This window comes from Parasphingorhabdus sp. (assembly GCF_036964565.1).
Classification (GTDB): Bacteria; Pseudomonadota; Alphaproteobacteria; order Sphingomonadales; family Sphingomonadaceae; genus Parasphingorhabdus.
In genome coordinates this window covers 112,724-228,066 of the sequence record NZ_JBALTN010000003.1, presented here as the reverse complement: position 1 = coordinate 228,066, position 115,343 = coordinate 112,724, and the positions used below count along the sequence as shown (strand labels likewise).

The following is a 115,343-nucleotide window of genomic DNA, read 5'->3' as shown; positions in this document are numbered from 1 at the left end:
GTTCCAGCATCCGCTCGACCGACGTGATCGACGACAGCACCATCGATTTCCGGATGAACAACGGCGACATCTACCGCAACCGCCTGCCCCAGAAATGCAACGGGCTGGGCTTCGAGGAAGCCTTTTCCTACGAGACCTCGACCAGCCAGCTGTGCAATGTCGATATCATCCGGGTCCTCGACCAGACCGCCGGCCGGCTCGACACGCGCGGCGCCTGCGGGCTGGGCCAGTTCCAGCAGATCGAGAAGATTCCGCAGGACCGCGAGCCCCGCTGATCGGCGGCCGGTCGACGGCGGATCGATAGGCCAATATTTTGATTGGCAATGCGGCACAACCGCTGCTACACGCCCGTTCGGCGATATTCGCCCCGGCACCCGTAGCTCAGCTGGATAGAGCGCTGCCCTCCGAAGGCAGAGGTCACAGATTCGAATTCTGTCGGGTGCACCATTATTTCAATGACTTAAGGACATCACTTTTCCCTTGTATGTAATACGTATGGAAAACGTAGTGTGGGATTGTCATTAGATCGTTGGCAGCAAAGTCACTTCGCCTCGAGAAAATATTCGCTTTTGTTGGGTTGAATTTCCAGTTCGCAATCCGCCGTAAGCCTAAAAATAGGCCGATGCGATTTTTGACGGGGCGGTGGTATTTTCCACGAATTTTCCACAATGGTCTTTACGCTATGCAGCGGTGTCCTTCTTGACTTCAGGACAACCGAAATATTTTTTAATTTTCTTTGGTGTCTGAATGGAAGTGCAGATACCTTTGGTAATTCGAAGAAAAGTTTGACCGTTCACATCCTCTTTGGGGATAAAAAGTTTCGCGGCCACACCGTTTTCCAATGATGATCCATCCACAATTTGGGCCTTGCGATAAAATACGTAAGACTCTTTGTTTAAGAACGAATGCTCATGCGCCTGCACTGTGCACGCCGGATCACAAAGATTGTTAATCTTACTGCAAATGGATACTATCAACTGGCGCCCTTCCTGGTCGAGATCAGTGCAGATAACGTATAAATGCATGCGGCCGGGGTCATGCGAAGGCCCAGACGGCATGAGTACCGCCCCTTTTTTATTCAGGGATTGCATTTGTGCTAAGCAAGCTGTGAAAGAAGGCGTGACACTTTATTATTATTTTCAACAAGCGCCGCTTGCTCAGCCGGGCTATCGATTCCAACCATAGCCATTATTCGCTCAAGGGGAATCGGAGTAGAACTACCTTTAGGGTCCTCCCACTCAGGCACATTGGCCTTTTCGTGCGTCCAATCACGGAGTACCCATTTTCCCATCGAACCGAATTTTGACCATACGGCATCAAGGCATTGAATGTCAGCTTCGCTTAACTCATCCAAGTCATCCTCATCGATCCCTGCTTTAACGGCAAGCTGATGATTTGCGCAGTCTTCAAGGAATGTCGACCAGCCGCAAGCGTCAAGATCGTGTTCGCCATTTATGTGCGAATAGGTTTGCGAATTGACCGGGCCATGGGGCATGGACGAGCGCCGCTCATCCAGTATTGGCGCGCCAAACTTTGCAATGCTCTCTCTGTCAGCGAGATAAACCAATTTGATCGCCTTGATAACGTCTAGCGTCCTGTCAGGCGCTTTGCAGGCCAAGTGAGCGATGACTTGCGCCGCTTTCACTGGGTTATACATTTGATTCTCCTAGAACGCATATTTGCGTTTAATTGACCGTGTATATATGCTTTCCTAATTAAAAATGCACTAAGTTTCATGGCGCGCTCCCCATCGTCTAATTGTGGGAAGTCCAATTAGTTTTACACGCTGTGATAAAACCAAAATTTACCCAGTTTGCTTTAATGGACCGAAAACTGAGAACTTACTGCTGCTGTTATTGCATGCAGCGCCCATAGCACCAAAATTCGCTACTCGAACTGTCGCGCTTGCCAAGGCTAGAAGCCTATTTTGTCTCTCGACGTTCGCGGGTCCTACCCGGCAAATGTGCGCGCACTAAGCGCTGGTTAACCCCATTTTTTGCGAGAGTGTCGGGAAGTGTTTATAGTTTCAGTTACAAGTTTCAGTTTAAGACCATAAAATTCAAACTATGCGCTGGACCCCAAAATCGCTAAGCCTTGATCTTGCAAGGGGATTTCGATGCGGCTCGGCTGGGATGAAATTAAGCGGCGTGCAAAAGCGTTCAGCGAAGAATGGCAGGACGCTCATTATGAAAAGGGTGAAACCCAGACCTTCTACAATGAATTTTTCGAACTGTTTGGAATCAAGCGCAGGCAAGTTGCGATCTATGAACAGAGGGTAAAGCTGCTTTCAAAGAAGCATGGCTTCATCGATCTTTTCTGGCCAGGGACAATGCTGGTCGAACAAAAAAGCAGCAATCTGGACCTCGACAAAGCGCGCGGACAGGCGCTTGATTACGTCGAAGGGGTACATCCTACCGACCAGCCCAGATGGGTGCTGACTTGTGATTTCCAGCGTTGGCGCTTGCTTGATCTGGAAACCGGCCAGGAACTCAAATTCCACCTGAAGGACCTGCACAAGCATATTGCAGCGTTCGATTTCATGCTGGGCCGCAAGGTCAGCTTCGAGACGCAAGCAGGGGTGACGATCAAGGCAGCAGAGCTCATGGGCAAGCTCCACGATGCTTTGGAGGAATCGGGCTATGTCGGCTACGATCTGGAGCAATTGCTGGTTCGGCTGCTGTTTTGCCTATTTGCCGACGATACGGGGATATTTCAACCGAAGGACATTTTCCTTCAACTGGTCGAAAATGACACAAAGCCCGATGGCAGCAATGTTGGCCGGGTGCTGAATGATTTGTTCGACGTGCTCGACATGCCTGAGAATGCGCGGCAGACCACGCTTCAGGACGAACTCAATGCCTTTCCCTATGTGAATGGCCGCCTGTTCGCGGGACGGCTCAGGACACCGCATTTCAATACTATCATGCGCGAACATCTGCTGGATGCGGCGCGGCACGATTGGTCCGGCGTTTCGCCGGCCATTTTCGGCTCGCTGTTTCAGTCGGTGATGGATGCGAAGGAGCGGCGCGCCAAGGGCGCACATTACACCAGCGAGGACAATATCCTGAAGGTCATCGGCCCGCTGTTTCTGGATGATCTAAAGGCGGAACTAAAGGGCATCATCAAGCGCAAGACCGCGCGGGATAAAGAACTGGCAAAGTTTCAGAACAAGCTGACCCGGCTGACCTTTTTCGATCCTGCCTGCGGCTGCGGCAATTTCCTCGTTATCGCCTATCGCGAAATCCGGCGGCTGGAACTGGAGGCGCTGAAGGCGCAATATGGCGACCAGTCGATTGACGCGGCGCTGCTGTCGCGCGTCACGGTCGATCAATTCTACGGCATCGAATATGAGGAATTCCCCGCCCGCATCGCCGAAGTGGCAATGTGGATGATGGATCATATCGCCAATAATGAAATCAATGAGGCATTTCGGCTGAACTATGCCCGCATCCCGCTAAAAGACAGCGCGCATATCCTGCATGGCGACGCGCTGGAAGCTGATTGGAGCGCGCTGTTGCCGATGGAGCGCTGCAGCCACATCATGGGCAACCCGCCCTTTGTCGGGGCCAAGTTCCAGACGCAGGAACAGCGGGTCCAGGTTCGACGCATCGCTGCGCTGGGGGGTAGCGGTGGAACACTCGACTATGTCGCGGCATGGTTCCTAAAGGCGGGGCAATATCTGCAAGCCAACCGGCGCATCCGCGTGGCATTCGTTGCCACCAATTCGATTTGTCAGGGCGAACAGGTGGCGCAGCTCTGGCCGATCCTGTTTGACCGGCACGGGCTGGAAATTGTCTTCGCGCACCGCACCTTCAACTGGTTCAGCGAAGCGCGCGGCAAGGCCCATGTCCATGTCGTTATCATCGGGCTTGCGCATCATGACCATGAACCAGCCGAAAAGCGGCTGTTTTCCTATCCGGACATCAAGGGCGACCCGGTGGAGACCCGGCACCCCGGGCTGACCGCCTATTTATTCGATGCCAAGGGCGTGGCGAACCGGCATCTGGTCGTGAAAGAAGAAAGCAGGCCAATCAACAGTGCGGGCAAAGTGGTAATCGGTTCAAAACCAATTGATGGTGGACACTACATCTTCAATGCTAAGGAACGCAGCGATTTTCTTGCCAAGGAGCCAGGCGCTGCAAAGTTCCTCCATCCATACGTCGGAAGCCAAGAGTTCATCAACGGCGGCGACAGATCGATCTTGTATCTGGCAAAAGCAGCGCCAAATGAGATTAGACAACTGCCATTGACCGTCGAAAGGATAGCCCGCGTCCGTGAAGCGAGGAAAGCTAGCAAGAGCACTGGAACCCAAGCTCTCGCACTGGAGCCGACCCGCTTTCATGTCACAGTCGTTCCGGAGAATCCTTATTTGGTGATCCCCGAAGTAAGCTCGGAGCGTCGCGAATATGTGCCCTTAGGTTGGCTCAAACCCCCCACTATTCCCAGCAACCTTGTTCGCATCCTCGAAAATGCCAGCCTCTTTGACTTCGCCATCCTCACCAGCCGTGCACATATGGCGTGGCTCGCTCACATTGGTGGACGACTTGAAAGTCGATTTCGCTACTCGATTGGCCTTGTCTACAACACTTTCCCATGGCCCGACGCCTCACCCGCCCAACGCTCCAAAATAGGGGCGCTGGCGCAAGCCGTGCTCGATGCCCGCGCCGCCCATCCCACCTCCAGCCTGGCCGACCTCTATGATCCCGATACAATGCCCTCCAATCTGCGCAAGGCCCACGCCGCGCTGGATACCGCCGTCGACAAGCTCTACCGCCCCGCACCCTTCGCTACCGACCGCGACCGGGTCGAACATCTGTTCGGTCGCTATGAGGCGCTGGTAAACCCGCTCGAGCGGCTGGGAGTAGCAAAGAACAAGCGGGTGGCGAGGAAAATGAAGGCGGAGGAGGAGTGAATGAGGCGTTTCTTGCTAATTGGCTTGGGAGTTGCGCTCCCCTGCATAGTCAACGCACAGGAGTTGACCCTTAAACATTCTCCTGAGCTTGGGGTTGAAACTGTGGTTCCAGCCGGAGGAGAAGTTTACTCTTTCACTCGAGTTTACACGCTAGATGGTGCTCGTCTCGAAGCCGACTCCGGTCCCGGTTCTTACCTCCGTGGCCGATCAATTTCTGTTGGGACAGAACTGGTGTCAGTTGGGACCAAGGCTGCATTCAAGGCCTGTGTGCCAATAAAGGGAACGTTCGAACCGGATGGGCCATGTTTTCTCGATGACGATGGAGACGGCCGGTTCGATCGTCAGGCGACCAACGATTACAATCTCGCTCAACGTCTGAAGATCCCCGTTCCGTACTCCCGCTTACCGATCTCGGTCTACAGGGAAGACAGCCTTAGGAGGGTTTTCCTTTTCCAAGGAGCGACGCAGGACAGCCTCCGATTTTCTTATCGAGAATTCTCCGCCGGACTCGCCCGACCGGCGTTCACGGAGGAGCTCACTATCCAGCTCGCCGAATTTCCGCTCATGATTCAATTAAAGGATATTCAACTCATGGTCCTGAGGGTCGACGGAATGGGTATGCGATATAAAGTGGTCCGTGCAAACTGATCACCGCAATTACTTTCAGTTTAGCAGAGTTCCTCAGTCCGGCGTGAAGCACGGTAATTTAAAAGGCTGCGTCCAAATCGGCTTTCGTTTCCTACCTCGCAGTTTTTACACCGCTTTCCTCACTCAGTGCTATGGCAAGATGAACGCCAAACGAAGCAGGTAAGATCGTATGTGCAACCAGAACATCAATGAGGAGTTCAATGCTTCCTGAAACACGAGTTTTCCGCTGGCAAATGGCGACACTTGAGATTCTTGCTCGGTCCCTTAGATAATCGCGGCAGGCGCCATCATCCTCACGACCAACGCGCAGATAGTGAAGCGTCGATGCTGCCCGCGGGGTGCTGCCCCGACGGCAATATGTTCTTGACAAACACAATGATAGCGTTAGCTTTTGCGTGTGGCTGACCTTCTGGGAATCCACATTTCCGCTCAGTATGAGCGCTGCAATGAGAGAAGACCGAGCGATTAGACGCCTGGCCTTCTTAAAAGAGTGCCAGCGCATCAAACACTCGGCTGCTCCAATGGAATTTGTCGATGGACAACTGTGTCTACCGTTTCGGCCTTCATCACGCGACTCACTCGCGGGGGTTCTTTCGGCCCATCACGAGTTACGATGTAACAACGTACAGCGAAGCGTCATTCGCATGTTCGCAGCGCCGCAACATCGAGCGGGATCTCCGCACGTTGATCGATGCCTGCCGTCGGCAACTGGTTTATTCGTCCGAATTGCTGCATCCTTCCGCTCCTCTCCCCGCTTATTTGCATATGACGGCCAGCCTGGACCGAATGATTATCCATTGGGACCGTATTGGCGCTTTCTACCGGCGTCATTACTTCGACCCGCAGCTGGACTTTTTCGACTGCCATAGCTTGCGCGAAGATCGCCGATGGAAGGACTTCATCGATACCCACTGCACCGAGCCCTTCACCAGCCGGCCCGAATGGACACGGTCGCTCCTCGAAGGTGCCGACATCATCCCGAAAATACCTCAATCAACCAGCATCCCGATCGAGGAGCTGTTCGAAGCCATCCTCGCATATCTTGAAGGAAATGATCATGAACTCGACGACCTCTTCTAACGCCGTCTCTTGCATCCTCAATGCTGCCGTCTTTGCCGCAGAAAAACACCGATCCTGTCGGCGGAAAGACTCAGACGCGACACCTTACATCAATCACCCGCTCCGGGTCGCTCAGATTTTAACTGAAAGCGAAATCGACGACACAGACGTTCTCGCAGCCGCACTCCTCCACGACACCATCGAGGATACCAAGACGACGTACGAAGAGCTCGTCGAACGCTTTGGACCAGCGGTGGCGAGCCTTGTGGCAGAAGTCACCGACGATAAGAGCCTTGAGAAACGCGAGCGTAAGGATCTGCAGGTTCAAAGCGCGCCGCACAAATCCGATGGCGCGAAGCTCATCAAGCTGGCCGACAAAGCCTCAAACCTCGAGGACCTGATTGATCACCCTCCCGCTTGGCCGGCTGAGCGCATTGCGGAATATAGGCGATGGGCAGGCCTGGTGGCCGATGGCTGCCGAGGCGTGAACGTAGCGCTTGATCACCGTATAGCAAAGCTCTGCGGCATTGGAGGAGAAGGAAAAACCTATGGGCGAAGCTAACCCCGAGCGTGTACCGTCAGTTTCTCTACAAAGAGCAGGAAGGAGGATGGTACCCCCTCAGCCTCCTGCGGCAAAGCAATCTGGCGACGGCAGGGCAGCGTATAGCTGCAGCATTATGGAAGGACATCGCAGGTCCGCTGGGCATTGGCTGATTCCTCCCAACGGCGGCGGACCTGGTTGACCTTTCGATGTAGCGACCCTAAAATATTCGTTACGACTGCTAAGAGTCGCAGAGGAGAAGACCATGCGCAAATCAACCGTGATTATATCCGCCCTGATCGGCCTGGGAATGGCAACGCCGGCGCACGCGAAAGCGAAGTTGGTCTCCGAGTGGTTTGAAAACGGCAGCCAGATGTGCAAATATGACGATGGCACCATTCTGAACGTCGGCGGGGGACGCTGCCCGACCTCGATCGGTTAAACAGGAGAGGCCTTGGCTGAATGGTTAGGCACCGGTTTTCCATCCCTTTCAAATGAGTTCTATTTTCCAAGGCTGCTTCGGATTACCCTCGTTGCCCAACTGGATAGGGCAAGACTCTTCTAAGTTTTCAGGTGCACGTTCGAGTCCTGCTGGAGGTGTCATGGGGATTGCTTTCGCCTTCATGCGTCTCGCAGTTCCTTCAGCAACCTGCGGGCTTCTGCTCTAAGGCTCCGAGCCTCCTTGGTCTCGCCGCCGTGCCTGTAGCTGCCGTTAGCCTTGCCTCTCGGCGCTCCGGCTCTTGCGCCGTGAAATCGGCAGCGTGCCTTCCCCGTCTCGGCCGGGGCGCGGCAGGGCTTCCCTGCCCGGTTCTTCGCTCCACAAAGCTTGGCGTTTGTCAGGAGATGCGGCGCCGCGTCCTTGGGATTGGTTTGCATTTTCGACCAATCCCCCCTGGTCGTCGTGATAATGGACATGCTGGTGCGTCTCCTTTGTTACGTGTACGGATTGCCTGGTCGTTCGCACTTTGCCCTTGAGCGCCTGCATCGTTTCGCATTGTACCGCGAAAGTCCGTGCGAGCTTGGAGACCAGCGCAGCATCCTTTTCCATGACAGTATGTCCGCGATTGAGCGCTTGCTCGCTTAGCTTCATCACCATCAGGTGAGTGGCAGCCATTTGAGCCGCCAAGGCAGCCTGAGCGGAATTCTCCGGCTGGTGGTCGGACACCAGCGCCAACAATGCGTTCCAAGTGGTCTCGTTCTCTCTCCAAACTTGCCGGTCCGCATCCCACGATTGCGGGCAAAGTGCCGCCAGTTGCCGAAGGAACGTCTGCAAGAGCGACGTCGAGCGGGTTCCGAATGCCTGGGTTAGTTGAAGCTGCCATAGATTGTCGTCGCTATGCGGTGACTGCACCTGCCAGCTATCGCCCTGTTCCTCCGTCACCACGCCCGGGGATAACGGCAGGCTTCTCACAAATGCTTCCGCCTCTGCTTCAGTTTGCTTCAAGTTCGCCGGTGGATCAGGTTTCTTGCGGTTTTTGCGACTCCGCTTTCTACCACCCTCGACGTAAAGCCTCCGCAGTTCGACGTCGCTAACAGGACGCGCCATTTAGGTCTCCAGTTCTTTCTGCAGTTGAGTTCTCGGTCGGAGGGCAAACGGACATGCCTTAAGCATTTGTCCGTGTCCGCCCGCCCTATTCCTTCCGTTTCTGGGCCCGGACAAATCCGGAGATTGTCCGGTCAAGTCCGCTGTGTCCGCTTGGCTTCGATGGCATCAATTATCTCGGGACGGTCGGTCAAATAGAGGTCGTCGCGGACAGTCACACCGCACATCAATCTCAGTCCGTATAGTCCGTGAAGTCCGTGATATGGCATTATCATTCTACAGGCTTCACTCAATCCCTTCCTCATGCGCGCACGCTTTGCGATAAATATCGGAATTCTCTCGTTTTTCTTAGTTAAAGGACAATGGAAAATCACGGACTTCACGGACTTCTTGGACTGGATCACCATGATCGCGCCTCCAAAGCGAGCTTTTCCGCTGCAGCGATCGCATCGCGAACGGTCAGTTTATTTTGCGCATAGATGACAACATTTTTCCCGGCCACTTTCCATCGCCCGTCCACGGTCGTCGGGCAATGGACAGAACTGTACCCGCATTTTTCAAGACGATTTGGAACCGTGCGCGCATTGCGCCGATCTTTCAGCCATCCTGAAAAAGAGCTGTCCGCAGAATGGATAATATCAGCGATCGTTGTAGCTGTCGGCCACCTCATCTTTTCCAAGGTGTCGGCGAACTCCGCGTCCTCGGGCGATTGATTACTCGATACGATTTCCCAAAACGCTGGTGTCTTGCGTGGCGGTGCTTTGGGATCGAAGCCGGATAGGTCCAGTGTTCGCAGATATTGCGCCACGTGCCCGGTGCCTCCTGCCTGGTACCATGCATAAAGCCCGGTCCAATAATCCGCTGCAAAATCATCGCGGCCAAGGTCAGACCATGCGACATAATGCCGGCGATCATCGGGCGGCAAATAGAGCCCATCGCTTTTGTGATTGGACGTAATGATGACGCCGCAAACATTGAACACGGAGTATTCGCGCAAATGCTTTTCATCGACGCGGAGCACGTCTGGCGGTGCCGCAGTATAGGTTTTCATATGGTCGTAAAAGGCGAAGCGGTCCACGTCTCCCAGGTCGCGGGCCTCGCTCACTCGCAGGATTACAGATTTCACAAAGCCGTTGAACCTGCCGAGTAGGTGCTGCGGCGATACTTCGGTGAAGTTCCACGGCCCGATCGCGGCCTTGACCGGCTCCAGGATGGTGTCTTTGCCGATACCTTGCGCACCGCCCAAGAGAATTGCATGATTGATTTTTTCCTCTGGACGCTGGACGCGGTGTGCAAGCCAGTTGATCAGGTGCTCTGCATCGTCGGGATAGACTCGTTGGATATGGTCAATCCAGCACCCGGCCTTCTTCGCGTCACCGGAGCATTTAGAAGGCGGTCGATACAGGTTGAAGACATGGCAGGCTCGCCGATCGATCCAGCCGCCGTCTGAAATTAGTTTATCTGTGACGACTTGCGGCAAACCCGGGGCCCATGTCATTTGCTCAACAGGTCGATTCTGGTCAAGCCACTGATTTGCAGCCAGCTTGACCCGTTTGCCCTTTTTGTCGAGTAGCGGCTTGCCCTCCTTGTCGAATAGCGGCATCGGAGGGATCCGCGAATTGACGCTGGCGGCTGGCCACATTTCGCCACTCGGCATGAATACGTAGGAGTGCGCCGGCATATACGCCCGGAAGTCATCTAGTCGGACCCCCTCAAGCATCTCTGGCTCGTTCCTGGCGGCATTCAAATTCAGTAGGCAGCCATCGGCACCCCTGGTTTTTAAAGGAATGATTTCGTACGGCAGATGACCAAAAGGATCGTCCGGTATCTCTTCACCAAGGGCTTTCAAATCACGCTGCATTTCGGAAAGCCTCCCTTGCCCTGATTTCAGGAAAATATGCGGGCTTCATCAGTGCGCCGCGCAATTGCCGGGCAATATGGGGATCTGCGATTATGGAGTTGATCCGCAATAGCTGCCGGATTTCCGGCGCATCCCAGTTCAATATGCAAAGACCGGCCGCGCTGCTGCGGAGCCAATCAAGAGGCGTTGCATCAATCGATAGCGGTTCATCTTGCCAGCTATTGGCTGCAACCGCATCAGGATTGAGCGCCCATGCCGATCCGGTGCGCCATAGCCAGTTTTGCGGTTCAATTGTGCGCCAAGCAACAATATCGATCAGCACGTCGTCATCATAAACAGGTTGCAGGATATAGGGTGTATCGCCGCCAGGTTGAAATATGCCGCCGCCGATACTTTCGCAGTTCATAACGCCAAACGGGACTTGAACGGCACCCAACGCGGCAATCGTGCAGCTGGTGACGCCTAGCGCCCTGATCCGGTCCAAATGAGCCTGCTTGACGCCCCTGCAGGCGTTTTCGATCTCTTTTATCAAGTCGCGTTGCTTCATGCAGCGTGCCCCCCTGTTGGCCAATAAAAGGGCTCCACCTCTTCATAGCGTTCCAGGTCAAGGGCGTTTTGATCCCAACGCTCTTCTGCCTCATCCCGCCATGCTGAAAATATTGCGCTGCATGGCCTCCACCGTGTCATGTGTACGTCGCAGGTGAACCAGTGGTCAGACCCTACATTGCGATGAAAGAATTCCCGCTGGCAATCGCCGCGTTCGTTTGAACCGGGGCCGTAGCAGACCGGACAAAGCCCGAAAGAGTCGTCCGGCATTGTGTGACTGCTATCAGGTAGAACGCTGGCGCGCCCGGTGTGATGCTCGCCCCAGGTTTCAGCGGCCCGGCGTCGGCGCGCATCATCCAAACTTATGATATTGTCATAATCCAACATCATGCCAGCCCTCCGAATGCTATGCTCGCTACAATCGCCGCGAGTTCCGGGCGAATGCCGTGCTCGGCGATTAAGTGTTGAGCGCGGTACGTGGAAAGTGTAATGATCTCTTGCAAACAGGCACCAACTTGATTGCATGAGACCCCGGCGTTCGACCCCGCTGGGGTTTCGTTTGTTTGGGGCATGGATCAGTCCTCCCCTGAATATTTGGGAAGGCTTGCTAGGAATTCTTCGAGGTCTCTTACCCGCAGAAGTGTTCGCCGCCCTGCCTTTAATGCAATGAGATCGCGGCGCTTCAATGCAACATATAGCGCACTGCGCGACAACCCCGTGATCCTGACTGCGTCGGGGATAGTAACTGTTAGAGGTTGCATGCTATACTCCCACACGTATTCGTCTAAGCGCGTTTACCGAGACGTTGTGGGACGTTGCTCTCATATAAGATTTTTGGACGCGATTTTAAAACCCAAAATTCGAAAATGCTATTTCAGGAGCATCGCAACCCTGCGATTCACCACGATGGCAACGTCGACACTGCGGGCAAGAGAAATGCTGGCCTTAAACGTCTCCAGTTCAGCTTGAATAGTATTACGCGCTTCCAGATACTGGCCACTAGCGGAAGCAAATAGTTTATAATACCAGTCCATTATCGTGCCCGGCCGGCGGTCAGAGAGGCTGACGACCTTGGCTTTCGCTTGGTTGATGTTCTGGACATTAGGGTGACACTCTTTAAGGATCACTAGGGCCAATATGATGGGCCCCCATTCGGCAACTTTGGGACTGGGCTTCAAATGGCGGACAGTTGACGAAGGCTTCAGCCAATTTGGAGGCAATCCAACTTCTAAGGCCAATATATTTGTTATGATTTGGTGTAGTCCATCAAGTGGGCGAGGCGCGCTCTGAAGCATGGGCATTACTGCCAGCATTTCATATATTGTCGCCAGATAGGCCGCGACACTTTTCCTTGCTAGCGTGATTGCCTGCTCGTCTATCTCGTCCGATCGATCTCTCTTGAGATCTGCCTCGTAGCTCAGGGCGCTCGCCATATGTTCGTTGGCGTCGAACAGCTTCTCACAAAGTAGTGTCGCCCACCGATCCGGTTCCATCCCAAAAAATAGCGCCTCGACGTCCTCCGGTCTGTACAGCTTATCTAAATTCCCAAGCTTTGCCTCTTCGTCGCCCATCACTTTTCGCTCCCAGTATAAAGCGCCAACGTTCCGAGCGCTTTTACCGCAGCATCGCTCGCCAAGTGACCATAATGACGCTCAATCATCTCGGCGCTGGTGCCCGAAATTTGCGCGATGGTAAGCAACGGAAGCCCGGCGCTCACAAGATCGGTAATCGTGCTGTGTCTAAGAGTGTAGGCGGTTGCTTCACCCGGCAAGCCTGCCGCTTTGACGGCAGCGGCAATAGGATGCTTCCACGTTTCCTTGTCCCATGCCTTCCCATTGGCGCGCGTGAACAGCGGAGCGCCCGGCAGCTTGTTCTTGGCCTGAGCGGAAAGCAGCTTTGCGGCCTCGGCTGGCAACTGAATGCGCCGGGGCTTGCCGGTCTTGTCCTTTCCGATGGTTAATTCCGCCGTGCGCTTGTCAAAGTCGCCAGCAGTAAGTCCTGCCAGCGCACCGGGTCGCAACGGCAACATGCAGAGCGCCCGGACAAAGGGTGCGGCTTCCGCATCGACACTTGCCAACAGATTCCGGCGCTGGCTGCGATCAAGGTAGAGGGTGCGCCGTCCGTTGGCATTGGGAATGGCCTTCAACGCCTCTTGCCAAGCTGCCTCGCTATTGGGCGCGCCGGGTGACACAACTTTGGCCAAGGCCGCCCGCAATACCGCCATATCCCGGTTGACGGTGGAAGCCGCGCGCTTGCGATGGACTGCCTCGCCTTCCTTGCGACGGCTCACGAGCGCCGGTTGCGCCTCCAGCCGTTCGCGCCATTCCTTCACATGGCGACGGCGGAGCTTTTCCAACTTCACCTTGGCAATCAAATCGGAATAGACATATCGCCGGAAGCGGTGCTCCGCCTCCGGGCGGGTTTTGGCGTAATCCTGGCAGGCATCAGCAACGGTTTCGATCTTGGCGCGGACTTCTCCGCCCGACTCCACCAGTTCCGCCATTGCTTCGGTCGCCTTTTTGGCCGCAGCAAACATTTCGTTGCCAGCCAGCGTTCCGAAGTCACCAAGGGACTTAACGCGATACTTGCCGGAATCTTCATCGTAAGCGCGGGCAATCCATGTTCCTTTGCCGCCCTTCTTGGATGGACGAAAGCCGACAAAGCATCCGGCCCGAAGCCTCTGCCAATGTGGTTCACGTTGTGCTTTAAGCCGTTCCCGTAATCCCACTTTGCTTAAATCCAAAGCCATAGCCGACGGCCCCTTTACCATTCGTATGCAATCAGTATGGAATACAATACCGGACAAAACGGGACAACGCAACACGATAAAGCCTGCTTTTCTGGCGTTCGTACTGTCCGAGCATGTCCCTGATTGTCGTTAGTCTCTGCACTCCGAAGGCAGAGGCCACAAGTTCGAATCTTGTCGGGTGCACCAATTTTCTCCCATCTCTTGGTCCGCACCCCGTCCGCCCACTGATGATTTTCCGGCCTGATCCAGCAGACCGGCGGTCGCCGGGTCGCCGCTGAATCACTGTCCCTATCCTGCCAGGCCGGCTCCCTTGAGGAAGAACTCGGTACGCAGCGCCAGGCTTTCGAGCGATGGCTGACCCGCGGTGCCGTGGCTGATTGCCTCGGTCTGCAGATCGAGAATGATCAGGCCCAGGAAAATTTCGGCGAGCATCTCGGGCTCGCCATCCATCGCGATTCCCGCCTTGCTCCAGGCAACGAAAATCCGCTCGAGCGCCTCCCTCGTGCACATCGCGGTCGTCTCGAAGAATCGCTGGGCAAAGGCCGGGTCTTCTATGCTGCGCGCGATGACGATCCGAACAAGAGCGACTTCGTCCGGGTCCAGAAACCGCCGGTTCAGTTCCGTGGCGATCTGACGCAGCGTCTCGGCGGGGGGCGCATTGGCCGCGGCTATCTCGCGAATGATATTCTCGCCCGAACCGACCTGTTCGAAAACCACCGCTTCCAGCAGGCCTTCCTTGTTGCCGAACAGCTTGTAGACCGTGGCCAGCGATCCGCCGGCCCGATCGACGATATGGCCCAGCGTTGTGCGCTCGAAGCCCTGCTCGACGAACAGCTGGTGAGCCGCTTCGATGATGGCGCGGCGGCGGCGGTCAAGCCGGGCGAGATCGGGTTCGATTTTTTTCATCGGCGCTCTGGTTGCACAAATAGCACTTGCGCGCCACATGTGTAATACTTATTACACTACCGCACCTGCACAATATTCTCAGAAAGTCCGCTCCCGATGCGTCATCTAGCCGGCCTGCTTGCTAGCCTAATGTTGATTTCCTGCGCTGCGGAGCAAGAAACGCCTGCTCCACAGCCGATCCCCGTCAAAACCGTCACGATCGCCAGCGAGATAATCCCCAATGTTGTCGAACTGCCGGGGCGGGTGGAGCCGGTGCGGGAAGCGGAGGTGCGCGCGCGGGTGACGGGCATCGTGCAGCAGCGCCTTTATGAGGAAGGCACCGACGTCGCCGCAGGTCAGCCGCTGTTCCGTATCGATCCACGCGAACTGCGCGCCAGTTCTGCGCAGATTGAAGCCAGCCTCGACCGGGCCCGCGCCACCGCGGCCAATGCCCGCGCCGTCGTCAACCGCTATCGTCCGCTGGTGGAAGAAAACGCGATCAGCGGCCAGGAATTTGACGCCGCGGTCGCCGCCTCCCGCGAAGCCGCGGCCAATGTCGCTCAGATCCGGGCGCAGCTCGAATCGGCTTCGCTGCAACTCGGCTACACCACGGTGCGGGCGCCAATTTCCGGTCGTGTTGGCCGCGCCCAGGTAACCGAAGGCGCGCTGGTGAGCCAGACCGAAGCCACGCTGATGACCAAGATAGAGCAGATCTCTCCGGTCTACGTCAGCTTCGCCCAGTCTGCGAGCGATGTGCTCGCCATTCGCCGTGCGATCAGCGCGGGGGAACTGGATCTGGGCGAAAACGACAAGGTCGAGGTCAGGCTGACATTCACCGACGGCACCGAATACCCGATCCCCGGCTATATCGACTTTCTCGCATTTTCTGTCGATCAGGATACCGGTACCATCGAACTGCGCGCCGAATTCCCCAATCCCACCGGACTTCTGCTGCCCGGGGAATTCGTGCGCGCGCAGATCTATGCCGGCCGGATAAGCGGCGGAATCGCCGTTCCGCAGCGCGCGGTCACCGTGAACGAGAAGGGTGGATCGGTGTTCGTAATGACCCGCAAGGGGCTTGCCGAACTGCGTCCAGTGAAGCTCGGCGCGATGGTCGACGGACGCTGGCTGATCGAAGGCGGGTTGCGACCGGGGGACGTAGTCATCGTCAGCAATCTGCAGAAGATCCGTCCCGGCCTGCCCGTGACCCGAGCCAACACGAAAACCGGTCGCCCGGCCCGCCCCAAGGCTCCTGCCACCGGGGGCAAGTAACCGATGGCACGTTTCTTCATCGACAGACCGATCTTCGCCTGGGTGATTTCGATCGGCATCCTGCTGGCCGGGATCATCGCACTGCGCGCCTTGCCGATCGAACAATATCCGCAGGTCGCGCCCCCCTCGCTCACCATCAGCGTGGTCTATCCGGGCGCCGATGCCGAGACGCTGGAACAGAATGTCACCCAGGTGATCGAGCAGCAACTCAACGGCGTCGAGGGTTTTCTCTACATGTCGTCGAGCAGCGCTTCGAATGGCACCGCTTCGATCACGCTGACCTTCGAGGCCGGCACCGATGTCGATGTCGCGCAAACCGAGGTGCAGAACCGTCTCGGCACGGTCGAGGCGCGGTTGCCCGAGGAAGTCCGGCGCCAGGGCATCACCGTGCGGCAGGCCAACGAGGGCTTCCTGATGATCATCGCCCTGACCTCGGAAAGCGGCAATCTCTCGACCACCGATCTCGGCGCCATCGCTTCCAACCAGGTGGTGGACGAGCTTCGCCGGGTCGCCGGCGTCGGCGATGTCACGCTGTTCGGTTCGCAGTACGCGATGCGCATCTGGCTGGATCCTGACGCCCTCGCCTCCTACCGGCTGTCGCCGAGCGATGTGCTCGGCGCGATCCGCGAGCAGAATAGCCAGACCGCCGGCGGCGCGATCGGTACGCTGCCGATCGTCGATGGCCAGCAGATCAACGCCACCATTTCCACCGAGGGCCGATTCACCACGGTCGAGGAATTCGAGAACATCATCCTGCGGGCCAGTTCGGGCGCTGCCGTTGTCCGGCTGGGCGAGGTGGCACGCGTGGAAATTGGCGCACAAAGCTACGCCACGTCGACGACGCTCAATGACCAGCCGATGGCGGGGATGGCGGTCCAGCTTGCCACCGGCGCCAATGCGCTGGCTGCGGCGGAAGGCATTCGCGCGCGGATGGACGAAATCCAGGGAGGACTTCCGGCGGACATTACATGGTCCGTTCCCTATGATACCACGCCCTTCGTCCAGGCGTCCGTTGACGAGGTGATTGTCACCCTGATCGAAGCCATGGTGCTGGTCTTCCTCGTCATGTTCCTTTTTCTGCAGAATTGGCGCGCGACGCTGATCCCGACCCTCGTCGTGCCGATCGCGCTCGCCGGCGCGTGCCTTGGGCTGTGGCTGTTCGGCTTTTCGATCAACGTGCTGTCGCTGTTCGGCATGGTGCTGGCGATCGGCATCCTGGTCGACGACGCGATCGTGGTGATCGAGAATGTCGAGCGGATCATGCGCGAGGAAGGGCTCTCTCCGCTGGAGGCCACCCGCAAGGCAATGGACCAGATCACCAGCGCCATCATCGGCATCACGCTGGTGCTGATCGCGGTCTTCATCCCGATGGCCTTCTTCCCCGGTTCAACCGGGGGAATCTATCGCCAGTTTTCGGTGACGCTCGCGATCTCCATCTTCTTCTCGGCCCTGCTCGCGCTCTCGCTGACACCAGCCTTGTGCGCCACGTTCCTCAAACCCGTCTCACCCGATCCGGACGAACGTGACCCGGAGACGATGCCACCCGAGGCCCACGAGCAGCGCACGGGCTGGCGCGGACGGATCGATCGGCTCGGCAACCTGTCGGCTCGCGGCTTCGCCCGCTTCAATCAATGGTTCGCCAATATGACGGGCAAATACGGACGGGCCAACGATGCACTGCTGTCGCGCCCGCTCCGAACCTTTGCGATCTTCGTTGCGCTCGCCTTGGTTACGCTGCTGCTGTTCATGCGACTGCCGACCGCGTTTTTGCCGAGCGAGGATCAGGGCTTTCTGATCACTGCGGTCCAGGCACCTCCTGGGGCCACGGTCGAGCGCACCAACGAGGCGCTGAAGCCGATCACCAGCTACTGGCTGGCGCAGGACGAGGTCGAGAGCCTGGTCGTGATTCGCGGATTCAGCTTCTTCGGTCAGGGCCAGAACAACGCGCTGATGTTTGCCTCCTTCAAATCATGGGACGAACGCAGCGGCGACGAAAGCGGGGCCGAGGCGATGCTCGGGCGCGCCATGGGCACGTTCTCGCAGGTTGATGGAGCCACCGCCTTCGTGATCCAGCCACCTGCAATCCAGTCGCTCGGCCAGGCCAGCGGCTTCACGCTCAAGCTGCAGGATCGCGGCGGGCTGGGCCGCGACGCGCTGATCAGCGCTCGCGACCAATTGCTCGGCATGGCCTCGCAAAGCCCGGCAATCGCCAACCTGCGACCTGAGGACCAGGGGGCGAGCCCCGAACTCAAGGTTACCATCAACCGCGTCCAGGCGCGCGCGCTGGGGCTCTCGCTGGCCGAGGTCAACACGGCGCTGTCGATCAATTTCGGCTCGGCCTACGCCAATGACTTCAACCGCGAGGGCCGTGTGCTGCAGGTTCTGGTCCAGGCCGATGCGCCCTACCGGATGCAGCCCGACGACGTGCTGGCGCTGCGCGTTCCCAACCAGCAGGGGGAACTTGTCCCCTTTGGCGCATTTGCAGAGGTCGAATGGTCCGCCGCACCCGGTAGCCTGTCGCGCTACAACGGCTATCCGGCGATGACGCTTTCGGGGATGGCAGCACCGGGGAAGTCGTCTGGCGCTGCGCTCGCCGCGATGGAGCAGCTCGCCAGCCAGCTGCCGCAGGGCATCGGCTATGAGTGGACCGGCATCTCCTTCGAGGAGAAGCAGGCCGGGGGTCAGATCTCGCTCCTGCTCGGCCTGTCGCTGGTCCTTGTCTTCCTGGTGCTCGCGGCGCTGTACGAAAGCTGGACAATCCCGCTTGCGGTGCTGCTGATAGTGCCGATGGGCGTGCTGGGGGCGGTGCTGTTCTCGATGCTGCGCGGTCTGTCGGCGGACGTCTATTTCAACGTCGGCTTGATCACCATCATCGGTCTGGCCGCCAAGAACGCGATCCTGATCGTGGAATTTGCAATCGAGGAGGAAGAGCGCGGTAAATCCATTGCCGAGGCGGTCAAGACCGCGGCGCGGCTTCGCCTGCGGCCAATCATCATGACCTCGCTCGCCTTTTCGATGGGCATGGTCCCGCTGGTACTGTCGAGCGGCGCGGGCGCGGCGAGCCGGATCGCGGTCGGCACCGGCGTGATGGGCGGGATGATCGCGGCGACCGCGATCGGCATCTTCATCATTCCCGCGCTTTACCTGCTGGTCCGTCAGCGTCTGGCCCGCGGCGCGCCGGTTTCCAGGGATCACCACAGCGAGCAGACCGACGCTTTGCCCGGCGAGTCCATTTCCCGAGAGGACCCTGCCCGATGAAACGGATCATGGCCCTGACGCTGCTCGGCACCGCCCTCACCGGCTGCGCCAATCTGGCACCCGATGCGGAATTGCGCGGACTGCCCGTGGCACCCGCCTTTCCCGAACTGCTTGATCCCCATGGCGAAACCGTTGCGGCGCAGCTGTCCTATGGCGAATGGTTTGCCGACCCGCGGCTGGAAGCGCTGGTTGCCAACGCGCTCGCCAACAACCGTGACCTGATGGCCGCCACGGCCCGGATCGAGCAGGCACGCGCGCAGTATCGTATTCAGGACAGCCGCCAGCTGCCTGCCGTCGTCGCCAGTGCCAACGCGACCCGCAGCCGGCAGGCAGCAGGCGCCGCGCCGATCGGCGGAGCGGGTGGCAATGCCGGAGCTGCGACCTTCAACCGCTTCGATGTCGGCGTCGGTATCAGCGCGTTCGAACTCGATTTCTGGGGCCGCCTGGCAAATTTGAGCGAGGCCGCCCGCGCCCAGTATCTCGCCACCGTCGCGGCCCAGCGCGCCTTCTACCTGTCGCTGATCGCCGACACCGCGACCACCTATTATGAGATCGTCGAGACAGAGGAGCAGATCGCGCTGGCGCAGGCCACTGCCGAGAGCCGGCAGGAAGGGCTACGGATCGCGGGGCTGCGGCTCGACGCCGGCGTCACCTCGGCGCTGCCGTTCGGCCAGGCCGAAACGCTGCTCACCCAGGCCCGGCAGCAACTGGCTGCCGAGCGCCTGGCGTTGGCGCAACTGCGCAACCAGCTTGCCGTGCTGGTTGGCGGCACGGAATCGCCAAGCCTGCCCGCCGGGCTTCCGCTCGCCGCGCAGGGAAGCGAAGTGCGTCTCGCGGCCGGCCTGCCTTCCGACCTGCTGCTGGTCCGCCCGGACATCATAGCTGCCGAAGAGGAATTGCGTGCCGCGCGCGCCAATATCGGCGCCGCCCGCGCTGCCTTTTTCCCGAGCATCTCGCTCACCGGCAACGCCGGCCTGTCGTCCGCCAGCCTGTCCGGGCTGTTCGGTTCCGATGGACTGGGCTGGAGCTTCGGCCCTTCGATCAGCCTTCCAATTTTTGACGCCGGTGCGCGACGCGCCGATCTCGATCTGGCCGAGGCGCGCGCGGTCGAGCAAGTCGCCAATTATGACCGCACGGTGCAGAGCGCCTTCCGGGAAGTGGCCGATGCGCTGGCCGGCCGCCGTTACCTCGCCGAACAGGTTGTTACGCTCGAGACCGGCGTCGCCGCGCAGGAACGGATCGCGCGCATCGCGCGGCTGCGCTATCGCGAAGGCGTCGCCGACTATCTCGAGGTGCTCGATGCGGAGCGCAACCTGTTTGCCGCACAGCAGCAATTGCTCGCCACCCGTCGCGCCTGGCTGCAGAACCGCGCGACCTTGTTCGTCGCCTTGGGCGGAGGCTTCGAACAGGCTGCACCCGCTCCATAGGCGGCATCAGCAGGGGCCGGTCCGGTTCCGATCTCCATAACCACGACAGCGGCTGATTGGCGCCGCAGCACGATGGCACGCCCGGCTCGTCGCCGCCTGCGCCGGTGACGCATGCGATTCGCTCTTCGGCAAGAAGCCGGATGTTGCGGCGGATTTTTTCAAAGCGCATTTTTGATAGGCCAAAGTGCTAGGCGATAAGCCTTCCCGGATTCCGTAACGTGATCGAAAGCGCAAAGGAATAGCGCTGCAAGTCAATAAACCTAGGAGGAGATTCGGAATGGCGAAAACCGCTTTGCGTGCAGATTTAATCTATCGGACATCTATCGTTGTCGCCATGATGGCAGCATCGGGAGCCGCTTATGGCCAGACATCGGCTTCGGCCCCGGCCGCAGAGCCAAACAGTTCCATCCTGACCGCATCGTTGTTGGCCCAGTCCGCACAGGACGATTCCGGCGCCGCAGAGCCGGCCAGGGATGTCGCGCAAAGCGGCGGCGTTCAGGCGATCGTCGTTACCGCCCGGCGGCGCGAGGAATCGGTTCAGTCCATTCCCGTCTCCGTCCAGGCGATCACCGCAGAGGAAATCGCGGCACGCGACCTGAGCAGCCTCGAGAAGATCGCGGCCGCGACCCCGAATTTCACGATCGCACGTTCCTCCAACGGAGCCGGCGCACAGCTGACCCTCCGCGGCATCGGCTCTTCCGCCACCTCGATCGGCATCGAGCAGTCGGTCGCCATTGTCGTCGACAGCGTCTATTACGGCCAGGGCCGGATCATCAACGAAGGCTTTTTCGATCTGGCGCGGGTCGAGGTGCTGAAAGGGCCGCAGTCGCTGTTCTTCGGCAAGAACGCGACCGCCGGCGTTATCTCGCTGACCACCGCCGACCCCGGCCTGGACCCGGAATATATCGGCCGCGTCGGCTATGAATTTTCCGCAGAGCGGGCCTATGCCGAAGCGATCGTATCGCAACCGCTGACCGACACTTTGGGTATCCGCGTCGCCTTGCGCGGCTCGCGGATGTGGGGCGGCTATTACGATAACGAGCAGCAGACCATCAGCTATCCGACGCTGGACGTCGCGACCGGCAATACCAATCCCCATACCGCCGCTCCGGCCGCTTCCGAACAGCCCCAGGAACGGGAGCTGATCGGCCGCGTCACCCTGAAATACGAACCGGACGACCGGCTGACCGCCAGGCTGAAGGTCTCCGGCACCTATAACCGCACCGCCGGCAATGGCTGGAACTATGTGGCGATCGATTGCCCGACGGGCCAGACAACCAATGCGCCCAACTATCCTTGCGGCAAGAATTTCACGACCCACCAGAATGATTTTCCCGTCGATATCGCGCAGGATTATCCGTTCGCGCGCGAGGACGGCGGACTCTACAACACCTATAAATCCTGGTCGGCCACCGGTACGCTGGAATATGCGCTCGATGACATAACCATCAGCTCAATCACCAACTACAACTGGAACAACAACAAGTTCGCCTGCGATTGCGACTTTCTCAGCGCCGGTGTCTGGGCGACGGAAAACGCCAGTTATCATGCCTTCAGCCAGGAACTGCGAGCGCTCACCGACTTTGACTCTCCGGTCAACCTGATGGTCGGCGCGCTGTACCAGAAAACCCGGCGCGATTTCTACCAGGCGGTGATGTTCGCGAATCTGGAGGATTCGACCGCCACTCCGGGAAATCGCTACGTCGCTTATTCCAAGGAATCACGGACCGACGGTGAAACGCTATCCGGCTATGGCCAGGTGATGTGGCAGATCACTCCGACGCTCGAAGCAACCGGTGGCGTTCGCTATATTTATGAAACCAAGGACAGCACCTTCACCCAGCCCTATGTCAACCTCGGCTTGCAGGGCCTGTTCGTCCCCGAAAGCGCGGCTGTCAACGGCACCATCTTCGGCGACCAGACGTTCAAGGACTGGTCTCCCGACTTCACGCTGCGCTGGACACCGACCGACGATCTGATGCTCTATGGTGCCTATCGCGTCGCCTATAAGTCAGGCGGCTTCTCCAACAGCGCCATCAACTCGGCGCTGTCGGCCAATCCTGCAACCGACCTCAGCTTCAATCCTGAAAAGGGCAAGGGTTTCGAATTCGGCGTCAAGTCGACGCTGGCCGACAATCAGCTGCAGGCGAACCTGACCTATTATAATTACAATTACACCGACCTTCAGGTCGACTTTTTCAACTCGCAAATCTTTGCCTATATTACCTATAATGCCGGCAGCGCGCGTTCGAAAGGTGTCGAACTGGAGCTGGAATATGCCCCTTATTCCATTCCCGGTCTCAGGCTGCGGGGCAATCTGAACTACAACCAGGCGCGCTATGAAGATTTCATCGCGCCTTGCTACAGCGGTCAATCGATCGCTGCCGGCTGCTCGCTCACCGTTGCCGGCGTTCCTTCGCAGGACCTGAGCGGGGTGCCGACAGCGGTTGCACCAAAGTGGACGGGCACGGCAGGTATCGCCTACGAAACGGAAGTGTCGACCAACCTGAAGCTGGGCACCAACGTCGATATGCGCTATAGCGGATCCTATATCGCCTCGAGCTTTGGCGACAGGGCAACGACACAGTCGTCCTACGCTGTTCTCGATGCAGGCATCCGGATCGGAGCAAGCGACGACAGGTGGCAGCTGGCGCTGATCGGCAAGAACCTGACCGACAAGTTCTACTTCACCGGTGGCGGCACCGCCCCCTCGACTGGTTCCGGCACCGGAACCGCGGCGGCCGTGCGCGGTGATGCGCTCGGATATGGGGCCTTTCCCCGCACGGTGAGCCTGCAGGCAACGGTCCGCTTCTGATCGGAACAGAATATTCCGAGCCATGACGGAGATGATGATGATGGCGACGAAAACACGATATGACAGGGCAGCGGGAGTCTCCCGCTGCCCTGAACCCGGCCCGGGGCACTGTCCTTCCGCGGCCTTCATCGGACCGGCACCGGAACTGCCGGCATATGTTTCTCCCCCTGCGCCAGACGCGGGGCGCCAGGGACCCAATTCATAGCGGAGCATGCAGTATGACCTCAGCCGAAACCACGACCACCGCCTCACGCTCGCGTGACCAGCGGATTTCGGACATGCTGGACAAACAGGACTGCATCGAGCTGGTGCATCGCATGGCCCGCGCCATCGACCGCTGCGACGCGGAGCTGGTCGGGGAACTCTTTCACCCCGACGCGACCGATGATCACGGCAGCTACAAGGGCAGCGCAAAGGACTTCGTGCCCTGGGTGATGGACGTGCTCAAGGGCATGAATCGCACCCAGCATATCATCGGCAATATCCTGATCGAACTGGACGGTGACACCGCGCAGGGAGAAAGCTATTTCATCGCCCACCATTCCATTCCCGCCGAGGATGGCACCGACAATTTCATGATCGCCGCCGGTCGCTATCTCGACCGGTTCGAGCGGCGCGACGGCGCTTGGCGGATAGCCCATCGCGGCGCGGTCTACGATTGGAGCAGCATCAACCCGTCCACGGATATCTGGGATCGCGCCAATATGCCCGACTATGGCTTCGGGACCCGCGGCGAAGCAGACCCATCCTACCGGCATTTTGCCGGTCAGCCGTCATCATGATGCCAGGACGGCCCAACCGGAATATTGAAAGGAGATAATCTATGTCTACCGTCATCAACAAGGAAAAGGCCGACGAGGCCGTTCGCACCAGCACCGCGAAACTGCGCGACCCGGAGTTTCGCAACACGCCGATCACCCCCGACCGCTATATTTCCAAGGAATGGGCCGATAAGGAGTGGGACAAGATCTGGACCAAGACCTGGCAGATCGCCGGGGTGGCAGCCCAGCTGCAAAAGGCGGGCGACTGGATCACCGCCGATTTCGGGCCCGAGACAATCGTCTGCATCCGCGGCGAGGATGGCGAGACCCGCGCCTTCTACAATGTCTGCCAGCACCGCGGCATGCCGCTGGTCACCGGCGAACAGGGCAATGCCTCGGGCAAGCGCCTGACCTGCCCCTATCATGGCTGGGCCTATGAATTCAGCGGCCGGCTGAAGGCGGTCCCCGACGAAGCGGATTTCATCCAGGGCTCGCCCTGCGGCAAGCTCAACCTGGTTCCCGTGCAGTGCACGATCTGGGCTGGCTTTGTCTGGATCAACATGGACGAGAATGCCGTGCCGCTGCGCGAATTCCTCGGCCCGATTGCCGAGCAGATCGAGACCTATCCGATGGACAAGATGGTCCGCACCCACTGGATGACGGTCGAGGGCAATTTCAACTGGAAGCTGATCCAGGACAATTTCAACGAAAGCTATCACGTCCCGTTCGTCCATCCGCAGACCAAGTTCGTGATGGAATATTCGCATCACCACTGCCAGTTCGATCTCTATCCCCAGGGCCATGCGCACATGATCATGCCCGGAGCTGGGCCGACCAAGACGCTGCGCGGCGGCGAGAAGGAAACGCTGGAGCAGCTGGCAGAGGAAATGGAATTCTGGGGGCTGAACCCCGACGATTTCCGCAAGGGCAAGACCGGCGAGATCCGCGCGGCGCTGCAGAAGGCCAAGCGGGAACTGGGCGCCGAGAAGGGCTTCGATTTCTCCAGCTATCAGGATTCGCAGCTGACCGACCACTGGCACTACACGATCTTCCCGAATCTCTCGTTCAGCCTCAAGCCGGACGGCAATATCTGGCTGCGCGCGCGGCCGCATGAAAGCGATCCGCAGAAATGCTATTTCGACATGTGGTACATGACCCTGTTCCCAGAAGGCACCGACCGCTATTATTCGCAGAGCATGGCTGAATGGGTCGACGTCTCGGTCCCCGCACCGCATGTCCAGGGCAAGGTCGACGAAGTGTCGATGGGCCCCGGCATCGACCAGGATGTCGAAGTCTGGGAAGTGCAGCAGCGCGGCCTCAACTCGCGCGGCTACAAGCGCGACTATCTCGCCTGGCAGGAACGCCGCCTGCGCTTCTTCCACGAGAATCTGGAACGCTGGATGGCCGACTAGCTAGCGACAGGCGAGCGGGACGATCGTGCGAGGATAAAGCATATCGATCCGCTCGCCCGCACCTTGCTCGCGGGGTCCGGACCTAGAGCTTGTCCGTCGCAATGCCCCGCGCCAGAATGCCATTGGCGATCTCGGCAATCTCGACCGCCGATTTTTCTTCCGACCAGATGCCATAGCGCAGGCCGAGGAAGACGTTCATCCCCATGATGGCCCAGGCATGGGCTTCCTCCAGCGGCCCCCGGAAATCGCCGGCGGCGCTGCCTTCCTGCAGGCGTTCGTGGATACGGGCGGCCGTCTCCTGATAGTGCAGCCGATAGCTGTCGGGATCGACAAATTCCGCTTCGTCGATGATCCGGTAGATTTCCTTATGCTCGCGGGCAAAATTCATGAACGCCTCGAGCGCCAGCCTCTCCCGCTCCAGCGCATCCTGCCATTCGGTCATGGCGCTGGCGGCATGGCTCTTCACCCGCGCGCTCATGTCCTTGACCAGGGCGCTGAACAGCTCGTCCTTGGAATCGAAATAGGTATAGAAACTGCCCAGCGCGGTGCCGGCGCGCTGTGTGATGCCGGTGATCGAGGCTTCGTGAAAGCCCTTCTCGCCAAATTCCAGCGCCGCGGCATCGAGCAGCTTGCGCTTGGTCTTCAGCCCCCGCGCAGTGCGCGGGTGCTTGCCATTCGACTCGGTGGGTTCGTTATATTCAGTGACCATAATGTCACGGCTAACCGCATTTAACCGGATAAGCAAATTTCTAAGTTGAACTTTGATTCATGTTTCAATATAGCGCCCTCCACGACCCGGAAATCCCGGGCAGATATTCAAGGAGGATGCCATCATGAAATTCCAGCACACCGTAAGCTATGCAGCCATCATCACCGGTCTTGCCGGTGGCCTGGTCGCGCCAGCCACGCTCCATGCCCAGACCAGCGAGTCCGCAGAACAGGGATCGGACGACGGGTTTATCGTCGTCACCGCTCGGCGGCGCGAAGAACGGCAGATTGATGTGCCGATCGCCATCACCTCTTTCTCGGCCGAAAAGCTCGAGCAGCAGGGTGCGATCGATATCACCGACATCGGCCAGACCACGCCCAACACCACGCTCGAGGCCTCGCGCGGCACCAACTCGACCCTGTCCGCCTTCATTCGCGGCATCGGCCAGCAGGATCCGGTCTCGGGTTTCGAACAGGGCGTCGGCATCTATCTCGACGATGTCTATCTCAACCGGCCGCAGGCTGCCGTGCTCGACATCTATGACGTCGAGCGCATCGAAGTATTGCGCGGACCGCAGGGCACGCTCTACGGCCGCAACACGATCGGCGGCGCGGTCAAATATGTGACCAAGGCGCTGCCGCAGGACCCGTCGTTCAAGGCGCGGGTCACCTATGGCAGCTATGACCAGGCCGAAGCCGTGGTCACCGCCAGCATGCCGATTTCCGATCTGGTGCGGATCGGCGCTTCGGGCGCTCGCCTGTCGCGCGGCGGGTTCGGCACCAATCTGACCACCGGCCTCGAAAATTACAACAAGGACATCTGGGCCGCGCGCGGCACCGTCGAACTGGGCGGCTATGGCGAGCCGGTGCTGATCCGGATTTCCGGCGACTATACCAAGGACAAGAGCAATCCGCGCGGCGGCCATCGCCTGATCCCGGGGGCCGTGTCCGGCGCGCCGGTGCTCGACGATGTCTTTGACACGCGCGGCGGCCTCAACGATCCGGTCCAGGATATCGAGGCTTATGGTCTGGCGATGAATATCACGGCCAATCTCACCGATAGCGTCACCTTCCGGTCGATCAGCGCGTGGCGCAAGGACGACACCGCCACGCCGATCGATTTCGACGCGCTGCCCGCGGTCGATCTCGATGTTCCGGGCCTGTATCTGAACGAACAGATCAGCCAGGAATTCCAGCTGCTCTACGAAGGCGACAAGCTCAATGGTCTGGTCGGCTTCTATTATCTCGATGCCAAGGCCGACACCCTCTTTGATGTCCGGCTGTTCACAACCGTCCCGGGACTGACCGCCTTTACCCAGGCCGACGTCGATACCGAGACCTATGCGGTCTTCGCCGACTTCACCTATGATTTCACCGAGCAACTGAGCCTCTCGGTCGGCGGGCGCTATACCTGGGACGAGCGCACCGCCAGCATCCTGCGGCAGAATTATGTCGGCGGCGGATCCCCGACCTTCGGCGGCGCGGGCATTCCGGCCGGCGCACCGGCCACCGATTTCGACGGCAGCGCGAACTTCAAGAAATTCACCCCGCGCGCGTCGCTGAGTTTCAAGCCGACACCCGATCACAATATCTACGCCAGCTTCTCGCAGGGCTTCAAGGGCGGCGGTTTCGACCCGCGCGGCGTCGGCATCAACGCACCGACCAGCAACACCAGCGGCGGCCCGAGCGATGACGAAATCGCCGCGTTCCTGAGCTTCCGTCCGGAATCGGTCGACAGCTACGAAGTCGGCTACAAGGGCAGCCTGCTCGACGGCGCGCTTAATTTCGCGCTCGCCGGTTTCTATTCCGACTACAAGGATGTCCAGATCCCCGGATCGGTGGCCTGCACCGTAGGCGGCCAGCCCTCCTTCTGCGGCGTGATCAACAACGCCGGCAAGGCGACATTAAAGGGCGTGGAACTCGAAGCAAGCGCGCGGCTCGGCCGGGACATGCTGGCCAGTGGCGACCGCGTGATGCTGTCCGGATCGCTGGGTTATATCGACGCCGAATATGACGAATATATCACCAATATCACCCCGACCACCGGCCCGAATGCCGGCGTTCCGGTACCAACCGACGTTGCCGAATTCCGTTCGGTGCAGAACACGCCGGAATGGACCGCCAGCGGAACCTTCTCCTATTCCGCACCGGTCGGGGAAGGCGATATCTATTTCGGCACCACCCTCTCCTATCGCAGCAAGGTCAACCAGTTCGAAATCGCCAATCCCTATATCGACCAGAAGGGCTATGCCCTGTGGGATGCCAATCTCGTCTACAACGCGCCGGACAAGCGCTGGAGCATTGGCCTGCACGGCAAGAATCTGACCAACAAGCGCTACAAGACATCCGGCTATACCTTCGTAGCCGCCGATCCGACGACGGGCGTGATCATTCCCGGAGCCAACGGCCAGCCGATCCCGACGCTGGGACCCGAAGGCACGCTGACCGCCTTCTACGGCAATCCGCGCCAGGTCTTTGTCACCGCCGGGGTGAAATTCTGACCGGCGCCTAGGCAAGATTGATGCAATATGCCGATCATTTCTACCGGAGCGCGGACGACCGGCTGAACCTCTACGCCCGCATCTATGATGGGGACGGCCCGCCCTTGCTGCTGATGCACGGCCTCACCCGCAACAGCGGGGATTTCGAGGGGCTGGCGGAGCATCTTGCCGGACGCCACAAACTGATTGTCCCTGACCAGCGCGGTCGGGGACGGTCGGACCATGACCCGGACTCGCAAAATTACACACCGGCCGTCTATGTCGCAGACATGTTCGCGTTGATCGACGGGCTCGATCTTGGCCGTCTCGGCCTGATCGGCACGTCGATGGGCGGGCTGATGGCGATGATGATGGCGGCGAAGGCGCCGGCACGGTTCGACAGCCTCATATTGAACGATATCGGCCCGGCGGTGGAAGCCGCCGGCCTCGACCGGATCCAGAGCTACGTCGGGGCCAGCGGCCCGTTTGACAGCTGGCAACAGGCTGCCGCCCATTGCCGGGATGTGCATGGCGAATTCTTCAGCAACTATACGGCGCAGGATTGGCTGGCCTTTGCCCGCCAGCTCTGCAAGGAACATCCCGATGGAACGATATCCTTCGCCTATGACCCTTCGATTTCCGACGGCCTGTCCGGCAGCGAACAGACGGTGGTGCCGGCTGATCTCTGGCCGGTCTGGGACCAGCTGTCGGCGTTGCCGGTACTGGTGATCCGGGGCGCGATGTCGGATATCCTGTCTCCGGCCACGGTTGCCGACATGCAGCGCCGGCATCGGGGGCCATTCCGCGCCGTCGATATCCCCCACCGCGGCCATACGCCGATGCTGGACGAACCGGATGCGCTGGCCGCGATCGACCGCTTCCTGGCAGATTGGAAAAGCTAGATGGCCGTTCCCTTCCCCGGCAAGGCCCGCATTACCTCGCCCAATATCGCGCTGGCCATGCTGCTGCTGGTCTATATCTTCAATTTTGTCGACCGCCAGATCCTCGCGATCCTCGCCGGCCCGATCCAGGCCGATCTGGGCCTGAGCGACACCCAGATGGGGCTGCTCGGCGGAGTCGCCTTTGCCCTGCTCTATTCGACGCTGGCGGTGCCGCTGGCCTGGGTGGCGGACAAGACCAGCCGCAGCTGGGTGATCACCATTTCGCTGGCGGTCTGGAGCGGCTTCACCGCCCTGACCGGACTGGCGCAGGGTTTCTGGTCGATCTTTCTGACCCGGCTCGGCGTCGGCATCGGTGAAGCGGGCGGCGTGGCACCCTCCTATGCCGTGATCTCCGACCATTTCCCGAGCAGCAAGCGGGCGCGGGCGCTGGCCATTTATTCGCTCGGCATCCCGCTCGGGTCGGCCACAGGCGTGATCGCGGGCGGCTATATCGCCGCGACCGTCGACTGGCGGCTGGCCTTTTTCGTCGTCGGCCTGGCCGGGCTGGCGATCGCACCCCTGTTCAAATATTTTGTGCGGGACAAGGCCAGGACACCGGCGCCCGCAGGGCAGCCCGTGGCCACCTACAGCTTCATGGGCACCGTGCGTCTGCTGGCCGGCAAGCGCGCCTTCTGGTTCCTCGCCTTCGGCGCCGCTTCCAGTTCGATGCTCGGCTATGGCATTGCCTTCTGGCTGCCCAGCCTGCTGCAGCGCAGTTTTGGCCTCAGCCTGATCGACACTTCGCTGTTCTTCGGCGCGATCCTGCTGATCGGCGGGGTTGCCGGGGTGCTCGGCGGCGGCATGCTCGGTGACTGGCTGGGCAAGAAAAGCAAGGCCGCCTACGGGCTGGTGCCGGCAGCAGCCTTCCTGCTGGCGGTGCCGCTGTTCGCCGCCGGCATCATGAGCGGCTCGGCGACAATCGCCTTCATCCTGTTCCTGATCCCGCAGGCGCTGGCCTATGTCTGGCTCGGCCCGGTTTTATCGGCGATCCAGCATCTGGTCCCGGCCGATGCCCGCGCCACCGCCTCGGCGCTGTTCCTGCTGATCAACAATCTGATCGGCATCGGCGGCGGCATCTTCTTCCTCGGCGCGCTGTCCGACCGCCTCGCCCCGATCTACGGCGAGGACGGGCTGCGCTACTCGATGCTCTATTCGCTGACCTTCTATGGCATAGCGGCGCTGCTGATGGCGCTGGCGGCGGGGCCCCTGCGACGGGAATGGATCGCGGAGGACTGATCTGGAATCCTCCAGCCGGATGCCCACCTACCCCCGCTACCGCCTGAAAAACCCGGCCGTCACCTCGTCCATCGGGAACATCAGTTCGATCCGCGTTTCTCCGGCCCTGATATCCTGGACCGATCCGAATTGCGCGATCACGGAAAACAGCGAGAGCCGCACCTCGCCGACCTGGAAGATGGTCGGGATCACCGCCTGGTTGAGATTGATCGACGCCATGTCGGCCCGCCGGACCCGTTCGTGGGCCGCAAGCCGCCCGGCCAGCGCCGACAGCTGGGCGTCGCCGCCCAGTTCCAGGATCTCGGTGCGCAGCCGCGACAGGGTCAGCACCGCCACCTCGTCCCAGTTCTCGATCAGCGCGAGTCCGGCGCTGGCGATCAGGATATCGATCAGGTTCGCGGGTCCGCCGGGGGCAGCCAGCGCGACAATCATCTCGGCACCCGGATTGCTGGCGACAATGTTCCAGTGGCGATCGATGGCATAGCCGGGGAACGGATCATGATGCTCCAGCATCGTCGCGATCGCCTGGTGCACCGGCGCCAGTTCCGACGCATCGTCGGACAGGCTGGGGTAGACCGGCGCAAAGCCTGCGGCATTGAGCGCCTGATTGGCGGCAGGACGCGGCAGCTGCAACGCTTCCGACAGGCGCAGCACCATCGCCCGGCTGGGATTGGCACGCCCCGATTCGAGAAAGCTCAGGTGGCGCGCCGACATCTCCGCCTCGAGACTGAGGTCGAGCTGGCTGAACCGGCGGACCTTGCGCCAGTCCTTCAATATCGCACCAAATTCCGACGGCATGATCCTGTTCCTCGTGCTGATCCGGGTCGAGCCGCTGATAGCATGAATTCCGTCGCGTGCACTTACCCGGCAGGTAATTGTTTTGCCGCCAACCGCATGGTCTAACGATGCCGAAACCTCAACAGGAGCAGATCATGTCACCCCAAGCCACTGGCCGTTATATCCGCATCGTCGGCAGCTTTTCCCTTCTCGTCGCGATCCTGTTCGCGCTGGCCGGCGTCAACGACTTCACCGGCGCCAACGATCTCTTCTTCCGCCTCGCGTCTTCCGGCGGCAATGGCGTCGCCGGTCTGGACACGGCGGAAGCGCGGCTGGCGATGGCGATTGCCGGCGGCGTGTTCGGCGGGATGATGGCGATGTATATCTTCATCACCGCGCCGGGCGTCGAGCAGGGCAGCGACCTGATCCGCAAGGGCTCGATCGCCACCTTCCTGGTCTGGTTCGCGATCGACAGCGGCGCATCAATGGCCTCCGGCAACCCGTCGAATGTCCTTCCCAATGCCGTGTTTCTGGTCGTCTACCTGACGCCCCTGCTGCTGGTGAAACGTCCGGTTTGAACCCATGTGCTCCGCACGGGATGCGGAGCTCCGGAGGTTAAAAAGCAGCCCGCCCGGCCAGGCTCCGCGTCCCGTGCGGCCCACATTTCCGCCCCTAGCCGCGCCCGTTCACATCCTTGACCCACGGCCCGAACGGCGAACCGCCCAGCATTGCCACCTGCGTCTGCGCGCTGACCTGATTGATCGCCGTCTGTGGCTTGCGGCCGGGATGGACGGGCAGCCGCAGCGGCCGCTTGCCCGGTGCCATCGCGATCACGTCCGCAATCGCCCGCGGCACGTCCTTGGGATCGGTCGAGCCGCCAGTGTTGCGCAGCGCTCCGTCGACCAGCGCCTGATAGGCGGCCTTGCGCTCGCCGTCGGCGCCCTCCAGCATCGCCATCGTGTAGCGGTTGCCATTTTCCCAGATTTTCGTCGGATAGCCGCCCGGCTGGACAATGGTAACGTCGACGCCGTGCGGAACCAGTTCATAGGCCATCTGCTCGCTCATCGATTCGACCGCGAACTTGGTCGAACTGTAGAGACCCATGCCCGGCACCATCACCCGGCCCAGCTGCGACGAGACATTGACGATCAGTCCGGATTTCCGCGCCCGCATCTTCGGCAGAGCGGCGCGCGCGACCCGCTGGTAGCCCATGACGTTGGTGTCGAACAGCCGCTGCATCATCGCCATGTCCTGCAGCTCGACCGGCGCGCCGGTGCCGATGCCGGCATTGTTGATCACGACATCCAGCGCGCCGCCACTCAGCCGCTCCGCCTCGGTCACAGCCTTGCTCACCGATTCGTCGGACAGCACATCCAGTTCCACGATCGTGATATCCAGCTCCCTTTCGCGGGCGATATCCGCCAGCGCCGCCGCTTCGGCGCGCGGCAGGTTGCGCATCGTCGCAAACACCTTCGCGCCGCGTTCGGCGTAGAGCACGGCGCCCAGATTGCCGAAGCCGGAAGAACAGCCGGTGATCAGCACCGCCTTGCCGCTCAGGTCCGGCATCTCTTCGCCCGCAGCGGTGGCCGGCCCGCTGGCCAGCGCGAAACCGGTGGCAGTAGAGGCCGCAAGCAGCTGGCGGCGGTTGAGGGACATCTTATTATTTTTGTCAGCCATGAGGGGACTCCTAAATACCATATCCGCTGCTACACTAGCATGAATCCCGCCACATGGTGAGACGGATATACAGGAGAGCGAGATGCGGATTGCCAAAGCCAGCGAAGCGATCGGCGCGACAATCGAGGATGTCGATGTCACCCGGCTGAGCGACCAGGATTTTGCCGCGATCCGCCAGGCCTTTCTGGATCATGGCGCGCTGTTCATCCGCGACCAGACGCTGACCCCGGAGGAGCATATCGCCTTTGCCCGGCGCTGGGGAGCCATCGATCTCAACCGCTTCTTCCAGCATCGCGAGGGCTATCCGGAAATTGCCGAGGTCCTTAAGGAGCCCGATCAGCAGCTCAACATCGGCGGCGGCTGGCACACCGACCACAGCTATGACCTGGCTCCGGCGATGGGTTCGATTCTCTACGCGCTGGAAATCCCGCCGGTCGGCGGCGATACCCTGTTCGCCGGCATGGCCGCTGCCTACGAGGCGCTGGACGACGAGACGAAGCAGCGGATCAGCGCGCTGAAGGCGCGGCACGGCAACGCCCATGTCTTCGGCAAGGACAGCAAGTACCGCAAGGCCGTGGGCGAGCGCTACACGAACGCCGACCAGGCCGGTCAGACAGCGGTTCACCCGGTGGTGCTGACCCACCCCGAAACCGGCGCCAGGGGGCTCTATGTCAATCCCGGCTTCACGCTGGAAATCGTCGATATGGATCCGCAGGAAAGCCGGGCGCTACTGCAGCAGCTGTACGACCATATCGGCCAGGACCGATTTCACCACCGCCACAAGTGGCGCGCCGGCGACCTGGCGATGTGGGACAACCGGGCGACCTGGCACTATGCCCTGAACGACTATCAGGGACACCGCCGCTATCTCAACCGTATCACCATCGAGGGCGTGGCCCTGCACTAGCCGCGCGGATGATCAGCCGGCCGGAAAGCGCTCCCGCGTCCGGTTGGCAAAGGCGACCAGCGACAGCATCACCGGCACCTCGACCAGCACGCCGACCACCGTCGCCAGCGCAGCGCCGCTGCCCAGTCCGAATACGCCGATCGCCACCGCCACCGCCAGCTCGAAGAAATTGGACGTGCCGATCAGGGCGCAGGGCGCCGCGACATTGTGCGGCACTTTCCAGGCCCAGGCGGCGGCATAGCTGACCAGGAATATGCCATAGCTCTGAATGATGATCGGCACCGCGATCAGCGCGATCAGCAGCGGCCGGCTGACGATGGTCTGCGCCTGGAAGGCGAACAGCAGCACCACCGTGACCAGTAGGCCGAGCACCGACAGCGGCTTGATCCGCCCGGTAAAGGCGGCCACCGCCGCCTCGCCGTCGCTCGCCCGGGCGAGCAGCGCCCGCCGGGTCAGCGCCCCGGCGATCAGCGGAATGACCACATAGAGCAATGTCGAGAGCAGCAGCGTCTCCCACGGCACCGCGATGTCGGTGACGCCGAGCAGCAACGCCACCAGCGGCGCGAAGACAAAGATCATGATGATGTCGTTCACCGACACCTGCACCAGCGTATAGGCCGGATCGCCTTTGGTCATCTGCGACCAGACAAAGACCATCGCCGTGCACGGCGCCGCGCCGAGCAGGATCAGGCCAGCAATATATTGCTGGGCATCACCCGGCGCCATCAGCCCCGCATAGACATATTGGAAGAACAATACCGCCAGCGCCGCCATGGTGAACGGTTTGACCAGCCAGTTGACGATGATGGTGATGACCAGCCCCTTGGGCTTGTCGCCGATATGCCGCAAGCTGGCGAAATCGACGCCGACCATCATCGGATAGATCATCGCCCAGATCAGCACCGCGACCACCAGATTGACCGAGGCATATTCCAGCCCCGCGAGCAGGGCGACCGCATCGGGCGCGATATTGCCGATGACGATGCCGGCGATGATCGCCGCCGCGACCCAGACCGACAGCCATTTTTCAAACAGGCCGAGCCCCGCCGCAGCGGCGGAATCAACAGGTTGCGTTGCCATGATCAGGCCCCAGCCTTTTCCGCGCCGATGTCGGCGAGCCGGTTCTGCAGGCTCATCTTGTCGATACTGTCGAGCGGCAGCGCCAGAAACAGGCTGATCCGGTTATACATCATGCGATAGGCCTCGGTGAAGGCAGCTCGCTTCTCCGCCTCCGATCCGGTCACCGCGGCCGGATCGGGAATCCCCCAATGGGCCGACATCGGCTGCCCCGGCCAGACCGGGCAGGTCTCGCCCGCGGCATTGTCGCAAACGGTGAACACGAAATCGAGCTGCGGCGCATCGGCGCCGGAAAACTCGTCCCAGTTCTTCGAACGCAGGCCTTCCGTGGGATGACCCAGTGTCTTCAGCAGATCGAGCGAATAGGGATGCACCGCGCCGGCCGGGTTGCTGCCGGCGCTATAGGCGTTGAACCGCCCCTCGGCTTCCTTCTGCAGGATCGCTTCCGCCAGGATCGAGCGGGCGGAATTGCCTGTGCACAGGAACAGCGCATTATAGACCCGCTCGCTCATGACAGCGCCGCTTTCGACGGCGCGCAGCAGCTGTTTTCCGATGCATTGGCCGACACCGCCGACAGTTCCGGAGAATCGCCATAGACCACCGATTCGCCGTTGGTGTAAAAGGCTTCCCAGACGACCCCGTCCGGATCGGCGATCCAGCTTTTTTCGGATTTGGCGTAGCAGCAGGTGGTCTGCCCCTCTTCCAGCACCGGCGCATCGGCCTGGCGCAGGCGACCAAAGACCTGCTGCAGTTCCTCCGCGCTTTCCGCCTGGATGCCGAGATGTTCGATGCCCTTGGTCGCGTGATTTTCCGAAGAGATCGCAAAATTGACCCGCGGATCGTCGAGCATCCACTTGGCATAGTCGCTCTTCGTCACCGTCGGTTCGGCATCGAACAGCGTGGAATAGAAGCGGATCGAGGCATCGAGATTGTCGACACCGACATGAATATGCATGCGTTTCATGGACAGAGCCTTTCAAGCTGGCTGGAAAGAGGAGCGCAATCGTCGCCGGAACAGCAGTTTTCCAGCAGATAGGCGATCAGCGCGTTCATCGCCGCGAGATTGGCGCGGTAGATGATCAGACGGCTGTCGCGCGTGGACGAGACCAGGCCGGCGCGCGACAGCACCGACAGGTGGGAGGACATGGTGTTTTGCGGAACATCAAGCCGCCTCGCGATCTCCCCCGCTGGCAGTCCCACCGGTTCGTGGCGCACCAGCAGCCGGAACACCTCCAGCCGGGTATTCTGCGCGAGCGCGCCGAGAGCGTCTATTGCATCGACCATATCCATATATCTAAAATTATAGATATATGGATATGGTGTCAAGCGGCAAGAATATACGCCAAGCCCCGCCGCTGCCTGGCCAGACAAGCGACCCTTGTCGAAACCCTCCGCTCCGATTAGAGACCTGTGCAAATATCCCTTTTCCGATGGAAATCCCAATGACCCTGATCGGCCCCGCCTCACACAGCTATTTCTCCCAGCGGCTCCGCCTGCATTATGCCGACTGGGGCAATGAGGACAAACCGCCGCTGATCCTGCTGCACGGCGGCAAGGACCATTGCCGCAACTGGGACTGGACGGCGCAGGCGCTGCGCGACGACTGGCATATCATCTGCCCCGACATTCGCGGTCACGGCGACAGTCAGTGGAGCACCGACGGCAATTATGCGCCGATGGCGATGGTCACCGATCTCGCCCAGCTGATCCATCAGCTCGACCTGTCCCCGGTCACCATTGTTGCACACAGCATGGGCGGCAATATCGCGCTGCGCTACACCGGCCTCTATCCCGACACGGTGCGCAAGCTGGTGGCGATCGAGGGGCTTGGCCCCGGCCCGGAAATGCTTGCCGAGCGCGAGAAAATCGGTCCGCTGCAACGAGTGCGCAATTCGATCGAGGAAAAGCGCAAGGCCGCCGGCCGGCAGGTGAAGCGCTATCCGACCTTCGACGACGCGCTGAAGCGGATGCAGGACGCCAACCAGCATCTGTCCGACGAACAGGCCCGCCACCTGACCACCCATGCGGTGATCCGCAACGAGGACGGCAGCTACAGCTGGAAATTCGACCCCTATGTCCAGCACTGGGACAGCATCGATCTCAGCCAGGAGGCGATCCAAGAATTGTGGCGCAATATCAGCTGCCCGACCCAGCTGCACTACGGCGCCGACAGCTGTGCCAGCAATCCGGAAAAGGACGGCCGGATGCAATATTTCGGCGACAATGTCTCGGTGAAGGAGTTTCAGAAAGCCGGCCACTGGCTGCACCATGACCAGTTCGAGCTGTTTGTGGAAACGCTGAACGCATTTCTCTAGAAACCCGACCTCCTCGACCAAGACATCAGCCTGCGCGCCCGGATACCGGCCGGTGCCCGTCGCAAGGCGGGATTGTCGGGAGACGCAAGCCTTCTCCCTTAAGGGAGAAGGATACGAAATCTTGCCGCCAGAGCGTCAGCGAAAGCGGCTAGATGGAGTTGGATGAGGGTGCTCCGCTACCTGGTTGCAGTGCCACCACAGTCCGGTACACCCTCACCCGGCTACGACCAAGCTGCCAAGTCTGTACAACCCTCTCCCGCACGGGAAAGGGAAGCGTCACGAAATCATCCCCTGAAGCGTCGCGATCCGGTCCGCTTCCTCGGCCGGCTTGTCCTTGCGGATCCGGTGGATCCGCGGAAAGCGCATGGCGAGGCCGGACTTGTGGCGCTTGCTCTCGTGGATCGAGTCGAAGGCGACTTCCAGCACCAGCGACTTTGCCACCTCGCGCACCGGCCCGAACCGGTTCAGCGTATTCTGCCGGACAAAGCGGTCGAGCCATTTCAGCTCCTCGTCGGTGAAACCGGAATAGGCCTTGCCGACCGGCAGCAGCTCGCCATCCTCGGTCCAGCAGCCGAATGTATAGTCGGAATAGAAGGACGCGCGCCGGCCGTTGCCGCGCTGGGCGTACATCATCACGCAGTCGGCGTTGAGCGGGTCGCGCTTCCACTTGTACCAGTGACCGGTGACCCGGCCGGCGAGATAGGGGCTGTCCCGGCGTTTCAGCATCACCCCCTCGATTGCTGCATCGCGGGCGCCGGCGCGCATCGTCTCCAGCGCCGTGAAATCGTCGACCTCGACCACCGCCGACAGGTCGAAATGGTCGGGGTTTAGCTTGGGAACAAAGGCTTCCAGCCGCTTGCGGCGTTGGTGCCAGGGGAGCAGACGCAAGTCGTCATCACCGTCCATCAGCAGGTCGTAGACCCGGACAAAGGCGGGAAAGTCCTGCCGCATCTTTTTCGGCACGGTCTTGCGCCCCAGCCGCTTCTGCAGCGCGTTGAAACTGGCCGCCTCGCCGCCCTGATCGGTGCCGCGCACCAGCAGTTCGCCGTCGATCACGCCGTCGCGGTCAAAGGCCTCGACGATATCGGGAAAGGCAGCACTGATATCGTCGCCGCCGCGGCTGTAGAGCCGGGTCTCGCCGCCGAGATGCACTGCCTCGACGCGGATCCCGTCCCATTTCCACTCGACCGCATATTCGCCCAAATCCAGACTGTCGCCCTCGAACGGGTGCGACAGCATGAACGGCCGGAAGAAGGGCGTGGTCGACAGGTCGGGCCGCTGGCCGCCCTCCTCCGCCCAGCGGAACAGGGCCTCATAGGGCGGGTCGAGCGCGTGCCACAGCTCCTCGACATCGTCGATACCCACGGCGAAGGCCTGCGCGAAGGCGGTCTTCGCCAGCCGCGCCGACACCCCGACCCGCATCCCGCCCAGCGCCAGCTTGAGCATCGCATAGCGGCTGTTGGCATCCATGGCATCGAGCAGCGACGCGACGACGTCGGGCGCGGTGGCGCGGGTGGTGGCGGACAGCGCCTGCACCACCTCGTCCACCGTCGGATCGCTCTGCTCCCCGTCCGGCGCGTCCGGCCAGACCAGCGCCACGGTCTCGGCGGTATCCCCGACATGATGGCGCGACAGCCGGAACAGTTCCGGGTCGATGCGGGTGCCGGCGAGATTGCGGACGGTGGCGGCCTTGACCGCCGGAAAATCGATGCTGTCGGTTAGCGCCGCCAGCGCCCAGCCGCGATCGGGATCGGGCGTGGCGCGCAGATAGGCAGCGATCGCCGCCAGCTTGGCTTTGCGCGAGCGGGTGTAGATCAGACTGTCGACCAGGGCGGCACAGCGGCGCATCAGCCGTCGTCCCCGTCTTCGCGGCCGATCATCGCCAGCGCCCGCGCCTTGATCTGGTGCAGCTCGCACCAGCGCAGCAGGCCGTCCTCGCTGCCATGGGTGATCCAGGTCTCGCGCGGCGCCAGTTCGCGGATCGTGCCGGTGAGTTCGTCCCAGTCGGCGTGGTCGGAAATCACCAGCGGGATCTCGACCCCGCGCTGCCGGGCGCGTCCCCGCACCCGCATCCAGCCGGAGGCCATCGCGGTGATCGGGTTCGGCAGCCGCCGACTCCACTTGTCGATCAAGGCCGATGGCGGGCAGATGATGATCTGGCCGCGCATATCCTCCTTGTCCGTGTCCATCACCAGCCGCAGTTCGCCCAGCGATACGCCCAGTTCCTCGTACAGTTCGCACATCCGCACCATCGCGCCGTGCAGATAGATCGGCTTGTCCCAGCCGGCGCGGCGCAGCTCGGCGATCACCCGCTGCGCCTTGCCCAGCGCATAGGCACCGACCAGCAGGCAATGATCCGGCTCGGCCTCCAGCCGGGCAAATATCTTGTCGAGCTCGCCGGCGATCGGCGGGTGCTTGAACACCGGCAGGCCAAAGGTCGCCTCGGTGATGAAGATGTCGCAGGGCACCGGCTCGAATGGCGCGCAGGTCGGGTCGGGCCGCCGTTTGAAGTCGCCGGTGACCACCACCCGCTCGCCTTGATATTCCATCAAGACTTGGGCCGAGCCGAGCACATGGCCGGCCGAGTGCAGACTGAACCGGACCCCGCCGCGCTCGAACCCCTCGCCATAGCCGAGCGGCGTTCCCGCCTCGGTGCCATAGCGCAGCCCCATGATCGCCAGCGTCTCCGGCGTCGCCCAGACATCGCCATGCCCGCCGCGCGCATGGTCGGCATGGCCATGGGTCACCACCGCGCTTTTCTTCGGCACGGAGGGATCGATCCAGATATCCGCCGGCCGCACGTAAATGCCCTGCGGATGCGGCTCGATCCAGTGTTTCGCTTTCGCCATCATGGGATAGCGTATTGGCGGGGGAAAGGTTCCGGTCAACGGGAAAGGGGCGGGTTAGCGGCGCGGGCCGCCTGAAAAGCCCCTCCCTTCAGAGGAGGGGTTGGGGTGGTGGCGATGCGCAGCATCGCGCGCGCAGCGAACCGCTACGGTACAGGTAAAATAAATAGGGATGGAAGGCCCGCACCCGGGCGAGAGAAACCAACCAGTTGGCGGCACTTTCCAAAGCGGAGCCCTCCCTTTTTTCCTTTCCTACACACCCCCTGATCGCTTATATTGCAACCGTTCACCGATAAGAATTCCCCTCCCGGCCGAAAGGTCACACTCGGCGAGCAGCAGCGGGACCCGGATTGGCCGAAATCCGGGGTATTGGGGCAAAAGTCACGGAAATTAAAAGCGCGCGTTTCCGTAAAGTTGACAACAATCCGGGATAGCGCATGTGAGGCCAATGTGATATTTCTTCTAGACGCATCACATTGGCGTGTGATAGTCCGTTCCCACTATCACAGCGAGAAAGCGAGTCCATGAGCAAAATCCTGATCGAGCAACTGATCGAACTGATCGATTCCGGCAAGCAGACCCGCGCTGGCCTCGCCCGCGCCGCCGGCCTGCACGCTAACAGCCTGCGCAGCCTCGGCCAGGAAGACTGGAACCCAACGGCGGAAACGCTCGGCAAGCTGGAGACCTATCTGGCGCGCGGCGGCAGCGGCGTGATGGCGACGGCGGAAGAGATCATCAACGAGGCGCGCAACGGCCGCATGTATATCCTGGTCGATGACGAGGACCGGGAGAATGAGGGCGACCTGATCATCCCGGCGCAGATGGCGACCCCCGACGCGATCAACTTCATGGCCAAATATGGCCGCGGCCTGATCTGTCTGGCGATGACCCGCGACCGGGTCGAGGAACTGGGCCTCGACATGATGAGCGCCAACAACCGCGGCGCCTATGAAACCGCCTTCACAACCTCGATCGAGGCGCGCGACGGCGTCACCACCGGCATCAGCGCCGCCGACCGCGCCCGCACCGTGGCGGTGGCGATCGACCGCACCCGCGGCAAGGACGATATCGTCACGCCGGGCCATGTCTTCCCGCTGCAGGCGCGCAACGGCGGCGTGCTGGTCCGCGCCGGCCATACCGAGGCGGCGGTCGACGTTTCGCGGCTGGCCGGCCTTAACCCGGCCGGCGTGATCTGCGAGATCATGAAGGATGACGGCGAGATGGCGCGGCTCGACGACCTGATCGAATTTGCCCAGCATCACCGCATGAAGATCGGCACGATCCGCGACCTGATCGCCTATCGCCTGCGCCACGACCATCTCACCGAGCGCCGTGAGGAAGCGCGCTTCACCAGCCGCTGGGGCGGCGAATGGAACGCGATTACCTTCTACAACAGCGCAACCGAGAGCGAGCAGATCGTGCTGCAGAAGGGCCATGTCGATCCCGACAAGCCGACCCTGGTCCGGATGCACGCGACCGCGATCTTCTCCGACCTGTTCGGCCAGGACACCGGCCGCGCCAACATGCTGCAGGAATCGATGAAGATCATCGGCGAGGAAGGCGCAGGCGTGATCGTCTTCATCAGCCCGCGCGTCCCCGACCTCTATTCGCGGCAGGTCCGCAGCCTCGGCGGCGGCAAGCCGCCACCGATGGACCAGCTGCGCGACTATGGCGTCGGCGCGCAGATCCTCAGCGAACTCGGCGTGCACGACATGGAGCTGCTGACCAACACCAGCCACGACCTGGTCGGGCTGGACGCCTATGGCCTGCGGATCATCGGCCAGCGCCCCGTGCCCGCCGGCGATGGCAGCGAAGCAAGCAAGGAATTGGAGACGGCCTGACCGTCTCGTCATCCTGAACTTGTTTCAGGACCTCTCTACCCCACGGGATCCTGAAACAGGTTCAGGATGACGACTATGAAAGAAAAGAAAATGGCAAAATTCCTGATCGTCGAAGCGCGGTTCTACGACCATCTCAACGACATGCTGATCGAGGGCGCGACCGAAGCGCTGAAGGCGGCTGGCCACGAACATGACGTGATCACGGTGCCCGGCGCGCTGGAGATTCCGGCCGCCATCTCGCTGGCGATCGACAGCGACCTCTACGACGGCTTTGTCGCGATCGGCGTTGTCATCCGCGGCGAAACCTATCATTTCGAAATCGTCGCCGGCGAAAGCGCGCGCGGCATCACGGCGCTGACCATGGACGGCGCCGCGATCGGCAATGGCATTATCACGGTGGAAAATGAGGATCAGGCCCTGGCCCGCGCCGACAAGTCGCGGAAGAACAAGGGCGGCGAGGCGGCACAGGCGGCCATCGCAATGTATGAGCTGGGCTTGAAATATAGCAACTGACGGCAACAGGACTCGTGTCCTGCCGCCGTCAGTGCAATCGCCTTACTCCGTAGGGGCAGGCGTCGCGGCGGGTGCCTGGACACCGGCCAGGGCGGCATCAAATTCCGCTTCGGTCATGGTGATCGCGATTCCGCCATCGGCCTGGGTCATGAAGGCATCCACCGGAAGCTTCACTTCCTGGCCTTCGTGATCGACGGTGACGAATTCGGGGTCGCTTTCCTGGATGGTACCGATTACCGCAGCGCCGGTTACCGATTTAACCTCGGTGCCCGGTGTCAGGCTGGCCATCAGCTGCGCCTTTGCGTCGGCCGCAGCCTTTTCCACGGCGGCATCAAGATCAGCCTTGCTCATCATGATCGACAGGCCGTTCTCCGCCTTGGCGAAGGAAGCGGTCCCGAGCGCGGCCTTGTTGGTACCGGTATCGACCACAACAGCGCCTTCGCTGACCGATTCAACCGTACCGACTTCGCCGCCATTGGGTCCGTAGACCTTCATGCCGGCCTTGGCTTCAACGGTCGGCGCGGCGTCCTGCGCGAGGACCGGTGTGGATGCCAGCAGCGCGGCGCCCGTTACCAGTTTCAGAAAATTTTTCATGTTCTACTCCTTGGGGTTACAAAATGGCCATTTAAATACGAGATTCTGGCTAAAAAATGGGGGTGGAAGTTGTTAAGGTGATTGAGGCGAGCCGACCCCTCCGCAAGGCAGGGCGTGCCAGCGATGCGATCGGCGGCCTGATCCGGCTCATGCGGCCTTCCGGGTCCGCTTGTGCAGGCCTTCCCTGACTTCCTCGATGATCTTCGCGCTGAACGCGTCCAGATCGCCGGGATTGCGCGACGTGATAAGGCCATTGTCGACCACCACTTCGCTGTCTTCAAAGCGCGCGCCGGCATTGACCAGGTCGGTCTTGATCGACTTGTAGCCGGTGACATTGCGTCCCTGCACCAGATCCGCTTCGATCAGCAGCCATGGCGCGTGACAGATGGCCGCGATCGGCTTGCCGGCATCGAAAAAGGCCTTCACAAGTTCAACCGCCTTGTCCTCGACCCGCAGCAGGTCGGGGTTGATCTGTCCGCCGGGCAACACCAGCGCATCAAAATCGTCTGCGCTTGCGCTGTCGAGCGTGATATCGACTGCGATGCTTTCGCCCCAGTCCTTCTCGTCCCAGCTCTTGATCGACCCGGATTCGAGCGACACGATCGTTACTTCGGCGCCGGCGTCCATCAACTGCTTTCTTGGTTCAAACAGTTCCGATTTTTCAAAACCGTCTGTCGCCAGAATTGCTATTTTTGCATTGGAAATCTTTGTCATTTCTCTGTGCCTTTCGTTGGAGGTTACACCATATCTACGCGGCGCATCGGCCATTGGTTCCGGCAAACGGCAAATCCGTGGGGCCAGCCGACACGGTTCCGGCCCGGAATTTGGCGGGACCGCACGGCCGTTTTTGCCCCATTGATCGGAACCAAAGACCATCCGAAACGTACTCTTGATATGTACAGCGCTCCGCCAGTGCGTTGAGCGCGTCAACGAAAGGAAAGGAACAATATGACTATCAAGACTGCAGACCTTCGTGACATGAAGACCGACATCAAGCAGGCCGACCGGGCGACAATGGCCGAAAAACTCGGCGAGACTCTGGCTTCGACCTACGTGCTGTATCAGAAGACCCAGTCGGTCCACTGGAATGTGACCGGCCCGCTGTTTGTCAGTGTCCACAAGCTGACCGAAGAACAATATGAAGACCTCGCGGCATCCATCGATGCGATCGCGGAGAGGATCCGGGCGCTGGGCGCCAAAACCCCGGTTGGCCTGTCGACCTATATCAACAACAGCGTGATCGATGACCAGGTGGAATGGGGCGACGTGGAAGCCATGCTCAAGCAGCTGTCCGGCGACAATCTCGCGGTGGCCGATCAAATGCGCGAATTCGTGAAAATCGCCGAGAATGCGGACGATGTGTTTACCGCGGACCTGCTGACCTCACGGGTCGGAGCGCTTGAAGAGGCATCCTGGATGCTGTCCGCCAGCCTGTAATTGCCGCAAGATCAAGGAACGACATATATGAAAAAACAATTGGACAAAACCAGAGCCCGTCAGGGTTTCACCACCCGCCACATGGTCATCGTGCTCGGTATATCCACCATATCGGCGATCATCGCGCTAGGCGTCGTGATGGGTTTTTTCTGAACCGGCTTGACCCTTTTTACGGGCGCCTTGCCGCCCCTGTCTCTGGCAGGGGCGGTCTTTTTTTGGGCTATTGGCTAGCCGGACCTCGGCAGCCCTGGCGTGAATCACGAGTCTGCTTGACCAAATCCATCCCGTCTCTATTTTAGAACAAACCATGAACAATAGCGATTCGCATTCGGCTGGAGTTTCCGAACTCTCGCCGGCCAACATTCCTGCCGTGCCCAAAACGGCCAGCCCAAAAGCCGCTGCGCTCAAAGCGCGGCTCGGCAGAATCCTGGCTGCATCCGGCGTCAAATCTGCGGACCGGGATGACGGGCCGTCCCACTTCACCCTGGGTGTCGACAGGATCGATGCCGCCCTGCGTGGCAATGCGGGAATTGACGGCCTGCCCTGCGCCGCCTTGCACGAAATGCATGCCGCAGACAAAAGCGACCGGACCAGCGCTGCGGCCCTCGCCTTGCTGCTCGCCCAGCGATGCCGGGCGCTGCAACCCGCCCATGGACCGATATTGTGGGTCAGCGACAACGGCGAGGCGAGACGGCAGGGCCGGCTCTACCCGCCGGGACTGGCGGAACTCGGGGTCGAACCATCCAGCCTTGTCCATGTCGATGCACCGAACAGCATCGCAGCGCTGCGCGCGGCCGCCGACGGCGTACGGTCGCCGGCAATGGGCGCGGTCATCATCGAACTGTCGGGCAAGAAACCCAGAGGTCTCGACCTGACGGCGACAAGGCGGCTGTCGCTGTCGGCGCAAAAGTCGGGGGTACTCTGCCTGTTGCTGCGCACCGGCAGCGATGCCGAAAACCCTCTGCCGACCGCCGCCTTCAGCCGCTGGCAAGTCGGGCCGGCACCGTCCGTCGCGCTCGCCGGCAATGCCCCCGGCTATCCTGCCTTTGACATCAGCCTGCTGCGCCACCGCAGCGGTCTTTACGGGCTCAGCGCCCGACTGGAGTGGAACCGTGACGATCAAGTCTTCCGCGAGCAGCAGGAACAGGACACGCCGCAATCTGGCACTGGTCCTGTCCTGGCTGCCGTCCGAACGGATCATCCGGGCACTCGGGCCGCCTGAGCATCCGTTTGCGCTGACCACAAAGATTCGCGGCGCGATGGTGATCATGGCGGCGGACCGGCAGGCCGTGGCCCTGGGCTTGGGACCGGGCATGAAGCTCGCCGATGCCCGGGCGCGGGTACCGGACCTGCTGACCTTTGACCATGATTCGCTGGCCGACGCCAACCTGCTGTCGCGGCTGGCGGAAGCCTGCGAACGTTACACGCCGATGGTCGCGGTCGAACCGCCCGATGCCCTGATCCTCGACATCAGCGGCGCGGCGCATTTCCATGCCAGCGAGGAAGCGCTGGCGCAGGATGCCGAGGACCGGCTCGACGCGGTCGGCCATGGCATCAGCTGGGCTCTGGCCGGAACGCCGGATGCCGCACTGGCGCTGGCCCGGCACGGACTGAAGGAAGGCGCCGAGGCGCAGCTGCCGGTGGCGGCGCTGGCCATGGACGACAAGATTCATCAGGCACTGGAACGGGCCGGGCTCTACAGGATCGGCGATCTGGCCGAGCGTCCGCGCGCCAATCTGGCGGCGCGCTTCGGGATGCAACTGACGGTCCGGCTCGACCGGATTCTCGGGCTGGAGGACCGGCCGATCGATCCGCTGCGCCGGATCGGCAATATCGTCACCGAGCGCCGCTTTGCCGAACCCCTGACCCATATCGACGCCGCCCTCGCCTGCCTGTCGGAACTGTTCGCGGAAGCCGCCGAACGGCTCAACGAGCGCGGCCAGGGCGCGCGGATGATCCGCATGCTCCTGTTCCGCTGCGACGGCGATATTGCCCGGCTCGGTCTGGAAACCGGTGCGCCGACCCGCGATGCGGCGCTGTTCCAGCGGCTGCTGCGCGAGCGGATCGCGGCGCTCAACGACGCGCTCAATCCCGGTTTCGGCTATGACCTGATCCGGCTGAGCATCGCTGCGGCGGAACCCCTGGCCCCGCAGCAACTGCGGCTCGCGGGCGGCGAGGACCGGCAGGGTGACGAAGTCGCACTGGTCAGCCAGCTCAGCACCCGGCTGGGCCGCGAGCGGGTGCAGAAATTTGTCGCCGCGGATAGCCATATTCCGGAACAGGGGCTGCTCGCGCTGCCCGCTCTCAACGCCCCCGCGCCGGTGGCGTGGCAGATGCAGCGATGCGGCGAACCGCCGGTTCGGCCGCTGCACATGTTCGACCCGCCACAGCGGGTACAGGTGATCGCCGAGGTCCCCGACGGCCCGCCGCACCGATTCACTTGGCGGCGCAAGACCCACCAGGTGATCCGCTATGAAGGACCGGAACGGATCGCCTCGGAATGGTGGCAGCGCAAGGACGGGCAGCAGCCCGGCAACGGTGGCCTGACCCGCGACTATTACCGCGTCGAGGATGCGCGCGGCCGGCGCTACTGGCTGTTCCGGCATGGTCTCTATGGCGAGGAAAAGGCGAATCCGGACTGGTATGTGCATGGGCTGTTTGCGTAAGAAACCTTCTCCCCAGGGGGGAGAAGGATACGGCGCCTTGCTTGCGCAGCAAGCTAGGCAGAGTTGGATGAGGGGGTTCGCAGGGCCGAGAGGGAGGAGCACCCTCACCCAGCTACGACTAACGAACAAGTTCGTAAGTCTGCGCAACCAGTTTGTCCCAGTGCGCGGTAAACCATGCCCCCAGCATGGTTTAGAAACAGTCTGGGAGACTGTTTCGACCGCGCTCTGGGCCAAACTCCCTCAAGGGAGGGGGCAATGACGGCCTTCGCCGAACTTGCGGCCTCCACCCACTACAGCTTTCTGCGTGGCGCTTCCTCCCCCGCCGACATGGTGCTGCAGGCGATGGCACTCGGGATGACCGGGATCGGCATTGCCGACCGCAACAGCGTCGCCGGCGTGGTCCGGGCGCATGCCGCCTTGCGCCTGGCGCGGGAGGATGCAGAGGAAGAGGCTGTCACGCTCCCCGACTTCAAGCTGATCGTGGGATCGCGGCTGCTGTTCGCCGATGAGACGCCGGAGACCATCGTCTACCCGCTCAACCGGCGCGGCTGGGGGCGGCTGACCCGGCTGCTGTCGACCGGCAATCTGCGGGCGGAAAAGGGCGAGTGTTTTCTGTACGAGGCGGATCTGCTGGAATGGTGCAGCGAGGACTGGGCGCTGGTCATCCTCCCCGAAGCGTCAGCTTTGGGGAGGGGGACCGTCAGCCATAGCACAGCGGCGGCTGATGGTGGAGGGGCCTCGTGCGTCGCTATCGCGCACCGGCCCCTCCACCATCCTGCGGATGGTCCCCCTCCCCCCGCTGCGCGCGCGGAGGATATTGTCCCAAGGCTCCGCCCCCTCACCCCCCATATCTGGCTCGGCGCGACGATGCCGCGGTCCGGTCCCGACAAGCGCTATCTTGCCGGTCTGCACGGTCTCTCCCAAGCGACCGGCATTCCCCTGCTCGCCACCAACGACCCGCTCTATGCGACGCCGGAGCAGCGGCCGCTGCACGATATCCTCACCTGCATCGCCGAAAAGACCACGATTCCCAAGGCCGGCCGCCTGCTCGCCGCCAATGCCGAGCGCCATCTCAAGCCACCGCAGGAAATGGTGCGCCTGTTTCGCGACCATCCGGAAGCGATTGCCGAAACACAGAAGCTGCTCCGGCTGGTCGATTTCACCCTCGACGAGCTGAGCTATCATTATCCCGAGGAACCGGTGCCCGACGGCTGGACGCCGCAGGGCTGGCTGGAACATATCACCTGGTCCGCCGCCCATGCCCGTCACGGCGCGACCCTGCCGGAGCGATTGCGCGCCAAGGTCGAGGAGGAACTGCGGCTAATCGAGAAGATGGCCTATGCGCCCTATTTCCTGACCGTCCACGATATCGTCAAATTTGCCCAGGGCCGGAAGATCCTCTGCCAGGGCCGCGGTTCGGCCGCGAACAGCGCGGTCTGCTATCTGCTCGGCATCACCTCGGCCGACCCGATGGAGCATGACCTCTTGTTCTCGCGCTTCATTTCCGAGGAACGCCGCGAGCCCCCCGACATCGACGTCGATTTCGAGCATGAACGGCGCGAGGAGGTGATTCAATATATCTACGAGCGCTATGGCCGCCACCGCGCCGGTATTGCCGCGACCGTGGTCCATTATCGCTCGCGCAGCGCGATCCGCGAGGTCGGCAAGGCGCTCGGCCTGTCGGAGGACATCACCAGCCGCCTGTCGAGCACCGTCTGGGGCAGCCATGGCAGCGGCGCGCCCGACAAGCGCTTTGCCGAAACCGGGCTCGACCCGGACAATCCGGATATCCGCCGGCTCGGCGATCTGGTCGGGCAGATCCTGCAATTTCCCCGCCACCTCTCCCAGCATGTCGGCGGCTTCGTCCTCACCCAGGACCGGCTCGACGAGACCGTGCCGATCCACAACGCGGCGATGGACGATCGCACCTTCATCGAGTGGGACAAGAATGACATCGACACGCTCGGCCTGATGAAGGTCGATATCCTGGCGCTCGGCATGCTGACCTGCATTCGCAAGGCGTTTGTATTGATGGAGAGCATCAATATCCTCCCCGAAGCTTTGGCTTTGGGGAGGGGGACCGCGCGAAGCGTGGTGGAGGGGCCGCCATCTCGACCCATTGCCCCTCCGTCACGCCTTCCGCTCGCCACCTCCCCAAAGCTGCGCTTCGGGGAGGAAAAATGGACCCTGCAGAACGTCCCCCACGAAGACCCGGCCACCTATGACATGCTGTGCAGGGGCGACAGTATCGGCGTGTTCCAGGTCGAGAGCCGCGCCCAGATCAACATGCTGCCGCGGCTGAAACCACGGGAATTTTACGATCTGGTGATCCAGGTCGCGATTGTGCGCCCGGGTCCGATCGAGGGCGACATGGTCCACCCCTATCTGCGGCGGCGGTCGGGCATGGAAAAGATCACCCTGCCGTCGCCCCGGCCACCGCACGATCCGGACGAACTGAAATCGGTCCTCGGGCGAACCTTTGGCGTGCCATTGTTCCAGGAACAGGCGATGAAGCTGGCGATCGTCGCCGCTGATTTTTCGCCCGGTGACGCCAACAAGCTGCGCCGCGCGATGGCCACCTTTCGCAATGTCGGCACGATCCACCATTTCCGCGAGAAGATGGTCATCGGCATGGCCGCCAAGGGCTATGAAGCGGATTTTGCCGAACGCTGCTACAAGCAGATCCAGGGCTTCGGCAGCTACGGCTTTCCGGAAAGCCACGCGATCAGCTTTGCCCGGCTGGTCTATGTCTCGAGCTGGATCAAGTGCCACCACCCGGCGGTGTTCGCGGCGGCTTTGCTCAACTCCCAGCCGATGGGCTTCTACGCTCCGGCCCAGATTGTCAGGGACGCGCGCGAGCATGGTGTGGAGGTGCGGGAACCGGATGTGAATTTCAGTGATTGGGACAACCGGCTGGAGAGGAACATCCTCCCTGAAGCGTCAGCTTCGGGGAGGGGAACCGTCAGCCAGAGCGAAGCGGCGGCTGATGGTCCCCCTCCCCCCGCTTCGCGCGGGGAGGAAATATCGCTCCGCATCGGTTTCCGCCAGATCGACGGTTTTCGCGAAGCCTGGGCCGATCAGATTCTCGCCGCCCGCCCGTTCCGCAACATCGAGGAACTGGCCCACAAGGCAAAACTCCCCGCCCGCGCCCTGCGCCTGCTCGCCGATGCCGATGCCTGCCGGTCGCTGGGGCTGGATCGCCGTCAGGCGCTGTGGGAGGTGCGCCGGACGCCGGTCAATACCCTGCCCCTGTTCGAGGCGGCACAGGCGAAAGAGCTCGGGGCGGAACAGGATGCGCGCCTGCCGGCGATGACCGGCGGCGAGCATGTCGTCGCCGACTATCAGAGCATCCGCCTGTCGCTCAAGGGCCATCCCATGGGATTCCTGCGCGACCGCTTGCGGGCGATGGGCGTGCTCAGCTGCGCCGAGCTGGCCGCTGCGCCCAACGGCTCGTTCCAGCGCGTAGCCGGAGTCGTCCTGATCCGCCAGCGGCCCGGCAAGGGCAATGCGGTGTTCATCACGCTGGAGGATGAAAGCGGCGTCTCCAACCTGTTGCTCTGGGCGCGACGGTTCGAGAAAATGCGCCGCCCGGTGATGGCCGCCCGGCTGATGCTGGCCAGCGGCGAGGTCCAGCGCAGCGTCGAGGGGGTGACCCATCTGATGACCACGCGGGTAGAGGATTATACGTTCATGCTCGACGAGATCACCACCCGCGACCGGCCCAACATGCCGATGGCCCGCGCCGACGAGGTCAATCGCCCGGTCTACCGCAACGAGGACCGGCAGGCAGCACGGTCAGCGCGCGAGACCGCCGGACCGCCGCGGCCCGCCTATCCCCGCCACGGCCATCCGCGCAATGTCCGGATCCTGCCGAAATCGCGGGATTTTCACTGAGCGGGCATATCCTCGAACTGGCGCTCGCCGCTGCCGAACAGCAGGTAGAAGATCAGGCCGAAGACCGTCACTCCCGCCGCAACCGAAAAGAGGATCGCCCACGATCCCGTCGTCTGCAGGATCCAGCCGCTCACCGACACGCCGATGATGCCCGGAATGGTACCCGCCGTATTGGTGATGCCCATCAGCGTGCCGCTGTGCTGCGGCGCGATATCCATATGGTTGATGAAAAAGCCGGGGACCGCGAAGGCACCCAGCGCGCTGCCGGCGGTCATGATCGCGATCGCGGTCGCCGGATCGTCGACCAGCCCGACCAGCGCCAGCGACGTGGAGATGCCGCCGAAGCCGATCGCCATCATCAGCTTGCGGACCCGGGTCACGGTCATGCCCCCCTTGACCAGCCGGTCGGCCATGTTGCCGGCGACATTGAGGAAGATGAACGCGGCAATATGCGGCATCATCGCGAACAGGCCGACCGAGGCATAGTCGACGCCCAGCCCCTTGTTGACGAAGGTCGGCAGCCAGGCGAGCAGCACGTAGAGCGACCAGTTGTTGCAGAAATGGGCAACGATGATCGCCCAGACCGGCATGCTGGTCAGCAGCGCCCGCCAAGGCGTCGGCGGCGTCCTGCCGGCAGCAATGGTGCCGGCTTCGATGATCGCGATTTCCTCAGGACTGATCCGCGCCTGCTGCCGCGGACTGGGTGCGATCAGGTAGTGCCAGGCGATACACCAGAGAAAGCCGGCCGCGCCAAACAGGTAGAAGACCCATTCCCATCCCATACTGTCGACAATGACCGGCGTTACCAGCAGCGCGAACACCGTACCGAGGGGAATGCCGCCGTTGGAGAAGGACACCGAGCGCGCCCGTTCCTTCAGCGGGATCCAGCGCGCATATTGTGCGAATATCGCCGGAAAGGTCACCGCTTCGCCCATGCCCATCAGGATTCGTACCATCACCAGCACGACCAGTCCGAAGGCGGCGGCCGGCGGGGTGATCAGGGTGAACAGCGACCAGAGGAGAACGCCAAAGCCGAGCACCACCTTGCCGCCAAAACGGTCGGCAAGCTTGCCGCCGATGATCTGCAGCAGCATGTAGCCGATGAAGAAGCTCGACAGCACGAGTCCCTGCGTCGTCAGGTCCCAGCCGTAGGTTTCGACCATCGGTATGATCGCCACCGAGATAGCGACACGGTCGATATAGCAGATGAAAATGGCCAGAAAGGCCATGACGACCAGCTGGTGGCGTTTTTGCATTGATATCCTCCCCTTAAACCCCAGTCTCGTTTACTCTCGACTGAGTGAATAACTAACCTCTTGCATATCCGGACTCGATTTGCTATAGTTTCATTTGTAACTAATTCCTCTTCATGCATATATATATCAAGGAATCTTTGTGGCTGATCTGTTTGAAAATCCCGTGGGCCTGGACGGCTTTGAATTTGTTGAATTCTGCGCGCCGGAAAAGGGCGTGCTGGAGCCGGTGTTCGAGGTCATGGGCTTTACCCGCATCGCGCAGCACCGCTCGAAAGACGTGCATCTGTGGCGGCAGGGCGGCATCAACCTGATCATCAACTATGAACCGAAATCCGCTGCCTGGTATTTCGCCCGCGAGCACGGACCCTCCGCTTGCGGCATGGCCTTCCGGGTGAAGGACGCGCGCAAGGCCTATGCCGGGCTGCTCGAAAAAGGCGCCGAACCGGTCAATGTCCAGACCGGCCCGATGGAACTGCATATCCCGGCGATCCGCGGCATCGGCGGCGCGATCCTCTATCTGGTCGACCGCTACGAAGGCGGCCAGCGCGAGGAAAATCTGTCGATCTACGATATCGACTTCGAATATCTGCCCGGCGTCGACCGCCATCCGGTCGGAGCCGGCTTCCACACGATCGATCACCTGACCCACAATGTCTACGGCGGCCGGATGAAATATTGGGCCGACTATTACGAGACCCTGTTCAACTTCCGCGAGATCCGCTTCTTCGACATCAAGGGCGAATATACCGGCCTGACCTCCAAGGCGCTGACCGCGCCGGACGGCAAGATCCGCATCCCGCTCAACGAGGAAGGCGAAGGCGGCAAGGGCCAGATCGAGGAATTTTTGCGCGAATTCAACGGCGAGGGTATCCAGCATATCGCATTGATCTGCGACGATCTGGTCGCCTGCTGGGACCGGCTCAAGACGCTCGGCGTGCCCTTCATGACCGCGCCGCCGAACACCTATTACGAGATGCTCGACGGCCGCCTCCCCGGCCACGGCGAGAATGTCGAGGCGCTGCAGACCCGCGGCATCCTGCTCGACGGCACCACGGACGGCGGCCAGCCGCGCCTGCTGCTGCAGATTTTTGCCGAGGCGCAGGTCGGTCCGGTCTTCTTCGAATTCATCCAGCGCAAGGGCGACGACGGCTTCGGCGAGGGCAATTTCAAGGCGCTGTTCGAAAGCATCGAACGCGACCAGGTTGCGCGCGGGGTACTCAACGTAAAGGAGCCTGCCTGATGACTGCACCAAGGATCAACGGCATCCACCATGTCGCCTATCGCTGCAAGGACGCGAAGGAGACAGTCGAATTCTACCAGAAGGTGATGGGCATGGAATTCCAGCTCGCCTTTGCCGAGAATGAAGTGCCTTCGACCGGCGAATATGACCCCTATATGCATATCTTTCTCGACGCCGGCGGCGGCAATATCCTCGCCTTTTTCGAGCTGCCCGAGCAGAAGCAGATGGACCGCGACCAGAACACCCCGGCCTGGGTCCAGCATATCGCCTTCAAGGTGGACACGCTCGACGACCTGATGGCGGCCAAGGCCAATGCCGAAGCCGAGGGACTCGAGGTGCTCGGCCCGACCCATCACGGGATTTTCAAGTCGATCTATTTCTTCGACCCCAACGGCCACCGGCTGGAACTGGCCTGCGACATCGGCACCGAGGAAGAGATGACCGAGCTGCGCCGCGTCGCGCCCGCCATGCTCGAGGAATGGAGCCGCACCAAGAAGGCGCCGCAACATGCCGCCTGGTTGCACGCCAAGGCGCGCGACGAACATTAGGTTTTCACATTGAACAATGCCGTGCTCCTGCGTAGGCAGGAGTCCATCTCCTGAAGCCTCGACAAGAGGCACTGGCCGGAGATGGGCCCCCGCCTTCGCGGGGGAACGGAGCAGGATGAAGGAACGCATATGAAACTCGCCACCCTGAAGAACGACACCCGCGACGGCCGCCTGGTCGTGGTCTCGAAGGACCTGACCCGCTGCTGCGAAGCCAGCAATATCGCGCCGACCCTGCAGGCAGCGCTCGACGACTGGGAACAATGCGCGCCGAAGCTGGAAGCGCTCTACCGCGATGTCGAGCATGAGACCGTGCCCTGCGAACGCTTCCACGAGCGTCTCGCCGAATCCCCCCTGCCCCGCGCCTATCAATGGGCCGACGGCAGCGCCTATATCAATCATGTCGAACTGGTCCGCAAGGCGCGCGGCGCCGAAGTGCCGGAGAGTTTCTATTCCGACCCGCTGATGTACCAGGGCGGCAGCGATGCCTTTCTCGGCCCGCGCGATGATATCCCGCTCGGCGATCCCAAATGGGGCTGCGACATGGAAGGCGAAATCGCGGTGATCACCGATGATGTGCCGCCGGGCGTCAGCAGCGAAGAGGCCGCCGACCATATCAAGCTCATCATGCTGTGCAACGACGTGTCCCTGCGCGGCCTGATCCCCGGCGAGCTGGCCAAGGGCTTCGGCTTCTTCCAGTCCAAGCCGCCCTCCGCCTTCTCCCCGGTCTGCGTCACCCCCGACGAGCTGGGCGACGCCTGGCAGGGTTCGGTCATCCACCTGCCGCTGCAGGTCGACTATAACCGCGAGCCGTTCGGCCGCGCCAACGCCGGCAAGGACGCCACCTTCAGCCTCGCCGACCTGGTCGCCCATGCCGCCAAGACCCGCCCCTTGTGCGCCGGCACGATCATCGGCTCCGGCACCGTCTCCAACCAGGGCCCGGATGGCGACCCCGGCAAGCCGGTCAGCGAAGGCGGCCTCGGCTATAGCTGCATCGCCGAGATCCGGATGATCGAGACGATCAACGACGGCGAGGCGAAGACGCCCTTCATGAGTGCGGGCGATACGGTAAAGATCCAGATGCTGGATGCGGATGGCCATTCGATCTTTGGCGCGATCCGGCAGGAGGTTGTGGCGGTTTGATGGGGTTGGTTTTAGGTGATTTGGTGTCGGCTTCATTCCGAGAGTCGAGCTCAGGCTTTGCCGTTTGCAACGGTGACAATTGTTTGGAAAGCTGCCGACCATCAGATATGCATTATCGATGCTCTCTGAACTGACCGTTGAACAATTAGATGAAAGCAGCGGCGTTTGTGATTGCTGCGGCAACGCAAGCCGTAAGGTGTGGGGTCTCGTACATAGTGGCGAACGAACGGTGGCGGCATATTGGTTGCACTGGACCATCGGACACCTCGACACCGAGGGAGCCAATTTTGATTTGATCGTCGGTTCATGGGGTGATGGAACTGGGCCTCAAGACCGCTTCGCTGCGTCACTGCTTTATCGAGAACCAGTCGACAGCCCACCCGCTTTCATGGTGATCGATGCAAGCGAGCGGCAGATTGCCGGTAGCGAATTGTTCCAATCCGCTTTGAGACGCGAAGATATAATCGGAACACCAATAGCGGAACAATTATTCGCATTCGTGGACGCAATATGGTTGCAAGACAGCCGAATATTCTGACTCGCCGAGCGATTACTTCGGGGCAGAAGTCGACCAACAGTTTCTGATTCCTTGGTTTCCGCTTTGACTATGCGTCCAAGGCGGACACTCCCCGGACATGCCCCAGCACCCCCTCAAACCGGCACCGCCGTCTCATATTTGATCCGCTCCATCGCAAAACTCGCCGACACATCGGACAGCGGCACCGCCTTGATCAGTTTCTTGTACACCCGGTCATAGTCGGCGACATCGCGGACGAGCAGTTTGAGCAGATAGTCGACCTCGCCCGCCATCCGGTAGAGCTCGACCACTTCCTCGACCGCCGAGGCGGCCTTTGCAAATTTCTCCAGCCATTTGTCGCTGTGATCATTGGTCCGCACCGCAACAAACACGGTCATGCCAAAGCCCACCGCCTCCGGCTCGACGATTGCCACCCGCCGCGCGATGATCCCGTCCGCCTCCATCCGCTTGATCCGCCGCCAGCAGGCATTGGTCGACAGGCTGAGCTGCGCCGCCAGATTTTCCAGCGACAGACTGGCATCGCGCTGCAAGGCTTTCAGGATATTCCGGTCATTATCATCAATATTTTTTATATCTTGGGTCATAAATAGAATATTATCATATATTTTTCGGAATAGAACCAAATTTTGACAAGGATTTCCCGTCCCGCCTTCATCATAAGCAATGCCTATGATCACAGGGGAAAATATCATGCTGGATTTTGTCGGACGCGCGCGCCAGGACAAGCTGCATTCGCTGTCGGCCCTGATCGGCAACACGCCCCTTATCCGGATCATCGCCCGCTGCGAGGGGCAGGATCTCACCGTCTACGCCAAGGCCGAAATGTTCAACCTGTCCGGCAGCATCAAGGACCGGATGGCGCTGGCGATCCTGCAGGACGCGATGCGGCGCGGCGATCTGCAGCCCGGCCAGACCATTGTCGAGGCCACCAGCGGCAACAGCGGCATATCCTTCGCCGCCATCGGCTGCGCCCTTGGCCACCCCGTCACCATCTTCATGCCAGACTGGGTCAGCGCCGAACGGCGCGCAATGCTGGCGATCTATGGCGCTGACGTGCGCCTGGTTTCCAGAGAAGAAGGCGGCTTTCTCGGCTGCCTCGCCGCTGCCGAGGAACTCGGCGCACAGGGCGCCTATCTGCCCCGCCAATTCTCCAACCCGGTCAATGCCGACGAACATGCCGAAGGCACCGGGCCGGAATTGTGGCAACAGGTGGCGTCGGACGGCGGCACGCTCGGTGGCTTCGTCGCTGGCGTCGGCACCGGCGGCACGGTGATGGGCATGGGCCGCTATCTCAAGGGCCGCGACGCCTCCATCGCCGTCCATCCGGTCGAGCCGGTCGAATCCCCCACCCTTTCGGTTGGCCACAAATGCGGCCAGCACCGGGTGCAGGGTCTCTCGGACGAATTCATCCCGGCGATCCTCAACCTGTCCGAGCTGGACGGCGTGATCGGCGTCCACGACGGCGACGCGATCCTGATGGCGCAGAAACTCGGCCGCGAATTCGGCATGGGTGTCGGCATTTCCAGCGGCATCAATCTGGTCGCCGCCATCCGCCTCGCCCTGCGCCAGCCGATGGCAGCGGACGGCACCCGCAAGGCGGTCGCCACCATCTTCGCCGACAGCAACAGCAAATATCTGTCCACCGATCTCGCGCGGGAAGAGCCCTGCTGCGCCGGCTATCTGACGCCGACCGTCGAGCTGCTGGACATGCAGACTATCCGCTGAGCTTCGCCATATTGCGGTCGTCAGCCGCTGTCACGTTGACCGCAAGGCCGATCAGGTCGGTATCCTCCGGCGCGTCGGGCAATACGCCGATCGCCGGCAGGCCCTGCTCGTCCTCCAGCCACAGGGACGCCGCGCCGCGGCTGGCCTTGCCATAAGGCATCGCATAGCTTTTGATCACCGCCTTGCCGTTGAAATAATGCTCTTCCTTCACATGATCCGGCTTGCCGATGCGGACCGGTTCGGCAATCCGGTCGGGCGACCAGCCACCGGCAACCGGCTGCGCGGCATAGATGCCCACCGATTCCTTGTTGATCACCCCGCCATTGGCCGAGATCATCCCCGGCTTGCTGCCATCCTTGCGCAGCGCCTGGACCAGCGCAGCAATGCCGTGCGCGCTGTAGCTGTTGCCCGGCCCGCCGAAGAAACTCAGCCCGCCGGTCAGCGTGTAGGAGGACAGCGGCCGGTCGGGCGACCCCAGCGCGTCCATCGCCAGCGATACCGCGACCGGGAAACAGCTGTAGATATCGATCGGCCCGAGATCCGCCGCCTCCAGTTCCGCCAGCTCCAGCGCCTTGGGAAAGGCCACCTGCATCGCCGGCGAGATCGACAGATCGTCCTGCTGGCTCATCAGCGGCACGCTGGCGTCGGCACCGCTGTGCAGATAGATCATCTTGTCCGGGGAGACACCCAGTTCGGCAGCATGGCCAGCCGTTGTCAGGATCACCGCCGCGCCCAGTTCGACCGCATCCTGCGCCACCATCCAGCGGCGATAGGGATCGTTGAGCCGGTAATTGCCATGATCGTCCGACAGCAGTTCCTCCGCCGTCCATTGCCGCGCAAATTGCGCATGCTCGCGGGTCAGCGACACGCCGGCAAAGGCTTCCCATAGCTCCGCCATATCCTTGGCATAGCTGACCCGGTTCATCCCCAGCCGCGCCCGCCGGGCGTTCTCCACGATGCCATAGGCAATCGGCATATTGATGATCCCCTGCCGCCATTCATAGGCGGTCAGCATCTTGTCGCCGTCGGTCCTGAGGTCGGTCATTGCGCGGGTCGCCGGCTGGTTCCAGTCCAGCTCGTGGCCGCTGCGGCGGGCGCGCTTGACGGTCCCGACATTTTCCGCGCTGGACAGGATCACTGCCTTGTACTCGCCGGCATGGACCTGGCAGGCGAGCTTGTTGAGATGCTTCTGCGGGCTCTGGCCACCGACATCGCCATAGAGCAGGGTCGCGGGTTCGAGACCCGCCGCCGTTGCCACCGCTTCGGGATGATTTTCCGGCGATCCGAAATCGTGCGGCAGGCCGCTGTCGTGGAACAGCCGGATCGACAGCAGGCAGTCGATCGACGCCGCGAGCTTGTCCGCCGCACCGCTGTCCGCCAGCGCCTGGCGAATCGCAGCCGATGCCAGATCCACCGTCGAAGGCCATTCAAGTCCCTGCGATTCTTTCAGTTTTTGCCCGCTCGCTTCGCCGACACCGACCAGCACCGGCGCCATGGGATCTGCCAAAGCCATTGTTAATTCCCTCAAAATAAACAGTTCATCAATCGATTAAAACTGATAACAGACGGCTAGATCTATGCACCTAATAATTTGAGGACTTTTGAATGAGCGGATGGCCAAAGCTGAACTGGGAAACGGAACCGACGGGTCCACTGAAGGGATTGAAGATCGTCGATATGTCGACCGTGGTGCTGGGACCCTTTGCCACCCTCAATTTCGCCGACATGGGCGCCGACGTGATCAAGATCGAAAATGGCGAGGGCAAGTTTGCCGGCGACATGATGCGCCACGCCGGCGACAGCCCGACCGGCGACCTCGGCCCGATCTTCGCCTCGCTCAACCGCAACAAGAAATCGATCACGCTGAACGGCAAGGACGAGGACGACAAGGCGGTCATCCTGGAATTGCTCAAACATGCCGACGTGTTCTTCCACAATGTCCGGCTGGCCGGCATGGCCCGGCTCGGCCTCGACTATGAAAGCGTCAGGGCAGTCAATCCCGGCATCGTCTATGTCCACTGCGCCGGCTTCGGCCAGGGCGGCGAATATGAAAAGCGCCAGGCCTATGACGACCTGATCCAGTGCGCCTCCGGCTTTGCCTCCCTGTTCGAGATGCGCGGCGACAGCGGCCGGCCGCTCTACATGCCCTCGCTGGTCGCCGACAAGACGATCGGGCTGTTTGCGGTCAACGCGACGCTGGCGGCGATGTACCACAAGGAAAAGACCGGCGAGGGGCAGTTTGTCCAGGTGCCGATGTTCGAAGCCTTCACCTGGTTCAACATGGTGGAAAATCTCTGGGGCGAAACCTTCATCCCCGGCAACGGGCGGCTCGCCTACACCCGCTCGATCAACGAAAACCGCAAGCCCTATCCGACCAAGGACGGCTATATCGGCCTGGTCCCCTACAGCGATGCGCAGTGGGAGAAATTCTTCGAGCTCGGCGGCAAGCCGGGCGTGTTCCAGGAACCGCGCTTCGCCACCTATTCGGAGCGCACCAAGAATATTACCGAACTCTATGCACTGATCGAGGAAATCGCCTCGACCAAGACCACCGATGAATGGCTGCCGCTGCTCGACGAGCACAATATCCCGGCGATGCGCTACAACAAGATCGCCGATGTTCTGACCGACCCGCATTTGCAGCAGGTCGGCTTCTGGCAGGAACGCGAGGGCGAGAAGATGGGGAAATATCGCACGATCAAGCACCCGGTCCACTATTCCGCAAGCCCGGCGAACATCTATGCCGATCCGCCAACGCTGGGTGCGGACAATGACGAGATACGGGGCGCTATTGGCATGCCGGCCAACGACGCATAAACGATAACAGGACAGGAGCCGCTCGATGAATTTTGACTTCTCTGACGACCAGAAATTTCTCCGCGACGAAGCGCGCAAGTTTCTGGAAGCGCAATGCACGATGGCCCATGTCCGCGAAGTGCTGGACGATGACAGCAAGAGCCACAATGAAGGCGTCTGGAAGAAGATCATCGACATGGGCTGGCTCGGCGCCGCCATTCCGGAAGAATATGGCGGACTGGGGCTCGGCATGCTTGAGCTGTGCGTGATCGCCGAGGAACTCGGCCGGACGCTGGCGCCGGTCCCGTTCGGCTCCTCCGCCTATTTCTTTGCCGAAGCGCTGAAGCTGGCGGGCAGTGAGGACCAGAAACAGGCGCTGCTGCCAAGGATTGCCGACGGCAGCGTAATCGGCTGCATCGCGGTCAGCGAAGGGCCGGGCGAAATCAGCGCCGGCACGATCGCCACGCGGCTGAAGGACGGAATGCTGTCCGGCAGGAAGATCCCGGTGACCGACGGCGATATCGCGACCCACGCGATCGTCCTGGCGAAGGACGGCAGCGGTGCCAGCCTCGTCATCGTCGCTCTCGACCAGAGCGGCGTATCGCGCAAGCCGGTGAAGACGCTCGAGCCGACCCGCAGCCATGCGGCGATCAGCTTTGACGGTGCCTCGGCAGACCTGCTCGGCGACGCCGGCAACGGCATGCCGCTGCTCGACCAGATCAACGACCGCGCCGCGGTGTTGCTCGCATTCGAGCAATTGGGCGGCGCCTCGCGCTGTCTCGAGATGGCGACCGCCTATGCCAAGGAGCGCCAGGCCTTCGGCCGGGCGATTGGCGGCTATCAGGCGATCAAGCACAAGCTCGCCGACATGTATGTGAAGAACGAGGTTGCCCGTTCCAACGCCTATTATGGCGCCTGGGCGCTGTCGAGCAACGCGGCGGAACTGCCGGAAGCGGCCGCCGCGGCGCGCGTCGCCGCCTCGGAAGCCTTCTGGTTCGCCTCCAAGGAGAATATCCAGACCCATGGCGGCATGGGCTTCACCTGGGAGGTCGACTGCCACCTTTTCTACCGCCGCGCCAAGCTGCTCGCCGTCCAGGCCGGCAGCCCGGCGGTGTGGAAAGAGAAGCTGGTCAGCGCGCTCGAAGCGAAAAATGATTGAATCTGGAGCCCTGGGTGCCGTTCGTCCTGAGCCTGTCGAAGGACAGCCGAACGCGCGCACTCGTACTTCGACAAGCTCAGCACGAACGAAAGTTCGGGCATGGGTCCAAAGAGTGAAGGAATAGACTATGGATTTCAACGACACCCCCGAAGAAGCAGCATTCCGCGCCGAGGCGCACGCCTTTCTCTCGCAGCATCTGAAGCCGAAGACCCCGGGCGCGCTGCGCTCCGGTGGCCGCGAGGATTTCCTCGCCCGCGCCAAGGCCTGGCAGAAAACCAAGGCCGAAGGCAGCTTCGCCCAGATCACCTGGCCCAAGGAAATGGGCGGCCGCGGCGGCACGGTGATGCAGCAGGTCATCTGGGGCCAGGAAGAGGCCAAGTTCGACGCACCCACCGGCCCCTTCGCCATCGGCCTCGGCATGTGCATCCCGACCGTGATCGCCTTCGGTTCCGACGCGCACAAGCAGCGTTACGTACAGAAGGCGCTGAAGGGCGAGGAAGTCTGGTGCCAGCTGTTCTCCGAACCGGCAGCGGGATCCGATGTCGCCGGCCTCAAGACCAAGGCGGTCAAGGACGGCGACGAATGGGTCATCAACGGCCAGAAGGTCTGGACCTCCGGCGCCCATTATTCCGACTATGGCATATTGCTCGTCCGCACCGATCCCAATGTGCCCAAGCACAAGGGCCTGACCATGTTCATCGTCGACATGAAGCAGCCGGGCGTCGACGTGCGTCCGATCCACCAGGCGTCGGGCGGCAGCGAGTTCAACGAAGTCTATTTCACCGATGTCCGCATCCCGGATGCCGACCGGCTGGGCGAGCCCGGCATGGGCTGGAAGGTGGCGCTGGTCACGCTGATGAACGAGCGGCTGGCCGTCGGCGGATCGCCAGGCCCCGACTGGAAGGAAATCATGGACTATGCCCGCTCCGCCGGCACCCTGTCCAACCAGGCGTTCCGCGACAAGCTCGCCGACTGGTATGTCGCCGCACAGGGCTACAAGCTGACCAAGTTCCGCACCCAGACCGCCCTGTCCCGCGGCGAGACCCCGGGACCGGAAAATTCGATCGGCAAGATCATCAACGCCAACCATCTGCAGGACATCTGCAACAGCGCGATCGAGATGCAGGACCATTTCGGCCTGATCGTCGACAAGGACGAGGTGCCCTCCGATGCGATCTTCCAGGAAAGCTTCCTGTGGGCCCCGGGATTGCGGATCGCCGGCGGCACCGATGAAATCCTCAAGAATATCATCGCCGAGCGCGTCCTCGGCCTGCCGCAGGATGTCCGCGTCGACAAGGACAAGACCTTCGCGGAAATGAACTAGGAGCCAGACCGATGTCCATTCTTCCCGTCCATGTCGTCGCCAATTTCACCGTGCAGGACGCGGCGAAATATCGCGAATATGAAAAGGGCTTCTTCCCGATCCTGAAAAAGCATGGCGGGGAGTTCATCACCTTTGACGACAACAGCGTGACCTTCGAGGGCGGGACGCCGCCCGAAGGCCGCGTGGTCCTGTTCAAATTTCCGAGCGAGGCCGCCGCCACCGCATGGTATCATGATCCCGACTATCAGGCGCTGTCCGAACACCGCCGCGCCGGGACGACGCTGAACTTCCTGACCATGGTCCACGGCCTGCCGCCCCGAACCTAGGCCGGACTCATAAATCCGCTTGCAGCGGACGCAGAAAAACTTGCGTGATCGTTTGGATTGCAAATGTTACCAGATGTCCGAACCGAATGAAGGAACCCTCCCATGACCACCGATCTGCCCGACTACACCCCGCCAAAAGTCTGGAAATGGGACAAGGAAAACGGCGGCCGCTTTGCCAATATCAACCGCCCGATTGCCGGCCCGACCAAGGATGTCGAACTGCCGGTCGGCAAGCATCCGCTGCAGCTCTATTCGATGGCAACGCCCAATGGCGTCAAGGTCACGGTGATGCTCGAGGAGCTGCTCGCACTCGGTCACAAGGGCGCGGAATATGACGCCTATCTGATCAAGATCAGCGACGGCGACCAGTTCGGCAGCGGCTTTGTCGACATCAACCCGAACAGCAAGATCCCGGCGCTGATGGACCACAGCACCGACACGCCAACCCGATTGTTCGAATCCGGCTCGATCCTGCTCTATCTTGCCGAGAAATTCGGCGAATTCCTGCCGGCCGACCACAACAAGCGCACCGAGGCGCTGAACTGGCTGTTCTGGCAGATGGGCAGCGCCCCCTATCTCGGCGGCGGTTTCGGCCATTTCTACGCCTATGCGCCGGTCAAGATCGAATATTGCATCGACCGCTTCGCCATGGAGGTCAAGCGCCAGCTCGACGTGCTCGACCGCCATCTTGCCGACAATGAATATATGGCCGGCGACGAATATAGCATCGCCGACATCGCGATCTGGCCCTGGTATGGCGCGCTGGTCCAGAATCTCGTCTATGAGGCCGCCGAATTTCTAGACGGCGCGTCCTACAAGCATATGAACCGCTGGACCGACATGATCGGCGAGCGCCCGGCGGTGCAGCGTGGCAAGATGGTCAATCGCGCCTGGGGCGACCTCGAAGGCCAGCTGCGCGAACGCCACGACGCCAGCGATTTCGAGCTGCGCACGCAGGACAAGCTGGAACCGGAAGGCGAAGCGTCGGAGTAGCGACCGCTACTTCAATATCCCGGCCATGATCAGGTCGACCGTCTGCTCGCGATAGGCGTCGCGCATCCGCTCGTCGAAATCGTCGCGGCCATAGCAATATTTCCAGACCAGCTTGCCGGTGAAGAAACGGTCGGCCGCGCCGGTGACGGCGGAATAGAACAGGTCGGGATCGACTTCTCTGAACACCCCGGACTTGATCCCTTCGCCGACGAATATCTTGTACGCGCCGGACAGCGGCTTGAGATATTTGTCGGCAATCTTGCGCGCGCCTTCCGGCGGCAGGTCGCGGATCAGCCGCATCGTCAGCCGGTTGAGATAGGGAAATTCGTAATAGATATCGATCACCGCGCCGATATGATGGCGCAGCTTGTCCTCCGGCGGCCAGTCCTTCTTGATCAGCAGGCCGACCTGGACCAGGATATTGTCCATGTCCCGCTCCAGGATCGCCTCGAGCAGCCCGTCCTTGTTGCCAAAATAATATTTCACCAGCGCGCTGTTCAGACCGGAACGGACTGACAGTTCGCTGAACGAAATATCGATCGTATCACCCTCGCGCATGATCTGGCTGGCGGTTTCGATCAGCTTGTCCCGCGCGCCCGCTTCCGTCTCTTTAGTCACCAGTTTGTCGACGCCCATTTGTCTTCCCCCAATGTGAACCGCGTCACAATTTTGTCACTTATAGACAGGTTCTTTCCACCATGGGAAGCTGTCTGGCAAGTCGCTGGATACTTTGTCCGGATAGTTGGGCGGGCGCTTCTCCAGGAAGCTCGCAATGCCTTCCTTGGCATCCGCGGATTTCGCGCGATTGTAGATGATCCGGCTGTCGACCTTGTGCGCTTCCATCGGGTGATCGGCAGCAGGCAATTGCCACAGCATCTGCCGGGTGACCGCGACCGATACCGGCGCGGTGTTGTCGGCAATCTCGCGCGCCAGCGCATAGGCGGCGGGCAGCAGCTCTTCCGGCTTGTGCAGCGAGCGGACCAGCCCGCCCTTCAGCGCTTCTTCGGCATCGAACACGCGTCCGGTCAGGCACCATTCGAGTGCCTGCGCCCGGCCGACCAGATTGGGCAGGAACCAGCTGGCCGCGCCGTCCGGTGCGATGCCGCGCCGGGCAAAGACGAAACCGAAGCGTGCGGTCTCGCTGGCCAGCCGCATGTCCATCGGCAGCAGCATCGTCGCGCCGACACCGACGGCGACGCCGTTGACCGCGCCGATCACCGGCTTCAGGCACTGGTAGATGCGCAGAATCAGCAGCCCGCCACCGTCGCGGACCCGGGGATCGGAATAATCCTCGACCGGGTCTTCGCTGGCAAACGGCTTCCTGCCGTCGTCCGGGGTCAGGTCCGCACCCGCACAAAAGGCGCGGTCGCCCGCTCCGGTCACGACCACGGCCCGAACATCGTCATCGGCATCGATGCGGTCAAAGGCGTCGGTCATCTCCTTGATCATCGTCCCGGTAAAGGCGTTCATCTTTTCCGGGCGGTTGATCGTGATCGTCGCGATCTGGTCGGCGACGTCATAAAGGATCTGGGTATAATTCACGGGGAGTTCCTTTTTGCCATCCTCTCCCAAAGGGAGAGGCAAGTGAAACTTGCCAGCTTGCTGGCTAGTGGAACTCGGTGAGGGGTAGTGAACTACGAAAGACCAAAACCCCTCACCGACTGCGACTAACCCCGGATTGCATCCGGGGAAGTCTTGTTGCCTCTCCCTATGGGAGAGGGTAGTTTTTAGCGCGGGGCCATCCTGATGCCGCCGTCGAGCCGGACATCCTCGCCGTTGAAATATTGCGTTTCGATCATGCACAGGGCGAGCGCCGCATATTCGTCCGGCTGGCCGAGGCGAGGCGGATGCGGCACCATCGCGCCGAGCGCGTCGCGCACATTCTGCGGCGCACCGGCGAGCAGCGGCGTGTCGAAAATGCCGGGCAGGATGGTGTTGACGCGAATGCCCTCGCGGGACAGGTCGCGCGCGATCGGCAGGGTCATGCCGACGACGCCGCCCTTGGACGCCGAATAGGCCGCCTGGCCGATCTGCCCGTCTTCGGCAGCAACCGATGCGGTGTTGACCATCGCGCCGCGATCGCCGTCCTCAAGCGGATCAAGCGTCAGCATGCCGGCCGCCGATTTGGCGATGCAGCGGAACGTGCCAACCAGGTTGACCTGAATCACGAAGTCGAACTTGTCGAGCGGGAAATGGCGGATCGAACCGTCTTCCTTGGCGCGGCTAGCGGTTTTCATGGCGTTGCCGATGCCGGCACAGTTGACCAGGATACGCTCCTGGCCATTGGCTGCGCGAGCCTTTTCAAAGCCTGCATCGACGCTTTCGTCGCTGGTCACGTTGACGTTGCAAAACACGCCGCCCAGTTCGGCCGCGAGCGCTTCGCCCTTTTCCTCGTTGAGGTCGAACAGGGCGACCTTCACGCCCTTGGCGGCCAGCCGGCGGGCGGTTGCCGCGCCGAGACCGGAGGCACCGCCGGTGATCACGGCCGAGATATTGCTGTTGAGTTCCATGATTTTCTCTTTCTTCTGTCATTCGTCATCCTGAAACAAGTTCAGGATGACGGTTATTTACATTAGCCCAGCCGCTCGATGATCGTGACATTGGCCTGGCCGCCGCCTTCGCACATCGTCTGCAGGCCATATTTCGAGCCGCGCGCTTCCATGGCGTTGAGCAGGGTTGCCATCAGCTTGGTACCCGAAGCACCGAGCGGGTGACCCAGAGCAATGGCGCCGCCGTTGACGTTGATCTTGTCGCGGTCCGCACCGACATGCTTCAGCCAGGCAAGCGGAACCGGGGCAAAGGCCTCGTTCACTTCATAGAGATCGATATCACCGATTTTCATGCCGGCACGCTGCAGCGCGCGGTCTGTCGCGAACAGGGGTTCTTCCAGCATGATCACCGGATCGCCTGCGGTAACCGTCAGGTTGACGATCCGTGCGCGCGGGGTCAGGCCATGATCTTTCAGCGCCTGTTCGGAGCAGATCAGCACCGCACTGGAGCCGTCGCAGATCTGGCTGGCGTTGGCAGCGGTAATCGCGCCGCCTTCCTGCAGCAGCTTGACCGCGCCGATGCTTTCCATCGTTGCGTCAAAGCGGATGCCTTCGTCGACCTTGTGCTGTTCCTTGCCTTCGGCCGTCTCGATTTCCACCGGAACGATTTCATTGTCAAAGGCGCCCGATTCGACGGCGCGAATCGCCTTCTGGTGGCTTTCCAGCGCAAATTCGTCCAGATCCTGACGGGTGAAGCCGTGCTTCTTGACCAGCATCTCGGCGCCCATGAACTGGCTGAACTGGATGCCGGGATAGGCGGCCTGTAGCCGTTCCGACATGTTGGTGCCGAGACCGGCGTCCTTGAACAATTTGAAGGTCGAACCCATGGGCACGCGGGTCATGCTCTCGATACCGTGCGCCAGCACCATGTCCTGGGTGCCGGACATCACGCCCTGCGCCGCAAACTGGATCGCCTGCTGCGACGAACCGCACTGCCGGTCGATCGACACCGACGGGATGCTGTCGGGCAGTTTCGAAGCCAGAACCGCATTGCGGCCGACATCGCCGCTCTGTTCGCCGCCCTGCATGACGCAGCCGGTGATCACGTCTTCGATCGCGCTGGCGTCGAAGTCGTTGCGATCGGCGATGGCGTCGAGCGTCGCCGCTCCGAGATCCACCGGATGGATGCCGGCCAAGCGCCCGCCGCGACGGCCACCGGCGGTACGGACCGCATCAACAATATAGGCTTCTGCCATAATGATATTCCTTTGATTGGTTGAGAGTCGAAAATTTAACTGACCGGTTAAACTGCACCGGCGCGAGCGTCAAACGAAAAAGCCGGCCATCACAATAGTGATAACCGGCCCATTCGCGTCATGGCATGCCGGCATCAGGCAGGCACATTGTCTTTCTTGACAGTGATCACCTGCGGATAGGTGAATTCGAGCAGGCCTTCCTTGCCATATTCGGCGCCAAAGCCGGACTGCTTGTGTCCGCCAAAGGGTGCGAAAGGCGACAGGTGGAGGAATTCGTTGACCCAGACGGTCCCGGTTTCGAGCTGCTCGGCCACCCGGACGCCTTCGTCGGCATCCGCAGTCCAGACCGCACCGGCCAGGCCATATTCGCTGGCGTTGGCGCGGCTGATCGCTTCGTCGGTGGTGGCAAATTTCATCAGCGGCATGACCGGGCCGAATTGCTCCTCGGCGACGATCCGCGCATCTTCCGGCGGATTGTCGAGGATCGTGATCGGCACGTAATAGCCCGGGATGCTCTCGTCCTGCGCGTCGCCGCCGACCAGGAACTTGTAGCCATTGTCCTTGGCATCCTTGATCAGCTCCAGCACCCGCTCATATTGCTTCTTGTTCTGGATCGGTCCGACCGCCGTGCCCTGTTGCGAGCCGTCGCCGACCTTCACATTCTTCGCATAGGCGGCAATCGCGGCGCTGAGCTCGTCATAGATATCCTCGTGGATATAGATGCGCTTTGCGGCAACGCAGATCTGCCCGGCATTGGTGAAGCTCGACCAGAACAATTGCTCGGCGACCTTCTCGACATTGGCGTCGGGCAGCACGATCGAGGCGTCGTTGCCGCCCAGTTCCAGCGTGATCCGCTTGAGATCCTTGGACGCGCCTTCCATGATCTTCTTGCCGGTCGCGGTCGAGCCGGTGAAGGTGATCTTGTCGATATCGGGATGGGCGGTAATCAGCGGACCCAGGCTGTCCTCGCCGGTGATGATGTTGACGACGCCGGGAGGGGCGACATCCTTGATCAGCTCGGCCAGACGCAAGGTGGTCAGCGGCGTGAACGGCGACGGCTTGAGCACGATCGTGCAGCCCGACAGCAGCGCGGGAGCGATTTTCTGCACCGCCATCATCACCGGGAAATTCCATGGCACGATACCGCCGACAACACCGACCGGAACGCGGCGGGTGCGGCTGAGGCGCTGCTCGGTGTCCTCGTTGATTTCGTCTTCCAATTCGAGCGTCGCCTGCGATCCCGCCATATAGGCGGCGCCGGCGATTTCGCCCTGCGCCTGCGCATGCGGCTTGCCCTGTTCGGCGGTCAGCAGGCGGAACAGCTCGTCGTTATTCTCGTTGATCACGCCGGCGATCGCCTGGACCACCTTGCGCCGTTCGTCGATCGGTGTCTTCGACCAGCTCTTGAACGCGGCGCGGGCAGCGGCAACGGCCTGGTTCAGTTCCTCCTCGCCGCAGGCCGGAACCTGTCCGATCACTTCTTCATTTGCAGGATTCACGACATCCAGCGTCTTTGCCGTGCCCACCATCTCGCCATTGATCAGATTCTTGTACTGGGTAACCATATTGCTCTCCTTTGGGATCTGCCGTTCATTCTATTTGATTCTCATATACCTTATTGCAAGACTGCCGGCGCCAGTCATTTTGATAGAGTGTATCGGATCGGCAGGGTCTTCAACCCGCCGACAAAGGTCGACTTGGCGCGAACCGGCGCGCCCGCCAGCTCCAGCGTCTCGATCCGGTCCAGCAGTTCGTTGAACAGGATTTTCATTTCCATCCGCGCCATGTGCAGGCCCAGGCACTGGTGTGCGCCGGCGCCAAAGGCGATATGCCGGTTGGGCGAGCGGCTGGCGTCAAACTTGCGCGGGTCGGCAAAGACCGCCGGATCATGATTGGCAGCGATATAGCTGATCATCAGCCAGTCATCCTTGGCGATCCTCTGACCGCCCAGCTCGGTATCCTCGGCCGCCGTGCGCATGAAATGCTGCACCGGCGTCGTCCAGCGGATTGCCTCCTCGACAATGCCGGGCAGCAGGTCGCGGTCGGCCTTCAGCCGGGCGAACTGCTCGGGGTCGCGCGCCAGCGCCATCATCGCCCCGGCGGTCGAGGCCGAGGTCGTGTCATGCCCCGCCGCCGCCAGGATGATATAATAGCCCGCCATGTCGCGGTCGCTGAGATGCGCGCCGTCGACCTTCGCATTGGCGATCACGCTCGCCACGTCGTCGGTCGGATTGGCGCGTTTTTCCTCGGTGAGCTTGGCAAAATAGGCTTCGAAATCGGCGACCGCGCCGACCACCAGCTGCATGATCTGCTCGGGCGTCATGTTGGCCATGCCGGACTTGTTGAGATCCTCGTCCTGGCCGCCGAACATCTGCTGGGTCAGGAACAGCATGCGCTGCTCGTCCGCTTCCGGCACGCCCAGGATCTGCATCACCACGTGCAGCGGATAGGGCGCGGACACCAGCGGCACGAAATCCGCCTCGCCGCCGGCATCGACCAGCCGGTCGACCGTGACCTTGGCCAGCGCGCTGATCTCCTCCTCCATCTGGCGGATATTCTTCGGCATGAACCAGTCCTGCGTCAGCCGCCGATATTGCGGATGGGTCGGCGCATCGAGCGCGACCAGCGACCGCACCAGATTGGGATCGCCGCCGGTGATCGACTTGACGAATGCCCCGCTGTTCTTGTCGCTGAAGGTGACGCTGCGCGGGCTGTTGAGAAACAGCTTGTTGTCCTTGCTGATCCGCATCACGTCGTCGTAGCTGGTCACCAGCCAGAAGGGATCATGGATGTCGTCGTTAACCACCCGCACCACCGGCGTCTCGCTGCGCAGCCGGTCGAACCGGTCGAGCAAGCCATCCCAGTCGACATAATTGGCCGGATCGATGATCGCCTGCGCGTCCGCGCCGGTCAATACGGGTTCCGCCTGCGTTGCCATCAGACCGCCTCGCTTTCCTGTTTCTGCCAATATTCGTCGCGCAGCAGCCGCTTGTAGAGCTTGCCGGTGGCGTGGCGCGGCAGTTCGGCGCGAAAATCGATTCGCCGCGGCACCTTGATGCCGGACAGCGACTGGCGCAGATAGGCTTCGAGCTCCCCGGCCAGCGGCTCGCCCGCCTCGGCCATGTCCATCGGCTGCACCACCGCGACCACCTTCTCGCCCATGTCCTCGTCGGGCGCGCCGATGACGGCGGCATCCGCGACCTTGGGATGGGTGACCAGCAGATTCTCGATTTCCTGCGGATAGATGTTCACGCCGCCGGAGATGATCATGAAGCTCTTGCGGTCGGTCAGATAGAGAAAGCCGTCCTCGTCCAGCTTCCCGACATCGCCCAGCGACGTCCAGCCCTTTTCGTGGGTTGCCGCCTTGGTCTTCTCCGGATCATTGTGATATTCGAACATCGAGCCGCTCTCGAAATAGATCTGGCCCTCTTCGCCGACCGGCACCTCGTCGCCATTCTCGTCGCAGATATGGACGACGCAATTGATCGGCTGCCCGACCGTGCCCTTGTGCGCCAGCCAGCCCTCGCTGTTGCAGAAGACAAAGCCATTGCCCTCGGTCCCGGCATAATATTCGTTGAGCACCGGCCCCCACCAGTCGATCATCGCTTCCTTGATCGGCACCGGCACCGGCGCCGCGGCGTGGACCGCGCTTCGAATCGAGGACACGTCATATTTGGTGCGGATCTCCTCCGGCAGCTTCAGCATCCGGACGAAATGCGTCGGCACCCACTGGCCGACATCGCATTTATACTTTTCGATCAGCTGCAGCGCATGTTCGGGATCGAACTTCTCCATGACGATGCTGGTGCCGCCGAGCGCGTGCACCGACATGTTCCAGCGCAGCGGCGCGGCATGATACAGGGGCGCGGGCGACAGATAGACGCAGTCCTTGTGGAAGCCGAAAATCGCCTGCGCCAGCACGGCAATCTTGTTCGGCGCGGCAATGTCATCCTCCAGCGGCAACGGCAGCTTCACGCCTTTCGGCTGGCCGGTGGTGCCCGAGGAATAGAGCATGTCGATCCCGGCGCGCTCGTCGGCGATCGGCGTGTCCGGCATCGATTCGAGCACCGCCTCGATCGCGCGCTCGTCACTGGCGCCAAACACCAGCTGCTCGACCTCGGGGTTGAGCGTCCGCAACCGATCGATCACCGGCAGCATCTTCTCGGAACTGATCAGCAGCTTCGCACCGGAATCCTTCAGGATATAGCTCATCTCGTCCGCGGTCAGGCGGTTGGAGATGGCGACCTGGAACAGGCCGGAGCGCTGCGATCCCCATATGACCGGGAAAAATTCCCGGTGATTCTCCATGCAGATGGCGACCGTGTCGCCGATCTTCAGGCCGCGGCTGCGATAGAGTTGGGCGACCCGGTTGGACCGCCTGTCGAGCTCGCCATAGGTGATGATATCCCCCGAACTCGCCATGATCACGGCTGGCTTGTCAGGATTTTCCTTGGCGTGGACGGACGGATGCATGGTCAGGCGTTCTCCAGATAACCGATCGCCTGTCGTGGCGATTCGCTTTCCCGCAATCATGGTTTAATCGTACAGTTAAATCAATCGATAGTCGCACCGGTCGATGATAGAGGCCTGCTATACTCCCTCAATTTTCCACATAGATGTCCACAGGCACGGCCAGATCGGCAAATATCCGGCCGATCGGCGCCATGCTGGTCGCCCCCTGCTCGATCTCGCTTTCCAGCATCGTCTGGCTGTCTGCGCCCTTCAGCAGCACCACCACGGTGCGCGCTTCGCAGATCGCCGCCTTGGTGATCGTCACCAGCGGCGTGTCGCCATCGTCCGGCAGCAGGCCGGCCGCGATTTTTTCCGGCGGCCCGTCGAGCGCCTCTTCCATGTCGGCGCTTTCGACGATGCCGGCGGTGCTGCCGTCGGCACCCATGCCGAGCAGCACCAGGTCGGGCGGCCATTTGGTGTCGCGCAGCCGGGCATCGGCAGCAGCACCGGCCATGTGATAATCCTCGTGCTCCGGTGCCAGCGGCAGCACCCGCGCGCCGCGTGTCAGGAACAGGCCGGCCAGCTTCTTGACCTGGCTGCGCGGATCGTCGAGCGGCACCAGCAGGTCGTGGGTCGGGATGATCGTGACATATTTCCACTTGATCGGCTTTTCGGCGAGCGCCTCCAGCACCGGCATTGCGTCGTCCCCGGCCGGCAGCGCCAACAGGGCATCACCGCGGGCGTCCAGCGCGCTCTCGATGATGAACTGGATATCGCCGGCAACCGCCGCCACCATCTCGGCCGGATCGTCAAAATCCCACCATTCGAGCATCGACTCCTCGCCCTCGGGCAGGTCGTCCAGATCAAGATTTTCGAGGGCGTCTTCTAATTTGCTCATGTTTCTTTCCGTCGGTCCGTTTCCCGCGCTTCTAGCCCCTGTTCCGGTCGAAACAAAGGTCAAACATGAGATTTTTCCTGACGCCCCGCTAGTTTTGGGGCTGCGCGACCGGCGGCTCGTCGAGCAGCAGCTGCGACGGCCGCAGGATCGTCAGCGCCGCCGGCGCGCCGCTGCCCTTCTCCCGCGCGCTGATGTCCACCTGGATGAAACGCTGGTCCTCGGTCAGCTTGGCCTCCTGTGCCCACTGCCATTGCCAGCCGCCATTCTCGACCGTGCCGCCCTGCGCCCCAAGCGCCGGCGGGCGCGGATCGGTCAATATTTCTACCGCCCGGTTGCGGACCACCGACTGGGCGACGACCCGCAGTTCCAGCTCGGCGGCATTGTGGGTGGTATAGGCTTGCAGCCGGATCAGCGACAGCGCGGCGAGGCTGAACACCGACAGGGCGACCAGCATCTCGATCAGGGTAAACCCGCGTTCGCCGTCTCGGCCCGGTCTCCTCATGGCGCGGCCCCGGCCAGCGTCACGTCGCCCATCGGCGCGATCAGCACGCGGCGGCTTTGCGCCTCACCCTGCAGCACCAGCTCGGCCTGGTCGCTGGGCAGGCCGGTGCTTTCGAAGCTGATCATCATCGGCTTTTCACCGGTCTTCGCGGTCACGCCGTTCGACCAGTCGGTCGACACGAACGGCTTGTCCTCGATCACCGACCAGCTGCCCTTGCGCCGTTCCAGAAAACTGTAGCCCGAGGGCGTGACCTGCACCGCCATCGGCCGCGACTGCAGGATTGCATTGTCGCGCAGCGCCGCGGTGCGCGCGGCAAAGCGCTGCGCATCTTCCTCCAGCAAGCTGCTGCCGCTCGGCATGGAAAAAACCACGACCGACGCCATCAGCCCGATGATCAGCAGCACGACCATCAGCTCGACCAGCGTGAAGCCTGCGGTTGCCGCGCTTGCCGTCTGGGTTTTCTGTCGGATCATCACCGTTCATTTAGCGAGTTGAGCCAAGCGAGTCTTGCAGAATCCATTGGCCCCTGCAATGACAGGAGCATAAGCAAAACACGCAGGGCAAGGAAAGATTCAATGGCAGACGTCGTCCTCTACGAAAAAAATGACCGCATCGTGACACTCACGCTGAACAAGCCGGAAACCCGCAACGCGCTGTCCAAGGACCTGTGCGAGGCGCTGGTCAACGCGATCAACAGGGCCGATGCCGATGCCGGCGTCAGCTGCGTCGTGCTCGCCGCCAGTGGCAAGAGCTTCTCCTCCGGCGGCAACCTGCACGAGATCAAGGCGATGACCGCCGAGCAGAACATGTCGCCGCTGGACATCGAGAACTGGTACAAGACCGGCATCCAGCGGATTCCGCTGGCCTTTTCGCAGATCTCGGTGCCGGTGATCGCTGCGGTCAACGGCCATGCGATCGGCGCCGGCAATGACCTGACCACGATGTGCGATATCCGCATCGCCGGCGAGGACGCGATCTTCGCCGAAAGCTTCCTGCGCGTCGGCATCATCCCCGGCGACGGCGGTGCCTGGCTGCTGCCGCGGATCATCGGTCAGGCCCGGGCCAACCAGATGCTGTTCACCGGCGAATTCATCGACGCGCAAAAGGCGCTGGATTATGGCCTGGTGTCGGAAGTGGTTGCCAATGACAAGCTGCTCGAGCGCGCCTATGAACTGGCCGAAATGGTCGTCGCGCTGCCGCCGCTGGCGATCCGCAAGACCAAGGAACTGGTACGCACGGCGCAGAGCGTGACGCTGAAGGAAAATCTCGATCAGGCAGCTTTGTTCCAGGGCGTCCTGCAACAGCTCGACGACCACCGGGAAGCGATTGACGCGATCCTCGAAAAGCGCAAACCTGTGTTCAAGGGAGCCTAATTGCTGGGGACTGTTCTCCCGCGAAGGCGGGAGTCCATCTCCTGATGGCGCGTCGAGGAAATTTCGGGTGATGGACGCCTACCTGCGCAGGGGAACATGAAGGAGAGAGAGCATGACAAAGACCGCACTTTCAATGGTGGCCCTGCTATTGGCGACACCTGTTCAGGCCGCTCCTCGCGAAGGCATCGCCACCGAAGCGACCAGGGCAGCCAATGCCAAGGTCGCCGCAGATCTGCCGATCGCCGACCAGACCGATTTCGAAAATGCCAGGCGCGGCTTTCTCGCAAAAATCCCCGGCGACCGGATTCTCAACGAGGACGGTTCCGTGGCCTGGGATTCCCGCCAGTTCGATTTTGTCGAGGGCGCTGCTCCGGACACGGTCAACCCCTCGCTCTGGCGGCAGGCAAAGCTCAACAGCATCCACGGCCTGTTCGAGGTCGTCCCCGGCATCTATCAGCTACGCGGCTATGACCTCGCGCAGATGACGCTGATCGCCGGCAAGACAGGCTGGATCATCGTCGATCCGCTGACCACCCCCGCCCCGGCAAAGGCCGGGCTGGCGCTGGCCAACCAGACGCTCGGCGGCCGCCCGGTCGTCGCGGTCATCTTCACCCACAGCCATGGCGATCATTTCGGCGGCATCGCCGGGGTCGCCTCGCCCGGGGATATCCAGTCGGGCAAGATCCAGGTGATCGCACCGCACGGCTTTCTCGCCGAATCCGTCGGCGAGAGCGTCATCGCCGGAACCGCGATGAACCGGCGCGTCCAGTTTCAGTTCGGCACCGCCCTGCCGGTCGGCACCACCGGCCATGTCGGCGGCGGCCTCGGCCAGAAGCTCTCGAGCGGCGACATCGCGCTGGTGCCGCCCACCCGCTCGATCAGCGAAGACGGCGAGACCCTGACCATCGATGGCATCAGCTTCGATTTCATGGATGCCGGCGAGACCGAAGCACCGGCAGAGCTGGTTTTCTACCTTCCGCAGTTCAAGGCGCTGCACACCGCCGAAGTCGTCACCCGCACCTTCCACAATGTGCTGACGCCGCGCGGCGCGCTGGTTCGCGACACGCTCAAATGGAGCAAGGTGATCGACACCATGCTCGCGAAATATGGCGACAGGTCCGACGTCATGCTGGCCTCGCATCACTGGCCGACATGGGGACCGGACAATGTCCAGACCGCGCTGAAGAATCAGCGCGGCATTTACCGCTATGTCCATGACCAGACCATGCGCCAGGCCAACCAGGGCGCGACCATGGACGAGATTGCAGAAAATATCGGCGAACCCGATTTTGCCCAGACCGACTTCGGCGTGCGCGACTATTACGGCACGCTCAACCACAACAGCAAGGCGGTCTACCAGCGCTATTTCGGCTGGTGGGACGCGGTGCCCGCCCATTATCACGAGCTGCCGCCGGTTGCAGCCGCGAAAAAATATGTCGAGGCGATGGGCGGCCCCGCCCAGGCGCTGACCGTGGGTGAAAAGGCGTTTGACGCCGGCGACTACCGCTGGGCGGCGACGGTCTTCAATCATCTGGTCTTCGCCGATCCGGCGAATGAAGCGGCCAGGAAATGGCTGGCCTCCACCTATGAACAGCTAGGCTTCCAGGCGGAAGCGGGCACCTGGCGCAATATCTATCTGGTGGGCGCGAGGGAGCTGCGCGAAGGCAATAATAACAGGGACTCGATCAGCAGCGCCAACGCGCGGGTGCTCAGCGGCATCCCCGCGGTCGACCTGTTCGACGCCATGGCGACCCGTTTCAATCCGGCGAAGATGCAGGGCGATGGCGGCATCCTCCGCTTCTGGTTCCCGGACCGCAAGGAAGCGGTCAGCATCGATCTCGGCAAGAGCGTGATGTTCCCGCGCAGGGAAGATTATGCCATCACCGGTGACGGATCGGACGTGCAGATCACCATCAGCCGGGCGCTGTTCACCCGGCTGCTCATGCGACAGGTCAGTCCGATGGAGCTGATCCGCGACAAGCAGATGGTGATCAGCGGCAACGACGCGCTGATGGCCCACATGTTCATGGCGCTCGACGAGGTCGATCCGCAATTCGATATCGTGACGCCATGAAGACCAGAGGGCAGAGCAGACCCGTTCATGCTGAGCTTGTCGAAGCATCCTGGCAAGCGTCCTTCGACAGGCTCAGGACGAACGGCGATAGTAACAAAGGCCAAAATAATGCAAAGATTTAACTTCCCCGTCATCCAGCCCGACCCGGCGCTCGAAGAGCTGCGCGGCGAGCTGCAGGCCTTTCTCAAGGAAGAGCGCGAGGCGGGCAATTTCAAGCCCGAACCGGAATGCTGGATGGCATCGGCCGATCCCGAATTTTCCCGCAAGATGGGCAAGCGCGGCTGGATCGGCCTGACCTGGTCGAGCCAATATGGCGGCCATGACAAGTCGGCGTTGGAACGCTATATCGTCACCGAGGAAACCCTGCGCGCCGGCGCGCCCGTCGCTGCCCACTGGATCGCCGACCGCCAGCACGCCCCGATGCTGCTCGCCCACGGCACCGAGGAGCAGAAGCTTGATATCCTGCCCCGCATCGCCGCCGGCGAATGCTATTTCGCCATCGGCCTCAGCGAACCCGGCGCCGGCTCCGATCTCGCCAATGTCAAGACGACGGCCGAAAAGGTCAGCGACGGCTGGAAGATCAACGGCCAGAAAATCTGGTCCTCCGGTGCCCATATCTCGCATTATATGGTCGCGCTGCTGCGCACCTCGCCGGCCGATGGCCGCAACCGCCATGTCGGCCTGTCGCAGATCATGATCGATCTCAGCCTGCCCGGCGTCACCGTCAAGCCGATCGTCGACCTGTCAGGCGACGCCCATTTCAACGAAGTCTATTTCGAGGACGTGATCGTTCCCGACGACTGCCTGCTCGGTGACGAGGGCGGCGGCTGGGCGCAGGTGACCGGCGAACTGGCGATGGAGCGTTCGGGACCGGAGCGCTTCCTGTCCAGCTATATCACGCTGGAAACCGCGCTGGGCCTGCTGCGCGAAAAAATGGGTTCGGATTCGCAGGCGCGCCTCGGCAAGCTGATCGCCAGTCTGCGCACCCTGCGCGGCATGTCCTGGGCGATCGCCAACCTGCTTGATCAGGGCGTGTCGCCCGAGACCGAGGCGGCGCTGGTCAAGGATCTTGGCAACCGGCTGGAAAATGATCTCACCCAGCAGGTCCGCGCGATGCTCAACGACCTGCCCGCGGACCAGTGGAGCCCCGACATGCACCGGATCATGAATATCGGCGTGCTGCGCTCCCCGCCGAACACGCTGCGCGGTGGCACGACCGAGGTGATGCGCGGCATCATCGCCCGCCAGCTGGGGCTGCGCTGATGACAGAAATCCTGAATTATACTCCGTTCGTCCTGAGCCTGTCGAAGGACATCTCCCGGCAACAGCCGCACTTCGACAAGCTCAGTGCGAACGGTCCTAGCAAAGGCATGCTTTTCACATGATCAACACCGAAGCCATGGTCGCCGAGACGGCCACGAAAATCTACACCGACCTGTGCGGCCGCGAAATACCGCACCAGGCCGAAGCCGGCCAATATCCGCAGGCGCTCTGGGATGCGCTGGCCGAAAGCGGCCTGCCGCTGGCCTGGGTCAGCGAGGACAATGGCGGCTTTGGCGCCGACTATGACGAGGTCTTCGGCGCCATCTGGGCCTCCGCCCAGGCGGCCTCGCCGGTGCCCTTTGCCGAAACGCTGGTCGCCAACTGGATGCTCGACCGCGCCGGCCTGGCACCCGCCGACGGCACCGCCAGCTTCGCCCTGAGCGGTCCCACGCCGGCCGCCGATATCCCGTTCGGCATGCACGCGGACAAGATCGTGCTTTTTGACGCTGCCCATCACGAAATCGCACTGTTCGACAACCGTCTCGCCACCCGCTCGCCCGAGGAATCGCTGTCACCCGACGGCATGACGCAATTCGTCTTCTCCGGCCATCTCGCCGAACAGTCGGCGAAGACCGAGCTCACCCGGCGCGCCTTCGAGGCGATGATCCTCACCGTCCGCGCGGTGCAGATGGCGGCCACCATGGAAAGCGCCCTCAACCTCTCGATCGACTATGTCTCCCAGCGCGAGCAGTTCGGCCGCCCGCTGTCGAAATTCCAGGCGATCCAGCATCAGCTGGCGCTCGCCGCCTCGGAATGCGCCGCTGCAACCATGGCCGCGACCCAGGCCGCCAGCGCCATCGCCGGCAACGCCGATGACCCGGCAAGGGCCTGGCACGAGGCGGTGATCGCCAAGGTCCAGATCGGCCACAGCATCGAGGCGGTGACCGTGCCCTTCCATCAGGTCCACGGCGCCATGGGCTATACCCAGGAATATGACCTGCACCATTATACGCGGCGGCTCTGGGCCTGGCGCGATGCGCTCGGCAACGAGCATCTCTGGTCGAAACGGCTCGGATCCGAGCTTGCCGCCACGTCCCCGGACCAGGTCTGGAAAGGCGTGACAAGCGGCCAGTGGGCTGCTAGTTAACCGCGCGATTAAATTGATTCCCGGATGGAGCGTCCAAGCCTCCAATCCTTCCAGAAACAGGAGCCAAGTCCATGAAAACACGCATTACCGAACTCTTCGGCATCGAGCATCCGATCATCCAGGGCGGCATGCATTATGTGGGCTTTGCCGAGCTGGCCGCCGCCGTCTCCAATGCCGGTGGCCTCGGCATCATCACCGCGCTGACCCAGCCCTCGGCTGCCGCGCTGGCCGACGAGATCGCCAAGTGCCGCGACATGACCGACAAGCCGTTCGGCGTGAACCTGACCTTCCTGCCGGTGGTCAACTCGCCCGACTATGAAGGCATGGTCAAGGCGATCATCGAGGGCGGAGTCAAGGTCGTCGAAACCGCCGGCAACAACCCGGTCCAGGTGCTGCCCGCGCTGCACGATGCCGGCATCAAGGTGATCCACAAATGCACCGCCGTCCGCCACGCGCTGAAGGCGCAGAGCATCGGCTGCGACGCGGTCTCGGTCGACGGCTTCGAATGCGGGGGCCATCCCGGCGAGGACGATATCCCGAACATGATCCTGCTGCCGCGCGCTGCCGACGAGCTGGACATTCCGTTCGTCTCCTCCGGCGGCCAGGCCGACGGCCGCAGCCTCGTCGCCTCGCTGGCGATGGGCGCCGAGGGCATGAACATGGGCACCCGCTTCATCGCTACCAAGGAAGCGCCGGTCCACCAGAATGTGAAGGATGCGATCGTCGCCGCCAGCGAGCTCGACACCCGCCTGGTCATGCGGCCGCTCCGTAACACGGAACGGGTGCTGACCAATCCGGCGGTCGAACGGCTGCTCGAAATCGAGAAGGAAAAGGGCGCCGACCTGCAATTTTCCGACGTCATCGAACAGGTCGCGGGCGTCTATCCCAAGATCATGCTTGAAGGCGACATGGACGTGGGCGCCTGGAGCTGCGGCATGGTCGCCGGCCTGATCAACGATATCCCGACCTGCCAGGAACTGATCGACCGGATCATGGCCGAAGCGGACGAGATCATCAATCAGCGGCTCCAGAGGTTCATGGCCGCCTGACCATGGAAGCCTATCAGCCGCTCAGCCGCTCCATCGCCGGCAAGGTCGCCATCGTCACCGGAGCCGCAAGCGGCATGGGCCGGGCCACCGCGCATCTCTTTGCTTCGGAAGGCGCCAGCGTTGCGGCAACCGATCTTGATCAGGGCCGATGCGATGCCGTGGTGCAGGAAATCGAAGAGGCGGGCTATCCCGGCTCGGCGAAAGCCTGGGCACTGGATGTCAGCAACCCGGACGCGATCAAGGCGGTAGTCGCCGACATCGCGCAAAACCTTGGCGGCATCGACATATTGGTCAACAACGCCGGCTTTGCCATCCCCGCGGACATTGCCGAGGACAGTTACGAGCAGAGCTGGGAACCGACGATGGCGGTGATGCTCACCGCGCATCAGCGGATGATCCGCGCCGCCCTGCCCCATCTGCGAAAGGCGGAACATCCGCGGATCGTCAACGTCGCGTCGACCGAAGGCTTGGGCGCATCACCCGGCAACAGCCCCTATGTCGCCGCAAAGCACGGCGTCATCGGGCTGACCCGCGGTCTTGCCGTCGATCTCGGGCGCGAGGACATTACCGTCAACTGCATCTGCCCCGGTCCGATCCGTACCGGCATCACCGACGGCATCCCGGAAGAGCACAAGACGATTTATGCGAAGCGCCGGGTGCCGCTGCGGCGCTATGCCATTCCCGAAGAGGTGGCGCATATGACTCTGTCCTGCGTATTGCCTGCTGCAGGCTTCCTGACCGGTGCGGTGATCCCCGTGGACGGGGGCCTCACGATCAAGAACGCGTGAACAAAAGCCCCCGAAATCACTTCCGGGGGCATTCGCTCGAGTCAAAATTGGTCAATTTCACCGGATCGCGTTGCCGATAACCGCTCCGATGATCCCGCTGGTAATCGCGATCAGCACCGCATCATTGCCGGACCGCACCCATTGATGGCCGCGCGGCGCGTTCGACAGGCGGTAGGCCCGCGGATTGTTGATCACCCGGTAATTGGTCGCATAGCGCCGGTCAAACCGCTGGCCCTTGGCCCAGTGCCTTTGCTGGACGGCGCTGTAGCGCTGGCCGTTGTAGCGATCGCGCTGGATGTTGTTCCTTGTCGTGGTTTTCGTCACGAACCGCTGGCCGTTCCTTTGAGTGACGGTCTTCTTGACCACGCGCTTGCCGTTGTTGTTTGAGATTTTCTTCTCGACCACCCGGTGCTGGACAGCCTGCGCTTGCGCCGTTACCATCGGGGAAACAGCCATCGTCGTGACTGCCAAAGCCATCAGAAATTTTTTCATGTCGAATTCCTTTTCTGTTCGGCGCCAACTGCGGCGTCACAAACAGAAATAGGATCAAGCTGTCGCAGGCGTTTGTCAGATTCCGCGTTTATTGTATTGGTTTGTCGCAGAATGCCGATCTGGTTAATCTGGTAATCATTCCGCCCACAGGGCCAGCACGGCGCGCAAGGCTGTAACCAGTGCGATAGGCTGGTCGAGCATGAGATGATGCTCGGCCTCGGGAACCGCGAACATCGGAATATGGCTGCCGCCCAGTTCCCGCAGATAATCCGCGCTGTCGTCATCGAACAACCTGCTGTTCTCGCCATAGACGATCGCCAGCCGGTGCGGCAGGTCCACGATCCGCTGCGGCGTTTGCGCCCATTTCGCCATGTCGTTCTCGTTGCGATGAAACACCATCGGATCAAATTTCCACGACCAGCCCTGCTGCTCGCCATCGTCAACATGGCGCAGCGAATGATAGGCCATATATTCCATCAGGAACGGCTGCTGGACCGGCTGCTGCGGCGACAGCACAAAGCGCTCGCGGGCCGATGCATAATCAGGATAGAGCTTGTTCGGCCGGTCCGAGCGACCCGAACCGGGCGGTCCACCGCCCTTTGCAAAATGGGCCGCCAGCCGTTCCGGCCGCATCACCATCAGATCGCAGATGATCAGCCCGCCAAAGCGTTCGCCGGCCATTTCCATGGCGGTCAGCGCCACGCCCGAACCGAAGCTGTGGGCAATGATCTTCGGCTTCGCACTACCCGAAAAAAGGTCCAGCGCATTCGCAACCGCGACCATCTCTGCAGCCCGCTTTTCGCCATCGCAATCGGGCGTCATCTCGCTCTCGCCCATGCCGGCGAGATCATAGGCAATGACGTCGTAACTTCCGGCCAGGAAGGGCGCGATGAAGGCGAAGCATCGCGCGTGTGCCAGAAAGCCGTGCGTCATCAACAGTGGCGGCTTGCCGCGCGTGCCCCAGCGGAAATAATGGACTCGGTGCCCATCCACTTCGACGAAGGCCTCTTCGCGCGGCACCGCCATCGCCTCGACAAACCATGCGGGCAAATCCTGATCGCCAGCCCAGATATCGACAATATCGGGGCTGGCCGCTTTCATTTTTTCAACCATGAGGCGTGACTATTTTCCCTGCCAGTTCGGCTTGCGCTTCTCGGCAAAGGCGCGCGAGCCTTCCTGCGCATCTTGCGAGGCGAACACCGCGCCGGTGATTTCGGCCTGCTTCTTCCACGCTTCCTCGGTGGTCCAGTCATAGCTTTCGTTGATCATTTTCTTGGTCGCCTTCAGGGCGAGCGGGCCGTTGGCCGCGACCGTGGTCGCCAGCTCGATTGCTGCATCCAGCGCCGCGCCTTCGGTCACGCGATTGACGAAGCCCACTTCATAAGCGCGCTGGGCGGAGAAGAAATCTCCGGTCAACGCCCATTCCATGGCAATCCGCTTGCCGACCAGCTGCTGCAGCTTGATCACGCCGCCAGCAGCCGCCACCAGCGAGCGTTTGACTTCGGGAATCCCGAATTTGGCATTGACGTTGGCAACGCACAGATCACAGGCCAGTGCCAGTTCCAGGCCGCCGGCCAGCGCATAGCCCTCGACCGCCGCGATCAGCGGCTTTTCCGGGCCCTTTTCGGTGATGCCGCCGAAGCCGTAGCCCTTGACCGAAGGCGTCTCGCCGCGCAGGAAACCCTTGAGGTCCATGCCGGAGCAGAAGGTCCCGCCGGCCCCGGTGATGATCCCGGCGTTGAGGCTGTTGTCGCTGTCCAGCTGCTCCATCGCCTCGCGAATGCCTTCGGCCGCCGCCTTGGTCATGGCGTTCTTGGCTTCCGGCCGGTTGATGGTGACGATGATGAACCCGTCGCGAATTTCGGTAAGTACTTCAGACATATTATTTCTCCTCTTGTTTTTACCCGTTCGCACTGAGCCTGTCGAAGTGCACCTCTCGGCTGGCGGTGTCCTTCGACAGGCTCAGGACGAACGGAAAATTTAATCTCTAGTCAAATAACAGGCTGGCCAGTTTCGACCTTTGATAGGCGGCATCCCCGATCAGCGCCCCTGACAAAATCGCTTTCCGCCGGTGCAGCTGCGCGTCGCAATCATGGGTGAAACCAAAGCCGCCATGGAACTGGATCGCCCGGTCCGCCGCAGTAGCATAGCTCGAATGCGATTGCGCCGCCGCCATCCGCACGGCAACCTCGCCGCGGCCCTGTTCGCCCCAGCTGTGCGCGGCGCTGTAAAGATGCGTCCGGGCTTTTTCATATTCGACATAATTGTTGACCGTCGGATGCTTCAACGCCTGATAGCTGCCGATGATCTTGCCGAACTGCTTGCGGGTCTTGAGATATTCCAGCGTATAGTCGATCACCGCCTGCGCACCGCCGGTCATTTCGGCAGCATGGATCAGCCCCGCTGCCAGCTCGATCTTCTCCAGCGTCTCGCGCGTCCGCGACGCCTCGAACAGCGCATTGGCCGGAATGGTTACCCCGTCCAAGGTCACTTCATAGCTGCGCGCGGTTTCGTCGATCACCGTCTCGCGGCGCAGCGCCCCGTCACCGAGCTGCGACCGTTCGATCAGGGCAAAGCGCACAGCTCCGTCCATCTTGACCGAGGCGATGATCAGCTCGGCGCTGTCCGCCCAGAGCACCAGCTGCTTCTTGCCGGACAGGGTCACCATGTCGCCGCTTTCGCTTGCGCTGCAATCGATATTGGCCAGATCCCAGTCACCATTGGCTTCGCGGAGGGCAACGGTGGCCGCGGTGCCTGCCGCAATTTTCGGCAGCCACTCCGCCTGCTGCGCTTCGCTGCCGCCGGCCAGCAGGGCCTGCGCCGCCAGCGTGGTCGAGCCGAAGGGCGTGCTCATCAGGTTGCGGCCCATCTGCTCGGCGATCGGCACCACTTCCGCCATCGACAGACCGACGCCGTCATGCGCTTCGGGAATCGCGATCGCCAGCCAGCCAAGCTCGCCGATCTCTTTCCAGATCGCCGGATCATAGCCGAGATCGTCGTCGATCAGCCCGCGCACCTTGTCGATCGGGCTCTTGTCGCGACAGAAATTTGTCGCCACGTCCATCAGTTCGATCTGCTCTTCGGTCGTGCCGATTGTACCCAGATTATCCATATATTCCCTCAATTCCCAAACTGTTGGTCCGAACCGTTAGCCCTGAGCCTGTCGAAGGGCGCCTCTCGATCAAGACGCGTGGTTCGACAAGCTCACCACTAACGGCAGCTCCCATTCCTATCGCGTTTTCGGCAATCCCAGCGCATGCTCCGCAACGATGTTCCGCTGAATCTCCGACGTTCCGCCGCCAATGGTCGCCGAGAAACTGTTGAGATAGCTGCGATGCCAGTAACCGTCGTCGACCGCATTTTCGTCGCCGACATAATAGCCGGCTTTGGTCCCCTGGAAGGCGAGCGAGAATTCGGTCAGCTCCCGGATCAGCTCGGTGCGCGCCAGCTTGTTCATCAGCGGCAGCCCCATCGGCCGGTCCTGCATCAGTTGCGGCATCCGCCGGCGGGTATTGTTGAGATTGAGCGCCTGGATGTCGATCATATATTGGGTCATCTTGTCGCGCATCACCGGGTCGTCGAGCAAAGGCTTGCCGTTGCGGACCGAGTTTTTCGCCAGCTCGACGATCTCCATCACGTCCAGTTCCTTGACGAAATAGCCGCCGACCGGCTTGACCTTGGCACCGCGCTCATATTCCAGCGTCTTCATCGCCATCGACCAGCCATTGCCCTCGCCGCCAAACAGGCAGTCGGCGGAAATGCGGGCGTCGGTAAAGAAGGTCTGGACGAAGCCATATTCGCCGGTCAGCTTCTTGATCCGGCTGGTGCTGATGCCGTCCACATTCATAGGGTTGAGGAAGAAGCTGAGCCCGGCATATTTGTTCGGCGCATCGAAATCGGTGCGCGCCAGCAGGATCATATATTTGGCGCGATCGCCGAGCGAGGTCCAGATCTTCGAGCCGTTGAGCACATATTCATCGCCGTCCTTCACCGCCTTCAGCTGCGCGTTGCCGAGATCCGATCCGTTCTCCGGTTCGGAAAAGCCCTGGCACCAGATATCCTCGGCACTGAGCATCGGCTTGATATATTTCTGCTTCTGCTCTTCGCTGCCGAGGTCGAGGATCAGCGGTCCCGCCCAGCCATTGCCGATCGCGTTGAGCATGATCGGCGCATCATATTTCTTCATCGCCCGTGTGGCGACGCGCTGATATTCGCTGTGCAGTCCGCCGCCGCCATATTCCTTCGGCCAGCTCGCGCCAAGATAGCCGGCTTCATAGACCTTGCGCTGCCAGTCGCGGAGAAAGTCGAACTGTTCGTCGGTCGAGACTTCCATGAAGGTCAGCGGCAGCATGAAGCCGGGGTCGCGGACGGTATTCTCCCTGAACCAGGCATCCGCCTGCTCGGCATAGTCCTTCAGTTCGGCTGCACTCGGTTTGTCGGCCATAGCTCTTGCTCCCAAATTCCTGTCATTAGGGCCAGTGGCACGGCCCGATGTCCTGCGATATTGATTGAATCACTAGTCGGTTAATTGAACGATTAAATTGCAAAAAGCAATGGGCGAACCGGCTAAATCGAGACCGTGGAGAGAAATGTGATCAGCGAGAATTTCAGTGGCCAGAAACATGTCATGTGCCGGGCCTGCCACGCCCATTGCGGTCTGATCGTCGATTTCGAAAATGGCGTGCCGGTCAAGACCCACGGCGACAAGGACAATCCCGAGTTCGAAGGCTACAGCTGCATCAAGGGCCGGCAACTGGCCAATTACCACGGTTTCGACACCAGGCTGCTCACCAGCTACACCGGCATGAAGCAGGGCGCGAAGCAGGCGGTGCACTGGCGCGACGCGGCGCGGGATATTGCCGCGCGGCTCGAGCGGATCATCAGCGAACATGGCCCCGACGCGGTCGCCTCCTATGTCGGCACCTTCGGCTACAACAATGTCAACGCTCATGCCTTCATGCTGGCGCTGATGGATGCGATCGGTTCGACCTCGGTCTATGACAGCGTCACCATCGACCAGCCGGGCAAGGGCATCGCTCGCGCCCTGATCGGTCCTTGGCTCGCCGGAGCGCCGCGCGTCGGCGACTGGGACGGCCTGATGCTGATTGGCACCAATCCGGTGGTTTCGATGAACGGCGGCCTCGGCATGAACCCGGCAAAGAAACTGCATGACGCCAAGAAGCGCGGCATGCAGCTGATCGTGATCGACCCGCGGATCACCGACAGCGCCCGCCAGGCCGACATCCATCTGCAATGTCGCCCCGGTCAGGACCCGATTCTGCTGGGGGCAATTGCGAAAGTTGTCATCAACGAAGAATTGTATGACAAGGATTTTGTCGCCGGTGATGTCGACGGTTTCGAGGTGCTCAAGCAAGCCGTACAGCCCTTTGATGCCGGACCGGCCGCCGACCGGGCTGGCGTAGCTGCTGAAGACATAATCCGCGCCGCGCGCATGTATGGCAGCTGGAAAAAGGCCAGCATCAGCGGCGGCACCGGCACCAACATGTCGGGCGGCGGCAATATCACCGAATATCTCAATCTCGCGCTGACCTCGATCATGGGCCATTGGCTGCGCGAAGGCGACCGCAACCGCCGCACCGGCGTGTTCACCAAGCCCGCGCCGCCGATTGCGGCGACCCCCGGGCCGATTCAGGCATGGGGCTTCGGCCGCAAGCTGCATAGCCGCGATCTCGAGCAGAGCATTTCCGGCATGCCGACATCGGCGCTGCCCGACGAGATCCTGACCCCCGGCGACAAGCAGGTGAAGGCGCTGATCTGTCTCGGCGGCAACCCGATGCTCGCCTGGCCCGACCAGCTGAAGACCTTCGAGGCGATGAAGGCACTCGATCTGCTGGTCTGCATCGACCCGCGCATGTCGAAAACCGCCGAGCTCGCCGACTATGTGATCGCGCCCAAGCTGCATTATGAAGTGCACGGCAACACCGCCGCACCGGAAGTCTATGGCGGCTTTGGCGCCGGCTGGGGTTTCGAGAATAATTATGCGCAGGCCAGCCTGCCGATCATGAATGTCCCCGAAGGCTCCGACCTGTGCGAGGAATATCAGTTCATCCACGCGCTGGCCTCCGAGATGGACAAGCCGCTGAGGGTCAAGTCCTGGGCGTTGCTCGCCCATCCCCAGGAGCGGGAGGAAAAGGCCACCCTGATCCCGCCTGGAGAAACCCCCGACCCGATTGCCGCCTGGAGCGCATCGCTCAACGGCTGCCCGGCCGATATTGCGGCCCTTTACGAAGACGAAGAGGTGCGCAAGGGCACGATCATCGACGCACAGGCGCTGCTGGTCCAGCCCAAACCGGCCGGCTGGGAAGGCAAATTGTCGGTCGGCAATGCCGCAATGATGGAAGAATTGGAGGCTTATGCAGCCCTGCTCGGAAAGCCGGTCGAGGACGATGGATTCCCGTTCCGGATGATCGGACGGCGGATGACCGAAATCCACAACAGCAACTGGCACGAGGACCCGGTGCAGCGCAAGCGCGTGCCGCATCACCCGGCCTTCATGAACCCGGCCGACATGGAGGCGCTCGGGCTCAGCGAGGACCAGCCGGTCGAGCTGGAATCGGCCCGCGCCTTCATCAGCTGCGTCGCCAAGGCGGACAAAACGGTGCGCCAGGGCTGCGTCTCGACTCCGCACAGCTGGGGCACCAATCCGGACGAAAAGGAAGACCCGCTGGGCGAAGGCGGCAATACCGGGCGGCTGTCGTTCAACGACCGGGACTATGACAAGCGTACCGGCATCCCGCTGATGAGCGCCATCCCGATCAGGGTGCGGGCGAAACCGGCAGCGGTGCTGGAAGCGGCGGAATAATTTCATCCTCTCTTTTGGGGAGAGGCAACGAAGACTTAGCCGACAGGCTTGGTCGCAGTCGGTGAGGGGTTATCCCTGCAAGGGAGAAAACCCCTCACCGCGTTCCACTAGCCAGAGAAGCTGGCAAGTATCACTTGCCTCTCCCTAAGAGAGAGGAAGAAGCCAGGAGACCCATCATGACCAACCCCCTGTTCGACCTGACCGGCGATGTCGCCGTCATCACCGGCTCCGGCCGCGGGATCGGCGAAGGCATGGCCAGGACGCTCGCCGATGCCGGCTGCAATGTCGTCTGCTCATCGCGCAGCATCGACGAGATCAGCCGCGTCGCCGACGCGATCAACGCCGGCAACAGCAGCGGCCGGGCGATTGCCCATGCGGCCGATGTGACCAGTGCCGAGGATATGGAGGCGCTGGCCCAGCGCGCGGTCGACGAATTCGGCAAGCTGGATATCTGGGTCAACAATGCCGGCGGCTCGCTGGTCTCCGCGCCGCTGACCGAACTGGACGAAGCGGAGTGGGACAAGACGCTGGCGACCAACCTGACCTCGGTCTTCCACGGCGTTCGTGCTGCCTGCAAGCATTTCGGCGAGGGCAGCCGGATCGTCAACACCAGCTCGCTGGCGGCGGAAGAACCCTTTCCCGGCAGCGGCCATTACAGCGCCGCCAAGGCCGGCGTGCTGATGCTGACCAAAACCCTCGCCCACGAACTGGGGCCGAAGACCCGGGTCAACGCGATCCTGCCGGGCTTCGTGCCGACCGATACGGTCAAGCAGGCGCTGAACATGACCGACGAGGATTTTGTCGGCTTTGAAGACACGCTGGGCCTGCCCGCGGGCCGGTTGGGCACGCCGACCGATATCGGCGCGCTGACGCTTTACCTGTGCGCACCGGCCTCGGCATGGATGACCGGCCAGTGCATCCGGCTGGCTGGCAAGCCCTGAGATAAAAGCACCCGGCGAAAGTCAGTGATCGAGCACGATGCGGTAGCGCGGCTTGCCGCTTTCCAGATGGGCCAGCGCCTCGTTGATCTTCTCGAACGGGAAATGCTCGGTGACCACCTTGATGTCGTGGCGGGCGCAAAATTCCAGCATGTCGGAAATCGTATGGGGACTGCCGACCAGCGAGGATGACAGCGACAATTGGGAAAACATCAGCGGCATCAGCTGCAGCTGGGCAGGCACGGCCTGGACTCCGAGAAAATGCAGCCTGCCCTTGCGCCTCAGCATCTGGACAATCAGGTTCCAGTCGAGCGCCACGTCGACGGTGCTCAGGATGACGTCGAAACTTCCCGCAGCTGCGGCCAGGGCCTCGGGATCGCCGGAATCGACGACCGCATGCGCGCCCAGCGCCTTGGCTTCGTCGGTTTTGGATGCGCTCGACGTCAAGGCGGTAACATGGCAACCCCAGGCCTTGCCGAACTGCAGCGCCAGATGGCCCAGCCCGCCAATGCCGAGCACGGCGATCCGGTCGGTCGGCCTGATGCCGAATTTGACGAACGGGTTGAACACCGTGATCCCGGCGCAGAACAGCGGCCCGGCATCACGCGAATCGAGATCGTCCGGCAACTTGATCACGCTAACGCCCTGGGCCCGCACGATATCGGCAAAGGCGCCATAACGCCCCGGTGACACCGTCGACTGCACGGATTCGCAGAGATTGTGATCGCCATCCAGGCATTGCCGGCAAGTCATGCAATAATGCGAATGGCCGCCCAGCCCGACGCGGTCGCCGATTTTGACATGAGTCACTTCCGAGCCGGTATCGATTACCGTCCCGGTCGCTTCGTGGCCGCCGACAAAGGGGAACTGCGTCGCGCCCCAGGCATTGTCGCGCAGGCTGAGATCGGTGTGGCACAGCCCGCAATGCTCGACCTTGATGTCGATATCATGGGAGGCGAGTGGCCCCAGTTCATATTCAAACGGTTCCAGTTCGCTTCCGGCTTCCGGAGCGGCATAGGCTTTTACGGTTCGCATGTGGCGTCTCTCCCTTGCTCGCGCTCTGCGCATGATCCTCTGGCATCGAGGGCTCGCACATCGCCGTCGCGATGGACACTGTCATATCAATGCAGACGACGCGGCCTAAGTGCACCGATCTTCCGGGACGCCTGTATCTCGCACGAAAAAGGGCCCCGGAATCGATCCGGAGCCCTTCCCGTCAATTGCGAATGATCGGGCCTAGCCGACGACGATCATCACCAGCGAGGTGGCGATCAGCGCCGGGGTCTCGATGCCGTCAATCTCGACCACGACATTATAGGTCAGCAGCCAGCGGCCAGGCTGTTTCTCGACCGCGTCGACCAGTGTGTGGCGTCCGCGCACCTTCGACCCGGCGCGCACCGGATTGAGAAAGCGGACCTTGTCGAAACCGTAGTTGATGCCCATCACCGTGCCTTCGAGGCCCAGTGTCGTGCCATAGGACAGCTTCGGCAGCAGCGACAGCGTCAGCAGGCCATGGGCGATGGTGCCGCCGAACGGCGTTTTCGCAGCCGCTTCTTCGTCGATATGGATGAACTGGTGGTCCTCGGTGCAGTCGGCGAATTTGTTGATCCGGTCCTGGCCCACTTCGACCCAGTCCGAAACGCCGACTTCCTTGCCCTTCCAGGATTCGAGTTCGCTTGGTTTGATTACTGGCATATTCTGTCTCCTAAAATTCGGTCTACCGTTAGCCCTGAGCCTGTCGAAGGGTGCCTCTCGTCGAGAGGCGTGGTTCGACAAGCTCACCACTAACGGAAACCATTGTCCCGCTCTCGCTCAACCCTTCATGACTTCCTGCATCCGGCGGAAGAACTTGCCGCCCTGGCCGCCGCCATTGGCATATTGCTGCATGCCGGTTTCGTCGAGAATCTGGTCGATATTTGCTGCAATACCCTCTGCGTTGCGCTGGTCTTCGGGCAGCCAGACACCTTCGGTTTCGAAGATCTTCGCTGCCGCAAAACCACCCGCGCCGGCGGTCAGGATTGTCTTTGACGGCGCACCGTCGCTGCACAGATACACCACGGCCGGCGTCACCGCTTCGGGAACCAGCAGCTTCAGCGCTTCTTCCGGCATGATGTCTTCGGTCATCCGGGTCGCCGCCACGGGCGAAATGCAGTTGGTGTGGATGCCCTTGCCGGCGCCTTCCTGGTGCAGGCTGTTCATCATGCCGACGACGGCCATTTTCGCCGCGCCATAATTGACCTGGCCAAAATTGCCGTAGAGTCCGGTCGACGAGGTGGTCATCACGATCCGGCCATATTGGCGCTCGCGCATATGGTCCCAGACCGCCTTGGTGCAATTGGCGCTGCCGGTCAGGTGGACATCCATGACAAACTGGAAATCTTCCATCGTCATCTTGTGGAAGCTCTTGTCGCGGAGCACGCCGGCGTTGTTGACGAGAATGTCGACATGGCCCCATTTGGCGATCGCGTCGGCGACCATCTTTTCAACGGCCGGCATGTCGGTCACGCTGCAGCCCGCTGCCATGGCTTCGCCGCCCTCGGCTTCGATTTCGGCCACAACCTGCTCGGCCACGGTGGCGGAACCACCGGTGCCGTCGCGTGCACCGCCGAAGTCGTTGACGACGACCTTGACGCCGCGCCGTGCCAGTTCCTTGGCATGCTCGCGGCCCAGGCCAGCGCCTGCACCGGTGACAATGGCAACGCGGTCGTTAAATTCTACTGTGCTCATGGCAAGCTCCTCTTTGATTGATCGTTTGGCCGAACCGATGCGCAATCGGACCCGGCGAGTCAAGCGGCAAGGCCGCTATTTCGCGGCCGTTTTGCTCCGGGCCCTGCCTGCCGTAGCGGCAGAGGCGGCGACGCGCTTTTTCGGCTTTTTCGGTTGCTTGGCCTTCTTGACCTTGTCCGCCTTCTCGGCCGCTGCCTTCTCCTTCGCGGCAGCCGCCATCAGGTCGGCAAAGCTGCGCGAAACGCATTTCGCGTAGAATTCGGGATCCGCCATGATCTGGCGGTCGGCGAGAAAGGTGAGGATGACGTTGCCGTTGTAACTGGTCACGACGTGGAACAGTCCCTGTCCTTCCGCCAGGATTCCCATGCCGAAGCTCTTGACCAGCTTTGCGCCAGCGAAATACATCGGCACCATCGGTCCCGGCACATTCGTGACCACGGTATTGACCGCGGGATTGAGCCGCTCGACCAGGCCCGCGCGGACCATCATCTTGGTTCCGGCCGCGGTCAGTCCGGCCGGCATCGCACCCGACAATTCCATCAGCGTCTTGGCCCCGAGCGCCTGGGTCATAGCCTTGGACCGGCGGGTTTCGTCCATAATGAATTTCAGGCGGTCGCCGGCATCGGCAAGATGGGTGCCCACACCGACCTGCATCATCGTCACCTGGTTGCCGGCGCTATCCTTTTCATCGTCGGACCGGACGGAGACCGGTGCGCCGATTTTCAGGGTCTTTTCGGGCAGGTCATTCTTCGCCTTGAGATAGCCGCGCATCGATCCGCTGACCACGGCGATCATCACGTCGTTCACCGTCGCACCGGTGAAGGCTTCGCGGATCGACTTGATGTCGGACAGCGCGAATTCGCGCCCGTCAAACACCCGGTGCGGGCTCAGCTTCTTGTTGAAGCGGGTCTTGGGAATGCCGCCCTTGGCATCGTCGCGCTGGCGAAATTCGCGCTGCACGTCGAACAGCCGCTTCGGCATCGGGATCAGCTTTTGCAGATTCTGCAGGCCGCGCACCGGATTGGCGATATTGTTGAACTGGGCCTTGGCGAGCAGCGCGAACGGATTGGGATCCTTCTCCGGCTCGAACTGCATGTCGAATGCGCGCGGCTTCAGCTCGGCATCCAGGTCGTGCAGCGCCAGCGTCATCTGCAGGCCCGACTGGCCGTCGATCGCGGCATGGTGCATCTTGTGCAGCATGGCGAAGCTGCCCTTGGGCACGCCCTCGACATTGTCGAGCCCCTCGATCACCGTATATTCCCAGAGCGGCTTGTTCATGTCCATCGGCCGCGCGTAGATGCGCGCCGCCTGGATGCACAATTGCCGCCAGTCGCCCGGCTTCGGCAGGGCGATATGGCGGACATGAAATTCGAGGTCGAAATTCGCGTCATCGACCCAATAGGGATGGTCGAGGTCGAGCGGCACCCGCACGAGTTTCTGGCGGAAGATTCGCGCACCATCGAGGCGCCCCTCGATATAGCGCAGGATGTCCTTGAATCCGACCATGCCGCCGGGTGCGGTCGAGGGATCGTAGATCAGCAATTGACCGATATGCATCGGCGTGTTTGGTGTTTCCGTATAGGCAAACATCGCGTCCAGCGCGCTCAACTGTTTCATCGCAATTCCCTCAGACCTCTCCAACCGGGAACAGCATAGTGCAATTCTGCGGGAGATGCGACTCCGTAAAATGGGCGCAAAAGGGCCTGGGTTTTTCCGGCAATGGCGCTGGGCAACGGCCCGGCGGCGGCAGGATCAGTGATTCCGGACGGTCAGAATCCGCGCCAGTCCTTGACCAGATATTGCGGCGGGACCGCGCGTCCCCAATAGAAGCCCTGCCCCTGGTCCGCCCCCAGTTCGCGGGCCTTTTCCAGATGGAATGGCGTCTCGATCCCCTCGACGACCGTTTTCGACCCGCGCATGTGGCAAAAGTCGATGATCGAACGCAGCACCGTGATCGGCACGCGATTGTCACAGAAGGCCCAGAAGATCTGCTTGTCCAGCTTCAGCTCGGCAAACGGGATTTCCGCGATCCGGTCGAGGTTGCTCTGGCCAGTACCATAGTCGTCGATCGATATCGCCAGACCATAGCGGGTCAGCATCTTGCAGACCTCGGCAACGACCTTGATATTGGCAACCCGGTTCTCCTCGGTGATCTCCATGATCACCGATCCGCGCAGGTTCCGCGACGCCTGCAAACGGGCAAACAGGGCATCGACAAAATCCGGCTGGGTCAGCAATATCGCGCTGCAGTTGAACGACACCGGGACGCTCTTGCGCGATTTGCGCAGCGAATTTGCCAGCTTGATGACCTGGTCGACCACATTCAGGGTGGCATCGATTTCCAGCGACATTTCGGTGGCCGCAGAGAAGATCGTCGCGGGGCTGATGGCGCGCCGGGTCTTCAACCGCGACAGGGCCTCGTAGCCGGCCACTCCGCCATCGGCAAGATCATGCTTGGACTGGAATTCGACCACCAGATTGTCGAGCAGTCGGTTGCTGGCGATCAGCGCCCGGATATAGTCCGAATCGAGATTGATCTGCTGGCTGTCCTCCGCATATTGATCGATCAGCTCGGCCAGCATGTTGGGCTCGAACGGCTTGGCAATCGTGGCGACGATATGCGGCTTGCCGCCCCGCTGCGGAGGCGGGTTGCCGAGCGGCATCTTGGTGTCTGTCTCGGTCATCACCACGAGCGGCAGCTGGCGCGCGAAACGCGCGAACCGGTGCAGCCCGGCTTTGCTTTCCGACAGCATTTTCCGGTCTGCCACAATGACGGTCGGGGCAAAGGCAGTGGCACCATTTTCGTCTCCGGCGGAGTAGATGCAGGCGACGGATATTTCGCGCTGCTCGAGATCGTCCTGCAAGAAACGCGTGAACGCGCTCTCTTCGTCAATGACGAGGACCCGTTTGTTGGACATCGGCTGGCTTTCGGTCAATGCAGGTCCGGCAAGGGACTCTGTTGATGGTGCGACCCTGTCTTGTTTGAATTCCTGTTCCGGACCCCGTCTTTCGTCCGATATTGCGAAAGATAGCTGATCCGCAAGCCGGGCAACCCGGACTTGTCGATCGATTCCTGCCACGAAACAAATTCTTCCAGAGAGAGATTATAGCGGCTGCACGCCTCCTCCAGACTCAGCAAGCCGCCGTTCACGGCTGCGACCACCTCGGCCTTGCGCCGGATCACCCATCTGGTTGTATTGCTTTTCGGCAAATCCTTGAGGCTCAGTGCCTCGCCGAAGGGACCGATGACCCTCTCCGGCTTTCTCCGCCGACCAATTTCCATATTACCTCCGAGAGTTTGTGGTTTCCCACTCATCAAAAGGCAACGGAGCATCCTGGCCGAGACTGCCGTTACAATAATTTACATATGTACGGGCAAAGGTTAACATTCCCCTGCCATATCCGGTTAATGCATTAAAAATGCTGGGTTTCTCCCGTGTTAATTAACAGGGATTAATGATCGTCCGGCGCCAGGCAGCTGGCCGGGTCGCAACAGGACAGGACCTGCCGCAAAACCATCCGGCTTCGACTTCGAGCCGGCGATCGGACAAAAAGAAACCCCGGTGTAAGGGACACCGGGGTTTTGCAAAGTTGGGCTTGGCCAAGATACGGCCGCTTGTTGGGGGACTGCGGCTCTTGCAATAGGATTTAGTTGCTGATCGACAATGCGGTCTCCACCGGCTTGCCCGACCGGACCGCGGCCATGATGGTCACGGAGGCGCGCCGGGCGGAGGTGGTTGCCTCGTCCATGCAAATATCGTGATCGCGCATGTCGGGCAGGCTTCTTGAATCATAGCTGCCGCAGACCTTGCGAACGGCCCCTTTCAGGCGCCCCTGGAGCGTGGCCTGGCCATCCTCGCTGGTCAGGTCGAGATCGGCATAGTCGACGAGCGCGGTGCGGACGACACGGCTCTGGGCATGGGCGCTGGCGGAAAATCCGGTCGCGGTCACCGCGATGGCAGCGGCAGCACACAGGGCTTTGGTAAAAACAGTATTGGGCATTTTTCTCACTCCTCAAATTCATTTCGGGGCGTCACCGGCAACAAGGGGGGCCGGCGCGGCCCAGGGGTCTGGGCGGGAGCAAGATATCCATGGGCCGGGGAAGGGCTGTCTGGAGAGATGTAGGCTTATGCTCCCGCCTCGCATTTCTAGGTAGCGCAGCGATGCGGGACGGGCATCTGGCGTTCGATAAACCGCCATTTTGATCGGCCAACGCCGACCGGCTTCGACGAACGGCAATCGCCCGTCGACCAAGTTATCATGATGTAACTTTTGTTACGATTCAACTAGTTACAGATGACACCGAATCATGCTGTATTAGGACACTAAATCAGTCCGGAGAGGGGACTCGACGGGTCGGCATACATCCGCCGGCCCATCCGCCCGGACAGATAGGCATCGCGCCCGGCCTCGACCGCGAGCTTCATCGCGCGCGCCATCCGCACAGGGTCCTTCGCCTCGGCAATCGCGGTGTTCATCAGCACGCCGTCGCAGCCCAGCTCCATCGCCACGGCCGCATCGCTGGCCGTGCCGACACCGGCATCGACCAGAACCGGCACGCTGGCGCCCTCGACGATCAGCCGGATGGTGACCCGGTTCTGGATGCCGAGCCCCGACCCGATCGGCGCGCCCAGCGGCATGATCGCGACCGCGCCGGCGTCTTCCAGCTGCTTCGCCGCAATCGGATCGTCGACGCAATAGACCATCGGCTTGAAGCCTTCCTTCGCCAGCACCTCGGTCGCCTCGAGCGTTTCGCGCATGTTCGGATAAAGCGTCTTGGCCTCGCCGAGCACCTCCAGCTTGACCAGGTCCCAGCCGCCGGCCTCGCGCGCCAGCCGCAGCGTGCGGATCGCGTCATCGGCATTGAAACAGCCGGCGGTATTGGGGAGATAGGTGATTTTCTTCGGATCGATAAAGTCCATCAGCACCGGCTGGTTGCGGTCGGTGACATTGACCCGGCGCACCGCCACGGTCACGATCTCCGCGCCGGAGGCCTCGACCGCCGCTGCATTCTCGGCGAAATCCTTGTATTTGCCGGTGCCGACAATCAGCCGGGAGCGGAAGCTCCTGCCGGCCACCGTCCAGCTGTCGTCGCCGGACCCGCCACCAACAAAATGCACGATCTCCAGCTCGTCGCCCTGCTCGACCATCACATCTTCGAGAGTGGATCGCGTGACAATCTCGCGGTTGCGCTCGACCGCAACCTTGGCCGGATCCAGATCGAGCGAGCGCACCAGTGTGGCGATCGATCCGCCCCCTGCAAATTTGTGGTCATCGCCGTTCAACCGGATCTGAATATCAGCCATTTGGGTAACTTTCATGTCTTTGATCTCGCTTTTCAAAAACGAGCCATATAAAGAGGGCGCTTCAGTCGCAACCAAAAGCCTTGGGGAGGAACCAATATCTTGGCGGCCAAGACCATCTATATATTGAACGGACCCAATCTCAACCTCCTGGGCATGCGCGAACCCGAAATCTACGGTTCGGAAACGCTCGACGAAATCGCCGGACAGATCGAGGACCATGCCCAGACGCTCGGCTTCGACGTCGACATTCGTCAGAGCAACCATGAAGGCCATCTGGTCGACTGGCTGCACGAAGCGGCAGCAGAAGGCGCACAGGCGGTCATTCTCAACGCCGGCGCGCTGACCCATACATCGATCGCCCTGTTCGACGCGATCAGCGCGATCTCGACGCCGGTCATCGAAGTCCATATTTCCAATCCCGCCGCCCGCGAAGCGTTTCGGCACAAGAGTTTCATAGCACCGGTTGCAAAAGGAACGATTTGCGGCTTTGGTGCTTTTGGCTATCAACTGGCGCTCGACGCTGCCAGCAAATTTTAACGACTGCATAAGGACAAGATATGCCTGCAAAAAAAGAAACGGGTGAAGGCATGAACGTGGACATCAAGCTGGTACGCGATCTCGCCGCCATTCTCGAGAAGGCGGGCCTGACCGAGATCGAGGTCGAGGACGGCGATCGCAAAATCAAGGTCGCGCGCAGCAGCGGGACCTTTGTCTCCGCCCCGCAGGCGTTCGCGCCGCCCGCCCCGGCAGCGGCAGTCGCCGCGCCGGAAGCCGCCGCTGCCCCGGCCGACGACCATGCCGGTGCCCAGAAATCACCGATGGTCGGCACCGCCTATCTCGCCGCAGAACCGGGCGCGGCCAATTTCATCAGCGTCGGCGACAAGGTCGCCGTGGGCGACACCCTGCTGATTGTCGAGGCGATGAAGGTGATGAACCCGATTACCTCGGAAACATCCGGCACGGTCAAGTCGATCCTGGTCGAAAACGGGCAACCGGTCGAATATGACCAGCCGCTGGTCGTGATCGCTTGAGGCCGGCAGCGTGACCATCGAACGAATCCTCATTGCCAATCGCGGCGAAATTGCATTGCGCATCCTGCGCGCGGCCAAGGAGCTCGGCATCGAGACCGTCGCCGTGCACAGCACCGCCGACGCCGATGCCATGCATGTGCGACTGGCCGACCAGGCGGTCTGCATCGGACCGCCGCCCGCCGTCGACAGCTATCTCTCGATCCCCGCGATCATCTCCGCCGCCGAGATCACCGGCGCCGATGCGATCCATCCCGGCTACGGCTTTCTTTCCGAAAACGCGCATTTTGCCGAAGTGGTCGAGGCGCATGACATAAAGTGGATCGGTCCCAAGCCCGAGCATATCAAGATCATGGGCGACAAGGTCGCGGCCAAGAAAACCGCCGGTGACCTCGGCATTCCGCTGGTGCCCGGATCCGATGGCGCGGTCAGCGAGATTGAAGAAGCCAAGCGGGTCGCAAAGGATGTCGGCTATCCGGTCATCATCAAGGCAGCCTCCGGTGGCGGCGGCCGCGGCATGAAAGTCGTCAACAGCGAGACCGAACTCGAAACCCAGATGAAGCAGGCCGGCACCGAGGCCAAGGCGGCCTTCGGCGACGCCACCGTCTATATCGAGAAATATCTCGGCGATCCCCGCCATATCGAATTCCAGGTGTTCGGAGACGGCCGCGGCAACGCCATCCATCTCGGCGAACGCGACTGCTCGCTGCAGCGCCGCCACCAGAAAGTGCTCGAGGAAGCGCCGTCACCGGTAATCAGCGCCGAGCAGCGCGAGCGGATCGGCAAGGTCTGCGTCGACGCGATGAAGGGCATGCAGTATCGCGGCGCCGGGACGATCGAGTTTCTATACGAGAATGAAGAATTCTACTTCATCGAGATGAACACGCGGCTGCAGGTCGAGCATCCGGTGACCGAGATGATCACCGGCTTCGATCTGGTGCGCGAGCAGATCCGCATCGCCGACGGCCGCGACCTGTCGGTCGAGCAGGAAGACCTGGTGTTCAGTGGCCACGCCATCGAATGCCGGATCAACGCCGAAAATCCGAAGACCTGGGCCCCTTCGCCTGGCAAGGTCGTCGGCTATCACCCGCCCGGCGGCATGCATGTCCGCGTCGACAGCGGCCTTTATGCCGGCTATTCGATCCCGCCTTATTATGACAGTATGATCGCCAAGCTGATCGTCTATGGCCGCACCCGCGACGGCTGCATGATGCGCCTCGCCCGCGCGCTCGACGAATTTGTCATCGAAGGCGTCCAGACCACGATTCCGCTGCACCAGAAACTGGTCCACGACAAGGAATTCCAGTCCGGCGAATATACCATCAAATGGCTGGAGGAATGGCTGGAAAAGGATAATCTGAAGGATTAGCCGTGTGCCTTTCGAGATGATAGTGCCCCCGCCTGCGCGGGGGCCCATCTCCCAATCCATCGACAATCACGATAGTTGCGATTGGCTCCTTCGCTCACCCGAGATGGACCCCGGATCGAGTTCGAGGAGGAAGTTAGACGAACTCTTGCGTTCAGATAACTTCTACCTTTCCTGAACATAACAAGTCAGTTCAGGACTCCGACAGGGTTAACGGACTATCACCTGTTCCACAGATGCGGCAAATGGAGTCGCCAGCAACAGGAGTAAGCCATGCGTATATTTCTAATCCCCGGCCTGATGGCTGCCACGATGTTGACGCCCGCCGCAGCATCTGCTGCCGAAATCGTCCCCAATCTCGGCAGTGCACCCGCAGTGGCCCAGAACGACCTGACCGGCAGCGTTGCCTTGCAGCGTGACGGTCGCAGCGAACGGCGCGCCAATCGCGGCGAGAGAAGCAACCGCGGCAGCGGTCTGCGTCAGGCACAGCGACCCGGCAACCGGGACAATCGCGGTCAGCCGCGCGTCGACCGTGCCGACCGCAACGTCAATCTCGCGACCCAGCGCAGCCAGCGGGTCGAGCGGAATGTCGCCAACCGCGTCGACCGGCGCCAAGACATCCGCCAGGGCGACCGCAACCGCGACGGCCAGGTCGATCGCCGCTTTGACCGGAACCGCGACGGACAGATTGACCGCCGCTTTGATCGCAACAATAATGATCGGGTCGACCGCCGCGTCGACCGGAACCGCGATGGCCGGATCGACCGCAATGTCGCCAACCGGATCGACCGGCGCCAGGATTATCGCCAGGGCGACTGGAACCGCGATGGCCGCGTCGACCGGCGCTATGACCGCAACCGCGACGGGCAGATCGACCGGCGCTTTGATCGCAACAACAACGACCGGGTTGATCGCCGCTACCGCGACAACCGGCGCGACGTGCGCAGCAGCCGCAACTGGAACCGCGACTGGCGCAGCGACCGGCGCTATGACTGGCAGCGCTACCGGCAGGCCAACCGCAACCATTATCGGGTCAGCCGCTATTATGCGCCCTACCGGGACTATAATTACCGGCGCCTGAGCATCGGCATCTCTCTGGGATCGGCTTTTTATGGTTCGCGCTACTGGATCAACAATCCCAGCTATTATCGCCTGCCGCCGGCCTATGCCGGAACGCGCTGGGTCCGCTATTATGACGATGTGCTGCTGATCGACACCTACAACGGCGAAGTCATCGACGTGATCTACGACTTCTTCTGGTAAACCCGGATCAAATGAACGAAAAACCCGCTGCCGGGTCAGGCAGCGGGTTTTTTTGTCGATGGTCCGTCCGGACCCTGCTGCCTGGCCGCGGCCCTGTGCACCGCTGACCGGCGTTACCCTGTCGCTTTACTTCTTTTCGAAGGCGACGTGAATTTCCAGCTCGACCGCATCCGACACCAGCGGAATGGCGGTATCGATGCCAAAATCGCTGCGCTTGATCGTCGTGGTGGCGGAGAAGCCAACGGTGAGTTTCTTGTTGTACGGGTTGTTGCCGGCACCGGTAAATTCTGCATCGAGCGTCACCGGTTTGGTCACGCCGTTCAGCGTGAGGTTGCCATCGATCCTGGCGGTGTTGCCGGTCGCGCTGACACCGGTTGAAACAAATCGCGCGTCGCTCGGGTCGGGGCCGAAGAAATCAGGCTTGGCGCCGTCCTTGCCGGGACGCAGCAGGTGGTCGGTCAGTCCGGCGCTCGCCGTGGTCACCTTGGCGACCGGGATCGTCACATCGACGGTTGCTGCGGACAGGTTGGCGGGATCAATCGTCAGCGTGCCGGCGACATCGCCGAACAGGCCGATATAGTCGCTAAATCCGAAATGGCTGACCTCCCACGCGATCAGCGAATGGGAGGGATCGGCGGCATAGCTGCCGGCCACGACACGGCTCGGATCGGCCTGGCCAGGGACAGTGGGTGCGGATTGTGCGAGCAGCGGAGCGGTGACCGCGAGAGCGATGAAGGCGAGGGGGAAGCGCATGAGAGAATCTCCTTGCAATGAAGCCGCCACGGCGGATGACCGACATGACAGCGGGGTGGTCGGCAAAATCATCGTTGAAACGCCGTGGCTTGTCAATTGCTCGGCTGCGCCATCGCGCCGGGTCTTCGCGCGAAACCGCCGATCAGGGCCGCAAACCGAAATGGTCGCCCTTTCCTGTTGCAACTTGGCGGGCGTGCAAGCAAAAGCGGTTCAGAAAAACAGGAGAATCTGGATGATACGCACGCTCGGCCTGACCCTATCGACCCTGGCGCTCGGAATGGTTTCGACCACCGCCATCGCCCAGGACCAGATCATCCGCGTCGGCAACTTGCTGACCGACGCCGCTTCGTCCCCCAGCGGCCCGGCGACGCTGATCGTCCGCGACGGCAGGATTGCCGAGATCCGCCAGGGGTCGGAACCGGTCACCGCCAGCGGCGCCACCATCATCGATCTGTCGACCAAGACCGTGATGCCCGGCCTGATCGACCTGCACGTCCATCTGACCGGCGATCCGGGCGGCGATTTCTGGAAGGAAACCACCGAGCCCACCGAATGGGGCGTGGTTGTCGGCGCCAAGAACGCGCTGCTTACCGCCAAGGCCGGCTTCACCACCGTGCGCGAGGCGGGCTCCTCGCAATATAGCGCCTACGCGCTGCGCCGCGGCACCGCCGAGGGAATCATTCCCGGCCCCCGGATCGTCGCTGCCGGCCCGGCGCTGTCCATCGTCGGCGGCCATGGCGACGTCTCCGGCTTCACCGAGGATGTCAACGAGCTGCTGACCAGCGGCTACAGCTGCACCGGCGCGGTCGAATGCGCGGCCAGGGTGCGCAAGGCGTCGCGCGCCGGCGCCGATGTCATCAAGATCACCGCCACCGGCGGCGTGCTGTCGCAGCAGGGCCGCGGGCTGGACGCGCAATTCACCAGCGCCGAGATGCAGTCGATCGCCGACACCGCCCATTCGCTCGGCCTCAAGGTCATGGCCCATGCCCATGGTGCCCGCGGTATCGAGGCGGCATCGCGCGCCGGGATCGATACGATCGAGCACGGCACGTTCGCAGACGAGGCGGCGCTGAAGGTCATGAAGGCCAACAACACCGCGATGGTACCGACGCTGATGGCGTTCCAGGGAGTCAGCGAAGGGCTCGGCAAGGGCATCTACACGCCGGTGGTCGAGGAAAAGATCCGCATGACCATGGGCCGGGTCGGCAAGGCGGTGGACATGGCGAAGCGGATGGGCGTGCCGATCGCCTTCGGCACCGATGCCGGCGTGTTTGACCATGGCCGCAACGCCGAGGAGCTGCAGCTGATGGTCGATGCCGGACTGACCGCGCGCGAAGCCGTCGCCAGCGCCACCACGGTGGCGGCCAAGATGCTCGACATGGAAAACGAGATTGGCAGAATCGCGGTCGGCTATTCCGCCGACCTGATCGCCTTCGACGGCAACCCGCTCGACGACGTCCGCAAGCTCGAACAGGTCGACTGGGTGATGGTGCGCGGCCGCGTCATCGACTAGGGTCCCGGCCATGGCCAAAGCCTTTTTGAAAAAGCAGCGCGAACAATATGCCAGCCCGCGGCGGATGGCGGCGCTTGGCCGGCAGGTGACCGAAGCGCTCAACGCCCATCCCCGGGTGCAGTGGCTGGAAAGCCCGCATATGCAGCTCTACGTCCACCAGAATTTCCTGAGCGACGCCGACTGCGACCTGCTGATCGACATGATCGACAGCGACTGCCAGCCCTCGACCGTCTATGAAGCCACGCAGCGCGAGGGCTTTCGCACCAGCTACAGCTGCAACGTCGATCCCGCCGACCCCGATATCCGCCGCATCGACAAGGCGATCTGCGACCTGATGGGCCTGCCGAAGAGCCACAGCGAGATTCTGCAGGGCCAGCGCTACCAGCCGGGCCAGCAGTTCAAGGACCATCACGACTATTTCCACGAGACCGAGAAATACTGGGAATATGAGGGGCCCAACGGTGGCCAGCGCAGCTGGACCGCCATGGCCTATCTCAACCAGCCGGAACAGGGCGGCGCGACCGCCTTTCCGCAGCTGGAATATCAGGTCGAACCCCGCCGCGGGATGCTGCTGATCTGGAACAACATGCGTCCGGACGGCACCCCCAATATCGACACGCTGCACGCGGGCCGGCCGGTGGAGAAGGGCACCAAATATATCATCACCAAATGGTTCCGACTCAACGCCTGGGAGCAGGGCGCAAACGCGTGACGCCACGACCAACGCACGAGCGGTTTCGACCAACGACATCTCGTCGCCGGGGATTTCGTTGCGGGTGATAGGCTGCCGTGTTAGCTGGACATAACAGTTTTTTGATAGGAACATGACATGATCAAGACATCCCTCAAGCTTCTCCTCGGCACCAGCCTGCTCGCCACCGGCAGCATGGCGGTGGCCCAGCCGCTCGTCGCAACCAGCGCCGCCGCCGCGGCGCAAGCCCAGACCGCGGAAATGACAGAGGCCGAGAAGATGAAGGCCCTGTTCGCGAAGAGCGACGAGGACAGTCTCAAGCGCAATCCGATCGGTGCGCTGTTCCGCGGCGACGAGCGCTATGCCGACCAGCTCGGCGACTATATTTCGGACGAATATTTCGCGAAGGAAAAGGCCGCGGAAACCGCCGAACTGGCTGCGCTGATGAAGATCGACCGGAGCAAGCTGAGCGCCACCGACAAGATCGCCTATGACGTGTTCAAGCGCGACAAGCAGCAGGCGCTGAAGGGCTATTCCGATGAAATCATGGCGCTGACCGTGGTCCGCCCGGTCAACCATTTCAGCGGCTTCCACACCTTCTACCCCGACTTCGCCTCGGGCAAGGGCGCGGCGCCGTTCAAGACGGTCAAGAATTACGAGGACAATCTCAAGCGCCACAAGCAGTTCATCGTCATGGGCGATCGTTCGATCGAACGGTTCCGGGAAGGCATGGAAAGCGGCGTGGTCGAAACCCGGCTGACGATCACCAATGTCATCGAGCAGCTCGCCACCCAGATCGGTCTCGGCCTCGAAAACAGCCCGTTCATGGCGCCGACCAAGGAATTCCCCGAGGACTTCAGCGAGGAAGACAAGGCGCGCCTGACCAAGGAATATGCCACTGCCACCACGGAAATTTTTGCCGGCTACCAGCGCATGCACGATTTCCTGAAGAACGAGTATTTGCCGGTAACCCGGGACGAGGTCGGCCTGTCGAGCATGAAGGGCGGCGCGACTCTCTACGAGAACCTGATCGAGAACACGACCACCCTGCCGCTCAAGGCCGATTATATCCACAATCTCGGGCTCAGCGAGGTCACCCGGATCAAGACCGAGATGGAAGCGATCAAGGACGAGGTCGGCTATGACGGCACCCTCTCCGAATTTTTCGAATATCTCCGCACCGATCCGAAATTCCATCCGGAATCCCGTGAAGCGCTGACCCAGGCCTATTATGACATGGGCAAGAAGGTCGATGCGAAGATCGGCGAGCAGTTCAAGCTTCTGCCGAAATCGCCGCTCGAGATCCGCCCCTATGACGAGTCGGTCGAGAAGTTCCAGGCCGGCGGCTCCTACCAGAGCGGCACGCCCGACGGATCGCGTCCCGGTGTCTTCTATTTCAACGCCTATGACCTGCCATCGCGCAGCACCTCGGGCGTGACCACCCTCTATCTGCACGAAGGCGCACCGGGCCATCATTTCCAGATCAGCCTCGCGCAGGAAAATACCGATCTTCCCAACTTCATGCGCTTCGGCGGCAACACCGCCTTTGTCGAAGGCTGGGCGCTCTATGCCGAGAAGCTGGGCTTCCCGATGGGTCTCTATGACGACCCCTATCAGCGCATGGGCCATTTCGACGACGAGATGCTCCGCGCGATGCGGCTGGTCGTCGACACCGGCCTGCACAGCAAGGGCTGGACCCGCGACCAGGCGATCCAGTACATGCTCGACAACAGCAGCATGGGCAAGACCGACGCCACCGCCGAAGTCGAACGCTATATCGCGATCCCGTCGCAGGCCCTGGCCTATAAGATCGGCGCGCTGACCATCCAGCGGCTGAAGAAGGAAGCGCAGGACGCGCTCGGCGACAAGTTCGACCCGCGCGAATTCCACGCACAGGTGCTCAACACCGGCGCCTTGCCGATGACCGTGCTGGAGACCAAGATCCGCGACTGGATCAAGTCGCAGGCCTAGAACGACCGATCTAAGCCCCTTCTCTTCGGAGGAGGGGCCCCGGTCGGTGCCGGCTGCGCGGCACCGCTCGCGCGGTTGGCCGCTTTTGTCCAACGATTTGGGTTTATTGATCTTTGCCCTGCCTCTATGCCTGTTCTCAAGATTACCGGAATCGACATAAAGGGGGCGCTTTCATGGTCCGATTTTTCCTGCTTTTCTGCGGCGCCCTGCTTGGTGCCGGATCCCCGGCTCAGGCCGCATGGCACGAGGCCAGCAGCGATCATTTTGTCATTCGTGCGGACCAGTCGCCGGGCACGATCCAGCTGTTTGCCGAGCGACTGGAAAAATTTCACGCCGCCATGGCGTTCATGCTGAAGCAGGAACCGGAATCGCCCAGCCCGTCCAACCGGGTCACCGTGTTCGTGGTCAGCAACACATCCAATGTCCGCAAGCTTGCCGATCTCAAGGGAAAATATGTCGCCGGCATCTATTTGCCCCGCGCCGGGAACATCGTCGCGATCGTGCCCAAATTGAAGAGCGGTGGCAGCGAATTTGACCTCTCTCCGGAAACGATCCTGAAGCATGAATATGCCCATCATTTCCTGTTCAACATCAGCAATCGGACCTTCCCGCTATGGTTCCAGGAAGGCTTTGCCGAATTTTTTGCCTCCGGCCGGGAGGAACGCGACGGCACGACGGTACTGGGCGGCGCGGCCAATCACCGCGCCTACGAACTGGCGCTGTCCCGAGCGGTGCCGATCGAGCGCCTGCTTGATACGGAAAACTATCTCTCCAACAGGTCTTCGGGCTACGACCAGTTCTACGGGCGTAGCTGGCTGCTCTATCATTTCATGACATTTGATGAATCGCGGCGGGGCCAGTTGGAAGATTTCCAGCGACGGATGGCCAACGGGTCCACGGATATCGAGGCCGCGCGAGGCGCATTTGGCGATCTGGAACAGCTGAACCGCGACCTCAACCGCTATGCGTCGCTGAAAAGAATATCGGCGGTCGGCCTGCCGCCGCGTCTGCTGAACACCAGTCCCGTCACGGTCCGCCGCCTGTCCGACGGCGAGGCCAGAATGATGCCGATCCTGATGGAATCCCGGACCGGTGTCGATGAAGAGGAAGCCAGCGAGATCCTGATCGAAGCGCGCCAGATCGCGGCCGAATATCCAGACGACCCGGCGGTGCAGGAAGCCCTGGCAGAGGCCGAATTTGACGCCGGCTATGATGCGGAAGCCATTGCTGCCGCCGACCGCGCACTGGCGCTCGACTCCGGCCGCATCCGGGCGCAAATCCAGAAAGTCTACGCCTATTCCCGCCGTGCCGAGGCTGCGGCAGACCAGGACGCCGCCTGGAAGGATGTCCGCCAGCAGGTCGTCGCCGCCAACCGCATCGAACCCAATCATCCGGTGCCGCTCATGGAATATTATCGCTCCTATCGGTGGACGGGCGCTGCGCCGCCGCAGATCGCCGTTGATGGCTTGAAGCGCGCCCTGCAACTGGCGCCTTTTGATCACAATCTGCGGTTGAACATGGCCGCCCACTACATGCAGGAAAAGCAATATTCTGCTGCCGCCACGACGTTGCGACCGCTGGCCTACAATCCGCACAGAAGCGAAGCTACCGAGGCCGCCGGGAACTTGCTCGAGCTCGCGGAAAAGGCGGAAGGGGCCGCGAAGGCGAGCGATGACGGCGCCGCGACGCCAACATCCGCACCGGCCGCCGGCGCTGCAGACCCGCAGGTCATTCAGGAATAGTCGGTCCGATCGACGGTGGCTGAAAACGGTTGGACACCGCGTCCGGCACGGCCGGCTCGGTCGAAACGAACTCTTTCCCGATGTCATCCACGGAACAAGGCGCGAGCGAAAAAAGCCTGTCCTACAGCCAGCCGGTTGTGATACGCACAAGCCATGCTCCCATTCCCCCATCCCCCCGAAAATCCGCCCATTCCACCCCCTTGTGGGGGCAAGGCTTTTTCCCCTTTAGGGGGTGTGACCCGTGTGACCCTGTGTGACCCTGACCTCCGGAATCGGGGCCAAGGCGATGCCTGATCTCGCTGCAATGGCCCGCGAAATTCTCGACACCCTGATCGCGTTCGACACCACTTCGCGGAACAGCAATCTCGAACTGATCGCCTGGGTCGAAGATTATCTCGCCGGGCAAGGAATCAACTCCACCCGCGTCGTCAGCGACGATGCTTCCAAGGCCAATCTTTACGCCACGGTCGGCCCAAATGTCGCCGGCGGCGTCATTCTCTCCGGCCACAGCGATGTCGTGCCGGTCGATGGTCAGCTGTGGGACAGCGATCCGTGGACAGTAACCGAACGGAACGGCCTGCTGCACGGCCGCGGAACCTGCGACATGAAAGGCTTTATCGCGCTGGCGCTGGCCGCCGTCCCCTCGTTCAAGCAGGGCACAAGGCCGGTGCATCTGGCGTTCAGCTATGACGAGGAAGTCGGCTGCCTTGGCGCGCCGGCGATGATTGAGGCAATGACAGCGACACTCCCCGCACCGGCGCTGGCGATTATCGGCGAGCCGACGATGATGAAGGTGATCACCGGCCACAAGGGGATCACCGTCCACGCGGTCGAGGTACTCGGCCACGAGGCCCATTCCAGCCTGACCCATCTCGGCCTGTCCGCCAATATGGTTGCTATTGAGCTGATGCATGATCTCGCCGAACTCGCGCGCGGCCTTTGGGAAAATGCCGACCCGGCCTCGCCCTTCGTGCCGCCGCACGCCACGCTGACCATCGGCACCATGGAAGGCGGCACCGCCGCCAATATTCTCGCGCGCCGGGCGCGGTTCGTCTTCGACCTGCGGTGCCCACCGGACGTCGATCCGGAAGCGGTGCTCGCGCCGTTCAAGGCAAAGGTCGCGGCGCTGGATGCCGAAATGAAACAGGCTTTCCCCGCGGCCGGCGTCAGCATCACCCGGCTGTCGAACGCGCCGCCCATGGCCCCGGCCGGATCGCAGGAAGCAGAGTCCTTCGTCCGCCGGCTCACCGGCGACAACAGCCCTGCCGGTGTCGTATCCTATGCAGCCGAGGCCGGACAGTTTCAGCAGGCGGGCTTTGCCACCGTGATCTGCGGTCCCGGCTCGATCGAACAGGCGCACCAGCCAAACGAATATCTCGCGGTCGAACAATTTGCACGCGGTGCTGACTTCATGCAGCGGCTGGCGGAGGCACTGGCCTGAAGGGACACCGGCTTCCGGTAATCCGGGATAACGCTACGGCACCGCCGAAATTTGTAAAATCCGCGGAAAACAGCTATATTGGGGAGGAGAAAAGGATCGCACCATGCCCGCTGTAAAGGCTGCCAAACCCAACGAGATTTTTGCCCGCGATGAATGGGCTGCGCTGACCCGCGTGTCGCGCTGGCATGGCCTGTGGCTGGCGGCGCACGGCTGGCTGATGGTGGCGCTGGTCACCGGTGGCACGGCATTGCTCTGGCAATGGCACTGGCTGGCCGGACTGGCCGCGACCCCGGTGGCGCTGGTGCTGGTCGGCGGCCGCCAGCTCGGCCTGTCGATCCTGATGCACGAGGCCGCCCACGGCCTGCTCCACCCCAAGCGCAAGATCAACAATTTCGTCGGCCAGTGGCTGACCGGTGCCGCGACCGGCAGCGACCTGCACAGCTATCGCGCCTATCATCTGACCCATCACCGCTTCACCCAGCAGAGCGAGGATCCCGATCTCGGCCTGTCCGCCGCCTTCCCGACGACGCCCGCCAGCATGCAGCGCAAGGTGATCCGCGACCTTACCGGCCAGACCTTTCTCAAGCAGCGCGGCAACCAGTTCGCGGTGGCATGGAAAGGCCTTCAGGCGATGCTGTCCGGTACGCAGGATGCTGCTCCGTCGGCGAAGCGCGACCATTCGGCGGGCACACCGCTCAACCGCAACGGCGCGGCTGGCGTTGCCGCTCCGGTGATCGACCTCGAAGGGGCGAAACGGACGACGCGGACCGTCGGCCGCTTCCTGCTGGTCCAGCTGGTCGTGCTGCTGGTCAGCCTGGCGACGCTGGGCATCATCCCGTTCCTGATCTGGCTGGCGGCTCTGGCGACCACCTTCCAGCTGATCCTGCGAATCCGCAATATCGCCGAACATGCCTGCACCACCACCGGCGGCGATGACCCGTTCAGCCATGCGCGGACAACGAAGGCCGACATGCTGATGCGGATGACGCTGGCACCCTATTGGGTCAATTATCACAGCGAGCATCACCTGTTCATGGGTGTGCCCTGCTACAATCTGTCCAAGGCCCACGAGCTGTTGCTCGCCAAGGGCTACGGCCCGCGGATGACGATCGCGAACAGCTATGCCGAGGTGCTGCGGACAGTGACCAGCCCGGCTCCCGCCTAGGCCGGGCGCAGCGCCGCCTTGATCTCGTCGAGGTCGGTTTCCAGCTTGGTGACTTTCTCTAGCATCAGCAGGTCGATCTTCTCGTGCAGCCGGATGATGTCGATCTCGGCGCGCAGGTTGACCTCATAATCATGCGCCGCCGCGATCCGGTCTTTGTTCGAGGCGCGGTTCTGGCTCATCATGATGATCGGCGCCTGGACCGCTGCCAGCGTTGACAGCATCAGGTTGAGGAAAATGAATGGATAGGGATCAAAGGCGGCGTTGAACCGGGTCAATATCTCGGAATTGAGCAGCATCCAGCCGAACAGCACCACCGCAAAGGCAATGATGAAGGCCCAGGACCCGCCAACGGCCGCCACCCGGTCGGACAGCCGTTCACCAAAACTGGCCTGCTCGTTCGCCAGTTCGCCGGCATCATCGGCGACGATCTGGCGGGACACGATCGCCTCGAGTACGCCCCGCTCCTCGGGGGAAAGCGCGCCCACCGGCTTGTGCAGCAGTTGCTCGCTGAGCTGCTCGACCGTCCGCTTCATCATCCCGGCCTCTCCGTCCTTGCTAAATTGCCCTTGCCATCATGCTAATCGCGCATGAACCGGTGCGCCGACCGGTCCTTGTGGACCCTGGCCGGGTCGAACACCTCGCCGTTCATTGCGATATAGACGCCGGGCGGCAGCGTCTGGACCGCCGCCAACGCAAAGCCGACATTGAACTCGGCATCGCTGTTGCGCAGCGTCGCCGGCTGCATCGCGCCGGTCAGCACGATCGTCTTGCCGGCAATGTCGGCCAGCACCCTGCCGGTATCCGCCATCGTGTCGGTGCCATGGGTCACCAGGATCTTGTCGGCATCGCTCGCGGCGACCGCATCATGGATCGCGGCCCGGTCCGCATCGGTCAGCTCGAGACTGTCCTTGCGCAGCAGCTGCGTCACCCGGTGCGGGACGAAGACATTGTTCTCGGCCAGCATGTCGGGCAGCCCGGTCGCGCCGATCTTATACTCGGACAGCGCGTCGAAATAGACCTTGTCGATGGTTCCGCCGGTGGTGAAAATATCGATCATCAGGCGCATTCGTCCAGCACCGGAACGGCCGCCGTGCCATCCGGTGCGGCAAAGGTCTGGCGAAAGGTGAAGGCCTTGGCACTGGGACCATGGGCGGCCAGATGATCAATGGCAGCCAGTCCTTCGGCCACGCTGGGTTCGTGGCCGACCGGCACCCACCAGAGCGCCTGGTAGACATCGATATGATCCATCCATTCCTTGCGGCGCCGCATGATCGCGAGATGCTCGGCATTGCGATAGACATAGGCACCAAGCGATTCGGCATCGACCCACACCGACATGTTGACCGCCAGATTGGGATCCCCCGGCACGGCATCGATATCGACCGCGTCATTGCCCTCTCCGGTCAGCCGCCAGACAAAGCCCGGGGCCGCATCCGCCGCTGCATTGACCGGATCCAGCGACGCCATGAAATCGGCGTTGGCGGGATCATCCTTCGGCCGGCGGAACCGCGCGATGTTGATCTGGGCCAGATGATAGCTGCTCATGCCAGCGCCTCCGCAATCAGGCCCCGCGTGTTCACTATGCCATAAAGGGCGATGAAGCTGCCCATCCGCGGCCCCTGCGAACTGCCGAGCAAGGTCTCGTACAGAGTCTTGAACCAGTCGCGCAGATTGTCGAAGCCGCCCTCCTTGCCGATCGTGTAGACGATCGTCTGGATGTCCTCGGCCGCTGCGTCTTCTGGCAGCCCGGCCAGTTCCTGGTCGAGCCGTTCCAGCGCCGCCACTTCGACGCCCTCCGGCTTGCGGCGGTGCAAAGTCGGGGCGATGAAATCCTTGTGATAGGCCATCGCATTGTCGATCAGCTCGTCGAGATCGGGATAGCGCTCCGGCGTCGCGTCGGGCGCATACTGGCGCAGATAACCCCAGATCTGATCCTTCTCCGAATCGCCCATCACCCCGACCAGGTTGAGCAGCAGGCCGAAGGTGACCGGGATCGTGTCCTTCGGCACATCGCCATTGTGGACATGGTGCACCGGATTGCCGAGCCGCTTCTCCGCATCCTGCTCGTGCCAGTTGGCGCGAAACTGGAAATATTCGTCGACCGCGCGCGGGATCACCCCCAGATGCAGCTGCTTCGCCGACTTGGGTTCGCGGAAGATATAGAAGGCGAGGCTGTTCTCGGAACCGTAGCGCAGCCATTCGTCGAGGCTGAGCCCATTGCCCTTGGACTTGGAGATCTTCTCGCCCTTCTCGTCGAGAAACATCTCGTAGATCAGCCCCTCGGGCTTGCGCGCGCCGAGCACCTTGGCGATCTTGCCGGACTGCACGCCGCTGTCGGTCAGGTCCTTGCCATACATCTCATAGTCGACGCCGAGCGCGGTCCAGCGCATCGCCCAGTCGACCTTCCATTGCAGCTTGGCGCCGCCGGACAGGATATTATGCTCGATCAGCTCGCCCTGATCCTCGAACCGGACCGTCCCGGCCTCGGCATCCACCACTTCTACCGGTACCTGCAGCACATGGCCGGTCTTGGGGCTGATTGGGAGGATCGGCGAATAGGTCGCCTGCCGCTCCTTGCCGAGCGTCGGCAGCATGATGTCGAGGATCTGCTGGTTGCGCGCAAGGACGAGCTTCAGCGTCTCGTCGAAGGCGCCCGACTGATATTGCTGGGTCGACGACATGAATTCATAGTCGAAACCGAACTGGTCGAGAAAATCCCGCAGCATCGCATTGTTGTGGGCAGCGAAGCTCTCGAACTTGCCGAACGGATCCGGCACCTGGGTCAGCGGCTTGTGCAGATGCTCGGCCAGCATCTCTTGATTGGGAACATTGGTCGGCACCTTGCGAAAGCCATCCATGTCATCGCTGAACGCGATCAGCCGGGTCGGATTGCCGGTCAGCGTTTCATAGGCATGGCGCACCATGGTCGTGCGCAGCACCTCGTTGAACGTGCCGATATGCGGCAGGCCCGACGGACCATAGCCGGTTTCGAACAGCATGGGTTCACCATCGGGCTTGGGCGCAGGCGCGCCGCGCGCGCCGCGATAGCGCTTGAGCAGCTTGCGGGCTTCCTCGAACGGCCACGCCTTGGAATTCTCTGCTGCTTCACGATAATCGGTCACGAATATGTCCTGTTTTTCTGCCTAGGTTGCGCAAATAGTGGCCTAAGCCTGTATAGCAAGTTAGAACAGGACTAAAGCGGGAGATTGGTGATGACAATATTGGTTGCTGGCGTGCTGCTGTGGAGCATCGTCCATCTTATGAAATCGGTGACGCCCGGTGTAAGGGCGTCGATCCAGGGCGCCATCGGCGAAGGCCCGCACAAGGGACTCGCGGCCTTGCTGCTGCTGGCATCAGTCGGCCTGATGATCTACGGCTGGCGCACAACACCAGCCGAATTCGTCTACGACCCGCCGGTGTGGGGCCGCCATCTCAACATGACGCTGATGTTCATCGCCATCTATCTGATCGGCGTGGCGCAGGGCAAATCACGGGTCAGGCAGTGGATTCGCCATCCCATGCTGACCGGCGTCCTGATCTGGTCCGCCGGCCATCTGCTCGCCAATGGCGACAACCGGTCGCTGGTTCTGTTCGGCGGACTGGGCCTGTGGGCGCTGATCTCGATCATCACCGTGTCGCGCAACGAAGGCGCCTGGGTGAAGCCGGCGGACGTGGCGACGCCGGGCCGGGAAGTGCTGAGCGTCGCTATTGCCGCACTTCTCTATACCGTTCTGCTGTTCGCCCATCCTTGGATCGCGGGCGTGCCGGTCCTTGCCGGCTAGATGGTTGAAACCCTCCCCTATCCCGCGCTGCACGCCAGCCACAGCGGCATCTGGATCTGCTCCAGCGATGGTGAGACCCGCGCGATCGGCAAGGGCGAGGCGATCGGCCGCGTCGCGGAAACGCCGCATATCCTGCTCAATGCGCCGCTACTGGGGCAGCGGCTCGGCTACCCCGACCTGTCCGGCCTCGACCTGCTGGAACTGTTTGCCTTCATCCATCCGGCGCAGTTCATTGTCCCGACGCCCTCTGGTCTCGCCAAGACTCTCGGCCTGACGCCAGCCGAGCAGGAGGCGGATATTGCCGCCCTCTACCGGCAAGCCGCCAGCCTGTTGCTCGACGGATTGCAGGCTCCGTTCTGGAAAGAGCGCGAAGGGGCATGGAGCAGCGCGCAGGCGCTGTACCGGCTG

The 115,343-nt window shown here is 61.7% G+C and carries 106 protein-coding genes and 1 tRNA gene (2 of these 107 running past the window's edge); 56 read left to right on the top strand and 51 right to left on the bottom strand.

Going from position 1 to position 115,343, the window contains the following annotated elements; all coding sequences use genetic code 11:
• Positions 1-275, top strand: partial view of a hypothetical protein gene (locus V7650_RS05090; RefSeq protein ID WP_335655162.1) — the 3' portion only. 145 nt of this gene lie to the left of the window's left edge; 275 of the gene's 420 nt are visible here — the last part of the coding sequence; the start codon falls outside the window, past its left edge; it ends in the stop codon at positions 273-275.
• A 95-nt stretch (positions 276-370) separates the two neighbouring features.
• A tRNA-Arg gene (locus V7650_RS05085) sits at positions 371-447 on the top strand.
• Between the two features lie 233 nt (positions 448-680).
• On the opposite strand, the gene V7650_RS05080 is transcribed toward V7650_RS05085, so the two are convergent.
• Together V7650_RS05080 and V7650_RS05075 are read right to left on the bottom strand one after the other, a co-directional pair.
• Entirely contained in the window at positions 681-1,091 is a 411-nt protein-coding gene (locus V7650_RS05080; protein ID WP_335655161.1) for a hypothetical protein, read from the bottom strand.
• A gap of 5 nt (positions 1,092-1,096) precedes the next feature.
• Positions 1,097-1,657: a Panacea domain-containing protein gene (locus V7650_RS05075; RefSeq protein WP_335655160.1), complete on the bottom strand. Its 561-nt coding sequence runs from the start codon at positions 1,655-1,657 to the stop codon at positions 1,097-1,099.
• 459 nt (positions 1,658-2,116) lie between these two features.
• Here V7650_RS05075 and V7650_RS05070 point away from each other — a divergent pair, with 459 nt between their 5' ends.
• The 5 genes from V7650_RS05070 to V7650_RS05050 all read left to right on the top strand — a co-directional run bounded on the left by V7650_RS05070 (position 2,117) and on the right by V7650_RS05050 (position 7,602).
• Positions 2,117-4,912: a DNA methyltransferase gene (locus tag V7650_RS05070; RefSeq protein WP_335655159.1), complete on the top strand. Its 2,796-nt coding sequence runs from the start codon at positions 2,117-2,119 to the stop codon at positions 4,910-4,912.
• On the top strand, positions 4,913-5,560 hold the full coding sequence (locus tag V7650_RS05065; RefSeq protein WP_335655158.1) for a hypothetical protein: 648 nt from the start codon (positions 4,913-4,915) through the stop codon (positions 5,558-5,560).
• 534 nt (positions 5,561-6,094) lie between these two features.
• Positions 6,095-6,640, top strand: a complete 546-nt coding sequence (locus V7650_RS05060) for a hypothetical protein (RefSeq protein ID WP_335655157.1) — start codon at positions 6,095-6,097, stop codon at positions 6,638-6,640.
• Positions 6,618-7,181: an HD domain-containing protein gene (locus V7650_RS05055; RefSeq protein WP_335655156.1), complete on the top strand. Its 564-nt coding sequence runs from the start codon at positions 6,618-6,620 to the stop codon at positions 7,179-7,181. Before V7650_RS05060 ends, V7650_RS05055 begins: the two co-directional genes overlap by 23 nt.
• Before the next feature lie 244 nt (positions 7,182-7,425).
• Entirely contained in the window at positions 7,426-7,602 is a 177-nt protein-coding gene (locus V7650_RS05050) for a hypothetical protein (protein WP_335655155.1), read from the top strand.
• Positions 7,603-7,781: 179 nt separating this feature from the next.
• Here the strand turns inward: V7650_RS05050 and V7650_RS18195 are convergent, their stop codons facing one another.
• From V7650_RS18195 to V7650_RS05015, 7 genes are all read right to left on the bottom strand, one after another.
• Complete coding sequence (locus V7650_RS18195) at positions 7,782-8,036, bottom strand: HGGxSTG domain-containing protein (RefSeq protein ID WP_442955263.1); 255 nt, start codon at positions 8,034-8,036, stop codon at positions 7,782-7,784.
• A gap of 1,067 nt (positions 8,037-9,103) precedes the next feature.
• Positions 9,104-10,564: a primase-helicase family protein gene (locus V7650_RS05040; RefSeq protein WP_335655153.1), complete on the bottom strand. Its 1,461-nt coding sequence runs from the start codon at positions 10,562-10,564 to the stop codon at positions 9,104-9,106.
• On the bottom strand, positions 10,554-11,111 hold the full coding sequence (locus V7650_RS05035) for a hypothetical protein (protein WP_335655152.1): 558 nt from the start codon (positions 11,109-11,111) through the stop codon (positions 10,554-10,556). Before V7650_RS05035 ends, V7650_RS05040 begins: the two co-directional genes overlap by 11 nt.
• Before the next feature lie 574 nt (positions 11,112-11,685).
• Positions 11,686-11,871 carry a helix-turn-helix domain-containing protein gene (locus tag V7650_RS05030; RefSeq protein WP_335655151.1) on the bottom strand — a complete coding sequence of 62 codons (186 nt, stop codon included), beginning with the start codon at positions 11,869-11,871 and terminating at the stop codon, positions 11,686-11,688.
• Between the two features lie 108 nt (positions 11,872-11,979).
• Positions 11,980-12,681, bottom strand: coding sequence for a hypothetical protein (locus tag V7650_RS05025; RefSeq protein WP_335655150.1), 702 nt, complete (start codon positions 12,679-12,681; stop codon positions 11,980-11,982).
• Positions 12,681-13,859 carry a tyrosine-type recombinase/integrase gene (locus tag V7650_RS05020; protein WP_335655149.1) on the bottom strand — a complete coding sequence of 393 codons (1,179 nt, stop codon included), beginning with the start codon at positions 13,857-13,859 and terminating at the stop codon, positions 12,681-12,683. Before V7650_RS05020 ends, V7650_RS05025 begins: the two co-directional genes overlap by 1 nt.
• 288 nt (positions 13,860-14,147) lie before the next feature.
• Positions 14,148-14,765, bottom strand: a complete 618-nt coding sequence (locus V7650_RS05015) for a TetR/AcrR family transcriptional regulator (RefSeq protein WP_335655148.1) — start codon at positions 14,763-14,765, stop codon at positions 14,148-14,150.
• Between the two features lie 129 nt (positions 14,766-14,894).
• Here V7650_RS05015 and V7650_RS05010 point away from each other — a divergent pair, with 129 nt between their 5' ends.
• The 6 genes from V7650_RS05010 to V7650_RS04985 all read left to right on the top strand — a co-directional run bounded on the left by V7650_RS05010 (position 14,895) and on the right by V7650_RS04985 (position 25,689).
• Positions 14,895-16,016 (top strand): efflux RND transporter periplasmic adaptor subunit, encoded by a 1,122-nt coding sequence (locus V7650_RS05010; RefSeq protein ID WP_335655147.1) that lies wholly within the window; start codon positions 14,895-14,897, stop codon positions 16,014-16,016.
• A gap of 3 nt (positions 16,017-16,019) precedes the next feature.
• Complete coding sequence (locus V7650_RS05005) at positions 16,020-19,274, top strand: multidrug efflux RND transporter permease subunit (protein ID WP_335655146.1); 3,255 nt, start codon at positions 16,020-16,022, stop codon at positions 19,272-19,274.
• On the top strand, positions 19,271-20,701 hold the full coding sequence (locus tag V7650_RS05000; RefSeq protein WP_335655145.1) for an efflux transporter outer membrane subunit: 1,431 nt from the start codon (positions 19,271-19,273) through the stop codon (positions 20,699-20,701). Before V7650_RS05005 ends, V7650_RS05000 begins: the two co-directional genes overlap by 4 nt.
• A gap of 277 nt (positions 20,702-20,978) precedes the next feature.
• Positions 20,979-23,516, top strand: a complete 2,538-nt coding sequence (locus V7650_RS04995) for a TonB-dependent receptor (RefSeq protein WP_335655144.1) — start codon at positions 20,979-20,981, stop codon at positions 23,514-23,516.
• A 218-nt stretch (positions 23,517-23,734) separates the two neighbouring features.
• Positions 23,735-24,298 carry a nuclear transport factor 2 family protein gene (locus V7650_RS04990; protein ID WP_335655143.1) on the top strand — a complete coding sequence of 188 codons (564 nt, stop codon included), beginning with the start codon at positions 23,735-23,737 and terminating at the stop codon, positions 24,296-24,298.
• A 41-nt stretch (positions 24,299-24,339) separates the two neighbouring features.
• Positions 24,340-25,689 carry an aromatic ring-hydroxylating oxygenase subunit alpha gene (locus tag V7650_RS04985; RefSeq protein ID WP_335655142.1) on the top strand — a complete coding sequence of 450 codons (1,350 nt, stop codon included), beginning with the start codon at positions 24,340-24,342 and terminating at the stop codon, positions 25,687-25,689.
• 82 nt (positions 25,690-25,771) lie between these two features.
• On the opposite strand, the gene V7650_RS04980 is transcribed toward V7650_RS04985, so the two are convergent.
• The gene (locus V7650_RS04980) at positions 25,772-26,398 is read right to left on the bottom strand and encodes a TetR/AcrR family transcriptional regulator (protein WP_335655141.1); all 627 of its coding nucleotides are present in this window, start codon (positions 26,396-26,398) and stop codon (positions 25,772-25,774) included.
• 124 nt (positions 26,399-26,522) lie between these two features.
• Here V7650_RS04980 and V7650_RS04975 point away from each other — a divergent pair, with 124 nt between their 5' ends.
• From V7650_RS04975 to V7650_RS04965, 3 genes are read left to right on the top strand one after another with little or no spacing between them, the layout of a single operon-like run.
• A complete protein-coding gene (locus V7650_RS04975) occupies positions 26,523-28,898 on the top strand; it encodes a TonB-dependent receptor (RefSeq protein ID WP_335655140.1) in 2,376 nt (791 codons plus the stop codon).
• A 20-nt stretch (positions 28,899-28,918) separates the two neighbouring features.
• Complete coding sequence (locus V7650_RS04970; RefSeq protein WP_335655139.1) at positions 28,919-29,779, top strand: alpha/beta fold hydrolase; 861 nt, start codon at positions 28,919-28,921, stop codon at positions 29,777-29,779.
• Complete coding sequence (locus V7650_RS04965; protein WP_335655138.1) at positions 29,780-31,054, top strand: spinster family MFS transporter; 1,275 nt, start codon at positions 29,780-29,782, stop codon at positions 31,052-31,054.
• 36 nt (positions 31,055-31,090) lie between these two features.
• On the opposite strand, the gene V7650_RS04960 is transcribed toward V7650_RS04965, so the two are convergent.
• On the bottom strand, positions 31,091-31,852 hold the full coding sequence (locus V7650_RS04960) for a helix-turn-helix domain-containing protein (RefSeq protein ID WP_335655137.1): 762 nt from the start codon (positions 31,850-31,852) through the stop codon (positions 31,091-31,093).
• Positions 31,853-31,986: 134 nt separating this feature from the next.
• Here V7650_RS04960 and V7650_RS04955 point away from each other — a divergent pair, with 134 nt between their 5' ends.
• Positions 31,987-32,409 carry a hypothetical protein gene (locus V7650_RS04955; protein ID WP_335655136.1) on the top strand — a complete coding sequence of 141 codons (423 nt, stop codon included), beginning with the start codon at positions 31,987-31,989 and terminating at the stop codon, positions 32,407-32,409.
• A gap of 94 nt (positions 32,410-32,503) precedes the next feature.
• Here the strand turns inward: V7650_RS04955 and V7650_RS04950 are convergent, their stop codons facing one another.
• A complete protein-coding gene (locus tag V7650_RS04950) occupies positions 32,504-33,508 on the bottom strand; it encodes an SDR family oxidoreductase (RefSeq protein ID WP_335655135.1) in 1,005 nt (334 codons plus the stop codon).
• An 82-nt stretch (positions 33,509-33,590) separates the two neighbouring features.
• Between V7650_RS04950 and V7650_RS04945 the strand changes: the two genes are divergently transcribed.
• Positions 33,591-34,415 (top strand): TauD/TfdA dioxygenase family protein, encoded by an 825-nt coding sequence (locus V7650_RS04945; protein WP_335655134.1) that lies wholly within the window; start codon positions 33,591-33,593, stop codon positions 34,413-34,415.
• A 12-nt stretch (positions 34,416-34,427) separates the two neighbouring features.
• On the opposite strand, the gene arsB is transcribed toward V7650_RS04945, so the two are convergent.
• Genes arsB through V7650_RS04925 form a run of 4 tightly spaced genes read right to left on the bottom strand, consistent with a single transcriptional unit; the run spans position 34,428 to position 36,782 of the window.
• Complete coding sequence (arsB, locus tag V7650_RS04940) at positions 34,428-35,495, bottom strand: ACR3 family arsenite efflux transporter (protein ID WP_335655133.1); 1,068 nt, start codon at positions 35,493-35,495, stop codon at positions 34,428-34,430.
• A 2-nt stretch (positions 35,496-35,497) separates the two neighbouring features.
• Entirely contained in the window at positions 35,498-36,004 is a 507-nt protein-coding gene (locus V7650_RS04935; protein WP_335655132.1) for an arsenate reductase ArsC, read from the bottom strand.
• The gene (locus V7650_RS04930) at positions 36,001-36,456 is read right to left on the bottom strand and encodes an ArsI/CadI family heavy metal resistance metalloenzyme (RefSeq protein WP_335655131.1); all 456 of its coding nucleotides are present in this window, start codon (positions 36,454-36,456) and stop codon (positions 36,001-36,003) included. Before V7650_RS04930 ends, V7650_RS04935 begins: the two co-directional genes overlap by 4 nt.
• Complete coding sequence (locus V7650_RS04925; protein WP_335655130.1) at positions 36,453-36,782, bottom strand: ArsR/SmtB family transcription factor; 330 nt, start codon at positions 36,780-36,782, stop codon at positions 36,453-36,455. Before V7650_RS04925 ends, V7650_RS04930 begins: the two co-directional genes overlap by 4 nt.
• Positions 36,783-36,934: 152 nt before the next feature.
• Here V7650_RS04925 and V7650_RS04920 point away from each other — a divergent pair, with 152 nt between their 5' ends.
• Entirely contained in the window at positions 36,935-37,807 is an 873-nt protein-coding gene (locus V7650_RS04920; RefSeq protein ID WP_335655129.1) for an alpha/beta fold hydrolase, read from the top strand.
• Between the two features lie 276 nt (positions 37,808-38,083).
• On the opposite strand, the gene V7650_RS04915 is transcribed toward V7650_RS04920, so the two are convergent.
• On the bottom strand, positions 38,084-39,655 hold the full coding sequence (locus tag V7650_RS04915; RefSeq protein ID WP_335655128.1) for a cisplatin damage response ATP-dependent DNA ligase: 1,572 nt from the start codon (positions 39,653-39,655) through the stop codon (positions 38,084-38,086).
• A complete protein-coding gene (locus tag V7650_RS04910; protein ID WP_335655327.1) occupies positions 39,655-40,656 on the bottom strand; it encodes a ligase-associated DNA damage response exonuclease in 1,002 nt (333 codons plus the stop codon). Before V7650_RS04910 ends, V7650_RS04915 begins: the two co-directional genes overlap by 1 nt.
• A gap of 521 nt (positions 40,657-41,177) precedes the next feature.
• Here V7650_RS04910 and ribB point away from each other — a divergent pair.
• Both ribB and ribH read left to right on the top strand, forming a co-directional pair.
• A complete protein-coding gene (gene ribB / locus V7650_RS04905) occupies positions 41,178-42,494 on the top strand; it encodes a 3,4-dihydroxy-2-butanone-4-phosphate synthase (RefSeq protein WP_335655127.1) in 1,317 nt (438 codons plus the stop codon).
• Positions 42,495-42,584: 90 nt separating this feature from the next.
• On the top strand, positions 42,585-43,007 hold the full coding sequence (gene ribH, locus V7650_RS04900) for a 6,7-dimethyl-8-ribityllumazine synthase (protein WP_335655326.1): 423 nt from the start codon (positions 42,585-42,587) through the stop codon (positions 43,005-43,007).
• Between the two features lie 42 nt (positions 43,008-43,049).
• On the opposite strand, the gene V7650_RS04895 is transcribed toward ribH, so the two are convergent.
• Together V7650_RS04895 and V7650_RS04890 are read right to left on the bottom strand one after the other, a co-directional pair.
• The gene (locus V7650_RS04895; protein ID WP_335655126.1) at positions 43,050-43,601 is read right to left on the bottom strand and encodes a hypothetical protein; all 552 of its coding nucleotides are present in this window, start codon (positions 43,599-43,601) and stop codon (positions 43,050-43,052) included.
• 147 nt (positions 43,602-43,748) lie between these two features.
• Positions 43,749-44,315 carry a type 1 glutamine amidotransferase domain-containing protein gene (locus V7650_RS04890; RefSeq protein WP_335655125.1) on the bottom strand — a complete coding sequence of 189 codons (567 nt, stop codon included), beginning with the start codon at positions 44,313-44,315 and terminating at the stop codon, positions 43,749-43,751.
• Positions 44,316-44,549: 234 nt separating this feature from the next.
• Here V7650_RS04890 and V7650_RS04885 point away from each other — a divergent pair, with 234 nt between their 5' ends.
• The 5 genes from V7650_RS04885 (at position 44,550) to V7650_RS04865 (ending at position 51,598) form a co-directional block, all read left to right on the top strand.
• The gene (locus tag V7650_RS04885) at positions 44,550-45,038 is read left to right on the top strand and encodes a Dps family protein (protein ID WP_335655124.1); all 489 of its coding nucleotides are present in this window, start codon (positions 44,550-44,552) and stop codon (positions 45,036-45,038) included.
• A gap of 27 nt (positions 45,039-45,065) precedes the next feature.
• Entirely contained in the window at positions 45,066-45,191 is a 126-nt protein-coding gene (locus V7650_RS04880; RefSeq protein WP_335655123.1) for a hypothetical protein, read from the top strand.
• Between the two features lie 154 nt (positions 45,192-45,345).
• Entirely contained in the window at positions 45,346-46,260 is a 915-nt protein-coding gene (locus V7650_RS04875) for an ImuA family protein (protein WP_335655122.1), read from the top strand.
• The gene (locus V7650_RS04870; protein WP_335655121.1) at positions 46,151-47,704 is read left to right on the top strand and encodes a Y-family DNA polymerase; all 1,554 of its coding nucleotides are present in this window, start codon (positions 46,151-46,153) and stop codon (positions 47,702-47,704) included. The genes V7650_RS04875 and V7650_RS04870 overlap by 110 nt, the downstream gene beginning before the upstream one ends.
• A 255-nt stretch (positions 47,705-47,959) precedes the next feature.
• On the top strand, positions 47,960-51,598 hold the full coding sequence (locus V7650_RS04865) for an error-prone DNA polymerase (protein ID WP_335655120.1): 3,639 nt from the start codon (positions 47,960-47,962) through the stop codon (positions 51,596-51,598).
• On the opposite strand, the gene V7650_RS04860 is transcribed toward V7650_RS04865, so the two are convergent.
• Positions 51,592-52,854: an ACS family MFS transporter gene (locus V7650_RS04860; RefSeq protein ID WP_335655119.1), complete on the bottom strand. Its 1,263-nt coding sequence runs from the start codon at positions 52,852-52,854 to the stop codon at positions 51,592-51,594. The two genes, V7650_RS04865 and V7650_RS04860, sit on opposite strands and share 7 nt — an antisense overlap.
• 139 nt (positions 52,855-52,993) lie before the next feature.
• Here V7650_RS04860 and hppD point away from each other — a divergent pair, with 139 nt between their 5' ends.
• The 4 genes from hppD to V7650_RS04840 all read left to right on the top strand — a co-directional run bounded on the left by hppD (position 52,994) and on the right by V7650_RS04840 (position 56,320).
• Positions 52,994-54,094 carry a 4-hydroxyphenylpyruvate dioxygenase gene (gene hppD / locus V7650_RS04855; protein ID WP_335655118.1) on the top strand — a complete coding sequence of 367 codons (1,101 nt, stop codon included), beginning with the start codon at positions 52,994-52,996 and terminating at the stop codon, positions 54,092-54,094.
• Positions 54,094-54,642 (top strand): VOC family protein, encoded by a 549-nt coding sequence (locus tag V7650_RS04850; RefSeq protein WP_335655117.1) that lies wholly within the window; start codon positions 54,094-54,096, stop codon positions 54,640-54,642. Before hppD ends, V7650_RS04850 begins: the two co-directional genes overlap by 1 nt.
• Positions 54,643-54,771: 129 nt before the next feature.
• Positions 54,772-55,782, top strand: coding sequence for a fumarylacetoacetate hydrolase family protein (locus tag V7650_RS04845; protein ID WP_335655116.1), 1,011 nt, complete (start codon positions 54,772-54,774; stop codon positions 55,780-55,782).
• Positions 55,783-55,900: 118 nt separating this feature from the next.
• Positions 55,901-56,320: a hypothetical protein gene (locus tag V7650_RS04840; RefSeq protein ID WP_335655115.1), complete on the top strand. Its 420-nt coding sequence runs from the start codon at positions 55,901-55,903 to the stop codon at positions 56,318-56,320.
• Between the two features lie 113 nt (positions 56,321-56,433).
• Here V7650_RS04840 and V7650_RS04835 read toward each other — a convergent pair whose 3' ends face one another.
• Complete coding sequence (locus V7650_RS04835) at positions 56,434-56,904, bottom strand: Lrp/AsnC family transcriptional regulator (protein ID WP_335655114.1); 471 nt, start codon at positions 56,902-56,904, stop codon at positions 56,434-56,436.
• Between the two features lie 85 nt (positions 56,905-56,989).
• Here V7650_RS04835 and V7650_RS04830 point away from each other — a divergent pair, with 85 nt between their 5' ends.
• Positions 56,990-58,045, top strand: coding sequence for a PLP-dependent cysteine synthase family protein (locus V7650_RS04830; RefSeq protein WP_335655113.1), 1,056 nt, complete (start codon positions 56,990-56,992; stop codon positions 58,043-58,045).
• On the opposite strand, the gene V7650_RS04825 is transcribed toward V7650_RS04830, so the two are convergent.
• Positions 58,035-59,558 (bottom strand): hypothetical protein, encoded by a 1,524-nt coding sequence (locus tag V7650_RS04825; protein WP_335655112.1) that lies wholly within the window; start codon positions 59,556-59,558, stop codon positions 58,035-58,037. The genes V7650_RS04830 and V7650_RS04825 overlap by 11 nt on opposite strands.
• 92 nt (positions 59,559-59,650) lie before the next feature.
• Between V7650_RS04825 and V7650_RS04820 the strand changes: the two genes are divergently transcribed.
• The 5 genes from V7650_RS04820 to yghU all read left to right on the top strand — a co-directional run bounded on the left by V7650_RS04820 (position 59,651) and on the right by yghU (position 64,643).
• Positions 59,651-60,862 (top strand): CaiB/BaiF CoA transferase family protein, encoded by a 1,212-nt coding sequence (locus V7650_RS04820; protein WP_335655111.1) that lies wholly within the window; start codon positions 59,651-59,653, stop codon positions 60,860-60,862.
• A 25-nt stretch (positions 60,863-60,887) separates the two neighbouring features.
• The gene (locus tag V7650_RS04815) at positions 60,888-62,000 is read left to right on the top strand and encodes an acyl-CoA dehydrogenase family protein (protein WP_335655110.1); all 1,113 of its coding nucleotides are present in this window, start codon (positions 60,888-60,890) and stop codon (positions 61,998-62,000) included.
• A 127-nt stretch (positions 62,001-62,127) separates the two neighbouring features.
• Positions 62,128-63,324 (top strand): acyl-CoA dehydrogenase family protein, encoded by a 1,197-nt coding sequence (locus V7650_RS04810; RefSeq protein ID WP_335655109.1) that lies wholly within the window; start codon positions 62,128-62,130, stop codon positions 63,322-63,324.
• A gap of 11 nt (positions 63,325-63,335) precedes the next feature.
• Positions 63,336-63,650: a DUF1330 domain-containing protein gene (locus V7650_RS04805; protein ID WP_335655108.1), complete on the top strand. Its 315-nt coding sequence runs from the start codon at positions 63,336-63,338 to the stop codon at positions 63,648-63,650.
• A 102-nt stretch (positions 63,651-63,752) separates the two neighbouring features.
• Complete coding sequence (yghU, locus tag V7650_RS04800) at positions 63,753-64,643, top strand: glutathione-dependent disulfide-bond oxidoreductase (RefSeq protein ID WP_335655107.1); 891 nt, start codon at positions 63,753-63,755, stop codon at positions 64,641-64,643.
• Between the two features lie 6 nt (positions 64,644-64,649).
• Here the strand turns inward: yghU and V7650_RS04795 are convergent, their stop codons facing one another.
• The 10 genes from V7650_RS04795 to gspH all read right to left on the bottom strand — a co-directional run bounded on the left by V7650_RS04795 (position 64,650) and on the right by gspH (position 74,713).
• A complete protein-coding gene (locus tag V7650_RS04795; RefSeq protein ID WP_335655106.1) occupies positions 64,650-65,279 on the bottom strand; it encodes a TetR family transcriptional regulator in 630 nt (209 codons plus the stop codon).
• 36 nt (positions 65,280-65,315) lie between these two features.
• Complete coding sequence (locus tag V7650_RS04790) at positions 65,316-66,185, bottom strand: crotonase/enoyl-CoA hydratase family protein (RefSeq protein WP_335655105.1); 870 nt, start codon at positions 66,183-66,185, stop codon at positions 65,316-65,318.
• A 185-nt stretch (positions 66,186-66,370) separates the two neighbouring features.
• Entirely contained in the window at positions 66,371-67,153 is a 783-nt protein-coding gene (locus V7650_RS04785; protein WP_335655104.1) for an SDR family NAD(P)-dependent oxidoreductase, read from the bottom strand.
• Positions 67,154-67,215: 62 nt separating this feature from the next.
• Positions 67,216-68,388: an acetyl-CoA C-acetyltransferase gene (locus V7650_RS04780; RefSeq protein WP_335655103.1), complete on the bottom strand. Its 1,173-nt coding sequence runs from the start codon at positions 68,386-68,388 to the stop codon at positions 67,216-67,218.
• 134 nt (positions 68,389-68,522) lie between these two features.
• A complete protein-coding gene (locus tag V7650_RS04775) occupies positions 68,523-69,953 on the bottom strand; it encodes an aldehyde dehydrogenase family protein (RefSeq protein WP_335655102.1) in 1,431 nt (476 codons plus the stop codon).
• A 74-nt stretch (positions 69,954-70,027) separates the two neighbouring features.
• Positions 70,028-71,326, bottom strand: a complete 1,299-nt coding sequence (locus V7650_RS04770) for a cytochrome P450 (protein ID WP_335655101.1) — start codon at positions 71,324-71,326, stop codon at positions 70,028-70,030.
• Positions 71,326-72,861: an acyl-CoA synthetase gene (locus V7650_RS04765; protein ID WP_335655100.1), complete on the bottom strand. Its 1,536-nt coding sequence runs from the start codon at positions 72,859-72,861 to the stop codon at positions 71,326-71,328. The genes V7650_RS04770 and V7650_RS04765 overlap by 1 nt, the downstream gene beginning before the upstream one ends.
• A gap of 127 nt (positions 72,862-72,988) precedes the next feature.
• Positions 72,989-73,738 (bottom strand): 6-phosphogluconolactonase, encoded by a 750-nt coding sequence (locus V7650_RS04760; RefSeq protein WP_335655099.1) that lies wholly within the window; start codon positions 73,736-73,738, stop codon positions 72,989-72,991.
• A gap of 88 nt (positions 73,739-73,826) precedes the next feature.
• Positions 73,827-74,240: a type II secretion system minor pseudopilin GspI gene (gene gspI / locus V7650_RS04755; protein ID WP_335655098.1), complete on the bottom strand. Its 414-nt coding sequence runs from the start codon at positions 74,238-74,240 to the stop codon at positions 73,827-73,829.
• Positions 74,237-74,713 carry a type II secretion system minor pseudopilin GspH gene (gene gspH / locus V7650_RS04750; RefSeq protein WP_335655097.1) on the bottom strand — a complete coding sequence of 159 codons (477 nt, stop codon included), beginning with the start codon at positions 74,711-74,713 and terminating at the stop codon, positions 74,237-74,239. Before gspH ends, gspI begins: the two co-directional genes overlap by 4 nt.
• 102 nt (positions 74,714-74,815) lie before the next feature.
• Between gspH and V7650_RS04745 the strand changes: the two genes are divergently transcribed.
• The 6 genes from V7650_RS04745 (at position 74,816) to V7650_RS04720 (ending at position 81,934) form a co-directional block, all read left to right on the top strand.
• The gene (locus tag V7650_RS04745; protein ID WP_335655096.1) at positions 74,816-75,613 is read left to right on the top strand and encodes an enoyl-CoA hydratase-related protein; all 798 of its coding nucleotides are present in this window, start codon (positions 74,816-74,818) and stop codon (positions 75,611-75,613) included.
• A gap of 112 nt (positions 75,614-75,725) precedes the next feature.
• Positions 75,726-77,687, top strand: coding sequence for an alkyl/aryl-sulfatase (locus V7650_RS04740; protein WP_335655095.1), 1,962 nt, complete (start codon positions 75,726-75,728; stop codon positions 77,685-77,687).
• A gap of 108 nt (positions 77,688-77,795) precedes the next feature.
• Positions 77,796-78,950, top strand: coding sequence for an acyl-CoA dehydrogenase family protein (locus V7650_RS04735; RefSeq protein ID WP_335655094.1), 1,155 nt, complete (start codon positions 77,796-77,798; stop codon positions 78,948-78,950).
• Between the two features lie 118 nt (positions 78,951-79,068).
• Positions 79,069-80,097: an acyl-CoA dehydrogenase family protein gene (locus V7650_RS04730; protein WP_335655093.1), complete on the top strand. Its 1,029-nt coding sequence runs from the start codon at positions 79,069-79,071 to the stop codon at positions 80,095-80,097.
• 71 nt (positions 80,098-80,168) lie between these two features.
• Complete coding sequence (locus V7650_RS04725) at positions 80,169-81,146, top strand: NAD(P)H-dependent flavin oxidoreductase (protein WP_335655092.1); 978 nt, start codon at positions 80,169-80,171, stop codon at positions 81,144-81,146.
• A 2-nt stretch (positions 81,147-81,148) separates the two neighbouring features.
• Complete coding sequence (locus tag V7650_RS04720) at positions 81,149-81,934, top strand: SDR family NAD(P)-dependent oxidoreductase (protein ID WP_335655091.1); 786 nt, start codon at positions 81,149-81,151, stop codon at positions 81,932-81,934.
• A gap of 57 nt (positions 81,935-81,991) precedes the next feature.
• Here the strand turns inward: V7650_RS04720 and V7650_RS04715 are convergent, their stop codons facing one another.
• From V7650_RS04715 to V7650_RS04695, 5 genes are all read right to left on the bottom strand, one after another.
• Positions 81,992-82,426: an RcnB family protein gene (locus V7650_RS04715; protein ID WP_335655090.1), complete on the bottom strand. Its 435-nt coding sequence runs from the start codon at positions 82,424-82,426 to the stop codon at positions 81,992-81,994.
• Positions 82,427-82,561: 135 nt separating this feature from the next.
• Positions 82,562-83,539, bottom strand: a complete 978-nt coding sequence (locus tag V7650_RS04710; protein ID WP_335655089.1) for an alpha/beta fold hydrolase — start codon at positions 83,537-83,539, stop codon at positions 82,562-82,564.
• Positions 83,540-83,548: 9 nt separating this feature from the next.
• Complete coding sequence (locus V7650_RS04705; protein WP_335655088.1) at positions 83,549-84,307, bottom strand: crotonase/enoyl-CoA hydratase family protein; 759 nt, start codon at positions 84,305-84,307, stop codon at positions 83,549-83,551.
• Between the two features lie 106 nt (positions 84,308-84,413).
• On the bottom strand, positions 84,414-85,538 hold the full coding sequence (locus tag V7650_RS04700; protein WP_335655087.1) for an acyl-CoA dehydrogenase family protein: 1,125 nt from the start codon (positions 85,536-85,538) through the stop codon (positions 84,414-84,416).
• Positions 85,539-85,655: 117 nt separating this feature from the next.
• The gene (locus V7650_RS04695) at positions 85,656-86,870 is read right to left on the bottom strand and encodes an acyl-CoA dehydrogenase family protein (RefSeq protein ID WP_335655086.1); all 1,215 of its coding nucleotides are present in this window, start codon (positions 86,868-86,870) and stop codon (positions 85,656-85,658) included.
• Positions 86,871-87,017: 147 nt separating this feature from the next.
• Here V7650_RS04695 and V7650_RS04690 point away from each other — a divergent pair, with 147 nt between their 5' ends.
• Complete coding sequence (locus V7650_RS04690; protein ID WP_335655085.1) at positions 87,018-89,249, top strand: molybdopterin-containing oxidoreductase family protein; 2,232 nt, start codon at positions 87,018-87,020, stop codon at positions 89,247-89,249.
• A 176-nt stretch (positions 89,250-89,425) separates the two neighbouring features.
• The gene (locus V7650_RS04685; RefSeq protein ID WP_335655084.1) at positions 89,426-90,190 is read left to right on the top strand and encodes an SDR family NAD(P)-dependent oxidoreductase; all 765 of its coding nucleotides are present in this window, start codon (positions 89,426-89,428) and stop codon (positions 90,188-90,190) included.
• A 21-nt stretch (positions 90,191-90,211) separates the two neighbouring features.
• On the opposite strand, the gene V7650_RS04680 is transcribed toward V7650_RS04685, so the two are convergent.
• The 8 genes from V7650_RS04680 to thiS all read right to left on the bottom strand — a co-directional run bounded on the left by V7650_RS04680 (position 90,212) and on the right by thiS (position 98,220).
• Complete coding sequence (locus tag V7650_RS04680; protein WP_335655083.1) at positions 90,212-91,222, bottom strand: NAD(P)-dependent alcohol dehydrogenase; 1,011 nt, start codon at positions 91,220-91,222, stop codon at positions 90,212-90,214.
• A gap of 201 nt (positions 91,223-91,423) precedes the next feature.
• On the bottom strand, positions 91,424-91,882 hold the full coding sequence (locus V7650_RS04675) for a MaoC family dehydratase (protein WP_323799396.1): 459 nt from the start codon (positions 91,880-91,882) through the stop codon (positions 91,424-91,426).
• A 117-nt stretch (positions 91,883-91,999) separates the two neighbouring features.
• Entirely contained in the window at positions 92,000-92,914 is a 915-nt protein-coding gene (locus V7650_RS04670; RefSeq protein ID WP_335655082.1) for an SDR family NAD(P)-dependent oxidoreductase, read from the bottom strand.
• A 75-nt stretch (positions 92,915-92,989) separates the two neighbouring features.
• Positions 92,990-94,531 (bottom strand): WS/DGAT/MGAT family O-acyltransferase, encoded by a 1,542-nt coding sequence (locus V7650_RS04665; RefSeq protein WP_335655081.1) that lies wholly within the window; start codon positions 94,529-94,531, stop codon positions 92,990-92,992.
• Positions 94,532-94,683: 152 nt separating this feature from the next.
• On the bottom strand, positions 94,684-95,832 hold the full coding sequence (locus tag V7650_RS04660) for an EAL domain-containing protein (protein ID WP_335655080.1): 1,149 nt from the start codon (positions 95,830-95,832) through the stop codon (positions 94,684-94,686).
• A gap of 14 nt (positions 95,833-95,846) precedes the next feature.
• Entirely contained in the window at positions 95,847-96,197 is a 351-nt protein-coding gene (sciP, locus tag V7650_RS04655) for a CtrA inhibitor SciP (RefSeq protein WP_335655079.1), read from the bottom strand.
• A gap of 365 nt (positions 96,198-96,562) precedes the next feature.
• Positions 96,563-96,916 (bottom strand): UrcA family protein, encoded by a 354-nt coding sequence (locus V7650_RS04650; RefSeq protein ID WP_335655078.1) that lies wholly within the window; start codon positions 96,914-96,916, stop codon positions 96,563-96,565.
• Positions 96,917-97,239: 323 nt separating this feature from the next.
• Positions 97,240-98,220, bottom strand: a complete 981-nt coding sequence (gene thiS / locus V7650_RS04645; protein ID WP_335655077.1) for a sulfur carrier protein ThiS — start codon at positions 98,218-98,220, stop codon at positions 97,240-97,242.
• A gap of 99 nt (positions 98,221-98,319) precedes the next feature.
• Between thiS and aroQ the strand changes: the two genes are divergently transcribed.
• The 4 genes from aroQ (at position 98,320) to V7650_RS04625 (ending at position 101,877) form a co-directional block, all read left to right on the top strand.
• Positions 98,320-98,757 carry a type II 3-dehydroquinate dehydratase gene (gene aroQ, locus V7650_RS04640; RefSeq protein ID WP_335655076.1) on the top strand — a complete coding sequence of 146 codons (438 nt, stop codon included), beginning with the start codon at positions 98,320-98,322 and terminating at the stop codon, positions 98,755-98,757.
• A gap of 20 nt (positions 98,758-98,777) precedes the next feature.
• Entirely contained in the window at positions 98,778-99,251 is a 474-nt protein-coding gene (gene accB, locus V7650_RS04635; protein ID WP_335655075.1) for an acetyl-CoA carboxylase biotin carboxyl carrier protein, read from the top strand.
• A 10-nt stretch (positions 99,252-99,261) separates the two neighbouring features.
• Positions 99,262-100,617: an acetyl-CoA carboxylase biotin carboxylase subunit gene (accC, locus tag V7650_RS04630; protein WP_335655074.1), complete on the top strand. Its 1,356-nt coding sequence runs from the start codon at positions 99,262-99,264 to the stop codon at positions 100,615-100,617.
• Positions 100,618-100,887: 270 nt separating this feature from the next.
• Positions 100,888-101,877 (top strand): RcnB family protein, encoded by a 990-nt coding sequence (locus V7650_RS04625; protein ID WP_335655073.1) that lies wholly within the window; start codon positions 100,888-100,890, stop codon positions 101,875-101,877.
• 126 nt (positions 101,878-102,003) lie between these two features.
• Here V7650_RS04625 and V7650_RS04620 read toward each other — a convergent pair whose 3' ends face one another.
• On the bottom strand, positions 102,004-102,630 hold the full coding sequence (locus V7650_RS04620) for a YceI family protein (RefSeq protein ID WP_335655072.1): 627 nt from the start codon (positions 102,628-102,630) through the stop codon (positions 102,004-102,006).
• 232 nt (positions 102,631-102,862) lie between these two features.
• Here V7650_RS04620 and V7650_RS04615 point away from each other — a divergent pair, with 232 nt between their 5' ends.
• The 6 genes from V7650_RS04615 to V7650_RS04590 all read left to right on the top strand — a co-directional run bounded on the left by V7650_RS04615 (position 102,863) and on the right by V7650_RS04590 (position 111,153).
• The gene (locus V7650_RS04615; protein ID WP_335655071.1) at positions 102,863-104,143 is read left to right on the top strand and encodes a metal-dependent hydrolase family protein; all 1,281 of its coding nucleotides are present in this window, start codon (positions 102,863-102,865) and stop codon (positions 104,141-104,143) included.
• A gap of 10 nt (positions 104,144-104,153) precedes the next feature.
• The gene (locus V7650_RS04610; protein ID WP_335655070.1) at positions 104,154-104,855 is read left to right on the top strand and encodes a prolyl hydroxylase family protein; all 702 of its coding nucleotides are present in this window, start codon (positions 104,154-104,156) and stop codon (positions 104,853-104,855) included.
• A 117-nt stretch (positions 104,856-104,972) separates the two neighbouring features.
• On the top strand, positions 104,973-106,805 hold the full coding sequence (locus V7650_RS04605; RefSeq protein WP_335655069.1) for a DUF885 domain-containing protein: 1,833 nt from the start codon (positions 104,973-104,975) through the stop codon (positions 106,803-106,805).
• Positions 106,806-106,978: 173 nt separating this feature from the next.
• Positions 106,979-108,547 carry a DUF1570 domain-containing protein gene (locus V7650_RS04600; RefSeq protein WP_335655068.1) on the top strand — a complete coding sequence of 523 codons (1,569 nt, stop codon included), beginning with the start codon at positions 106,979-106,981 and terminating at the stop codon, positions 108,545-108,547.
• A 286-nt stretch (positions 108,548-108,833) separates the two neighbouring features.
• Entirely contained in the window at positions 108,834-109,988 is a 1,155-nt protein-coding gene (gene argE, locus V7650_RS04595; RefSeq protein ID WP_335655325.1) for an acetylornithine deacetylase, read from the top strand.
• A 103-nt stretch (positions 109,989-110,091) separates the two neighbouring features.
• On the top strand, positions 110,092-111,153 hold the full coding sequence (locus V7650_RS04590; RefSeq protein WP_335655067.1) for a fatty acid desaturase family protein: 1,062 nt from the start codon (positions 110,092-110,094) through the stop codon (positions 111,151-111,153).
• Here the strand turns inward: V7650_RS04590 and V7650_RS04585 are convergent.
• From V7650_RS04585 to V7650_RS04570, 4 genes are read right to left on the bottom strand one after another with little or no spacing between them, the layout of a single operon-like run.
• Positions 111,150-111,689, bottom strand: a complete 540-nt coding sequence (locus V7650_RS04585; protein ID WP_335655066.1) for a DUF1003 domain-containing protein — start codon at positions 111,687-111,689, stop codon at positions 111,150-111,152. The genes V7650_RS04590 and V7650_RS04585 overlap by 4 nt on opposite strands.
• A 41-nt stretch (positions 111,690-111,730) precedes the next feature.
• A complete protein-coding gene (locus V7650_RS04580; protein WP_335655065.1) occupies positions 111,731-112,210 on the bottom strand; it encodes an asparaginase domain-containing protein in 480 nt (159 codons plus the stop codon).
• Complete coding sequence (locus V7650_RS04575; RefSeq protein WP_335655064.1) at positions 112,210-112,698, bottom strand: DUF3291 domain-containing protein; 489 nt, start codon at positions 112,696-112,698, stop codon at positions 112,210-112,212. The genes V7650_RS04580 and V7650_RS04575 overlap by 1 nt, the downstream gene beginning before the upstream one ends.
• Complete coding sequence (locus V7650_RS04570; RefSeq protein ID WP_442955260.1) at positions 112,695-114,275, bottom strand: lysine--tRNA ligase; 1,581 nt, start codon at positions 114,273-114,275, stop codon at positions 112,695-112,697. The genes V7650_RS04575 and V7650_RS04570 overlap by 4 nt, the downstream gene beginning before the upstream one ends.
• A gap of 90 nt (positions 114,276-114,365) precedes the next feature.
• On the opposite strand from V7650_RS04570, the gene V7650_RS04565 reads away from it, so the two are divergent.
• Positions 114,366-114,935, top strand: a complete 570-nt coding sequence (locus V7650_RS04565; RefSeq protein ID WP_335655063.1) for an NnrU family protein — start codon at positions 114,366-114,368, stop codon at positions 114,933-114,935.
• Positions 114,936-115,343, top strand: the 5' end (the start) of a protein-coding gene (locus V7650_RS04560) for an ATP-dependent DNA helicase (RefSeq protein ID WP_335655062.1). It continues 2,328 nt past the right edge of the window; 408 of the gene's 2,736 nt are visible here — the first part of the coding sequence; its start codon is at positions 114,936-114,938; its stop codon lies off the right edge, out of view. It begins immediately after the preceding gene.

Coding starts and splice junctions, on each gene's coding strand:
- V7650_RS04785 (WP_335655104.1), bottom strand. CDS start 67,153: ATGGAACTCAACAGCAATATCTCGGCCGTGATCACCGGCGGTGCCTCC.
- V7650_RS04935 (WP_335655132.1), bottom strand. CDS start 36,004: ATGAGCGAGCGGGTCTATAATGCGCTGTTCCTGTGCACAGGCAATTCC.
- V7650_RS04995 (WP_335655144.1), top strand. CDS start 20,979: ATGGCGAAAACCGCTTTGCGTGCAGATTTAATCTATCGGACATCTATC.
- V7650_RS04835 (WP_335655114.1), bottom strand. CDS start 56,904: ATGACCCAAGATATAAAAAATATTGATGATAATGACCGGAATATCCTG.
- argE (WP_335655325.1), top strand. CDS start 108,834: ATGCCTGATCTCGCTGCAATGGCCCGCGAAATTCTCGACACCCTGATC.
- V7650_RS04930 (WP_335655131.1), bottom strand. CDS start 36,456: ATGAAACGCATGCATATTCATGTCGGTGTCGACAATCTCGATGCCTCG.
- V7650_RS04820 (WP_335655111.1), top strand. CDS start 59,651: ATGAGCGGATGGCCAAAGCTGAACTGGGAAACGGAACCGACGGGTCCA.
- V7650_RS04775 (WP_335655102.1), bottom strand. CDS start 69,953: ATGGTTACCCAGTACAAGAATCTGATCAATGGCGAGATGGTGGGCACG.
- V7650_RS04720 (WP_335655091.1), top strand. CDS start 81,149: ATGGAAGCCTATCAGCCGCTCAGCCGCTCCATCGCCGGCAAGGTCGCC.
- V7650_RS04845 (WP_335655116.1), top strand. CDS start 54,772: ATGAAACTCGCCACCCTGAAGAACGACACCCGCGACGGCCGCCTGGTC.
- V7650_RS04955 (WP_335655136.1), top strand. CDS start 31,987: ATGTCACCCCAAGCCACTGGCCGTTATATCCGCATCGTCGGCAGCTTT.
- V7650_RS04795 (WP_335655106.1), bottom strand. CDS start 65,279: ATGGGCGTCGACAAACTGGTGACTAAAGAGACGGAAGCGGGCGCGCGG.
- V7650_RS04670 (WP_335655082.1), bottom strand. CDS start 92,914: ATGAGCACAGTAGAATTTAACGACCGCGTTGCCATTGTCACCGGTGCA.
- V7650_RS04650 (WP_335655078.1), bottom strand. CDS start 96,916: ATGCCCAATACTGTTTTTACCAAAGCCCTGTGTGCTGCCGCTGCCATC.
- V7650_RS04780 (WP_335655103.1), bottom strand. CDS start 68,388: ATGGCAGAAGCCTATATTGTTGATGCGGTCCGTACCGCCGGTGGCCGT.
- V7650_RS04980 (WP_335655141.1), bottom strand. CDS start 26,398: ATGGTCACTGAATATAACGAACCCACCGAGTCGAATGGCAAGCACCCG.
- V7650_RS04765 (WP_335655100.1), bottom strand. CDS start 72,861: ATGCATCCGTCCGTCCACGCCAAGGAAAATCCTGACAAGCCAGCCGTG.
- V7650_RS05000 (WP_335655145.1), top strand. CDS start 19,271: ATGAAACGGATCATGGCCCTGACGCTGCTCGGCACCGCCCTCACCGGC.
- V7650_RS04840 (WP_335655115.1), top strand. CDS start 55,901: ATGCTCTCTGAACTGACCGTTGAACAATTAGATGAAAGCAGCGGCGTT.
- V7650_RS04615 (WP_335655071.1), top strand. CDS start 102,863: ATGATACGCACGCTCGGCCTGACCCTATCGACCCTGGCGCTCGGAATG.
- V7650_RS04705 (WP_335655088.1), bottom strand. CDS start 84,307: ATGTCTGAAGTACTTACCGAAATTCGCGACGGGTTCATCATCGTCACC.
- V7650_RS04585 (WP_335655066.1), bottom strand. CDS start 111,689: ATGATGAAGCGGACGGTCGAGCAGCTCAGCGAGCAACTGCTGCACAAG.
- V7650_RS04810 (WP_335655109.1), top strand. CDS start 62,128: ATGGATTTCAACGACACCCCCGAAGAAGCAGCATTCCGCGCCGAGGCG.
- V7650_RS05080 (WP_335655161.1), bottom strand. CDS start 1,091: ATGCAATCCCTGAATAAAAAAGGGGCGGTACTCATGCCGTCTGGGCCT.
- V7650_RS04685 (WP_335655084.1), top strand. CDS start 89,426: ATGACCAACCCCCTGTTCGACCTGACCGGCGATGTCGCCGTCATCACC.
- V7650_RS04920 (WP_335655129.1), top strand. CDS start 36,935: ATGACCCTGATCGGCCCCGCCTCACACAGCTATTTCTCCCAGCGGCTC.
- V7650_RS04625 (WP_335655073.1), top strand. CDS start 100,888: ATGCGTATATTTCTAATCCCCGGCCTGATGGCTGCCACGATGTTGACG.
- V7650_RS04680 (WP_335655083.1), bottom strand. CDS start 91,222: ATGCGAACCGTAAAAGCCTATGCCGCTCCGGAAGCCGGAAGCGAACTG.
- V7650_RS04915 (WP_335655128.1), bottom strand. CDS start 39,655: ATGCGCCGCTGTGCCGCCCTGGTCGACAGTCTGATCTACACCCGCTCG.
- V7650_RS04865 (WP_335655120.1), top strand. CDS start 47,960: ATGACGGCCTTCGCCGAACTTGCGGCCTCCACCCACTACAGCTTTCTG.
- accB (WP_335655075.1), top strand. CDS start 98,778: ATGCCTGCAAAAAAAGAAACGGGTGAAGGCATGAACGTGGACATCAAG.
- V7650_RS04850 (WP_335655117.1), top strand. CDS start 54,094: ATGACTGCACCAAGGATCAACGGCATCCACCATGTCGCCTATCGCTGC.
- V7650_RS04960 (WP_335655137.1), bottom strand. CDS start 31,852: ATGCCGTCGGAATTTGGTGCGATATTGAAGGACTGGCGCAAGGTCCGC.
- V7650_RS05070 (WP_335655159.1), top strand. CDS start 2,117: ATGCGGCTCGGCTGGGATGAAATTAAGCGGCGTGCAAAAGCGTTCAGC.
- V7650_RS05040 (WP_335655153.1), bottom strand. CDS start 10,564: ATGCAGCGTGATTTGAAAGCCCTTGGTGAAGAGATACCGGACGATCCT.
- V7650_RS05035 (WP_335655152.1), bottom strand. CDS start 11,111: ATGAAGCAACGCGACTTGATAAAAGAGATCGAAAACGCCTGCAGGGGC.
- V7650_RS04620 (WP_335655072.1), bottom strand. CDS start 102,630: ATGCGCTTCCCCCTCGCCTTCATCGCTCTCGCGGTCACCGCTCCGCTG.
- V7650_RS04730 (WP_335655093.1), top strand. CDS start 79,069: ATGATCAACACCGAAGCCATGGTCGCCGAGACGGCCACGAAAATCTAC.
- thiS (WP_335655077.1), bottom strand. CDS start 98,220: ATGGCTGATATTCAGATCCGGTTGAACGGCGATGACCACAAATTTGCA.
- V7650_RS04890 (WP_335655125.1), bottom strand. CDS start 44,315: ATGACAAAGATTTCCAATGCAAAAATAGCAATTCTGGCGACAGACGGT.
- V7650_RS04985 (WP_335655142.1), top strand. CDS start 24,340: ATGTCTACCGTCATCAACAAGGAAAAGGCCGACGAGGCCGTTCGCACC.
- V7650_RS04825 (WP_335655112.1), bottom strand. CDS start 59,558: ATGGCTTTGGCAGATCCCATGGCGCCGGTGCTGGTCGGTGTCGGCGAA.
- V7650_RS04965 (WP_335655138.1), top strand. CDS start 29,780: ATGGCCGTTCCCTTCCCCGGCAAGGCCCGCATTACCTCGCCCAATATC.
- V7650_RS05010 (WP_335655147.1), top strand. CDS start 14,895: ATGTTGATTTCCTGCGCTGCGGAGCAAGAAACGCCTGCTCCACAGCCG.
- V7650_RS04610 (WP_335655070.1), top strand. CDS start 104,154: ATGGCCAAAGCCTTTTTGAAAAAGCAGCGCGAACAATATGCCAGCCCG.
- V7650_RS04565 (WP_335655063.1), top strand. CDS start 114,366: ATGACAATATTGGTTGCTGGCGTGCTGCTGTGGAGCATCGTCCATCTT.
- V7650_RS04925 (WP_335655130.1), bottom strand. CDS start 36,782: ATGGATATGGTCGATGCAATAGACGCTCTCGGCGCGCTCGCGCAGAAT.
- V7650_RS04735 (WP_335655094.1), top strand. CDS start 77,796: ATGCAAAGATTTAACTTCCCCGTCATCCAGCCCGACCCGGCGCTCGAA.
- V7650_RS04580 (WP_335655065.1), bottom strand. CDS start 112,210: ATGATCGATATTTTCACCACCGGCGGAACCATCGACAAGGTCTATTTC.
- V7650_RS04830 (WP_335655113.1), top strand. CDS start 56,990: ATGATCACAGGGGAAAATATCATGCTGGATTTTGTCGGACGCGCGCGC.
- V7650_RS05025 (WP_335655150.1), bottom strand. CDS start 12,681: ATGGGCGACGAAGAGGCAAAGCTTGGGAATTTAGATAAGCTGTACAGA.
- sciP (WP_335655079.1), bottom strand. CDS start 96,197: ATGGAAATTGGTCGGCGGAGAAAGCCGGAGAGGGTCATCGGTCCCTTC.
- V7650_RS04605 (WP_335655069.1), top strand. CDS start 104,973: ATGATCAAGACATCCCTCAAGCTTCTCCTCGGCACCAGCCTGCTCGCC.
- gspI (WP_335655098.1), bottom strand. CDS start 74,240: ATGAGGAGACCGGGCCGAGACGGCGAACGCGGGTTTACCCTGATCGAG.
- V7650_RS04805 (WP_335655108.1), top strand. CDS start 63,336: ATGTCCATTCTTCCCGTCCATGTCGTCGCCAATTTCACCGTGCAGGAC.
- V7650_RS05060 (WP_335655157.1), top strand. CDS start 6,095: ATGGACAACTGTGTCTACCGTTTCGGCCTTCATCACGCGACTCACTCG.
- V7650_RS04575 (WP_335655064.1), bottom strand. CDS start 112,698: ATGAGCAGCTATCATCTGGCCCAGATCAACATCGCGCGGTTCCGCCGG.
- V7650_RS04950 (WP_335655135.1), bottom strand. CDS start 33,508: ATGGCTGACAAAAATAATAAGATGTCCCTCAACCGCCGCCAGCTGCTT.
- V7650_RS05030 (WP_335655151.1), bottom strand. CDS start 11,871: ATGCAACCTCTAACAGTTACTATCCCCGACGCAGTCAGGATCACGGGG.
- V7650_RS04970 (WP_335655139.1), top strand. CDS start 28,919: ATGCAATATGCCGATCATTTCTACCGGAGCGCGGACGACCGGCTGAAC.
- V7650_RS04910 (WP_335655327.1), bottom strand. CDS start 40,656: ATGGCGAAAGCGAAACACTGGATCGAGCCGCATCCGCAGGGCATTTAC.
- V7650_RS04885 (WP_335655124.1), top strand. CDS start 44,550: ATGACTATCAAGACTGCAGACCTTCGTGACATGAAGACCGACATCAAG.
- V7650_RS18195 (WP_442955263.1), bottom strand. CDS start 8,036: ATGCAAACCAATCCCAAGGACGCGGCGCCGCATCTCCTGACAAACGCC.
- V7650_RS04745 (WP_335655096.1), top strand. CDS start 74,816: ATGGCAGACGTCGTCCTCTACGAAAAAAATGACCGCATCGTGACACTC.
- V7650_RS04660 (WP_335655080.1), bottom strand. CDS start 95,832: ATGTCCAACAAACGGGTCCTCGTCATTGACGAAGAGAGCGCGTTCACG.
- V7650_RS05020 (WP_335655149.1), bottom strand. CDS start 13,859: ATGGCTTTGGATTTAAGCAAAGTGGGATTACGGGAACGGCTTAAAGCA.
- ribH (WP_335655326.1), top strand. CDS start 42,585: ATGGCAAAATTCCTGATCGTCGAAGCGCGGTTCTACGACCATCTCAAC.
- V7650_RS05065 (WP_335655158.1), top strand. CDS start 4,913: ATGAGGCGTTTCTTGCTAATTGGCTTGGGAGTTGCGCTCCCCTGCATA.
- V7650_RS04725 (WP_335655092.1), top strand. CDS start 80,169: ATGAAAACACGCATTACCGAACTCTTCGGCATCGAGCATCCGATCATC.
- V7650_RS04880 (WP_335655123.1), top strand. CDS start 45,066: ATGAAAAAACAATTGGACAAAACCAGAGCCCGTCAGGGTTTCACCACC.
- V7650_RS04710 (WP_335655089.1), bottom strand. CDS start 83,539: ATGGTTGAAAAAATGAAAGCGGCCAGCCCCGATATTGTCGATATCTGG.
- arsB (WP_335655133.1), bottom strand. CDS start 35,495: ATGGCAACGCAACCTGTTGATTCCGCCGCTGCGGCGGGGCTCGGCCTG.
- V7650_RS04675 (WP_323799396.1), bottom strand. CDS start 91,882: ATGCCAGTAATCAAACCAAGCGAACTCGAATCCTGGAAGGGCAAGGAA.
- V7650_RS04700 (WP_335655087.1), bottom strand. CDS start 85,538: ATGGATAATCTGGGTACAATCGGCACGACCGAAGAGCAGATCGAACTG.
- V7650_RS04760 (WP_335655099.1), bottom strand. CDS start 73,738: ATGAGCAAATTAGAAGACGCCCTCGAAAATCTTGATCTGGACGACCTG.
- V7650_RS05005 (WP_335655146.1), top strand. CDS start 16,020: ATGGCACGTTTCTTCATCGACAGACCGATCTTCGCCTGGGTGATTTCG.
- V7650_RS04875 (WP_335655122.1), top strand. CDS start 45,346: ATGAACAATAGCGATTCGCATTCGGCTGGAGTTTCCGAACTCTCGCCG.
- V7650_RS05015 (WP_335655148.1), bottom strand. CDS start 14,765: ATGAAAAAAATCGAACCCGATCTCGCCCGGCTTGACCGCCGCCGCCGC.
- V7650_RS04895 (WP_335655126.1), bottom strand. CDS start 43,601: ATGAAAAATTTTCTGAAACTGGTAACGGGCGCCGCGCTGCTGGCATCC.
- V7650_RS04600 (WP_335655068.1), top strand. CDS start 106,979: ATGGTCCGATTTTTCCTGCTTTTCTGCGGCGCCCTGCTTGGTGCCGGA.
- V7650_RS04665 (WP_335655081.1), bottom strand. CDS start 94,531: ATGAAACAGTTGAGCGCGCTGGACGCGATGTTTGCCTATACGGAAACA.
- V7650_RS04740 (WP_335655095.1), top strand. CDS start 75,726: ATGACAAAGACCGCACTTTCAATGGTGGCCCTGCTATTGGCGACACCT.
- V7650_RS05055 (WP_335655156.1), top strand. CDS start 6,618: ATGAACTCGACGACCTCTTCTAACGCCGTCTCTTGCATCCTCAATGCT.
- V7650_RS04815 (WP_335655110.1), top strand. CDS start 60,888: ATGAATTTTGACTTCTCTGACGACCAGAAATTTCTCCGCGACGAAGCG.
- V7650_RS04715 (WP_335655090.1), bottom strand. CDS start 82,426: ATGAAAAAATTTCTGATGGCTTTGGCAGTCACGACGATGGCTGTTTCC.
- V7650_RS05075 (WP_335655160.1), bottom strand. CDS start 1,657: ATGTATAACCCAGTGAAAGCGGCGCAAGTCATCGCTCACTTGGCCTGC.
- V7650_RS04945 (WP_335655134.1), top strand. CDS start 33,591: ATGCGGATTGCCAAAGCCAGCGAAGCGATCGGCGCGACAATCGAGGAT.
- V7650_RS04990 (WP_335655143.1), top strand. CDS start 23,735: ATGACCTCAGCCGAAACCACGACCACCGCCTCACGCTCGCGTGACCAG.
- V7650_RS04770 (WP_335655101.1), bottom strand. CDS start 71,326: ATGGCAACGCAGGCGGAACCCGTATTGACCGGCGCGGACGCGCAGGCG.
- V7650_RS04860 (WP_335655119.1), bottom strand. CDS start 52,854: ATGCAAAAACGCCACCAGCTGGTCGTCATGGCCTTTCTGGCCATTTTC.
- V7650_RS04975 (WP_335655140.1), top strand. CDS start 26,523: ATGAAATTCCAGCACACCGTAAGCTATGCAGCCATCATCACCGGTCTT.
- ribB (WP_335655127.1), top strand. CDS start 41,178: ATGAGCAAAATCCTGATCGAGCAACTGATCGAACTGATCGATTCCGGC.
- V7650_RS04695 (WP_335655086.1), bottom strand. CDS start 86,870: ATGGCCGACAAACCGAGTGCAGCCGAACTGAAGGACTATGCCGAGCAG.
- V7650_RS05050 (WP_335655155.1), top strand. CDS start 7,426: ATGCGCAAATCAACCGTGATTATATCCGCCCTGATCGGCCTGGGAATG.
- gspH (WP_335655097.1), bottom strand. CDS start 74,713: ATGATCCGACAGAAAACCCAGACGGCAAGCGCGGCAACCGCAGGCTTC.
- yghU (WP_335655107.1), top strand. CDS start 63,753: ATGACCACCGATCTGCCCGACTACACCCCGCCAAAAGTCTGGAAATGG.
- V7650_RS04590 (WP_335655067.1), top strand. CDS start 110,092: ATGCCCGCTGTAAAGGCTGCCAAACCCAACGAGATTTTTGCCCGCGAT.